Source organism: Paracoccus sp. SSK6 (assembly GCF_039770665.1).
GTDB lineage: Bacteria > Pseudomonadota > Alphaproteobacteria > Rhodobacterales > Rhodobacteraceae > Paracoccus.
The window spans coordinates 56,777-167,383 of record NZ_JBDPNJ010000001.1 but is presented as its reverse complement, the minus strand read 5'-3'; the positions used below and the strand labels follow the sequence as shown (position 1 = coordinate 167,383).

General features: G+C 66.5%; 116 protein-coding genes and 3 tRNA genes (2 of these 119 only partly in view). 70 read left to right on the top strand and 49 right to left on the bottom strand.

Annotated elements, in window-relative coordinates:
- The 4 genes from flgK to AAIL68_RS00825 form a co-directional block, all read right to left on the bottom strand.
- Positions 1-20: the 5' end (the start) of a flagellar hook-associated protein FlgK gene (gene flgK / locus AAIL68_RS00840; protein ID WP_347137590.1), read on the bottom strand. 1,435 nt of this gene lie to the left of the window's left edge; 20 of the gene's 1,455 nt are visible here — the first part of the coding sequence; its start codon is at positions 18-20; its stop codon lies off the left edge, out of view.
- 12 nt (positions 21-32) lie between these two features.
- Positions 33-1,349, bottom strand: coding sequence for a flagellar hook-basal body complex protein (locus AAIL68_RS00835; protein ID WP_347137589.1), 1,317 nt, complete (start codon positions 1,347-1,349; stop codon positions 33-35).
- A 70-nt stretch (positions 1,350-1,419) separates the two neighbouring features.
- Positions 1,420-2,157, bottom strand: coding sequence for a flagellar motor protein MotB (locus AAIL68_RS00830; RefSeq protein WP_347137588.1), 738 nt, complete (start codon positions 2,155-2,157; stop codon positions 1,420-1,422).
- Between the two features lie 88 nt (positions 2,158-2,245).
- A complete protein-coding gene (locus AAIL68_RS00825) occupies positions 2,246-3,694 on the bottom strand; it encodes an aldehyde dehydrogenase family protein (protein WP_347137587.1) in 1,449 nt (482 codons plus the stop codon).
- A 153-nt stretch (positions 3,695-3,847) separates the two neighbouring features.
- Here AAIL68_RS00825 and AAIL68_RS00820 point away from each other — a divergent pair, with 153 nt between their 5' ends.
- Complete coding sequence (locus AAIL68_RS00820; RefSeq protein WP_347137586.1) at positions 3,848-4,504, top strand: peroxiredoxin; 657 nt, start codon at positions 3,848-3,850, stop codon at positions 4,502-4,504.
- A 36-nt stretch (positions 4,505-4,540) separates the two neighbouring features.
- Here AAIL68_RS00820 and AAIL68_RS00815 read toward each other — a convergent pair whose 3' ends face one another.
- The 4 genes from AAIL68_RS00815 to pnp all read right to left on the bottom strand — a co-directional run bounded on the left by AAIL68_RS00815 (position 4,541) and on the right by pnp (position 9,096).
- Entirely contained in the window at positions 4,541-5,374 is an 834-nt protein-coding gene (locus AAIL68_RS00815) for a glycosyltransferase family 2 protein (RefSeq protein WP_347137585.1), read from the bottom strand.
- Positions 5,359-6,138, bottom strand: coding sequence for a hypothetical protein (locus AAIL68_RS00810; RefSeq protein ID WP_347137584.1), 780 nt, complete (start codon positions 6,136-6,138; stop codon positions 5,359-5,361). Before AAIL68_RS00810 ends, AAIL68_RS00815 begins: the two co-directional genes overlap by 16 nt.
- Positions 6,135-6,887 (bottom strand): glycosyltransferase family 25 protein, encoded by a 753-nt coding sequence (locus AAIL68_RS00805; protein ID WP_347137583.1) that lies wholly within the window; start codon positions 6,885-6,887, stop codon positions 6,135-6,137. Before AAIL68_RS00805 ends, AAIL68_RS00810 begins: the two co-directional genes overlap by 4 nt.
- A 64-nt stretch (positions 6,888-6,951) precedes the next feature.
- A complete protein-coding gene (gene pnp, locus AAIL68_RS00800) occupies positions 6,952-9,096 on the bottom strand; it encodes a polyribonucleotide nucleotidyltransferase (protein ID WP_347137582.1) in 2,145 nt (714 codons plus the stop codon).
- A 225-nt stretch (positions 9,097-9,321) separates the two neighbouring features.
- Here pnp and AAIL68_RS00795 point away from each other — a divergent pair, with 225 nt between their 5' ends.
- Entirely contained in the window at positions 9,322-10,107 is a 786-nt protein-coding gene (locus tag AAIL68_RS00795; RefSeq protein ID WP_347137581.1) for a hypothetical protein, read from the top strand.
- 75 nt (positions 10,108-10,182) lie between these two features.
- Here the strand turns inward: AAIL68_RS00795 and rpsO are convergent, their stop codons facing one another.
- From rpsO to AAIL68_RS00775, 4 genes are all read right to left on the bottom strand, one after another.
- On the bottom strand, positions 10,183-10,452 hold the full coding sequence (gene rpsO / locus AAIL68_RS00790; protein WP_268940546.1) for a 30S ribosomal protein S15: 270 nt from the start codon (positions 10,450-10,452) through the stop codon (positions 10,183-10,185).
- A gap of 134 nt (positions 10,453-10,586) precedes the next feature.
- Positions 10,587-11,513, bottom strand: a complete 927-nt coding sequence (locus AAIL68_RS00785; RefSeq protein WP_347137580.1) for a calcium-binding protein — start codon at positions 11,511-11,513, stop codon at positions 10,587-10,589.
- Positions 11,514-11,678: 165 nt separating this feature from the next.
- Complete coding sequence (ykgO, locus tag AAIL68_RS00780) at positions 11,679-11,804, bottom strand: type B 50S ribosomal protein L36 (protein WP_028725484.1); 126 nt, start codon at positions 11,802-11,804, stop codon at positions 11,679-11,681.
- A gap of 80 nt (positions 11,805-11,884) precedes the next feature.
- Positions 11,885-11,959: transfer RNA gene (locus AAIL68_RS00775), tRNA-Val, on the bottom strand.
- 155 nt (positions 11,960-12,114) lie between these two features.
- On the opposite strand from AAIL68_RS00775, the gene AAIL68_RS00770 reads away from it, so the two are divergent.
- From AAIL68_RS00770 to AAIL68_RS00760, 3 genes are read left to right on the top strand one after another with little or no spacing between them, the layout of a single operon-like run.
- Positions 12,115-12,981, top strand: a complete 867-nt coding sequence (locus tag AAIL68_RS00770) for an N-formylglutamate amidohydrolase (protein WP_347137579.1) — start codon at positions 12,115-12,117, stop codon at positions 12,979-12,981.
- A gap of 4 nt (positions 12,982-12,985) precedes the next feature.
- Complete coding sequence (locus tag AAIL68_RS00765; protein ID WP_347137578.1) at positions 12,986-13,879, top strand: SPFH domain-containing protein; 894 nt, start codon at positions 12,986-12,988, stop codon at positions 13,877-13,879.
- A complete protein-coding gene (locus tag AAIL68_RS00760; RefSeq protein WP_347137577.1) occupies positions 13,876-14,136 on the top strand; it encodes a hypothetical protein in 261 nt (86 codons plus the stop codon). Before AAIL68_RS00765 ends, AAIL68_RS00760 begins: the two co-directional genes overlap by 4 nt.
- A gap of 7 nt (positions 14,137-14,143) precedes the next feature.
- Here the strand turns inward: AAIL68_RS00760 and AAIL68_RS00755 are convergent, their stop codons facing one another.
- Positions 14,144-14,869 carry a hypothetical protein gene (locus AAIL68_RS00755; protein ID WP_347137576.1) on the bottom strand — a complete coding sequence of 242 codons (726 nt, stop codon included), beginning with the start codon at positions 14,867-14,869 and terminating at the stop codon, positions 14,144-14,146.
- Between the two features lie 49 nt (positions 14,870-14,918).
- Positions 14,919-15,602, bottom strand: a complete 684-nt coding sequence (gene pyrF, locus AAIL68_RS00750) for an orotidine-5'-phosphate decarboxylase (protein ID WP_347137575.1) — start codon at positions 15,600-15,602, stop codon at positions 14,919-14,921.
- 153 nt (positions 15,603-15,755) lie between these two features.
- Here pyrF and clpB point away from each other — a divergent pair, with 153 nt between their 5' ends.
- Complete coding sequence (gene clpB / locus AAIL68_RS00745; RefSeq protein WP_347137574.1) at positions 15,756-18,395, top strand: ATP-dependent chaperone ClpB; 2,640 nt, start codon at positions 15,756-15,758, stop codon at positions 18,393-18,395.
- A gap of 268 nt (positions 18,396-18,663) precedes the next feature.
- On the opposite strand, the gene dxs is transcribed toward clpB, so the two are convergent.
- The 5 genes from dxs to AAIL68_RS00720 are packed head-to-tail and all read right to left on the bottom strand — an operon-like array spanning position 18,664 to position 24,284.
- The gene (dxs, locus tag AAIL68_RS00740) at positions 18,664-20,580 is read right to left on the bottom strand and encodes a 1-deoxy-D-xylulose-5-phosphate synthase (protein ID WP_347137573.1); all 1,917 of its coding nucleotides are present in this window, start codon (positions 20,578-20,580) and stop codon (positions 18,664-18,666) included.
- Between the two features lie 34 nt (positions 20,581-20,614).
- Positions 20,615-21,475: a polyprenyl synthetase family protein gene (locus tag AAIL68_RS00735; RefSeq protein ID WP_347137572.1), complete on the bottom strand. Its 861-nt coding sequence runs from the start codon at positions 21,473-21,475 to the stop codon at positions 20,615-20,617.
- Complete coding sequence (locus AAIL68_RS00730; protein WP_347137571.1) at positions 21,475-21,711, bottom strand: exodeoxyribonuclease VII small subunit; 237 nt, start codon at positions 21,709-21,711, stop codon at positions 21,475-21,477. The genes AAIL68_RS00735 and AAIL68_RS00730 overlap by 1 nt, the downstream gene beginning before the upstream one ends.
- Complete coding sequence (locus AAIL68_RS00725) at positions 21,708-22,628, bottom strand: histone deacetylase family protein (protein WP_347137570.1); 921 nt, start codon at positions 22,626-22,628, stop codon at positions 21,708-21,710. Before AAIL68_RS00725 ends, AAIL68_RS00730 begins: the two co-directional genes overlap by 4 nt.
- Before the next feature lie 9 nt (positions 22,629-22,637).
- Complete coding sequence (locus AAIL68_RS00720; protein WP_347137569.1) at positions 22,638-24,284, bottom strand: MFS transporter; 1,647 nt, start codon at positions 24,282-24,284, stop codon at positions 22,638-22,640.
- A 355-nt stretch (positions 24,285-24,639) separates the two neighbouring features.
- Between AAIL68_RS00720 and AAIL68_RS00715 the strand changes: the two genes are divergently transcribed.
- From AAIL68_RS00715 to AAIL68_RS00705, 3 genes are all read left to right on the top strand, one after another.
- Complete coding sequence (locus AAIL68_RS00715) at positions 24,640-25,473, top strand: L,D-transpeptidase (protein WP_347137568.1); 834 nt, start codon at positions 24,640-24,642, stop codon at positions 25,471-25,473.
- A 124-nt stretch (positions 25,474-25,597) separates the two neighbouring features.
- Complete coding sequence (locus AAIL68_RS00710; RefSeq protein ID WP_347137567.1) at positions 25,598-26,416, top strand: hypothetical protein; 819 nt, start codon at positions 25,598-25,600, stop codon at positions 26,414-26,416.
- Positions 26,417-26,429: 13 nt separating this feature from the next.
- Positions 26,430-27,380, top strand: a complete 951-nt coding sequence (locus AAIL68_RS00705; protein ID WP_347137566.1) for a lytic transglycosylase domain-containing protein — start codon at positions 26,430-26,432, stop codon at positions 27,378-27,380.
- Positions 27,381-27,440: 60 nt separating this feature from the next.
- Here AAIL68_RS00705 and AAIL68_RS00700 read toward each other — a convergent pair whose 3' ends face one another.
- Together AAIL68_RS00700 and AAIL68_RS00695 are read right to left on the bottom strand one after the other, a co-directional pair.
- Positions 27,441-27,818: a hypothetical protein gene (locus tag AAIL68_RS00700; RefSeq protein ID WP_347137565.1), complete on the bottom strand. Its 378-nt coding sequence runs from the start codon at positions 27,816-27,818 to the stop codon at positions 27,441-27,443.
- A 111-nt stretch (positions 27,819-27,929) separates the two neighbouring features.
- Complete coding sequence (locus AAIL68_RS00695; protein ID WP_347137564.1) at positions 27,930-30,131, bottom strand: primosomal protein N'; 2,202 nt, start codon at positions 30,129-30,131, stop codon at positions 27,930-27,932.
- A 101-nt stretch (positions 30,132-30,232) separates the two neighbouring features.
- Between AAIL68_RS00695 and fsa the strand changes: the two genes are divergently transcribed.
- From fsa to AAIL68_RS00660, 7 genes are all read left to right on the top strand, one after another.
- The gene (gene fsa, locus AAIL68_RS00690) at positions 30,233-30,889 is read left to right on the top strand and encodes a fructose-6-phosphate aldolase (RefSeq protein WP_347137563.1); all 657 of its coding nucleotides are present in this window, start codon (positions 30,233-30,235) and stop codon (positions 30,887-30,889) included.
- Positions 30,890-30,904: 15 nt separating this feature from the next.
- The gene (locus AAIL68_RS00685; RefSeq protein WP_347137562.1) at positions 30,905-31,600 is read left to right on the top strand and encodes a DUF484 family protein; all 696 of its coding nucleotides are present in this window, start codon (positions 30,905-30,907) and stop codon (positions 31,598-31,600) included.
- Positions 31,597-32,526 carry a tyrosine recombinase XerC gene (locus tag AAIL68_RS00680; protein ID WP_347137561.1) on the top strand — a complete coding sequence of 310 codons (930 nt, stop codon included), beginning with the start codon at positions 31,597-31,599 and terminating at the stop codon, positions 32,524-32,526. Before AAIL68_RS00685 ends, AAIL68_RS00680 begins: the two co-directional genes overlap by 4 nt.
- A 57-nt stretch (positions 32,527-32,583) precedes the next feature.
- The gene (gene msrA / locus AAIL68_RS00675; protein WP_347137560.1) at positions 32,584-33,159 is read left to right on the top strand and encodes a peptide-methionine (S)-S-oxide reductase MsrA; all 576 of its coding nucleotides are present in this window, start codon (positions 32,584-32,586) and stop codon (positions 33,157-33,159) included.
- Positions 33,159-34,031 carry a 50S ribosomal protein L11 methyltransferase gene (locus tag AAIL68_RS00670; RefSeq protein ID WP_347137559.1) on the top strand — a complete coding sequence of 291 codons (873 nt, stop codon included), beginning with the start codon at positions 33,159-33,161 and terminating at the stop codon, positions 34,029-34,031. Before msrA ends, AAIL68_RS00670 begins: the two co-directional genes overlap by 1 nt.
- 165 nt (positions 34,032-34,196) lie before the next feature.
- Positions 34,197-34,403 (top strand): cold-shock protein, encoded by a 207-nt coding sequence (locus tag AAIL68_RS00665; RefSeq protein WP_207470517.1) that lies wholly within the window; start codon positions 34,197-34,199, stop codon positions 34,401-34,403.
- A gap of 131 nt (positions 34,404-34,534) precedes the next feature.
- Positions 34,535-34,786, top strand: coding sequence for a DUF982 domain-containing protein (locus AAIL68_RS00660; protein WP_347137558.1), 252 nt, complete (start codon positions 34,535-34,537; stop codon positions 34,784-34,786).
- Between the two features lie 68 nt (positions 34,787-34,854).
- Here AAIL68_RS00660 and AAIL68_RS00655 read toward each other — a convergent pair whose 3' ends face one another.
- Both AAIL68_RS00655 and AAIL68_RS00650 read right to left on the bottom strand, forming a co-directional pair.
- Positions 34,855-35,049, bottom strand: a complete 195-nt coding sequence (locus AAIL68_RS00655) for a DUF1127 domain-containing protein (protein ID WP_347137557.1) — start codon at positions 35,047-35,049, stop codon at positions 34,855-34,857.
- Positions 35,050-35,239: 190 nt separating this feature from the next.
- A complete protein-coding gene (locus AAIL68_RS00650; protein WP_347137556.1) occupies positions 35,240-35,959 on the bottom strand; it encodes a 16S rRNA (uracil(1498)-N(3))-methyltransferase in 720 nt (239 codons plus the stop codon).
- A gap of 13 nt (positions 35,960-35,972) precedes the next feature.
- On the opposite strand from AAIL68_RS00650, the gene ubiA reads away from it, so the two are divergent.
- The 3 genes from ubiA (at position 35,973) to AAIL68_RS00635 (ending at position 39,463) form a co-directional block, all read left to right on the top strand.
- Positions 35,973-36,911, top strand: a complete 939-nt coding sequence (gene ubiA / locus AAIL68_RS00645; protein WP_347137555.1) for a 4-hydroxybenzoate octaprenyltransferase — start codon at positions 35,973-35,975, stop codon at positions 36,909-36,911.
- A 62-nt stretch (positions 36,912-36,973) separates the two neighbouring features.
- A complete protein-coding gene (locus tag AAIL68_RS00640) occupies positions 36,974-39,118 on the top strand; it encodes an OmpA family protein (RefSeq protein WP_347137554.1) in 2,145 nt (714 codons plus the stop codon).
- Positions 39,119-39,142: 24 nt separating this feature from the next.
- Positions 39,143-39,463 (top strand): hypothetical protein, encoded by a 321-nt coding sequence (locus AAIL68_RS00635; RefSeq protein WP_347137553.1) that lies wholly within the window; start codon positions 39,143-39,145, stop codon positions 39,461-39,463.
- Positions 39,464-39,784: 321 nt separating this feature from the next.
- Here the strand turns inward: AAIL68_RS00635 and AAIL68_RS00630 are convergent, their stop codons facing one another.
- From AAIL68_RS00630 to AAIL68_RS00620, 3 genes are read right to left on the bottom strand one after another with little or no spacing between them, the layout of a single operon-like run.
- Positions 39,785-40,120 carry an SMR family transporter gene (locus AAIL68_RS00630; protein ID WP_347137552.1) on the bottom strand — a complete coding sequence of 112 codons (336 nt, stop codon included), beginning with the start codon at positions 40,118-40,120 and terminating at the stop codon, positions 39,785-39,787.
- 17 nt (positions 40,121-40,137) lie between these two features.
- On the bottom strand, positions 40,138-41,502 hold the full coding sequence (locus tag AAIL68_RS00625) for an aminotransferase (protein WP_347137772.1): 1,365 nt from the start codon (positions 41,500-41,502) through the stop codon (positions 40,138-40,140).
- Between the two features lie 59 nt (positions 41,503-41,561).
- Positions 41,562-41,888 (bottom strand): TfoX/Sxy family protein, encoded by a 327-nt coding sequence (locus AAIL68_RS00620; protein ID WP_347137551.1) that lies wholly within the window; start codon positions 41,886-41,888, stop codon positions 41,562-41,564.
- 62 nt (positions 41,889-41,950) lie between these two features.
- Between AAIL68_RS00620 and miaB the strand changes: the two genes are divergently transcribed.
- The 3 genes from miaB to AAIL68_RS00605 all read left to right on the top strand — a co-directional run bounded on the left by miaB (position 41,951) and on the right by AAIL68_RS00605 (position 44,703).
- Entirely contained in the window at positions 41,951-43,282 is a 1,332-nt protein-coding gene (gene miaB, locus AAIL68_RS00615) for a tRNA (N6-isopentenyl adenosine(37)-C2)-methylthiotransferase MiaB (RefSeq protein ID WP_347137550.1), read from the top strand.
- Between the two features lie 24 nt (positions 43,283-43,306).
- Positions 43,307-44,242, top strand: coding sequence for a hypothetical protein (locus AAIL68_RS00610; protein WP_347137549.1), 936 nt, complete (start codon positions 43,307-43,309; stop codon positions 44,240-44,242).
- Between the two features lie 98 nt (positions 44,243-44,340).
- Positions 44,341-44,703, top strand: coding sequence for a hypothetical protein (locus AAIL68_RS00605; protein WP_347137548.1), 363 nt, complete (start codon positions 44,341-44,343; stop codon positions 44,701-44,703).
- 228 nt (positions 44,704-44,931) lie between these two features.
- Here the strand turns inward: AAIL68_RS00605 and ccoP are convergent, their stop codons facing one another.
- The 4 genes from ccoP to ccoN are packed head-to-tail and all read right to left on the bottom strand — an operon-like array spanning position 44,932 to position 48,514.
- Positions 44,932-45,975, bottom strand: a complete 1,044-nt coding sequence (gene ccoP, locus AAIL68_RS00600) for a cytochrome-c oxidase, cbb3-type subunit III (protein WP_347137547.1) — start codon at positions 45,973-45,975, stop codon at positions 44,932-44,934.
- The gene (locus AAIL68_RS00595) at positions 45,975-46,163 is read right to left on the bottom strand and encodes a cbb3-type cytochrome c oxidase subunit 3 (RefSeq protein WP_347137546.1); all 189 of its coding nucleotides are present in this window, start codon (positions 46,161-46,163) and stop codon (positions 45,975-45,977) included. The genes ccoP and AAIL68_RS00595 overlap by 1 nt, the downstream gene beginning before the upstream one ends.
- Before the next feature lie 9 nt (positions 46,164-46,172).
- Positions 46,173-46,898 carry a cytochrome-c oxidase, cbb3-type subunit II gene (gene ccoO / locus AAIL68_RS00590; protein WP_347137545.1) on the bottom strand — a complete coding sequence of 242 codons (726 nt, stop codon included), beginning with the start codon at positions 46,896-46,898 and terminating at the stop codon, positions 46,173-46,175.
- An 11-nt stretch (positions 46,899-46,909) separates the two neighbouring features.
- Positions 46,910-48,514: a cytochrome-c oxidase, cbb3-type subunit I gene (ccoN, locus tag AAIL68_RS00585; RefSeq protein WP_347137544.1), complete on the bottom strand. Its 1,605-nt coding sequence runs from the start codon at positions 48,512-48,514 to the stop codon at positions 46,910-46,912.
- A gap of 199 nt (positions 48,515-48,713) precedes the next feature.
- Here ccoN and AAIL68_RS00580 point away from each other — a divergent pair, with 199 nt between their 5' ends.
- On the top strand, positions 48,714-49,550 hold the full coding sequence (locus tag AAIL68_RS00580) for a universal stress protein (protein ID WP_347137543.1): 837 nt from the start codon (positions 48,714-48,716) through the stop codon (positions 49,548-49,550).
- Between the two features lie 238 nt (positions 49,551-49,788).
- Here the strand turns inward: AAIL68_RS00580 and mtaB are convergent, their stop codons facing one another.
- Both mtaB and dapF read right to left on the bottom strand, forming a co-directional pair.
- A complete protein-coding gene (gene mtaB / locus AAIL68_RS00575; protein WP_347137542.1) occupies positions 49,789-51,042 on the bottom strand; it encodes a tRNA (N(6)-L-threonylcarbamoyladenosine(37)-C(2))-methylthiotransferase MtaB in 1,254 nt (417 codons plus the stop codon).
- The gene (gene dapF, locus AAIL68_RS00570) at positions 51,039-51,869 is read right to left on the bottom strand and encodes a diaminopimelate epimerase (RefSeq protein WP_347137541.1); all 831 of its coding nucleotides are present in this window, start codon (positions 51,867-51,869) and stop codon (positions 51,039-51,041) included. The genes mtaB and dapF overlap by 4 nt, the downstream gene beginning before the upstream one ends.
- Before the next feature lie 95 nt (positions 51,870-51,964).
- Between dapF and AAIL68_RS00565 the strand changes: the two genes are divergently transcribed.
- From AAIL68_RS00565 to AAIL68_RS00460, 22 genes are all read left to right on the top strand, one after another.
- Positions 51,965-52,040, top strand: a tRNA-Lys gene (locus tag AAIL68_RS00565).
- Positions 52,041-52,349: 309 nt separating this feature from the next.
- Positions 52,350-52,583: a hypothetical protein gene (locus tag AAIL68_RS00560; RefSeq protein ID WP_347137540.1), complete on the top strand. Its 234-nt coding sequence runs from the start codon at positions 52,350-52,352 to the stop codon at positions 52,581-52,583.
- A 10-nt stretch (positions 52,584-52,593) separates the two neighbouring features.
- Positions 52,594-54,432 carry a fibronectin type III domain-containing protein gene (locus AAIL68_RS00555; RefSeq protein WP_347137539.1) on the top strand — a complete coding sequence of 613 codons (1,839 nt, stop codon included), beginning with the start codon at positions 52,594-52,596 and terminating at the stop codon, positions 54,430-54,432.
- Between the two features lie 2 nt (positions 54,433-54,434).
- Positions 54,435-55,511: a hypothetical protein gene (locus AAIL68_RS00550; protein WP_347137538.1), complete on the top strand. Its 1,077-nt coding sequence runs from the start codon at positions 54,435-54,437 to the stop codon at positions 55,509-55,511.
- Entirely contained in the window at positions 55,512-55,820 is a 309-nt protein-coding gene (locus AAIL68_RS00545; RefSeq protein WP_347137537.1) for a Gp49 family protein, read from the top strand.
- Between the two features lie 3 nt (positions 55,821-55,823).
- Positions 55,824-56,120 (top strand): hypothetical protein, encoded by a 297-nt coding sequence (locus AAIL68_RS00540; RefSeq protein ID WP_347137536.1) that lies wholly within the window; start codon positions 55,824-55,826, stop codon positions 56,118-56,120.
- Positions 56,117-56,620 (top strand): hypothetical protein, encoded by a 504-nt coding sequence (locus AAIL68_RS00535; protein WP_347137535.1) that lies wholly within the window; start codon positions 56,117-56,119, stop codon positions 56,618-56,620. Before AAIL68_RS00540 ends, AAIL68_RS00535 begins: the two co-directional genes overlap by 4 nt.
- A gap of 256 nt (positions 56,621-56,876) precedes the next feature.
- On the top strand, positions 56,877-57,068 hold the full coding sequence (locus AAIL68_RS00530) for a hypothetical protein (protein WP_347137534.1): 192 nt from the start codon (positions 56,877-56,879) through the stop codon (positions 57,066-57,068).
- Positions 57,068-57,850, top strand: a complete 783-nt coding sequence (locus tag AAIL68_RS00525; RefSeq protein ID WP_347137533.1) for a portal protein — start codon at positions 57,068-57,070, stop codon at positions 57,848-57,850. Before AAIL68_RS00530 ends, AAIL68_RS00525 begins: the two co-directional genes overlap by 1 nt.
- Positions 57,847-58,071 (top strand): hypothetical protein, encoded by a 225-nt coding sequence (locus AAIL68_RS00520; RefSeq protein WP_347137532.1) that lies wholly within the window; start codon positions 57,847-57,849, stop codon positions 58,069-58,071. The genes AAIL68_RS00525 and AAIL68_RS00520 overlap by 4 nt, the downstream gene beginning before the upstream one ends.
- Positions 58,068-58,367: a hypothetical protein gene (locus AAIL68_RS00515; protein ID WP_347137531.1), complete on the top strand. Its 300-nt coding sequence runs from the start codon at positions 58,068-58,070 to the stop codon at positions 58,365-58,367. Before AAIL68_RS00520 ends, AAIL68_RS00515 begins: the two co-directional genes overlap by 4 nt.
- 5 nt (positions 58,368-58,372) lie before the next feature.
- Positions 58,373-59,350, top strand: coding sequence for a hypothetical protein (locus tag AAIL68_RS00510; RefSeq protein WP_347137530.1), 978 nt, complete (start codon positions 58,373-58,375; stop codon positions 59,348-59,350).
- Positions 59,347-59,583 carry a hypothetical protein gene (locus tag AAIL68_RS00505; protein WP_347137529.1) on the top strand — a complete coding sequence of 79 codons (237 nt, stop codon included), beginning with the start codon at positions 59,347-59,349 and terminating at the stop codon, positions 59,581-59,583. The genes AAIL68_RS00510 and AAIL68_RS00505 overlap by 4 nt, the downstream gene beginning before the upstream one ends.
- A gap of 568 nt (positions 59,584-60,151) precedes the next feature.
- Positions 60,152-60,994, top strand: a complete 843-nt coding sequence (locus AAIL68_RS00500) for a Bro-N domain-containing protein (protein WP_347137528.1) — start codon at positions 60,152-60,154, stop codon at positions 60,992-60,994.
- Complete coding sequence (locus AAIL68_RS00495; protein WP_347137527.1) at positions 60,984-61,220, top strand: hypothetical protein; 237 nt, start codon at positions 60,984-60,986, stop codon at positions 61,218-61,220. The genes AAIL68_RS00500 and AAIL68_RS00495 overlap by 11 nt, the downstream gene beginning before the upstream one ends.
- 191 nt (positions 61,221-61,411) lie before the next feature.
- Positions 61,412-62,353: a phage capsid protein gene (locus tag AAIL68_RS00490; protein WP_347137526.1), complete on the top strand. Its 942-nt coding sequence runs from the start codon at positions 61,412-61,414 to the stop codon at positions 62,351-62,353.
- 62 nt (positions 62,354-62,415) lie between these two features.
- Positions 62,416-62,874, top strand: a complete 459-nt coding sequence (locus AAIL68_RS00485) for a hypothetical protein (protein ID WP_347137525.1) — start codon at positions 62,416-62,418, stop codon at positions 62,872-62,874.
- Positions 62,875-62,901: 27 nt separating this feature from the next.
- Positions 62,902-63,498: a hypothetical protein gene (locus AAIL68_RS00480; protein WP_347137524.1), complete on the top strand. Its 597-nt coding sequence runs from the start codon at positions 62,902-62,904 to the stop codon at positions 63,496-63,498.
- Positions 63,495-64,844, top strand: a complete 1,350-nt coding sequence (locus AAIL68_RS00475; RefSeq protein WP_347137523.1) for a hypothetical protein — start codon at positions 63,495-63,497, stop codon at positions 64,842-64,844. The genes AAIL68_RS00480 and AAIL68_RS00475 overlap by 4 nt, the downstream gene beginning before the upstream one ends.
- Before the next feature lie 40 nt (positions 64,845-64,884).
- Entirely contained in the window at positions 64,885-65,181 is a 297-nt protein-coding gene (locus tag AAIL68_RS00470; protein ID WP_347137522.1) for a hypothetical protein, read from the top strand.
- The gene (locus AAIL68_RS00465; RefSeq protein ID WP_347137521.1) at positions 65,171-66,841 is read left to right on the top strand and encodes a hypothetical protein; all 1,671 of its coding nucleotides are present in this window, start codon (positions 65,171-65,173) and stop codon (positions 66,839-66,841) included. Before AAIL68_RS00470 ends, AAIL68_RS00465 begins: the two co-directional genes overlap by 11 nt.
- Positions 66,838-69,087, top strand: coding sequence for a hypothetical protein (locus tag AAIL68_RS00460; RefSeq protein WP_347137520.1), 2,250 nt, complete (start codon positions 66,838-66,840; stop codon positions 69,085-69,087). The genes AAIL68_RS00465 and AAIL68_RS00460 overlap by 4 nt, the downstream gene beginning before the upstream one ends.
- Before the next feature lie 311 nt (positions 69,088-69,398).
- Here the strand turns inward: AAIL68_RS00460 and gltB are convergent, their stop codons facing one another.
- From gltB to AAIL68_RS00435, 5 genes are all read right to left on the bottom strand, one after another.
- A complete protein-coding gene (gene gltB / locus AAIL68_RS00455) occupies positions 69,399-73,937 on the bottom strand; it encodes a glutamate synthase large subunit (protein WP_347137519.1) in 4,539 nt (1,512 codons plus the stop codon).
- Between the two features lie 2 nt (positions 73,938-73,939).
- Positions 73,940-74,632, bottom strand: coding sequence for a hypothetical protein (locus AAIL68_RS00450; protein ID WP_347137518.1), 693 nt, complete (start codon positions 74,630-74,632; stop codon positions 73,940-73,942).
- A gap of 9 nt (positions 74,633-74,641) precedes the next feature.
- Positions 74,642-76,138 carry an NAD(P)-dependent oxidoreductase gene (locus AAIL68_RS00445; RefSeq protein WP_347137517.1) on the bottom strand — a complete coding sequence of 499 codons (1,497 nt, stop codon included), beginning with the start codon at positions 76,136-76,138 and terminating at the stop codon, positions 74,642-74,644.
- Positions 76,139-76,289: 151 nt separating this feature from the next.
- Positions 76,290-77,096, bottom strand: coding sequence for an undecaprenyl-diphosphate phosphatase (locus AAIL68_RS00440; RefSeq protein WP_347137516.1), 807 nt, complete (start codon positions 77,094-77,096; stop codon positions 76,290-76,292).
- Complete coding sequence (locus AAIL68_RS00435) at positions 77,093-78,079, bottom strand: complex I NDUFA9 subunit family protein (RefSeq protein WP_347137515.1); 987 nt, start codon at positions 78,077-78,079, stop codon at positions 77,093-77,095. Before AAIL68_RS00435 ends, AAIL68_RS00440 begins: the two co-directional genes overlap by 4 nt.
- A gap of 185 nt (positions 78,080-78,264) precedes the next feature.
- Here AAIL68_RS00435 and AAIL68_RS00430 point away from each other — a divergent pair.
- Positions 78,265-78,349 (top strand) — tRNA-Leu (locus tag AAIL68_RS00430).
- 106 nt (positions 78,350-78,455) lie between these two features.
- Here AAIL68_RS00430 and AAIL68_RS00425 read toward each other — a convergent pair.
- Positions 78,456-78,905, bottom strand: coding sequence for a DoxX family protein (locus tag AAIL68_RS00425; RefSeq protein WP_347137514.1), 450 nt, complete (start codon positions 78,903-78,905; stop codon positions 78,456-78,458).
- 88 nt (positions 78,906-78,993) lie between these two features.
- Positions 78,994-79,275, bottom strand: coding sequence for a hypothetical protein (locus tag AAIL68_RS00420; RefSeq protein ID WP_347137513.1), 282 nt, complete (start codon positions 79,273-79,275; stop codon positions 78,994-78,996).
- A 172-nt stretch (positions 79,276-79,447) separates the two neighbouring features.
- On the opposite strand from AAIL68_RS00420, the gene AAIL68_RS00415 reads away from it, so the two are divergent.
- From AAIL68_RS00415 to queG, 4 genes are all read left to right on the top strand, one after another.
- Positions 79,448-79,987 carry a DUF1269 domain-containing protein gene (locus AAIL68_RS00415; RefSeq protein WP_347137512.1) on the top strand — a complete coding sequence of 180 codons (540 nt, stop codon included), beginning with the start codon at positions 79,448-79,450 and terminating at the stop codon, positions 79,985-79,987.
- A gap of 32 nt (positions 79,988-80,019) precedes the next feature.
- Entirely contained in the window at positions 80,020-80,724 is a 705-nt protein-coding gene (gene mtgA / locus AAIL68_RS00410; protein WP_347137511.1) for a monofunctional biosynthetic peptidoglycan transglycosylase, read from the top strand.
- Between the two features lie 81 nt (positions 80,725-80,805).
- The gene (locus AAIL68_RS00405) at positions 80,806-81,492 is read left to right on the top strand and encodes a glutathione S-transferase family protein (protein ID WP_347137510.1); all 687 of its coding nucleotides are present in this window, start codon (positions 80,806-80,808) and stop codon (positions 81,490-81,492) included.
- Positions 81,493-81,526: 34 nt separating this feature from the next.
- Positions 81,527-82,618, top strand: coding sequence for a tRNA epoxyqueuosine(34) reductase QueG (queG, locus tag AAIL68_RS00400; protein WP_347137771.1), 1,092 nt, complete (start codon positions 81,527-81,529; stop codon positions 82,616-82,618).
- Here the strand turns inward: queG and AAIL68_RS00395 are convergent.
- Complete coding sequence (locus AAIL68_RS00395; protein WP_347137509.1) at positions 82,563-85,853, bottom strand: M10 family metallopeptidase C-terminal domain-containing protein; 3,291 nt, start codon at positions 85,851-85,853, stop codon at positions 82,563-82,565. The two genes, queG and AAIL68_RS00395, sit on opposite strands and share 56 nt — an antisense overlap.
- A 110-nt stretch (positions 85,854-85,963) precedes the next feature.
- Positions 85,964-86,704, bottom strand: a complete 741-nt coding sequence (gene cobA / locus AAIL68_RS00390; protein WP_347137508.1) for a uroporphyrinogen-III C-methyltransferase — start codon at positions 86,702-86,704, stop codon at positions 85,964-85,966.
- A 267-nt stretch (positions 86,705-86,971) separates the two neighbouring features.
- On the opposite strand from cobA, the gene AAIL68_RS00385 reads away from it, so the two are divergent.
- Positions 86,972-87,739, top strand: a complete 768-nt coding sequence (locus tag AAIL68_RS00385; protein ID WP_347137507.1) for an FAD-binding domain-containing protein — start codon at positions 86,972-86,974, stop codon at positions 87,737-87,739.
- A gap of 164 nt (positions 87,740-87,903) precedes the next feature.
- Here AAIL68_RS00385 and AAIL68_RS00380 read toward each other — a convergent pair whose 3' ends face one another.
- Positions 87,904-88,617, bottom strand: a complete 714-nt coding sequence (locus AAIL68_RS00380; RefSeq protein ID WP_347137506.1) for a hypothetical protein — start codon at positions 88,615-88,617, stop codon at positions 87,904-87,906.
- A gap of 52 nt (positions 88,618-88,669) precedes the next feature.
- Entirely contained in the window at positions 88,670-89,266 is a 597-nt protein-coding gene (gene mobA, locus AAIL68_RS00375; protein WP_347137505.1) for a molybdenum cofactor guanylyltransferase MobA, read from the bottom strand.
- An 80-nt stretch (positions 89,267-89,346) separates the two neighbouring features.
- Here mobA and AAIL68_RS00370 point away from each other — a divergent pair, with 80 nt between their 5' ends.
- From AAIL68_RS00370 to AAIL68_RS00345, 6 genes are all read left to right on the top strand, one after another.
- The gene (locus AAIL68_RS00370) at positions 89,347-89,601 is read left to right on the top strand and encodes a hypothetical protein (RefSeq protein ID WP_347137504.1); all 255 of its coding nucleotides are present in this window, start codon (positions 89,347-89,349) and stop codon (positions 89,599-89,601) included.
- Between the two features lie 40 nt (positions 89,602-89,641).
- The gene (locus AAIL68_RS00365) at positions 89,642-90,061 is read left to right on the top strand and encodes a siderophore-interacting protein (RefSeq protein ID WP_347137503.1); all 420 of its coding nucleotides are present in this window, start codon (positions 89,642-89,644) and stop codon (positions 90,059-90,061) included.
- Positions 89,971-90,375: an SIP domain-containing protein gene (locus AAIL68_RS00360; RefSeq protein WP_347137770.1), complete on the top strand. Its 405-nt coding sequence runs from the start codon at positions 89,971-89,973 to the stop codon at positions 90,373-90,375. The genes AAIL68_RS00365 and AAIL68_RS00360 overlap by 91 nt, the downstream gene beginning before the upstream one ends.
- Positions 90,376-90,510: 135 nt before the next feature.
- Positions 90,511-91,638: a tonB-system energizer ExbB gene (exbB, locus tag AAIL68_RS00355; RefSeq protein WP_347137502.1), complete on the top strand. Its 1,128-nt coding sequence runs from the start codon at positions 90,511-90,513 to the stop codon at positions 91,636-91,638.
- A gap of 3 nt (positions 91,639-91,641) precedes the next feature.
- Positions 91,642-92,103: a TonB system transport protein ExbD gene (exbD, locus tag AAIL68_RS00350; RefSeq protein WP_347137501.1), complete on the top strand. Its 462-nt coding sequence runs from the start codon at positions 91,642-91,644 to the stop codon at positions 92,101-92,103.
- A complete protein-coding gene (locus AAIL68_RS00345; RefSeq protein WP_347137500.1) occupies positions 92,100-92,978 on the top strand; it encodes a TonB family protein in 879 nt (292 codons plus the stop codon). Before exbD ends, AAIL68_RS00345 begins: the two co-directional genes overlap by 4 nt.
- A 36-nt stretch (positions 92,979-93,014) precedes the next feature.
- Here AAIL68_RS00345 and AAIL68_RS00340 read toward each other — a convergent pair whose 3' ends face one another.
- Both AAIL68_RS00340 and AAIL68_RS00335 read right to left on the bottom strand, forming a co-directional pair.
- A complete protein-coding gene (locus AAIL68_RS00340; RefSeq protein ID WP_347137499.1) occupies positions 93,015-93,365 on the bottom strand; it encodes a hypothetical protein in 351 nt (116 codons plus the stop codon).
- 68 nt (positions 93,366-93,433) lie between these two features.
- Positions 93,434-94,123, bottom strand: a complete 690-nt coding sequence (locus AAIL68_RS00335) for a GntR family transcriptional regulator (RefSeq protein ID WP_347137498.1) — start codon at positions 94,121-94,123, stop codon at positions 93,434-93,436.
- 92 nt (positions 94,124-94,215) lie between these two features.
- Here AAIL68_RS00335 and uxaC point away from each other — a divergent pair, with 92 nt between their 5' ends.
- The 8 genes from uxaC to AAIL68_RS00295 all read left to right on the top strand — a co-directional run bounded on the left by uxaC (position 94,216) and on the right by AAIL68_RS00295 (position 101,747).
- The gene (uxaC, locus tag AAIL68_RS00330; RefSeq protein ID WP_347137497.1) at positions 94,216-95,622 is read left to right on the top strand and encodes a glucuronate isomerase; all 1,407 of its coding nucleotides are present in this window, start codon (positions 94,216-94,218) and stop codon (positions 95,620-95,622) included.
- 23 nt (positions 95,623-95,645) lie between these two features.
- Positions 95,646-96,629: a TRAP transporter substrate-binding protein gene (locus AAIL68_RS00325; RefSeq protein ID WP_347137496.1), complete on the top strand. Its 984-nt coding sequence runs from the start codon at positions 95,646-95,648 to the stop codon at positions 96,627-96,629.
- 61 nt (positions 96,630-96,690) lie between these two features.
- Positions 96,691-97,224, top strand: coding sequence for a TRAP transporter small permease (locus AAIL68_RS00320; protein WP_347137495.1), 534 nt, complete (start codon positions 96,691-96,693; stop codon positions 97,222-97,224).
- A 1-nt stretch (position 97,225) separates the two neighbouring features.
- The gene (locus AAIL68_RS00315) at positions 97,226-98,506 is read left to right on the top strand and encodes a TRAP transporter large permease (protein WP_347137494.1); all 1,281 of its coding nucleotides are present in this window, start codon (positions 97,226-97,228) and stop codon (positions 98,504-98,506) included.
- 41 nt (positions 98,507-98,547) lie between these two features.
- Positions 98,548-98,784 carry a cupin domain-containing protein gene (locus AAIL68_RS00310; protein WP_347137769.1) on the top strand — a complete coding sequence of 79 codons (237 nt, stop codon included), beginning with the start codon at positions 98,548-98,550 and terminating at the stop codon, positions 98,782-98,784.
- 14 nt (positions 98,785-98,798) lie between these two features.
- Positions 98,799-99,626 carry a 5-dehydro-4-deoxy-D-glucuronate isomerase gene (gene kduI, locus AAIL68_RS00305; RefSeq protein ID WP_347137493.1) on the top strand — a complete coding sequence of 276 codons (828 nt, stop codon included), beginning with the start codon at positions 98,799-98,801 and terminating at the stop codon, positions 99,624-99,626.
- On the top strand, positions 99,623-100,348 hold the full coding sequence (kduD, locus tag AAIL68_RS00300) for a 2-dehydro-3-deoxy-D-gluconate 5-dehydrogenase KduD (protein ID WP_347137492.1): 726 nt from the start codon (positions 99,623-99,625) through the stop codon (positions 100,346-100,348). The genes kduI and kduD overlap by 4 nt, the downstream gene beginning before the upstream one ends.
- Entirely contained in the window at positions 100,326-101,747 is a 1,422-nt protein-coding gene (locus AAIL68_RS00295; RefSeq protein ID WP_347137768.1) for a mannitol dehydrogenase family protein, read from the top strand. Before kduD ends, AAIL68_RS00295 begins: the two co-directional genes overlap by 23 nt.
- A gap of 9 nt (positions 101,748-101,756) precedes the next feature.
- Here the strand turns inward: AAIL68_RS00295 and AAIL68_RS00290 are convergent, their stop codons facing one another.
- The 4 genes from AAIL68_RS00290 to AAIL68_RS00275 all read right to left on the bottom strand — a co-directional run bounded on the left by AAIL68_RS00290 (position 101,757) and on the right by AAIL68_RS00275 (position 106,119).
- Entirely contained in the window at positions 101,757-102,656 is a 900-nt protein-coding gene (locus tag AAIL68_RS00290; protein WP_347137491.1) for a sugar kinase, read from the bottom strand.
- A complete protein-coding gene (gene uxuA / locus AAIL68_RS00285) occupies positions 102,656-103,867 on the bottom strand; it encodes a mannonate dehydratase (RefSeq protein ID WP_347137490.1) in 1,212 nt (403 codons plus the stop codon). The genes AAIL68_RS00290 and uxuA overlap by 1 nt, the downstream gene beginning before the upstream one ends.
- Positions 103,868-103,879: 12 nt before the next feature.
- Positions 103,880-104,557, bottom strand: a complete 678-nt coding sequence (locus AAIL68_RS00280; RefSeq protein ID WP_347137489.1) for a GntR family transcriptional regulator — start codon at positions 104,555-104,557, stop codon at positions 103,880-103,882.
- Positions 104,558-104,676: 119 nt separating this feature from the next.
- Positions 104,677-106,119, bottom strand: a complete 1,443-nt coding sequence (locus AAIL68_RS00275; RefSeq protein WP_347137488.1) for a 2-isopropylmalate synthase — start codon at positions 106,117-106,119, stop codon at positions 104,677-104,679.
- A gap of 121 nt (positions 106,120-106,240) precedes the next feature.
- Between AAIL68_RS00275 and AAIL68_RS00270 the strand changes: the two genes are divergently transcribed.
- The 5 genes from AAIL68_RS00270 to efeO all read left to right on the top strand — a co-directional run.
- The gene (locus tag AAIL68_RS00270; protein WP_347137487.1) at positions 106,241-107,899 is read left to right on the top strand and encodes an NAD+ synthase; all 1,659 of its coding nucleotides are present in this window, start codon (positions 106,241-106,243) and stop codon (positions 107,897-107,899) included.
- Between the two features lie 64 nt (positions 107,900-107,963).
- Positions 107,964-108,107 (top strand): hypothetical protein, encoded by a 144-nt coding sequence (locus tag AAIL68_RS00265; RefSeq protein WP_347137486.1) that lies wholly within the window; start codon positions 107,964-107,966, stop codon positions 108,105-108,107.
- A gap of 48 nt (positions 108,108-108,155) precedes the next feature.
- Entirely contained in the window at positions 108,156-108,536 is a 381-nt protein-coding gene (locus AAIL68_RS00260; protein ID WP_347137485.1) for a hypothetical protein, read from the top strand.
- Between the two features lie 170 nt (positions 108,537-108,706).
- Positions 108,707-109,534, top strand: a complete 828-nt coding sequence (gene efeU, locus AAIL68_RS00255) for an iron uptake transporter permease EfeU (protein ID WP_347137484.1) — start codon at positions 108,707-108,709, stop codon at positions 109,532-109,534.
- Between the two features lies 1 nt (position 109,535).
- Positions 109,536-110,607, top strand: the 5' portion of a protein-coding gene (gene efeO, locus AAIL68_RS00250; protein WP_347137483.1) for an iron uptake system protein EfeO. It continues 101 nt past the right edge of the window; 1,072 of the gene's 1,173 nt are visible here — the first part of the coding sequence; it begins with the start codon at positions 109,536-109,538; the stop codon falls past the right edge of the window.

Here is a 110,607-nt window from a genome sequence, read left to right as displayed (position 1 = left end):
AAGGCGCGCGCGATGCTCATCCATCAGCCCTTTCAGCGCTTGATGTTCGTGGTTTCCTGCAGCATCTCATCCACCGTCTGGATGATCTTCGCGTTCGAGGAATAGGCCCGCTGCGTCTGGATCAGGTGGGTCAGTTCCTCGGCCACGTCGGTGGTCGATTCCTCCAGCGCATAGCCCTGGACCGAGCCGGTCGGCCCGTCCCCGGCATCCCATAGGAAGAAGCTTCCCGATGTGGGCGAGATCGTGAAGGCCTGCGAACTGACCGAAGTCAGGCCATTCGGGTTGGGCACATCGACCAGCGGGATCTGGTACAGCGTTTTCACAAAGCCCGTGTCGTAGCTGGCCTTCAGGAAACCGTCCGCGTCCACCTCGACCGTGGTCAGGTTTCCGACCGGGGATCCGTTCTTGGTGATGTTGGTGGGCGAGAAGCTGGCCGACAGCTGGCGCAGGCCGGTGGTTCCGCCCGGCCTGCCGATCACCAGGTCCATCGGCCCGCCCGCCACCGTCAACCCGATCGCCCCGGTCGCCGGATCATAGGCCCCACCGCTGATCGCGGTCACGCTGGCGATGCTGCCGGGATTGGCCTGGCTGTCGTCAAAGGTGATGCGATACGACCCGACCAGGTTCGAGGCCGGATCCGACGCCGAATTGCGCACCTCCATCACCCAACTGTTCGACATGCCGGTCGCATCCGAGGTATCGGGGACAAAGGTGATGTTCAGGGATTCGGCAGTACCCAGGTTCCCGTAATATTCCACCTTCAGACCCAGCGGATCGCCGGATGCGGTGGGCCTCGTTTCGGTCGCGGGCAGGTTGACGCCCAGGGATACCTGGGTGGTCGGATCGCCCGAAGTCTGGTTGGCGCTGATCTGGATGGGCACCAGCCCGCCCATCGTGTCGCGCGACATCAGCGGGATCGTTCCATCCGCCTGTGCGGGCCACCCCATCAGCACCAGGCCCGAGCCGGTCTTCAGGAACCCTTCGGCGTCGGTCCGAAACGATCCGGTGCGGGACATCATGAAGGGCAGGTCCGTAAAGCCGTTGTCCAGGTCCACGGCCGAGGTGACGGGCAGCATCCCCCGCCCGGACACGGCAATGTCCAAGGGATGCGACGTGGTGGACAGCGCCCCGTCATCCTCGATCAGCCTTTGCGTCGTGGCGGTGACGCCGCCCGCCGAATACAGGCCTGCCACGCGATGCTGGTTCAGCACGAAGGCGTTGAAGTCGGTTTCCATCCGCTTGTAGCCATAGGTGCCCGAATTCGCGATGTTGTCGGAAATCGTTGCAAGACGGGTGGAATTGGCCGCCAGCCCCGAGACACCGGCGCTCATCGCGGAAGACATTGACATGGCATCACCTTCTTGTGGTTCGCCTTGGATCATCCACCGCAGGGCTTAAGATTCGCCTAACCGCGCCCGTTCATCTGAGTAAAATCACCTCGATCCGGTTGTTGGCCGGGTCCATGGGATTGGCGGTCTTCCCCTTCCGGTCCGCATAGCCCGTAACCCTTTGGATACGCTGGCCATCCAGGGCGGAACCCTCCAGAAGAACCCGGACCGCGTGGGCGCGGGCATCCGACAGGGTCCAGACCGGCGAATTCACCAATGTTTCGGGATAGGCGCGGACATGGCCGGAAACGGCGATCTGGTTTCGGGTTCTGGCAACGACCCGCCCAAGGATTCGGGTCAGATCCCGCAGCACCGGCTGCGGCTGGGCGCTGTCCTCGACAAACAGGGGCGCGTCCGTCAGATCGCCCAGTTCGATCACCAGCCCCTCATCCGTCATGCGGGTGACGACATGGCGCAGCAGGTTGGTCAATTGCTGCGATTCGCCCCCGCTTGCGCGGATCTGACGGTCGATCTCCTCGGCCACCTGTTCCAGGGTGGTCTCGGCCGCGTCCTTCCCCTGCTGCTCCACGCCGTCGCCCGTTGCACCGGGCGTGCGCACGATGGTGGGGTTGAAGTAATCCGCCAGCCCCTGCCGCTGCTGTTCGGTGGTGGCGTTCAGCAGCCACATCAGCAGGAAAAAGGCCATCATCGCGGTCACGAAATCCGCATAGGCGACCTTCCATGCCCCGCCATGGTGCCCGCCTTCGCCCGAGGCGGTCACCCGCTTGATCATGATCGTGGATCCTGCGGATCCCTTCTGCCTTGCCATCGCCCCACCGCCTTGAACATTCGCGGGGAATGTCGCGGGCGGCGGGGCAAAGAACAAGTCAACCCCTCAAATGCAAGGCATTATGGGGTCAGTCGGCGGCCCAGCCGCTGATGGCCTTGGAATCCATGAACTCCTCAAGCCCCATTACGCCGCCTTCGCGCGCCCGGCCCGACATCTTGACGCCGCCGAAAGCCGATCCCGCGCCGCGCGACTGACCATTCATCTCGACCATGCCGGACCGTAGCTGTCGGGCCAGGCGGTTGCGCCGGGCGCCGTCCTGCGACTGGACATAGTTGGTGAGGCCATAGGGCGTGTCATTGGCGATGGCGATGGCCTCTTCCTCGGTCTCGAAGGGGATGATCGACAGGACGGGGCCGAAGATTTCCTGCTGGGCGATGGTCATGTCGTTGCTGACATCGGCGAATACAGTCGGACGCACGAAATAGCCGCGGTTGACGCCTTCGGGCAGGCCGGGGCCGCCCGCGACAAGGCGCGCGCCTTCGTCGATGCCCTTCTGGATCAGATCCTGGATCCGTTCCCACTGCTGTTTGCTGACCACCGGCCCGATATGCCGCCCCGGCTGATGGGCCGTGGCCACCTGCGTTTCATTTGCGACCTTGGCCGCCGTTTCCACTGCGTGGTCATAGACCGAGCGTTCGACCAGCATCCGGGTCGGCGCATTGCAGGACTGGCCGCTGTTATAGAAGCAATGCCGCGCGCCCCGCACCACCGCCTTGTCGTCGGCATCCGCGAAGACGATGTTGGCGCCCTTGCCGCCCAGTTCCAGCACCACCTTCTTCAGCGTGTCCGCCGCGGCCTTGGTGATGGCAATCCCCGCGCGGGTGGATCCGGTGAAGCTGATCATGTCCACGTCGCGATGCGTGGACAGCTGCGTGCCCACCCCCGGCCCGTCGCCGTTCACCAGGTTGAAGACGCCCTTGGGCAACCCGGCCTCGTCCACGATCTCGGCGAACAGCATCGACGATAGGGGCGCGATCTCGGAGGGTTTCAGCACGCAGGTGTCGCCTGCCAGGATCGCGGGAATGACCTTCAACGTGACCTGGTTCATCGGCCAGTTCCAGGGCGTGATGAGGCCCACGACGCCCACAGGCTCCCACGCGACCATGGATGTGGGGGCGTGATCGCCCAAGGGCCGGATGAAGTCGAAATCCTTGAAGGCATTGATGAAGTTGGTGATGTGCCAGGTGCCCGCCGCGACCTGGTCGTCCAGCGACATGTCCTGGGGGGCGCCCATCTCGTGGCTGATCGCCCAGGCCATGTCGGCGGCGCGGCGATTGTAAATCTCCAGGATCTTCTCGACATGGGCCAGACGCTCGGAGGGCTCGGACCGCGACCACGAGGCGAAGGCCGCCTTCGCCGCCGCGACCGCGCGGTCCGTGTCCGCTTGGTCGCCCAGGCTGATGACCGCCACCGCTTCCTCGGCCGAGGGGTCGATCACCTCGAGGTCATTGGCGCGCACGGGATCCACCCATGCCCCGTCGATATAGAACTTGCGCTTGTCCAGAAGCCCTGCCATCGCCATCCCTCCCTGCGGATTTGGCCATAAGGTAAGCCCCAGCGGGGCAGGCGCAAGCCTTCATAAATCTCGATACACTATATCGATAAACGACTGGCATTCCCGGTCGCCTGCCCTATTCTGCGCGCGACAACCACTTGAAAGGACGCGGCCATGTCCCTGCGCATCAACGACATCGCCCCCGATTTCACCGCCCCCTCGACCGAGGGCGAAATCCGGTTCCACGACTGGCTGGGCGACAGCTATGGCATCATCTTCAGCCATCCGCGCGACTTCACGCCGGTCTGCACCACCGAATTCGGCGCCGTGGCGCAACTGATCCCGGAATTCGAGAAGCGGGGAACCAAGGTGCTTGGCGTTTCGGTCGATTCCGTCGAGGATCACGGCAAATGGAAGCGCGACATCGAGGCGGTGGCAGGCGTCCCCGCCAATTTCGCGATGATCGACGACCGCGACCTGACCGTCGCCAAGGCCTATGACATGCTGCCCGCCGACTACTACCTGCCCGGCGAAGGCCGCACGCCCGCCCATTCGGCGACCGTGCGCAGCGTGTTCATCATCGGCCCGGACAAGAAGGTGCGGCTGACCATGACATACCCGATGTCGATCGGCCGCAACTTCGCGGAAATCTTGCGGGCGCTGGATGCCGTGCGGAAGACCGACGGCGTGCCCATCGCCACGCCCGCCGACTGGCTGCCGGGCCAGGACGTGATCGTGGCCCTGTCCCTGGACGACAAGGCTGCCGAGGAACGCTATGGCCCGCTGGACATCAAGCTGCCGTACCTGCGGTTCGCCAGGGATCCGGCGTGATCCTGCCTGCGCCCCGCCCTTGCAGGGCGCGCTTGCCTAGCCGGGCCAGCCGTAATGGGCGATCATCGCGGCAATGGCCTGGTCGTTGCCCGTCCCGTGCAGGTTGGCAGCCCGCAGGCTTTGCGCCTGGCTGCCTTCCCATTCGACAATCCGGGCGCGCGCGCCGATCTTCTGCGCCTCGACCCCGTTCAGGCGGTGCATCCAGTAGAGCCACACGTCGTCCGAACGCGGCGCCAAGCGGGTGAACAGGTCGTCGCGCGTCACGTCGGCGTGAAACACGCCGGGCGCATAGATCACGCCGCTGACCCCCGTCAGGAAGGTCAGCGGAGAGCATTCGGGCGCGTCGATATTGTGCCGCCATTCGGCATAGGGCGCAGGCTGGCCATCCGCCCGCAACGCGATCCGATGCGCCCGGTGGCAAGCCACGGGCGCGCCTGCATTGGCGGCACCGACCAGTTTCTCCAGCCAGTCGGCGGGATAATAAACATCGTCATCGGCCGTCACCACGAAGGCCTCGGGATGCGCCAGCAGCGTCGGCACGATCTTCTTGTAGGACCGCCAGGCAGGGCAGGTCCGAACTTCCAGCCCTGGTAGCAGCCGCACGTCCTGCGGGAGATGCGCCTGATCGCCGTCGTCCAGCCACAGGATCACCCGATCAGGCCGGACCGACTGGCGAAGGATGCCTTGCAAGGTCAGCGCAAGCGTGCCGAACCGCGCCGGATAACTGGTCAGCGAAATCACCAGCGGACCGGGCAGGCCATGAGGGCGGCCTGGCCCGTCAGGGCGGGCGGCAATCTCGGCCTTGGCGCGGGCCAGGCGGCGCCGGTGCTTGAAGGCCCGGAAGGCGCCCGAAATCACGGCCGGTCCCAAGCCTGGCGCAGCCAGTCGATCTTGCCGATGCGGCGATACCACTTGTGGCCGCGCCCGGCGAAGACATCCTCCATCTTCGGTGCGCCCGCGAACAGGACGATCTTCGCGCCGGGGGGCAAGGCGGGGTCGCGCAGATAGCTGGCCAGATGACGCGGCACGCAGTGGTTCTTGAAGCTGACGCACCACCCCTTAGGCCAATAGTTCAGGTTCCCGTGTGCCGCCAGCTGCGCCGACTGGAACTGCTGGCTGATCTCATAGCGTGCCGTGGCGCCCGCCGGGTCGGCCAGATAGGCATCGAGGATATAGGCGTGCTGCCCGATCTCGAACCGGAAGACGCTGGAATTGCCGACGCTGTGCAGGAAGCGGTCGCGCGCGGGGTTCACCTTGCGCAGGGGCTTGGGCCGGAACAGGTCGTCGTCGCGGATGATGTGGAAGGCGCCCGGCAGGTCGAAGAAGGGCTGCAGGTCATCGACCACCACCAGGTCGATGTCGAGGAAAAGCGCCGTCCCCGAAAGGTCCGCCAGATCGCGCCGGAAGATCGCAAGCTTGCGCCAGCGGGTATCGCCATGGCCCTTGGGCAGGCCCAGTTCGGGCAGGGGCACCGCCTCGATCCCTGGCTCCAGGCCTTGGGCATCGTCGGTAAAGCAGATGAAGCGGTGCGGCCGCGCAAGATGGCGGCGGACCTGATGATACAGCCGGTTCACGTCGGCTGCGCTGTAAAGCGTGCCCCATTTCATCGTCAGGATCAGGACCGGATCGGTCATCGGCTGCCTCGCTGCCTGCCGACGCGGACCGAGACGCGCTCGCGTAGCCATTGGCCAATCGAGGCATAGCCCGACCGCTCGGACCTCCGGCTGCCCATCAGATCGCGCAGCCGGGACCGTTCGGCCCTCAGATGCGATGTTTCGTCATTGTCAGGCCGTTGTTCGACCAGGCGCGGGACCAGGAACCAGGCACCCAAGCCATAAAGGTCGCAAGGCCAATCGGCCTGCCTTCTGACAGGGGTTGCAGCCTGCACCAGCCGTGCGGCCGCATCGGCGCGCAGCGTATAGGCCATGGCCCCGGTGGCCTTGTTGGCCACCCGCCGCATGACGGCGAAAGAGCCGACGGAACGCCGGACAAAGGGCAAGGCCCGCGCAAAGTTGTGATAGATCAGAGCCATCGGAACATCGCGGTAAAGACCAGCGCGCACGAAATCGGCAAAATGACGATCCAGAAGGGCGTCGTCCTCAAGAACGATAGCGCCGGGCAAGTTGCGGTCCAGGATCATCTGGTGGATGGCGCGATGCGACAGGGCGCAAGCGAATTCCCCATCCGACATGGGCCTGCGCAACGCCTGCCGTGCATGTTCGCGATCAACCATCGCTTCGTATTGCGCAGGCAAGCCCTTGCGAGCGTCGATACCCTCGACCAGTTCATGGGAAAGCCCGGCGCTATCCAGTGCCGCCACAAGCGGCGCGCGGCGCCCCTCGTCGCCGGCCAGGGTAAGCACCAAGATCGGCCAGTCCGTCATCAGCAAAGCCTTTTGTAGACAAAAATCGGCCCCGGTGCGACCCGGGGCCGACAAGATCCGAAGATCAGCTCTCGGCCGCTTCTTCCTTGGTCTCGGTGATCTCCTGGCCGGTCTGCTGATCGACCATCTTCATGCCCAGGCGAACCTTGCCGCGGTCGTCGAAGCCCAGCAGCTTGACCTTGACCTCCTGGCCTTCCTTCAGAACCTCGTTCGGGTGGTTCAGGCGCTTGCCCGCGATCTGGGACACATGGACCAGGCCGTCGCGCTTGCCGAAGAAGTTCACGAAGGCGCCGAAATCGACCAGCTTGACGACCTTGCCGGTGTAGATCTTGCCTTCTTCCGGCTCGGCCACGATCGAATAGATCATGTCATAGGCCTTCTTGATCGAATCGGCATTGGCCGAGGCGATCTTGATGGTGCCGTCGTCGTTGATGTCCACCTTCGCGCCCGAGGTTTCCACGATCTCGCGGATGACCTTGCCGCCCGAGCCGATCACTTCGCGGATCTTGTCGGTGGGGATGGTCATCGTCTCGATGCGCGGGGCGTGGGCGCTGAACTCGCGGCGGCCTTCGGACAGGGCCTTGCCCATCTCGGCCAGGATGTGCAGGCGACCTTCCTTGGCCTGGGCCAAGGCCTGCTCCATGATGGCGGGGGTGATGCCCGCGACCTTGATGTCCATCTGCAGCGACGTGATGCCTTCGGCGGTGCCGGCAACCTTGAAGTCCATGTCGCCCAGGTGATCCTCATCCCCCAGGATGTCGGTCAGGACCGCATACTTGCCGTCGTCCTCCAGGATCAGGCCCATGGCGACGCCCGCGACCGGCGCCTTCAGCGGCACGCCCGCATCCATCATCGACAGCGAGCCGCCGCAGACCGAGGCCATCGAGGACGAGCCGTTCGATTCGGTGATCTCGGACACGACGCGGATCGTGTAGGGGAAGTCGGTCGGGGCGGGCAGCACGGCCTGCAGCGCACGCCAGGCCAGCTTGCCATGGCCGATCTCGCGACGGCCGGGCGACCCCACGCGGCCAACCTCGCCCACCGAATAGGGCGGGAAGTTGTAGTGCAGCAGGAAGTTCGACCGGAAATTACCGTGCAGCGCGTCGATGATCTGTTCGTCGTCGCCGGTGCCCAGCGTGGTCACGACCAGGGCCTGCGTCTCGCCACGGGTGAACAGGGCCGAGCCATGGGTGCGCGGCAGGATGCCCACTTCGCTGTCGATGGCGCGGACGGTGCGGGTGTCGCGGCCGTCGATGCGGGCGCCGCCGTTGATGACGTCACCGCGCAGGATGCCCGATTCCAGCTTCTTGAGCGCAGAACCCAGATGCGGGTCGGCCAGTTCTTCCTCGGTCAGGGCTTCCTTGACCTTGGCTTTCGCGGCCTCGATCGCGTCGCGGCGCTCACCCTTGTCGCGGATGGCATAGGCGGCGCGCATGTCGGCCTCGCCCGCGGCCTTCACCTTGGCATAAAGCTCGGAATAGTCGGGCGACTGGAAGTCGAAGGGCTCTTTCGCGGCGGCCTCGGCCAGGTCGATGATCAGGTCGATCACGGGCTGCATCTGCTCGTGGCCGAACTTCACGGCGCCCAGCATCTCGTCCTCGGTCAGCTCATAGGCTTCCGATTCGACCATCATCACGGCATCTTTCGTGCCGGCGACGACCAGGTCCAGGCGCTGTTCGGGATTGCCGCGCAGGTTGTCCATGTCCTGGACTTCGGGGTTCAGCACATACTGGCCGTTCACGAAGCCCACGCGGGCAGCCCCGATCGGACCCATGAAGGGCACGCCGGAAATGGTCAGCGCGGCGGATGCCGCGATCATCGCCACGATGTCGGGATCGTTGACCAGGTCATGCGACAGGACCGTGCACATCACCAGCACTTCGTTCTTGAAGCCCGGCGCGAACAGCGGGCGGCAGGGCCGGTCGATCAGGCGCGCGGTCAGCGTCTCCTTCTCGGTCGGGCGCGCCTCGCGCTTGAAGAAACCGCCGGGGATCTTGCCGGCGGCATAGTATTTTTCCTGATAGTGAACCGTCAGCGGGAAGAAATCCTGCCCCGGCTTCGGTTCCTTCGCGAAGGTCACGTTGGCCATGACGCTGGTCTCGCCCAGGGTGGCGATGACCGTGCCGTCGGCCTGACGGGCAACCTTGCCCGTTTCCAGCGTGAGCGTTTCCTGGCCCCACTGGATGGATTTCTTCACTTCGTCAAACATCTGGTTTCCTCTGGGCCGCGCCAGCCCTCTGGCCACGCCCGTGTCCTATGGCGGCCCCATTGCCGCCGCCCCTATCCTTTGCATGTGCCCCGGGGCATGGGGCGTCACGTCACAGATGGCGGGCCATTACAGGAAAACAAGGGGCTTGGAAAGTAGAGAGACTGGATGCTGGCACCGCCCGGCCGCAGCCGCCATACTGAGGGCGGGCGGCAGGGAAGCAGCGTCATGAACATTCATCCGATCCACCGTTTTCTGGCGCGGGCGCCAAAGCCGCTGCGCCCACCGGCCTGTCGGTTCCTGTATGGGCGCCTGCTGCCCCGCCTTGCCTTGGACCCCGGACTTTTCACGGGCAGGCGCGTGCTGATCGTCGGGCCGGCGCGCACGGTCGAAGACGACCTGTCGGCCCTGGATCCAGACCGCTTCGACCTGGTCGTCAGGATGAACAACGGACTGGACACGCCCGTGCGGGCCATGGGCGCGAACCCTTACCGCTGCGAGGTGCTGTTCCACAGCCTGACCGCGGATGCCCGGCCTGTGACGGACGACAACCTGCGCCGGGCAGGAGTGAAAACGGTTGTGCATCGCACCCCCAAGCGCGGCGCCTTTCTGCGCACGCTTGCCTTTCGCGACCGGCTCGATCCGGCAATCGACCTGCGGATCGTGCCGGTCGATCGGTATCACGCGCTGTCGCAGCAGCTTGGCGGGCATTCCCCGACGACCGGGCTGGTCTGCGCCAGCGTGATCCTGGAGGCCAAACCGCAGGCGCTTGCCATCTGCGGCTTCACCTTCTTCAGCACCCGATATATCGACCGCTACGACGACGCCGACCGCAGCGATGCCGACACGGTGCGGCGCATCCGCGACACGGGCCATCATGATCCAGGACAAGAAGCGCAGCTGCTGATGGCGATGGTGGATCGGGCCCGCGCCCGGGGAGTCGAGGTCATCCTGGGCGCCGGAGTTCAGCAGGCTGCCGCAGCGATGGCGGACCAGCCACAGGCCGGATCGTGATTTCGATCGATCTATGGGCCGTATGAAAACGCCCGCGGCTTTCGCCACGGGCGCACAGGAACATCGCGGCTGCGATCAGCGGCGCAGGCCCAGCTTGCCGATCAGGTCGGTATAGCGGGCTTCGTCCTTCTTCTTCAGATAGTCCAGCAGCTTGCGGCGCTGCGCGACCAGTTTCAGAAGGCCACGGCGCGAGTGGTTGTCCTTCTTGTGGGTCTTGAAATGCTCGGTCAGGGTGGCGATGCGCGAGGACAGGATCGCGACCTGCACCTCGGCCGAGCCGGTGTCGCCGGACTTGGTGCCGAATTCCTTGATGACGCGGGCTTTTTCTTCAACGGTGATCGACATCGGGATCTCCTTTCAAAAAAGGGGTTATGGCGCAGGCCGGGATGTCGTCCAGCACTGGCCCGTGGAGGCTCCGGCCACAATCGCGGGCGGATGCGCGCCTATAGGGGAAAAGCGCCCGCAAGGAAAGGGGCTTCTTATCCGGGCAGCCGGACGATCAGGATGTCCTGGGCCGCAAGCCCGCCCGCTTGCAGCATCCGGCCGATGGCATCGCCATTGATGGTGATCAGGACGGTGCCGTCCTCATCCTCGGCCAGATCGACCCTGGCGTCCTGGGCGATGCTGTCGGGCAGGTGCAGGACCAGCCTGTCTTCGGCCGCGTCGAAATCGGCGATGACGGGCAGGGCGCCGGGGGTCTGCTGCAGCACGAACTGATCGGCACCGTCCTGCCCTTCGGCAAAATCGCCCGCGCCGGGCGCCAGGGTGTCGTCGCCCGTGCCCCCGTGCATCCAGACCGTATCGGGGTCGCTATCGCCGACCAGGTGGTCGGCGCCGCGCCCGCCGTCCAGGTCATCGGCCCCGCCGCCCGAGACCAGCACGTCGTCGCCGTCATTGCCCGACAGCCAGTCGTTGCCACTGCCGCCGAACAGCGTGTCCTGGCCTTCGCCGCCATGGATGGTATCGTCGCCCTCATCCCCCCAGATGATGTCGTGGCCCCCCTGCCCTGCCAGCGAATCGTTGCCCGCGCCGCCACGAATCTCATCCGCTCCGGCGGCGTCATAGGTGCCGTCGCCCTGCACCCAGTCATCGCCCGCACCGGCGGTGATCGTGTCATTTCCCGTGCCGCCGAACAGGTTGTCGGCCCCCGGCCCTCCCTCGATCACCTCGTCGCCCGCCTCTTCCCCGGACACAGGCCGTTCGGGATCGGGTGTTCCGGCCGCGGGATCGGTGCCCGCCTCCTCGGAACTGCCGGCGCTGATGTCGCCGACCTCGCCCATATCGGCTTCGCCCAGGGTGGGGGGCAGATCGGCCAGATCCTCGTCATCCTCCTCGGTCCGGCCTCCGGTCAGGTCCAATGCCGCCCCGGCTGCGGCAAGCGCCATCAGACTTGCAAGAACGAACATGACATGACCCCGCGCAAACCTGGCGAACCGATACGATCAGAACATACAACCGTAAGGTGTTGTTAACCAATTACTTTGTTAAAAGACGGTTAATTTCGCCGCATCGACATGAAAAAACCCGCCATTGCGGCGGGTTTGTTTCGTCTTCGCAGTGATCGCGCCGGATCAGCCCTGGCGGGCCTTGAAGCGGCGGTTGGTCTTGTTGATCACATAGATGCGGCCCTTGCGGCGCACGATCTGGCAGTCGCGGTGCCGGCTTTTCAGCGAGCGGAGCGAGTTGCGAACCTTCATCGGTCTGTCTCCATCACGCGGCTCGCAGCCGCAGGAAAACGAAATGCCCCCGACTGTCCGGCCGGGGGCGGCGAAAACAATGGTGGGCGGTACTGGGATCGAACCAGTGGCCACTACGATGTCAACGTAGTGCTCTACCGCTGAGCTAACCGCCCGTCCTTGGGTGATCCCGTCCACGTCTTCCGACATGTCCCGAACCGCCTTTGGTCCGCGTGTCTATATAGGGGGGCCTCGGGGGTTTCAAGCCCTATCGCAGCAAGAAAATTGGCGCTTATATGGGAACAAGGAAAACCGCCCGCCGGGGTCTGACTTGACCGAATCCGACCTTCCCGTCCTGATCGAAAGGCCCGCCCACTGGGTCAGCGGCGTCATTTTCGGATCGCCGCATTCGGGTTGCACCTATCCCGACTGGTTCCTGGAGGGCACGAAGCTGCCCCCGGAAACGCTGCGGTCGTCGGAAGATGCCTTCGTGGACCGCCTGATCGCGGGCGCCCCGGCGCTTGGCGCCGTAACGATTCGCGCGCAGGTGCCGCGCGCCATCGTGGACCTGAACCGCGCCCCGGACGAGATCGACCCGCTGATCGTGCGCGGTGTCCCGCGCCATCCGCTGAACCAGCGGACCCTGGCGGGCCTTGGCGTCATCCCGCGCGTCGTCTCTCAAGGCCGCGCGATCCTGGAACGCCCGATCGAGCGGGCCGAGGCCGAGCGCCGCATCAACGCCTATTGGCGGCCCTATCACCAGGCGCTGTCAGCCCTGATCGCCGAGGCGCGGACGCGATTCGGCCAGGCGATCCTGATCGACATGCATTCCATGCCCCATGACGCGCTGAACCACCTGCACGGGCCCCGTCCCGACATGGTGCTGGGCAACCGCCACGGGTTGTCCGCCGCGGCCCGCGTGTCCGACGCCATCGTCGCCGCCGTCGAGGCCGAGGGCTGGCGCATCCGCCGCAATTCGCCCTTCGCCGGGGCCTATATCTGTTCGGCCTATGGGCGGCCCTGCCAGAACATCCATGTGGTGCAACTGGAGATCGACCGTTCGCTGTATATGAATGAAAGGACCATCACGCCCCATGCGGGCTTCGACGATTTCTCCGCCCGGTTCGGTTCGGTGATTCGCAAGCTGGCCATGCTGGATGCCGATGGCCAGGCCAATGCCGGGATCGCGGCGCAATAAGGGGATGACGATTGACGACCTGCCCGGCCTGATCGGCCAGAACCTTGCCCTGATCGTCCTGGCGGTGCTGATCCTGATGGCCGTCACCTCGGCCGTGAGGATCGTGCCGCAGTCCGAGAAATACGTGGTCGAACGCTTTGGCCGCCTGCATTCCGTGCTGGGGCCGGGGATCAACTTCACCGTGCCCTTCCTGGACCGGGTGGCGCATCGCATCTCGGTTCTGGAACGGCAGTTGCCGACCAAAAGCCAGGACGCCATCACCGCCGACAACGTGCTGGTGCAGGTGGAAACCAGCGTCTTCTATCGCATCATCGAACCGGAAAAGACCGTTTACCGCATCCGCGATATCGACGCGGCCATCGCCACCACCGTCGCCGGGATCGTGCGGTCGGAAATCGGCACGATGGAGCTGGACCAGGTCCAGTCGAACCGCGCCCAACTGATCACCCGCATCCGCGAATCGCTGGCCAATGTGGTCGATGACTGGGGGATCGAGGTCACGCGGGCCGAGATTCTGGACGTGAACCTGGACCAGGCCACCCGCGCCGCCATGCTGCAACAGCTGAACGCCGAACGCGCCCGCCGCGCCCAGGTGACCGAGGCTGAGGGCAAGCGCCGCGCCGTCGAACTGGCCGCCGATGGCGAACTTTACGCCGCCGAGCAGCTTGCCAAGGCCAAGCGCGTCCTGGCCGATGCCGAGGCCTATGCCACCGCCTCCATAGCGGAGGCGATTTCCAAAAACGGGCTGGAGGCCGCGCAGTATCAGGTCGCGTTGAAGCAGGTCGAGGCCCTGGCCGAGATCGGCCGCGGCGATGGCAAGCAGGTGGTGCTGGTGCCCGCCGCCGCGCTGGATGCCTTTACCGATGCCTTCGGCCTGCTGCGCGGGCGGTCGTCGTGAACGGCTGGTGGTGGCTGATCGCCGCGTTCGTGCTGGCGGGGATCGAGCTTCTGGTGCCCGGCTGGGCCTTCATGGGGCTTGCGGCCTCGGTCGGGCTGATGGGTGTGCTGATGCTTGCGGGGCTGTGGTCAGCAGGGCTGCCGGTCACGCTTGTCGTGACGGCGCTGCTGTCCGCTGTTGCCTGGCTGGTGTTCCGCCGCTTGTGGCCGACCAGCCAGGGTGAGAAGCGCATCTGGGACCGCGACATCAACGAGTGATGCGCGTTCAACGCATCGCCGCCACGCCGCGCACCAGCGGGCGCAGGGCATCGCCCTTGACCATCCAGCTTGTCGCAAAGGCGAAGGTGGCGATGGTTTCCAGCCAGAAGACCGGGCGCAGCCAGGCCAGCCTGTGGTCCAGATCGGTCGCGAACAGCAGCCCCACCAGCGCGATGCAGAGAATGATGATCCAGCCGCAGAGCCGGTAGATCCGGTTCGAGGCATCCTTTTCCGGCCCATCCACCTCGCCCTTGATGAACAGCACCAGGAAATAAACCGCAAGCGCGCCGAAAAACACGCCCGCCGCCACCAGATGCACGGTCGAGGACAGGCTCTCGCCCAGAAGGCATTGCAGAAGCGTGCAGGACGGATCGAGGGCGGGGGTTTCGACCTTCTCGACCGGACTGGTCGGCAGCAGGGCCACAAGCGCGATCGCCACCGCCGCCACCCGCGCCGTGCCCTTGTCCGTCACCAGATCGCCCGCATCGGGGCGAAAGCCCTCATAGCTCCACAGGAACACCGCCTGCGCGATCAGGGTGCCCACGAACACCTCTCGCATGGGCGAATAATAGGCCGAGGAGATGCTGGGCAGCAATTCGCCCACAGCCAGGCCATAGGCCAGCAAGGCCAGCGGCAGGAAGAAGCCAAGCGCCCCGATGGCCCGCCGCACCGCCAGGAAGGACAGGACCAGGTCGTTATGGGCCTTTTGCGAAATGCCGCTTTCGTCCGCCATCCTCGCCCCCGCTTTACGCCAGATTGGCGCGCGGGATGCGGGCGGTCAATCAGCCGCGCATCTCGGCCAGGATGGCCTGGGCTGCGACGCGCGGATCGGCGGCCTGCCAGATGGGGCGGCCGACGACGATGTGATCGGCCCCGGCGGCGATGGCGCTGGCGGGGGTTTCCACCCGCTTCTGGTCGCCCAGGGCCGCCCCGGACGGGCGCACGCCCGGCGTCACGATCAGCCGCGATCCTGGCAGGGCACGGATCGCCTGCGCCTCGCGCGGGGAACAGATGATGCCGTCGGCGCCTGCGTCAAAGGCGCGGGCTGCGCGCTCCACGGTGATCTCGTGCAGATCGCCCGGCTGGATCATGCCCGCGTCCAGATCCGCGCGCTCCAGCGAGGTCAGGACGGTCACGCCCAGGATCTTCAGGTTCGACCCCCCTACCCCTTCCTTTGCGGCGCGGACCACATGCGGATCGCCATGCACGGTCAGGAAATCCAGGTCGAACTGCGCCAGCCCGCGCACGGCGGCCTCGACCGTGGCGCCGATGTCGAACAGCTTCATGTCCAGGAAGATGCGCTTGCCGTGTTCCCCCTTCAGTTCCTGCGCAAGCGCCAGCCCGCCGCCGGTCAGCATCCCCAGGCCGATCTTGTAGAAGCCCACGGCATCGCCCAGCCGTCCGGCAAGCTCCAGCCCCGCCAGGGCATTCGGCACATCCAGCGCCACGATCAGCCTGTCATCCATTCCCATGCCCTTTCACTGAAATCGGGGCGTTATGGCACAACATGAAACGCCTTGAAAGCACTGCCAAAGCCCCCAAATGATGATCGAAGACCCGGACCGGGGCGTGCCTGTGGGCGCCCGCGACACGGGGGCTAGTGGAAGGAGTTATTGTCGATGAACATGGAAAAGTTCACCGAACGGTCGCGCGGCTTCATGCAGGCCGCCCAGACCATCGCGATCCGCGAGGAAAACCAGCGGGTCGTCCCGGAACATCTGCTCAAGGCGCTGATGGATGACGACCAGGGGCTGTCGTCGAACCTGATCACCCGCGCGGGCGGCGATGCCCGGCGCGTGCGCGAGGCCGTCGATCAGGCGGTCGCCAAGCTGCCCAAGGTGAAGGGCGGCAACAACCAGGTCTATGTCGATCCCAGCCTCGTGCGCGTGCTGGATGAGGCCGAGCAGGTCGCCAAGAAGGCGGGCGACAGCTTCGTGCCCGCCGAACGCATCCTGATGGCTCTAGCGATGGTCAACACCAATGCCCGCGACGCGCTGTCGGCGGGCAGTGTGACCGCGCAGAACCTGAACGCGGCCATCAACGACATCCGCAAGGGCCGCACAGCCGATTCGGCAAGCGCGGAGGACAGCTATGAGGCGCTGTCGAAATATGCCCGCGACCTGACCGAGGCCGCCGAGCAGGGCAAGATCGACCCCATCATCGGCCGGGACGAGGAAATCCGCCGCGCCATGCAGGTGCTGTCGCGCCGCACCAAGAACAACCCGGTGCTGATCGGCGAACCCGGCGTGGGCAAGACGGCGATTGCCGAAGGCCTCGCGCTGCGCATCGTCAACGGTGACGTGCCCGAATCCCTGCGCGACAAGAAGCTGATGGCGCTGGACATGGGCGCCCTGATCGCAGGCGCGAAATATCGCGGCGAGTTCGAGGAGCGGCTGAAGGCCATCCTGAAGGAAATCGAGAACGCCGCGGGCGAGATCATCCTGTTCATCGACGAATTGCACGTGCTGGTCGGCGCGGGCAAGACCGATGGCGCGATGGATGCCGCGAACCTCATCAAGCCTGCGCTGGCGCGGGGCGAGCTGCATTGCGTGGGCGCCACCACGCTGGACGAATACCGCAAGTATATCGAAAAGGATGCGGCCCTGGCCCGGCGCTTCCAGCCGGTGATGATCGAGGAGCCGACGGTCGAGGACACCATCAGCATCCTGCGCGGCATCAAGGAGAAGTACGAGCTTCACCACGGCGTCCGCATCAGCGACGCCGCCCTGGTGGCGGCGGCCACGCTGAGCCATCGCTACATCACCGACCGATTCCTGCCCGACAAGGCCATCGACCTTGTCGATGAGGCGGCCTCGCGCCTGCGCATGGAAGTGGACAGCAAGCCCGAGGAGCTGGACCAGCTCGACCGCCAGATCCTGCAGATGCAGATCGAGGCCGAGGCGCTGAAGAAGGAAGACGACGCGGCGTCCAAGGACCGGCTGGAACGGCTGGAAAAGGATCTCTCCGACCTGCAGCAGCGCAGCGCCGAGATGACCGCCCGCTGGCAGGCCGAACGCGACAAGCTGGAAGGATCGCGCAACCTCAAGGAACAGCTTGACCGCGCGCGCGCCGAACTGGACCAGGCCAAGCGCGAGGGCAATCTGGCCCGCGCGGGGGAGCTGTCCTATGGCATCATCCCCGGTCTGGAGAAGAAGCTGGCCGAGGCCGAGAACGGCGGCGCGGACGGGCTGATGGTCGAGGAAGCCGTGCGCCCCGAGCAGATCGCCGAGGTCGTGGAACGCTGGACCGGCATCCCCACCAGCAAGATGCTGGAAGGCGAGCGGGAAAAGCTGCTGAAGATGGAGGAGCAGATCGGCGCCCGCGTCATCGGCCAGCAGGAAGCCGTGGTGGCCGTGTCGAACGCCGTCCGCCGCGCCCGCGCGGGCCTGAACGATGAAAACCGCCCCCTGGGGTCGTTCCTGTTCCTGGGCCCGACCGGCGTCGGCAAGACCGAACTGACCAAGGCCTTGGCCGAATACATGTTCGACGACGATTCCGCGATGGTCCGCATCGACATGTCCGAGTTCATGGAAAAGCATTCCGTGGCGCGGCTGATCGGCGCCCCTCCGGGCTATGTCGGCTATGACGAGGGCGGCGTCCTGACCGAGGCCGTGCGGCGGCGTCCATACCAAGTGATCCTGTTCGACGAGGTCGAGAAGGCCCACCCGGACGTGTTCAACGTGCTGCTGCAGGTTCTGGACGACGGGCAGTTGACCGACGGCCAGGGCCGGACGGTGGACTTCAAGCAGACGCTGATCATCCTGACCTCGAACCTGGGGTCGCAGGCGCTGTCGCATCTGCCGGAAGGATCCGATTCGACCGATGCCCGCCAGCAGGTGATGGAAGCGGTCCGGGCGCATTTCCGGCCCGAATTCCTGAACCGCCTGGACGAGATCATCATCTTCCGCCGCCTGTCGCGGCAGAACATGGACGGGATCGTCGATATCCAGTTGCGGCGTCTGGAACAGCGGCTTGCGCAACGCAAGATCACGCTGGATCTGGACGATGCGGCGCGCAAATGGCTGGCAGACCAGGGCTATGACCCGGTCTTCGGCGCGCGTCCGCTGAAGCGCGTGATCCAGCGCGCCCTGCAGGATCCGCTGGCCGAACTGCTGCTGTCGGGCGAGGTTCTGGACGGCCAGACCGTCCATGTCAGCGCGGGCGAGGACGGGCTGATCGTCGGCAACCGCGTGGGCAAGGCAGGCCACAAGCTGGGGGCCGTGGGCGAAGGTCCGCGTCCCGAGGCGACCGTCCACTAGGACACAAAGGCGCGGGTTTTCCCGCGCCTTTTTCGTTCCGGACACCGCCAGAGACATCGCAGGGAGGAGGGGGGCGTGTCTCTGGCGGGCCGACGGAGGGTCCATCGGGTCGGAAGACATGGGGCGGCTTCACACGCCCCACGCCCTCATAATCGCGCAAGGCCCCAAAGGTGCCAGCCTTGGGGCGAAAAGTTTTCGCTGCACTGCAGAAATCCTGTCGTATGCCGCTTTTTTTGGCAGCCCGCCCGTGCAAGCCCCAATCTGCGGATCAGGCGGACTTGCCCGCCAGTTGCGCGATTCCCATGACCTCCAGCACCTTCGCCTCGATATGGGCGGCATTCAGGGCCGAGCTGTCATACATGGCGAAGGGCGCGTCGTGATCGACAAAGCGGTCGGGCAGCACCATGGACCGGAAGCGCAGGCCGTGATCGAAGACCCCTTCATCCGCCAGCAATTGCGCGACATGGCTGCCAAAGCCGCCGACCGCGCCTTCCTCCAGCGTGATGAGGGCATCGTGGCTGGCGGCAAGCCGCAGGATCAGGTCGCGATCCAGGGGCTTGGCAAAGCGCGCATCGGCCACGGTGGGGTTGATCCCCCGCGCGCCCAGCGATTCGCAGGCCTTCAGCGCCTCGGACAGGCGGGTACCGAAGGACAGGATGGCGACGCCCTTGCCTTCGCGGATCATGCGGCCCTTGCCGATTTCCAGCACCTGCCCGCGTTCGGGCATCTCGACCCCGGTGCCCTCGCCGCGCGGAAAGCGGAAGGCGATGGGGCCGCTGTCATGGGCGGCGGCGGTGGCGACCATGTGCATCAGTTCCGCCTCGTCGGCGGCGGCCATCACGATCATGCCGGGCAGGTTCGCCAGGAAGGCGATGTCATAGGCCCCCGCATGGGTCGGCCCGTCCTGCCCCACAAGGCCTGCGCGGTCGATGGCGAAACGCACGGGCAGGTTCTGCACCGCCACGTCATGGACCACCTGGTCATAGCCGCGCTGCAAAAAGGTCGAATAGATCGCGCAGAAGGGCTTCATGCCCCCCGCCGCCAGCCCCGCCGCGAAAGTCACGGCGTGCTGTTCGGCAATCCCCACGTCGAAGGTCCGGCGCGGGAAGCGTTCGGCGAATTGCTTGAGCCCCGTGCCGTCCGGCATGGCCGCCGTGATGCCGACGATCCTGTCGTCACGGACCGCCTCGTCGATCAGGGCACGCGCGAAGACGGCGGTATAGCTGGGGGCGTTGGATTTCGCCTTGGCCTGGATGCCCGTCACCATGTCGAACTTGCCCGTCGCATGGCCGCGATCCGCCGCGTTTTCCGCAGGCGCATAGCCCTTGCCCTTGCGCGTGACGGCATGGATCAGCACCGGGCCGGTGGCGCGATCCTTGACCGTGCGCAGCAGCGGCAGAAGCTGGTCCAGGTCGTGGCCATCGACGGGACCGATATAGGAAAATCCCAGTTCCTCGAACAGCGTGCCGCCGATGGTCATGCCCTTCAGCATTTCCTTGGCCCGGCGCGCGCCTTCCTGGAAGGGCGGCGGCAGCAGGCCCACGGCGCCCTTGGCGGCGGCCTTCAGATCCTGGAACGGGCGGCGTGTATAGAGGCTGGTCAGGTAAGACGACAGCGCGCCCACCGGCGGAGCGATGGACATCTCGTTGTCGTTCAGGATGACGATCAGCCGCTTGCCCAGGTGACCCGCGTTGTTCAGCGCCTCGAAGGCCATGCCCGCGCTCATGGCGCCGTCGCCGATCACCGCGATGGCATCGCCGGGATCGCCGCCCAGATCGCGCGCCACGGCAAAGCCGAGCGCCGCCGAAATCGAGGTCGAGGAATGGCCCGCGCCGAAGGGGTCATAGGGGCTTTCCGCCCGCTTGGTGAAACCCGCCAGTCCGCCGCCCATCCGCAGCGTGCGGATGCGGTCGCGCCGCCCGGTCAGGATCTTGTGGGGATAGCACTGGTGGCCCACGTCCCAGATGATCTTGTCGCGCGGCGTGTCGAACACCGCGTGCAGCGCCACGGTCAGTTCAACGACGCCCAGGCCCGCGCCCAAGTGACCGCCGGTCACGCTGACCGCGCTGATCGTTTCCGACCGCAATTCGTCGGCCAACTGGTGCAGTTCCCGGTCGCTGAGCGTCTTCAGGTCCGAGGGCAGCTTGACCCGGTCGAGAATCGGCGTCTTGGTCAGGTCGGTCATCGGCTGGCCCTTTGTGCAGGCAGGGGGCGGGCGTTCAAGTGTCGCGTTCGATAACGAAACGCGCCAGGTGGCGCAAGTTTCCGGCACCCTCGCCATAGGGTTCCAGGGCGGCATCGGCGGCGGCGACCAGCCGCGCGGCCTCGGCCCGCGCGCCGTCGAGGCCCAGCAGGGACACGAATGTGGCCTTGCCCGCCGAGGCATCCTTGCCCACGCGCTTGCCGGTCACATCTTCGTTGCCGGTCACGTCCAGGATGTCGTCGGCGATCTGGAAGGCCAGGCCAACGGCATCGGCATAGGCGGCCAAGGGCGCGGGATCGGCATCCGCGATCAGCGGCCCGGCCATGGCGGCAAAGCGGATCAGCGCGCCGGTCTTGCCGCCTTGCAACTGGGTGATCTGGTCCAGCGTCAGCGGCATGGCGGCAGTCTCGGCGGCGATGTCCAGCGCTTGCCCACAGACCATTCCCGCCCCGCCCACGGCCTGCGCGAAGGCCCCGACCAGGCGGCGCGCTGCCGCATCGCCGATGGCAGGGTCGGCCAGCAGTCCGAAAGCCAGCGATTGCAGCGCATCGCCCGCCAGGATCGCGGTGGCCTCGGACCATTTCACATGCACGGTCGGCAGGCCGCGCCGCAGGTCGTCATTGTCCATCGCGGGCAGGTCGTCATGGACCAGCGAATAGGCGTGCAGCGCCTCGACCGCCGCAGCGACCGGCAGGGCTGCATCGTCAGACACGCCATGCAGGCGCGCGGATTCCATGACCAGAAAGGCGCGGATCCGCTTGCCGCCCGCGCAGGCATAACCCATAGCGTCGCGCAGTTCACCCGGCGGCAGCGCGCCAATCGCCCGGTCAAGCGCGGCCTGGACCTGCGCCTTGACCCCGTCCAGCCGTGACTGCATCACAGCCCCTCGGCCGGTTCCGTTCCCGTGGGCTGGCCATTGGCCGCGAGGGTGATCTTTTCCACCCGGTCCTCGGCCTCGCGCAGGCGTTTCTCGCAATGAAGGCGCAGGGCGGCGCCGCGTTCGTAGAGGCGGATCGATTCGTCCAAGCTGGCATCGCCGGTTTCCAGCTTGCCGACCGTGGCCTCAAGCTCCTTCATGGCCTCCTCGAAGCTCATGGTCGCGATGTCGTTCATGTTCCGGCCTCCAGCAGCACTTGGACATGGGCGCGGACGGACCGGCCCAGGGCGTCGAGATCATAGCCACCTTCCAGGCAGGATACCACCGGGGCCGAAAGATCCGCCGCCCTGTCGCAGATCATCCGGGTGACGGCGGTGAAATCGGCGTCGTCCCATTCAAGCTGCGCCAGCGGATCGGCGGCATGGGCGTCGAATCCCGCCGAGACGATCACCAATTGCGGCGTGAAATCGCGGCAACGCGCCAGGATGTCGCGCCACGCCGCCTGCCCTGCCGCGCCGTCCGATCCGGGGCGTAGCGGCACGTTCACCATCTGACCATGCGCGCCCCTTTCGGATGCCGCGCCCGTGCCGGGATAAAGCGGCATCTGGTGGGTCGATGCGAAGAAGGCGCGGGCCTCATCCCACAGCAGATCCTGCGTGCCGTTGCCGTGATGCACGTCGAAATCCAGCACCGCCACGCGGTCCAGCCCGTGATGATCCAGCGCGCGCTTCGCTGCGATGGCGGCATTGCCGAAGATGCAGAAGCCCATCGGCTTTTCCCGTTCGGCATGATGGCCGGGCGGGCGCATGGCGACAAAGGCATTCGCCACCTCACCGGCCAGCACGGCATCGACGGCGGCGACCGCGCCGCCGACCCCGCGCAGGGCGGCATCCAGGCTGCCGGGCGACAGGTGGGTGTCGGCGTCCAGCATCTGCCAGCCTTCATCCGGGATCGCGGCACGGATGCGGTCCAGATAGGATTGCGGATGGCAGCGCAGGATCTCGGCCTCATCGGCCCTTGGCGCCTCCCGCCGGTCAAGGTCCAGATCGGCAAGCGCCTCGATCACCGCCGCGTATCGCGCCACCTGCTCGGGGTGGCCCGGCGGGGTGATGTGCCGTCCCGCGTCGGGATGGGTGAACAGGGCCGTGGTCATGCGCTCTCCTTACACGTCGATCTTGCCGATCAGGGGCATGTCATCCTCGGGGCCGACGCTGTCGCGCTCGATCATGCGGTGGACCAGGGGATCGCCCTCGCCCTGGTGCAGGGCGCGCAGGGCCACGGTGATTTCCGCGTCCGATTTCGTGCGGCGCAGGTTGTGGCGCACATATTCGTCCCAGGTGGCGATGTGATAGCTTTCGGACCATTGGTCGGGATGTTCCAGGTCGCGCAGCAGCGCCCAGTTCCGCGCCCCGTCGCGGCGGCGGACATTGCGGCGCAACTGCATCAGGCGCAGGAATTCCGGCACGTCCTTCTGCGCGATCTGGTAATCGACCATGACCATGATCGGACCCGAGCGCCCGCGCAGATCGATCCGCAGCGCCGGCTCGCGGAAGCGGTTGACCGGGTCCAGATCCGCGGTGCCGAAATCGGGCGCGCGGAACCAGTGGCCGATGACCGCGCCCGCCAGCAGCACGCCACCCGCCGCCGTCAGGGCATCGCCCACGCCATGCGATCCCGCGATGCCGCCCCAGACCCAGGATCCCGCCGCCATGCCCCCGAAGGTCGCCGTCTGGTACAGCGCCAAGGCGCGGGCCACGACCCAGCGCGGCGTGGACAGTTGCACCGTCACGTTGAACAGCGACAAGGCCAGCACCCAGGACGCCCCGGCGGGCAGCAGCGCCAGGGCGTGCAGCCAGACATTCTGCGTCTGTCCCAGCACCACCGCCGACAGCGCGAAACCGGCGAATGCCATGCGCACGATGTTTTCATTGTCATAGCGCGCCCGGATGCGCGGGTTCAGCGCGGCCCCCGCGATGGCGCCGATCCCGTAGCAGCCCAGCAGCCCGCCGAACAACATCGACCCGCCTTCGGGGTGGGCCTTGGCGACCAGCGGCAGCAGCGCCAGCACGGACACGGCGGCAAAGCCGAACAGCGCGCCGCGCCCGATCACCCGCGTCAGGTTCGGCGACAGGAAGACATAGCGCAGCCCGGCGGCCACGGCGGGCAGGAATTCCTCGGGCGGGGCGGTGCGCGGGGCGATGTTCGGACGCCAGCGGAACAAGGCGCCCAGCAGCGGCGCATAGCTGGCGGCATTGACCGCGAAAGCCGCCGCCGCCCCGAAGGCCGCCACGATGAAGCCGCCCGCCGCAGGGCCGACGCTGCGCATCAGGTTGAAGCCGACCGAGTTCAGCGTCACCGCCGCAGGCAGGTCGGCGCGCGGCACCAGATCGCCCATGCTGGCCTGCCAGGGCGGGTTATACAGCGCCTGCCCCGCCCCGATCAGGAAGGTGAAACCCAGCAGAAGCCAGGGCGTCAGCCATCCCTGCCAGGCGACGATGGCCAGGGCCAGCGACACGGCGGCCATGAAGCATTGCGCGAACATCAGGATCGCCTTGCGGTCGAAGATGTCGGCCAGCGCACCCGAGGCCAGCGCCAGCAGCATGATCGGCAACGTGTTCGACGCCTGCACCAGCGCGATCAGCGTGGCGCTGTCGGTCAGCTGCGTCATCAGCCAGGCCGCGCCCACCGCCTGCACCAGCCCCCCGAAGTTCGAGATCAGCGTCGCCCCCCACAGCAGCCGGAAATCGGGATAGCGGAAGGGGGCGAGGGCGGAAGGCGATGCGGGCCGGGATGCTGTCTGATCGGTCACGGGAACTGTCGCTCTGGCTTTGGGGCGCAGCCTAACCAGCCGGGCGGCATGAGGCAATCTGCGGGCAATCTGCGGTCGTGCATGGCGTGATGCTTGTGCCGGTGAAACCAAAACAAACGACAAGTTGTTCCAGCGTCAGCCAATCTTGAACAGACTGCCACCCTTTCGCCACAACGCAGGGTCAGGTATCCCCCGGATCCGGCTGCGAGGCTTGACGACCCGTGCCTGTGACGGGCTGATGAAACTCTGCGCGAATCACCCCTGACCTGCCATCGGGGGCGATCAAGACGAAATGTACACGCTGCCGGCGTCGGGAATGCCCGTGCTGCCGTATATGCCATGAAGGAAGATGAAGATGCGTCTCGTTACCCTGTTCACGGCGGTTGCCCTGGGGCTTGCCGCATGTGGAAGCAGCCAGCCGATCACGCTGGCCAACCCCACGGTGCCCGAAGCCTACCAGGCCCGGACGGATACCGGCCCCAACGGAGAGCCGATCCAGATCCCCGCGGTCCGCGCCGCCTACCTGAACGAACGCAACCAGCGCCAGCAGGTCGCCTATAACGGCCCCGAGGCGCCGGGCACGATCGTCGTCGATCCCTATGCGCGGGTGCTGTATCACGTCCAGCCGGGCGGCCAGGCGATGCGCTATGGCGTGGCCGTGGGCAGGGCGGGCACGGGCTATGCCGGAACCGCCACGATTGCCCGCAAGGCGACCTGGCCCAGCTGGCGCCCGACCGACAACATGATCCGCACGCAGCCCGATCTGTATGCGCAGTTCGCGGGCGGCCTGTCCGGCGGGATGCACAACCCGCTGGGGTCGCGGGCGCTGTATCTTTATGAAGGCGGGCGCGACACCTATTACCGCATCCACGGCACGATGGACCCGTCCTCGATCGGCAAGGCCACCTCGGCGGGCTGCATCCGGCTGTTCAACCAGGACGTGATGGACCTGTTCGGCCAGGTCAGCACCGGCACCACGGTCCATGTCCGCAGCGAGGCCGAAAGCCTGCGCTATGAAGGGCCGATGATCGAGACGCCCGAAGGCTATGTTGAACCCGCCAACCAGGCGCAGACCGCCATGGCGGCGGTGCCGTCGCAGGTGACGGACCCTTACGCGGTGACCACGATCTCGACCCCCGCCTCGGCTCCGGTCACGACGATGTCGCCCGTGGAAAGCGCCGTTCAATAAGGCGTGGCCCCCGGACCACGGGATTTGGCCCTGGCTTGCGCCAGGGCCTTTCCATTTGCAAATCCAGAAAATCTCTTTCAACATCCGCCGCAAAAATCAGGCCGCGTGGCCCAAGGGAACAGCGATGCCCAATTATACCAGCCTCGAACAGGAGCTGCTGACGGACGAACAACAGGTCTTGACCGGCAACAGCCGCGGCGCGGCCCTGAAGGGGCTTGACGACGCGGCGCTGTCGGGGCTGATCGCGGATCTGAAAGGGGCGATTGCCCAGGCGGCCCCGGTGGGCGAGGATGGCCAGGTGTCCCCCAGGGAACTGCTGTCCACCGCCCTGCGCCGCGCCCAGGCCGAACGGCGCAAGCGCAAGCAAGCCTCTCAGCCCGAATCCGCCGCCCAGGCCGAGGCCCCCAAGCCGGCCGAGGTGACGGTCGCCAAGCCTGCGGCGGCGTCCAAAGCCGCCAAGCGCGCCCCGGCCTCGCCCGCGCGCAAGCCTGCGGGCCGCGAAAAGGCCGAAACGCGCAAGGCCGACCTGCGCACCGGGTCGCGCCGCGTGTCCAAGGTCGGTGCCAAGCCCCCCATCGACACGGCCGAAGCCAAGCCTGCCGCAAAACCGAAGGTCGCCCCCAAGCCTGCGGTCGTGGAAGCCGCGCCCCAGACGCAGGCGCCTGCGGCCTTGGGCGCGGAAGACGCCAAGGCCGCGCGCAAGGCGGAACGCAAAGCCGCCAAGCAGGCCGAGAAGGAGGCGCGCAAGGCTGCCCGGAAGGCCGAAAAGAAGGCCGCCAAACAGGCCGAGAAAGCCGCCCGCAAGGATGCCGAAAAGGCCGCCCGGAAAGCCGAGCGCAAGGCATCCGGCAAATCCGGCAAGAAGGCGGGCAAGGACAAGGCGGATAAGGACGGGGCGGATAAGGACAGGGCGGGCAAGTCCAAGCCCTCCGAGACCGAATGATTTCTGCACGGCGATGATCTTCCCTGCCCGGTTCCTTCGCCGCAGCCTGACCCGCCTGATCGGGCCGACGCTTGCCCTGCTGATGGCGGCGCCGGCACTTCATGCCGCGCCCGCCGCCGGAACCGAGCCGGCCCCGCCCGCGCAGCAATCGGACAAGGTGCGCTGCACGGAGGACGGGCGCAGCTGCATCCGGCTGGATCACTATGTCGCCGATGTCTGCATGCTGATCGAGGAAAGCGCCCGTGAACACAGACTGGATCCCAATTTCCTGGCCCGCCTGCTGTGGAAGGAAAGCCGGTTCGAACCCGGCGCGATCAGCCCCGTGGGCGCGCTTGGCATCGCCCAGTTCATGCCCGGCACGGCGGAACTTTACGACCTGAAGGATCCGTTCAACCCCGCCCAGGCGATCCACAAGTCCGCCTGGTATCTGCGTTATCTGACCGATACCTTCGGCAATATCGGCCTGGCCGCCGTCGCCTATAATGGCGGAGAGAACCGCGCGGCCCGCTTTGTCGGCCAGAACGGGGGGTTGCCCTATGAAACCCAAGACTATGTCGCCGCCATCACCGGCTTCGAGGCGCTGCGCTGGCGCGACAACCCGCCCCCGGACAGCGAGCTGAAGCTGGCGCTGGATCCCGACATGGCGTTCCGCCCGGCCTGCGAAAAGCTGGCAGGCGACCGCCGCTTGCGCGAATTCATGGTCCAGCCCAAGGTCTTCCCCTGGGGCGTGATCGTGGCCAGCCATCCCAGCCAGTCGGGCGCATCCCGCCAGGTCGCGCGCCTGAACCGCAGCCTGCGCCCGATCCTGGGCGACAAGCAGGTGGGCTATGTCCGCAAGCGCCTGACGGGAATGCCGCGCGCCGTCTATACCGCGCAGGTTGGCTGGGACAGCAAGGCCGAGGCCAACCGCTTCTGCGCCCGCTTCAAGCAGCTGGGCGGGAGGTGTATTGTGCTGAGGAACTGAGGCTCAAACCCGGCCAAGGGCCCACGATTCAGCAGAAGGGTGCCGGCCGCCCGCGTAATGCTATCTGACCGTCACGGTCACGCAGCCGGACAGGGTCTTGCCGCGCACCTGGGGCGTCGTGTTGCGGATGCAGAACCGGTCCTGCCCGGCAAAGCCTGCGGGCGGCATATAGACGATCCCCTGCGGTGAAACGCCGATCCTTCCGGCAGCGGGCGCGCGGGTCAGCGCAAGTTCGGTCGCGGGCGTGCGGGTGCCCTTCGCATCGTCGATGAAGGCGGGATGGTCGATCACGCAGGACTGCTCGCCCAGGCGCATCTCGTATTGGCCATTGCCCTTTCCGCTTGCCCAGCCACGGCCCAATCCGCCGCTGCATTCGGCATCGGCGGCGGAACCAAGAACAAGGAGCAGGGGAATGATCGCGGCAGAAAACATCGACATGCGCATCTCACCCTCCGAACTGACAAACAGCGCAATCCAAACTCGATTCGCCGGGCGAGGATAGGAAAAATTCCATAAAATCATCCGGTTGCTTGACCCCCACCCAAGGGCTCACAGGAAGCTTTGAGGGTCGATGTCCACCGACAGGCGCAGGTTCGCGGGCGGCTTGTGGGGCGCCAGCCAGTCCGCGATCGCCGCCTGGATGGGCGCCTGGCGGGGCGCGTGGATCAGCATCCGCATCCGGTGCCGCCCCCGGATGCGGGCGATGGGCGCAGGGGCCGGTCCCCACAGTTGCGCGCCCGCCTGTTCCAGCGGCGCGGCATGGGCGGCCAGGTGGCGGGCGAAATCGGTGACGATGCCTAGGTCGGGATGGGACAGGATGATCCCCGCCAGCCGCCCGAAGGGGGGCATCCCGTTGGCTTGGCGGGCGGCGGCCTCGGCGTTCCAGAAGGCCTCGTCCTCGCCCGAGAGGATCGCGCGGATCACCGGATGGTCGGGCTGGTGGGTCTGCAGCATCGCCATTCCCGGCGCGGCGCCCCCTTGGCGCCCGGCCCGGCCCGCGACCTGCCGCATCAGTTGAAAGCTGCGTTCCGCCGCGCGCAGGTCGGCGCCCTGCAGGCCCAGGTCGGCGTCGATCACCCCCACCAGCGTCAGGCGCGGGAAGTTGTGGCCCTTGGCCACGATCTGCGTGCCGATGATGATCTGGGTGTCCCCGTCGGCGATCTCGGCGATGGTGTCCTTCAGCGCGCGGGCCGAATGGAACAGGTCGGACGACAGGACCGTGGCCTTGGCGTCGGGAAAGCGGGCAGCGACTTCTTCCGCGATGCGTTCGACGCCGGGGCCGATGGGGGCCAGCTTGCCCTCGACCTTGCAGGACGGGCAGGCGAGCGGGATGGGCCGCGTCTCGCCGCATTGATGGCAGACCAGGCGGTTCTGGAAGCGGTGTTCGACCATCCGTGCGTCGCATTGATGGCAGCCGATCTGTTCGCCGCAGGCCCGGCACAGCATCACCGGTGCATAGCCGCGCCGGTTCAGGAACAGCAGCGCCTGTTCCCCCTTGGCCAGCCGCGATTCGACCGCCCCCGCCAGCGTGGGGGAAATCCAGCGCCCCGATGCCATCTCCTCGGCCCGCAGGTCGATGGCGGCCATGTCGGGCAGTTCCGCCGTGCCGTAGCGCGAGCGCAAGTCCAGCCGCCGGTATTTCCCGACGCCCGCGTTCACCCAGCTTTCCAGGCTGGGCGTGGCCGAGGCCAGCACCACCTGCGCCCCGTTGATGGATGCGCGCAGCACCGCCATGTCGCGGGCGCTGTAATAGACCACGTCCTCCTGTTTGTAGCTGCTATCGTGTTCCTCATCGACGACGATCAGGCCCAGGTCGCGGAAGGGCAGGAACAGCGCGGACCGCGCGCCGACGACAAGGCCCACCTCGCCGCGCCCGGCCATGTGCCACAACCGGCGGCGTTCCGTGCGGGTGATGCCGCTGTGCCATTCGCCGGGACGCGCGCCGAACCGCGCCTCGACCCGGTCCAGAAACTCGGCGGAGAGCGCGATTTCCGGCAGCAGGACCAGCGCCTGACGGCCCTGCGCCAGACATTCGGCGACGGCCTCCAGATAGACCTCGGTCTTGCCCGACCCGGTGACGCCGCGCAGCAGGGTGGTGCCGTATGCGCCCGAACGGACGGCCTCGCGCAGGGCATCCGCCGCCGCCTGCTGTTCCGTATCCAGCGGCTTGCCGGGGCGCGAGGCGTCCAGCCGGGGATAAGGCAAGTCGCGCGGCGCCTGGATCTCGGCCAGCGTGCCCGCCGCAACCAGACCCTTGACCACCGCCGTGCCGACCCCCGCAAGCTGCGCCAGTTCGGACGGCGCGAAGCTTGCCCCGCCATGATCGGCCAGCACCTGCATCACGCGTTCCCGCGCCTCGGTCATGCGCGACGGGGGAACGCCGCCCGGCACGATCACGCGGCGCGCGGCGGGCGGCTGATCCAGGTCGGGCGCCCGCGTCGCCATGCGCAGCATCAGCGGCAGCGGCGTCAGGGTGTAATCGGCGGCCCGCGTCAGGAACTCCAGGAACCGCGCATCAAAGGGCTCGGCATCCAGCACGCGCGCGACGGGGCGCAGCTTGGCAAGGTCGAAATCGCCCACGCCTTCGCCCATGACCAGGCCCACGACCCGGCGCGGCCCCAGCGGCACCAGAACCAGTTGGCCCTGCGCCACGCCGCCTTCGGGCGCCAGATAGTCCAGCACGCCCACCGGCTCCACCGTCAGGACGGCGATCCGGGCGCGTGCGGGGTAAAAGGCGGGAAGGGTTTTCATCGCCCCTGATAAAAACCTCCGCCGCCCTTGTTGCAAGCCCGCCCTTCCGGCGGACGGGCTTTTGCGCTATCACCCCGCCCGAACCTTACGGGAGCCTCGCCATGAAATTCTTCCTTGATACCGCCGATGTGGACGCCATCCGCGAACTGAACGACCTGGGCATGGTCGATGGCGTGACCACCAACCCGTCGCTGATCCTGAAAGCCGGCCGCAATATCGAGGAGGTCACCCGCGAGATCGCGGAGATGATCGATGGTCCCGTCAGCGCCGAAGTGGTCGCCGACAAGGCCGAGGACATGATCCGCGAAGGCCGCCACCTGGCGCAGATCGCGCCCAATATCGCCATCAAGGTGCCGCTGACCTGGGACGGGCTGAAGGCCTGCCGGACCTTTGCCGACGAAGGCCACATGGTCAACGTGACGCTGTGCTTCACCGCGGCCCAGGCGATCCTGGCCGCCAAGGCGGGCGCCACCTTCATCAGCCCCTTCATCGGGCGGCTGGACGACATCGGCCTGGACGGCGTGGACCTGATCGCCGACATCCGCGAGATCTATGACAACTATGGCTATGAAACCCAGATCCTCGCGGCCTCCATCCGGTCGGTGAACCACATCGTCGAGGTGGCCAAGATCGGCGCCGACGTGATCACCGCGCCCCCCGCCGTCATCAAGTCGATGGCGAAGCATGTCTTGACGGACAAGGGTCTGGAACAGTTCAATGCCGACTGGGCCAAGACCGGTCAGAAGATCGGCGGATAAGGCAAGGGGACAGGGATGACGGCGGAAGCACAGGCGGGGCTTGACCCCGAGACACGCGACAAGCTTCTGGCCGATCCCGGCGTCATCCTGGCCGACCGCGACCTGATGCGCGCCCTTGTCGCCGCGCGAGAGGCCGAGGTGGGCGACAACGTCATCGACATCCGCGGCCGCGCCATGGAGGCGCTGGAAACCCGGCTTGACCGGCTAGAACATCAGCATGAAAGCGTGATCGCCGCGGCCTTCGACAACCAGTCGGGCACGGCGGTGATCCATCGCGCGGTGATCGGGCTGCTGGAATCCTCCGATCTGACGGAACTGGTGGACAGCCTGCAATCGGACATCGCGCCGCTGTTGCGGATCGAGACGCTGCGGCTGGTGGTCGAGCCCGACCCCGCCATCCCCGGCCTGCCCGAGGATGCGGTGGTGGTTCCCGAAGGCGCCATCGGCCGGATCATCGCGGCGGGGCGGCGCACACCGCGCGGCGACGACATCGTGCTGCGCCCGGCATCACCCATCACGCAGATCATGCATGGCCGGGCCGTCGCATCCGAGGCGCTGCTGCCCATCGACCTGGGCGCGCGGCGCCCGCGCGCCATGCTGTTGATGGGCAGCGCCGACAAGGCCCGCTTCATGCCCGCGCACGGCACCGACCTTTTGCGGTTCTTCGCCCAAGTCTTCCGGCTGGTGCTGCTGTCGCGGCTGCGCGGATGACCGCGCCGCTGGCATTGGCCCCCGCCATGGCCGACGCCCTGTCCCGTTGGCTGGAGGTCGAGGCCGCGACCCGTGACCGTTCCGATCACACCATCACCGCCTATCGCGCCGACCTGCTGGCCTTTCTGGCCTTCCTGGGCGGCCATCACGGCCAACCCGCCACGCCGAAATCGCTGGCCCAACTGCGCCAGACCGACATGCGCGCCTTTGCCGCGTCCGAACGCGCGCGGGGCCTGGGCGCGCGGTCGCTGGCGCGGCGGCAATCGGCGGTGCGCAGCTTCCTGCGCTGGATCTCGGACCGCGAAGGCCATGATCTCTCTGCCGCCCTGTCCACGCGCAGCCCGAAATATACCCGCTCCCTGCCCCGCCCGCTAACCCCCGATCAGGCGCGCGACACGCTGGACATGGTGGCGGTGGGCCATGATACCCCCTGGGTCGCCGCCCGCGACACGGCGGTGATGACCATGCTGTGGGGCTGCGGGCTGCGCATCTCCGAGGCGCTGAACCTGAACGGCTCCGATTGGCCGTTCCGCGACAGCCTCCTCATCACCGGCAAGGGCGGACGGCAGCGGCAGGTTCCCGTGCTGCCCGTGGCGCGCGACGCGGTGGCCGACTACCTGCGCCAATGCCCCTGGCCGCTGGCCCCCGACCAGCCGCTGTTTCGCGGCGTGCGGGGCGGGCGGCTGTCGCCCGGAATCGTGGACGGGGCGATGCGCAACGCCCGCGCGGCGCTTGGCCTGCCGCCGACAGCCACGCCCCATGCGCTGCGCCATTCCTTTGCCACGCATCTGCTGGCCGCAGGCGGCGACCTGCGCACCATCCAGGAACTTCTGGGCCATGCCAGCCTTTCGACCACGCAGGTCTATACCGGCGTCGATGACGCGCATCTGATGGCCGTCTATCAGGCCGCGCATCCCCGTGGCTAGGGTCGAACCCCGCCCCGCCCTGCCGCGTTTAACGCGCAGGATCAGAAGGATATCACCATGACCACACATGCGATCTTCAACCGGCCGATGGACGCGCCCGTCCCGCAGGGCTTCGACCAGGCGGTCTTCGGCATGGGCTGCTACTGGGGCGTCGAACGGCTGTTCTGGAAGCAGAACGGCGTCTGGCTGACGCAGGTGGGCTTTGCGGGCGGCACGGTCGAGAATCCGACCTATGACCAGGTGAAGACCGGGTCCACGGGACATGCCGAGGTCGTGCGCATCGTCTATGACAGCTCCAAGATCAGCTATGACCACCTGCTGCAACTGTTCTGGGAAAACCACGACCCGACCCAGGGCGACCGGCAGGGAAACGATGTGGGCACCCAGTATCGCAGCCTCATCATGACCTTCACCGACAGCCAGCGCGCCGCCGCCGAGGCGTCGAAGATCGACTATGACAACCGCTTGGCCGTGGGCGGTTTTGGCAAGATCACCACGCAGATCATCGGCCCCGCGCCCTTCTGGCCCGCGCATGACGCACACCAGCAGTATTTGGAAAAGAACCCCGACGGTTATTGCGGGTTGAAAGGCACGGGGATAGAGGCGTCCATGCCCAACCCGGATCCGATCTGATGACCACCTATTCCGCGCTGACCCACGTCCAAGGCCGCGAGGCCGCCGAAGCCCTGGCCGAGGCCTGCGAGGGGCTGGAGCCCGAACCCGTCGGCACCGGCGTCTTCGAGATCGAGGACGGCTCGAACCGCTGGGAAGTCGGCGCCTATTTCACGGAAAGCCCCGACGAGATCGCCCTGGCCCTGCTGGCCGCCGCCTACGGCGCCAATCCCTTCGCCATTTCCGAAGTGCCGGATGTCGATTGGGTCGCCCATGTGAAGCGCGAGCTGACCCCCGTGCGCGCGGGCCGTTTCTATGTCCACGGCAGCCACGATGCCGACACGATCCCCGAAGGCGTCGAGGCGCTGTGCATCGAGGCCGCGATGGCCTTCGGCACGGGGCATCACAACACCACCAAGGGCTGTCTCGAGGCGCTGGACCGGCTGGCAACCCAGGGCTTCCAGCCGCACCGCATCGTCGATATCGGCTGCGGCACCGCCGTGCTGGCGATGGCGGCGGCACGGCTGTGGCCGGTGACGGTGCTGGCCAGCGACATCGACGCGGTGGCGGTCGATACGGCGGCGGCCAACGTGATCGCCAACGGCCTGGACGGCCGGGTCGTCTGCATCGAGGCCGCAGGCTTCGGTCATCAGATGCTGGAGGACAACGCGCCCTATGACCTGGTGCTGGCCAATATCCTCAAGCAGCCACTGATCGACCTGGCGCCGCAGATGGCCACAATGGTCGCGCCCGGCGGCAGGATCATCCTGTCCGGCATCCTGACCACGCAGGCGGAAGAGGTGGTCGCGGTCTATCAGGACGCGGGCTTTGCGCTGGACCGGCGCGACGATCTGGCGGAATGGTCCGCGCTGACCCTGCAGCGCCGGAAATGACCGTCGCAGGCCAAGCTTGAAAAAGCGGTCGCGATTCGCTATGTAGGGCTGGCTACGTTCTTCTTTCGACCTTCTGTCTCCTTTCGGCTTCAGATGTTCCTTCGACGACACCAAGCCGGGCCATCGCATGTCGCGGATGGCAGACCCAAAACAGGAGACATCACGATGGCCAACGGCACCGTGAAATGGTTCAACGCCACCAAAGGCTTCGGCTTCATCCAGCCCGAGCATGGCTCGAAGGACGTGTTCCTTCACATCTCGGCCCTGGAGCGCGCGGGCATCCGCGACATCCGTGACGGCCAGGCGATCACCTTCGACGTCGAAAAGGGCCGCGACGGCCGCGAATCGGCGACCAACGTCGCGCTGGCATAAGCTGCCCCTTGATGCGGCAATGGTGTGACCCGCCATTGCCATGAAAACCGGATGGCGGCACCGGCCGCCATCCCCTCCCGATCCCAGGACGCAATCGCGCGGGATCGGACAATCCCCATGAAAGAACCGTTTTGATAGAGATCAACTGGGGCAAGCCCCTGTCTTTCGTCATCGCTCCAGATGGCGAGGTGAAAACCTTTACCACCCTTGAAACCGCAGCATATTGGCTGCAACGCAAATGGCCGGTCGATGACGTGCAGCGCCGCCATGCCGCGCAGATGCTGGACGCCGCCGCCCATTGCATGACCCCGGTCGGATCGGCGCGCAAGGCCTTCACCGATGCCGCCCGCAGCGCCGGTTTCCGCACCGTCAACAGGCACTAGCCGCCCAAGAAAAAACCCCCTCTGCATCCGCATTGGGGGTTCGTTCGTCTTGAAGGGATGGCTATGGCTTAGAAGCCGCGCGCGATCCGCTCGATGTCGCCGCGGCACAGACCGATATCGTCCAGCTCGCGATCCGACAGGCGGCTCAGTTCCCGACGGGTCACGCGGGCATCGTTCCACGTGGACAGCATCGAGAAGAAGTTCGCAACGACATTGCCAACGCCCCCAGCAGCAGCACTGCGGTTCAGTTCCATCGTCGACATTTTCATCACCTGTTTCAGAAGTGCCCGACCATCGGGCAATCGCTTCATGCAGCAGGATATAGATTGAGCAGTCAAAAAAGAGTAGCTGCGGGCCCGGCAATGCCGCTATGCAGCAAATGCAGGTTTCCCCTAGGTTAACAAGGCCAAAGTGTCGTTTTCCGGCCCTGGAATGCCGCATTGCAGAATCGCTTCAGCGCCAATCCCCCACAGCCGCCTGCCACAGCGCAAGTGCCGCAACGGCAGCCGTGTCGGCGCGCAGGATCCGTGGCCCCAGGCTGATGCGACTCACGAAGGGAAGGGCCGACAGCCGGGCGCGTTCGGCCTCCGAAAAGCCCCCCTCGGGGCCGATCAGGATGGCCCATGACCCGCGCGGCAGGCCTGCCAGCGTTTCTGCCGGCCCCGCCATCGCCTCGTCCGCCCAGAGGATGCGGCGGGAGGCGTCCCAGCCGTCCAGCAGGCGCGACAAGGGGACCAGATCGTCAACCGGGGGGACAAAGGTGCCGCCGCATTGTTCGGCCGCCTCGGTGGCATGGGCCTGCAGGCGGTCCTGGCGGATGCGTTCGGAATTGGTGTGATCGGTCTGCACGGGCAGGATGTGCGCGGCCCCCATCTCGGCCGCCTTTTCGACGATGAAGTCGGTCCGCGCCTTCTTGATGGGCGCGAAGACCAGCCACAGGTCGGGCGGATTCCGCTGCGGCGCGGTCTGCTCCAGCACGTCCAGCGATCCGCCGCGCTTGGTCACGCTTGCGACACGCGCGGCCCAGGCGCCGTCGCGGCCATTGAAGACCTCGATCACGGCGCCCGGCGGCAGGCGCATGACGCCCGACAGGTAATGCGCCTGGTCCGCGTCCAGCGGGACGGGTTGTCCCGGCGCCAGCGGGTGATCTATGAAAAGCCTGATCCTTGCCATGGGGCCAGACGCTATGCAAAGCCGGACGGAAAGACCAGATGCCGTCGTTGACGCGCCGAAGGGCAACTGGGTGGACACCATCGCGCCCCCGGCCTGGAGGCCATGGCTGCGGCTCTCCCGCGCTGACCGGCCCATCGGCACTTGGCTTCTGCTGCTGCCCTGCTGGTGGGGGATCGGGCTTGCCATGATGGCCGACGGTCCCCGATGGGCGGACCTGTGGATCGCCATCGCCTGCGGCATCGGCGCCTGCGTGATGCGCGGGGCGGGTTGCACCTGGAACGACATCACCGACCGCGACATCGACGACAAGGTGGCCCGCACCCGGTCGCGGCCCCTGCCCAGCGGCCAGGTGACGCTGCGCGGGGCTTACCTGTGGCTGGTGGCGCAATGCCTGGTGGGCTTCGTGATCCTGCTGACGCTGGACCGGGCGGCGATCTGGATGGGCGTGGCCTCGCTGGCGCTTGTGGCGATCTATCCCTTTGCCAAGCGCTTCACCTGGTGGCCGCAGGTCTTCCTGGGCCTTGCCTTCAACTGGGGCGTGATGCTGGCCTATGCCGCGCATATGGGGCGGCTGGACGCGGCGCCGGTGGTGGCCTGGTTCGCAGGCATCGCCTGGACGATCTTCTACGACACCATCTATGCCCACCAGGATGTCGAGGACGACGCCCTGATCGGCGTGAAATCCACCGCCCGGCTGTTCGGCGAAAACAGTCCGCGCATCCTGGCGGGCTTTGCGGTGCTGGCGGTTCTGCTGCTGGCAGTCGCCATTTTCCTGTCGGGTCGCAATCTGTTGATGGGTTATGCAGGGCTTGCCGGTTTCGCGGCGCATCTGGCCTGGCAGTTGCGGAATTTCCAGCCGGAACAAGGCGCTGTCTGCCTGCGCCTGTTCCGGTCGAACCGCGATGCCGGGCTGATCCTTGCGCTGTTTCTTGCCTTGGCCGGTCTGGTCTGATTGCGCGAAGCGCCCCCCGCCGCTAGATCCGGGGCCACGGAAACAGCCCAAGGTCATGGCCCATGCCCCGCAGGCGGCTTGCCTCGTCCATCGCCACGCTTCTTGTCCTGTCCGCTGCGGGCGGGCTGTGCTGGCTGGGCGCCGACCGGGCGGCCAGCTATATCGAACAGCAGTCGCGCCAGGACGTGGAACAGGCGCTGCAGGCGTCAGGGCAGGACTGGGTCCGGGTCGCGACCGACGGGCTGCAGGTCCGTCTGACCGGCACCGCGCCCACCGAGATCGACCGCTTCCGCGCCGTGACCCAGGCGGGCACGGTGGTCGATCCGTCGCGCGTGGTGGACGGGATGACCCTGGCCTCGGTCGCGGAACGCCCGCCGCCCGACTTCAAGGTCGAACTGCTGCGCAACGATCAGGGCATTTCGCTGATCGGGCTGGTTCCCGCCTCGACCGACCGGGCAAGGCTGGTGCGCAGCCTGCGGTCTGACACCGCCGCGCCCGCCGTGACCGATCTTCTGGAAACCGCCGACTATGCCGTGCCCGACAACTGGGACGCGGCCATCCAATACGGGCTGCGCGCCGCGCAGATGGCGCCGCGGGCCAAGATCTCGGTCCAGCCGGGGCGCGTCACGATTGCCGCCCTCACCGACAGCCGCGAGGAAAAGGGACGGCTTGAGGCCGCCTTGCGCAAGGCCCTGCCCGCCGGGGTGGATTTGGTCGCCGACATCTCGGCCCCGCGCCCGGTCGTCGCGCCCTTCACGCTGCGCTTCGTCATCGACGACAGGGGCGCCCGCTTCGAATCCTGCGCCGCCGATACCCCCGAAGGCCGCGACCGCATCGCCGCCGCCGCGATGAAGGCAGGGGTGAGGGATGTCCCGGCCTGCACGCTGGGGCTTGGCGCCCCCTCGCCCGACTGGGCCGATGCTGCGGCTGCCGCGATCGACGCGGTGGGCGCCTTGGGCCAGGGCGCGGTCACGCTGTCGGATGCCGATGTGTCCCTGACGGCGCCGCCCACGGTCGAAAAAGCCGCCTTCGACAGCGCGGTCGCCGCCTTGCAGCAGTCCCTGCCCCCGGTGTTTTCGCTGCAATCCGAGCTGGAAACCGCCCCCGACAGCACCTTGCAAGGCCCCGCCGAATTCACGGCCACGCTGTCGGAGACCCAGATGCTGGACATGAAGGGGCGCATCAGCGACGACCGGATGCGGGAAACCGTGGACAGCGTGGCCCGCGCGCGCTTTCCGGCGGTGCAGGCGGATCTGGTGAACGACCCTTCGGTCCCAAGCGGCTGGACGGTGCGGGTCATCGGCGCGCTCGAGGCGCTGAACACCCTGCAATCGGGCAGCCTGCGGGTCACGCCCGACCTGATCCGAATCACCGGCACCTCGGGCGATCCGGCGGCGCCCGAGGCTGCGGCGGCGCGGCTGGCCGAACGCCTGGGGCCGGGCGCGGCCTACGAATTTGCGATCCGGTACGACCGCCGGCTGGATCCGACGCTGAACCTTCCCGACGGGCCCGAATGCGTGCGCCAGCTGAACATCGTCATGTCTGAAGCAGAGATCGGGTTCGAGCCGTCGAAGGCCGCCATCGCAGGCGATCCCGCGCCCACGCTGGAGCGGCTGGCCGGCATCATGGCCGAATGCGCCGATTTCCGGCTTGAGGCGGGCGGGCATACGGATGCCCAAGGCTCCGAAGGCTTCAACGCCGACCTGTCGCGCGGCCGGGCGCAGGCCCTGGTCGCCGCCATGGCGGATGCGGGCATCGACGTGACCAACATGACCGCGCGCGGTTACGGCGAAAGCCAGCCCATCGCCAGCAACGAGACCGAGGAAGGACGCGAGGAAAACCGCCGCATCGAGTTCCGGCTGCTGTCCGATTATCCGGTGCGCAACGCGCCCCTGCCCCCGCCGGTGACGCTGTCGGGCGTCACCGCCGAGCCCGCGCCCCCCGACCACCCGGCCGAGGATCTGATCGGCCCCGTTCAGCCAGATCCCGTCCTGATGATCGGCCCCGTCCGCCCGGATGCCCCCCTGCCGCAGCCGCAGATGTTCGGCCCCGCCATGCCGCAGGCCAGCATCGGGCCGGTGGCCCCCGCCACCGTCGGCGCCAGCGAGGTTTTCCAGACGCTGGACGAGCGCGAGGAAAACCTTAGGCTGCCCGTGCAGACGCCCACGCCCGACACGCCGCGCCCCTCGCCCCGGCCCGGCGAATGAACCGCCCTAACTGACCGGACCCGCATGGATCGCACCGAATTCATCACTGCCACCGCGCTTGTCCTGTTCGGCGCCTTCGTGCTGGGCTGGTTCGCAAGCTGGCTGATCGGGCGGCTGACCCGCCCCAGCCCCGCCGACCTGCGCGACCTGGAACGCAGGCTGCGCGAGGCCGAACACCAGCGCGACGCAGCCCTTGCCGCAGGGCAGGACCGGGAGGGGGATCTGTCGGCCCGCCTTGCGGCGGCCGAGGCGGAACTGGCATCCGCCATGGACGGCCTGCGCGAAAGCCGCACCGAGATCGAGGAATTGCGCGACTATATCGAACGCAAGCTGGCGCGGCGCTAGGGGGGATCGGCATTCGTCCCTGCGTCGCCCTTGATCTGGCGAAGGCCATCGCCTTCGCCGCGCGATGCCATATCCAGCAACACCGCCGGGCCTCAAAGGCCCGGCCAGCGCCCGCCCCGCCCCCAAGCGGGCGCTTCACGCCCCCCCTGGGGTCGGGCGCTGGCCTCTCGGGGTCGTGCGGTTGATATGTCTCTGATGGCACCCGATCACGCGGGCGGGGAAACGCATGGGTTTCCTGGTCCCGCCCGGTCATGGAAGCGGACCGCACCGCTTCTGTAGCTGCTGAATGCCGATCCGCCCCAACCGTCGCGACCGGGACGCTCAATGCGTCATGGTCTTGGAAAAGACGTTGATGACGACGACCCCCGCCAGGATAAGCGCAAGGCCCAGGATCGCGGGTCCGTCCAGGGCTTCCCGATACCAGATCCAGGCCACCGCCGAGATCAGCACGATGCCCATGCCCGACCAGATCGCATAGACGATGCCGGTCGGGAACACGCGCATGGAAAAGGACAAGAGCCAGAACGCCACCACATAGCCCAGCACGGCAATGACGCCGGGCACAGGCTTCGTGAAGCTGGCGGATCGGGCCAGGGCGGTCGTGGCGATCACCTCGGCCACGATCGCCAGCATCAGCACGGCATAATGCCTGGTCACGGGCGCCGCCTTTCGGCCTATGCCACCTCGGCAAAGACCGTCTTCAGCGCCCGTTCCAGCTTGTCGAAGATCTCGTCCATCTGCGCCTCGGTCAGGATGAAGGGCGGGCAGAGCACGATGGACTGGCCCAGCGGGCGGCAGATCAGGCCAAGGTCGGTGCAGGCGTTGGCGATGCGTTCGCTGACCGACAGATGCGCATCGAAGGGCGTTTTCGTGGCCTTGTCGCGCACCGCCTCAAGCGCCCACATGAAGCCCACGCCGCGCAATTCGCCGATATGGTCGCTGCGCTCCATGATGGCGCGCAGGCCCGCCTCCAGCCGGGGGGCAAGGCGTTTCACATTGTCCGCCAGCCCTTCGTTCATCACCACGTCGATGGCCTTCAGCGCGATGGCGCAGCCGACCGGGTGGCCGGACGCGGTGAAGCCATGCGGGAATTCCTCGATCCGGTCGATGGCCGCCTGCAGCCGGTCGGTCAGGTCCGGCCCCAGGATCACCGCGCCCATCGGGAACAGCCCGGCGGTCAGGTTCTTGGACGAAATGATCGCGTCGGGCATGAAACCGTAGGTCTGGCAGCCCCAGGTGTTGCCGGTGCGCCCGAAGCCCGTGATGACCTCGTCCGAGATCATCGGAATGCCGTATTTCTTCAGGATCGGCAGCACCGCCTGGAAATAGCCTGCCGACGGCGGGATCACGCCCCCCGCGCCCTGCACGGGTTCGGCAAAGAAGCCCGCGATGGTGTCGGGGCCTTCCCGCTGGATCGTGTCTTCCAGTTCCTGCGCCAGCCTCTGGGTGAACTGCTCCTCGGTCTCGCCTTCTGCGCCATAACGCCAGTAATGCGGGCAGGTCAGGTGGATGAAGCCGGGCAGCGGCAGGCCGAAGACCTCGTTATAGGGCTTGCCGGTCATGCTGGCCGATACCGCGGTGACGCCGTGATAGGCGTTCCAGCGGGTCAGGATCTTGCGGCGCTGCGGGTTGCCTTCGGAAGCGTGCAGGAACCACAGCATCTTGACCATGGTGTCATTCGCCTCGGACCCCGAGTTCGTGTAGAACACCTTGCCGCGTTCGAAGGGCGAGACCTCGACCAGCTTTTCGGACAGCATCACGGTCTGGTCGGACAGGCGCCCGAAGAAGGCGTGGTATCCGGGAAAGCGGTCGTACTGGGCCTTCGCGGCATCCACCAGGCCCTTGTGGTCAAAGCCCGCGACCATGTTCCACAAGCCGGAATTGGCGTCCAGGTAGCGGCGGCCGTTCACATCGACGACATAGGGCCCCTCGCCATGGGTCAGCACGACCGCGCCGCGGCTGGCGACGCTGGGCAGGTCCGTGAAGCCGTAAAGCGAATATTCGTCGGCGCGGGCTTCCCAGCTTTGCGGTTTGTTCATCATCGCCTCCATCGGTTTGCCCGCAGGCTAGCCGGGCCGATGCGGGCGTTCAATGGGCGTCAAGGGCGGCGCAACCCGATCAGGTCCAGTTCCGCCTCGATCCCCGACAAAGGGGCGCCGCGAACCTCGGCCACAAGCGCGTCGAAGCGTTCGCGCAGCGCGGCCTTCTCCGCGCCCCGGCAGTCGTTCCACGGGCGGCCCTGCAGCGCCATCGCCAGCACGTAATAGCCGATGAAATGCGGCCGCTCGCCTGCGACCAGCAGGGCGCGATAGGCGTCATGCGCGCCGATCCGGCGCAGGGCGGCGGCATCCGGCACGCCCGCCGCGATCAGCGCCTTGGCCGTCGCCGGGCCGATATTGGTGATCGCCGTCAGGTCGCTGTCCATGGCCCGCTTTCCATTTCGCCGTGTTTGCTGTATCAGCACGCGATCCTCAAGGACAGCACGGCATGACCGACCAAGCCAATCCCCCGGCAGTGAAAAAGCTTTTCATCAAGACCTATGGCTGCCAGATGAACGTCTATGACAGCCAGCGCATGGCCGAGGCCATGGGCGCGGAAGGCTATGTCCTGACCGAGGATCAGGCGGACGCCGACATGGTCCTGCTGAACACCTGCCATATCCGCGAGAAGGCGGCCGAGAAGCTGTATTCCGACCTGGGCCGCCTGAAGCCGCTGAAGGCCGAGAAACCGGACCTGAAGATCGGCGTCGCAGGCTGCGTGGCCCAGGCAGAGGGCGAGGAGATCGTGCGCCGGATGCCGCTGGTCGATCTGGTCGTGGGGCCCCAGACCTATCACCGCCTACCCGCCATGGTGCGCGGAGAGGCCCCCGCGATCAACACCGACTTCCCCGAGGAAGACAAGTTCGACCACCTGCCCGCCCGCCGGGCCACCCGCCGCGCGCCTGCGGCCTTCCTGACCGTGCAGGAGGGTTGCGACAAGTTCTGCGCCTTCTGCGTCGTCCCTTATACGCGCGGGGCCGAGGTCAGCCGCCCCGTGGACCGCATCCTGCGCGAGGCACGCGACCTGGTGGATCGCGGCGTGCGCGAGATCACCCTGCTGGGCCAGAACGTCAACGGCTGGCACGGCGCGGGATCGGACGGCGAATGGGGCTTTGGCCGCCTGATCCGCGCGCTTGGGGATATCGAGGGGCTGGAGCGGATCCGCTATACCACCAGCCATCCCAACGACATGGGCGAGGATCTGATCGCCGCGCATCGCGACATCCCGCAACTGATGCCCTATCTGCACCTGCCGGTGCAGTCGGGCAGCGATCGGATCCTCAAGGCGATGAACCGCAAGCATACGGCGGCGCAGTACCTGCGCCTGATCGACCGCATCCGCGAGGCGCGGCCCGACATCATGCTGACCAGCGACTTCATCGTGGGCTTTCCGGGTGAAACCGACGCGGACCATCAGGACACCCTGCGCCTTGTGGCCGAGGTGGGGTTCGGCACCGCCTTCAGCTTCAAGTATTCGCCCCGCCCCGGCACCCCCGCCTATGACCGCCCCGAGGTGGACGGGAATGTGGCCGACGAGCGGTTGCAGGAATTGCAGGCCCTGCTGACGAAACAGCAGAAGGCCGCACAGGAGGGTATGGTCGGGCGCACCTTGGGCGTGCTGTTCGAAAAGCCGGGTCGCAAGGACGGGCAGATGATCGGCAAGTCGGATTACCTGCATTCGGTCTTTGTCGATGCCCCACAGGCGCAAGTCGGTGATCTGGTCCGTGTCCGCATCGTCGAAAGCGCCTCGAATTCGTTGCGAGGAGAGTTGGCGGCCTGAGAGCGCCGCCTGTCCGGGAACCTGATGACAGAACTGCAGACACTTGCCCGCAGCGACGATTACCAGATCACGCTGCACAAACCCGACGGCCCCGACGGCGATCCGGTCGTCGTCACCTTCGGAGGGATGCCTTCAGGTCTTGCGCCCGGCGGGTTCGGGACCAGGTTCTGCCTTGGCCAAGGGTGGACCACGATCTATGTCGCGCAACGCGCCCTGAGCCAGTACCAGGGCCTGGATCTGGCGGCGTTCCGGGCAGCGGTCGCCCCCGTCGTCGATGGCCGGGACGTGGTCTGCTATGGCTCCAGCCTGGGGGGCTATGCGGCGCTGTATTACGGCGGGACGATCAACGCCCGCATCGTCGCCGCGGCCCCGCGCCTGCCCGCCTGGCCACCGATCACCACGCCGCAGATGAGCATTCCGCTGGTTCACGAACCCCTGCATGACGTTCCGCGCAGCCGGTCGGCCCCCGTGGTGATCTATGATCCCAGGGTGGCCCATGACCGCACTACGGTCGAGCGGATGGTCAAGCCCGCCTATCCCGATGTGCGGCTGGTCGAACTGCCCCATTTCGGCCACACCGTCCTTGCGGCCATCGCGGCGGCGGGCGCGCTGCCGACCTTCATGGCGGCGCTGATCCGCGACGACGTGCTGCTGCCACTGGACATGCCGACCGATGCCAATCCCGGTTGGCATCTGCGCAAGGGACAGTCCCTGGCCAGTGCCGAGCCCCGGGTCGCGCTGGATCATTTCCGCAGGTTCTTCGACCTGGCGCCCTCGTCCAGAAGCCTGTCGGTGCTGCTGAACCATCTGATCAACACGGGCGGCATCGAAGATGCGCAAAGCCTGCTGGACCGGGCCGAGGACATGGGCGACCCCGACCTGGTTCTTTCGCCGCATGTGACGAAGCGCGCGACCAAGGCGGGCCTTGTCCTGCAGCGGCGCGGCGCGACCGGGGACTGAGGGAAACCGGCAGGCTCGCGGCCCCGCAAAATCCATCGCCTCCGGAACCGCCCCCCGCGCGCGCGGTTGAACCCGATGCATCACGCGAGGAGGGCAGGATGGAGGACGACCGGGTCTGGAACTTCGAGGAAAGCCTGTGGCGCGCGTCAGGGGAACGCTATCACGAACGGGTCGATCCCGAATGCATCATGGCGCTGAGCCACGCCCCCCATGTCTTCGCGGGCCAGGCCGCCATCGACGCCGTGAGCGGCACCCCCGACTGGGACGAGGTGACGTTTGACGACAAGAACGTGTCCCGGCCCGAAGAAGGGATGATCGTGCTGGGCTACAAGGTCACGGCGGCAAAGGGCGATACGCGGTTCAAGGCGGCCTGCACATCCGTCTACCGCCGCCGGGCGCATGACGACTGGACGGTGGTCCAGCACGCGCAGGTGGTGCCATCGGGCGGTGAAAGCCGCTAGGGTAAAAAGGCGGCCGGTCCCCAGGAACGCGCGAACATAGGGGGACCGGCCTTCTTTCGCGCCAATGGCCGGCGCGAAAGCCTGCGACGCCGTGTCATCGCCAAAGCCGCGATGATCGGCGCTATGGTTGAAGACCGGCCCCCAGGAACGCGCGAACAGGACAGGGGCCGGTCTCTTTCGCCAGCAGTGGTGGACGCGGCGAAAGCTCGGGGTGGTCTGGGCGGGGGGTTATTCCCCGCCGCCCAAGCCATGGACATAGGTCGCGACGGCGCGGATCTCGGCCTCGGACAGGCGCTTGCTCCAGGAGGGCATGACGCCATAGGGGCCTTCGCTGACGATGCGGGTCAGCGTTGCGTGGTCGTCGCCGTAAAGCCAGACCGCATCGGCCAGGTTCGGCGCGCCCTGGCTGCGGTCTCCGGTGCCGTCCTCCATGTGGCAGGCCGCGCAGTTGTCGGCATAGACCTGCGCCCCTTCGGCCGCCTTGGCGGCGTCATGCGGCTGGTCGGACAGCGACAGCACATGGTTCACGACCTGGTCGATCTGCGTCCGGTCGAGGATGCCGTCGCTGCCGAAATGCGGCATTTCGGAATAGCGCGTGTCGCCGTCCTGCGGATCGCGGATGCCGTGCTGCAAGGTCAGGTGGATGTCCTCCAGCGTGCCGCCCCACAGCCAGTCGTTGTCCAGCAGGTTCGGATAGCCCCGCGCGCCCGCCGCACCGGAACCGTGGCATTGCGCGCACCAGGTGCGGAAGATCGCGCCGCCCGCATTGGTGGCATAGTTCAGAAGCTCGGGGTCGCCGGGGATGGCGGCCAGATCCACCTCGGCCAGGCGGGTCTGAATGGCGGCATTGGCCTGGTCGAAGCGGTCGATCTCGGCCGCGACCTCCTTGCGGTAATCGGTGCCCAGCAGCCCCTGCGTCGCATGATTGACCAACGGGATGGCGGGATAGGCGATCACATAGCCCACGGCCCAGATGATCGTGGCATAGAAGGTCCACAGCCACCAGCGGGGCATGGGGTTGTCGTATTCGGTGATCCCGTCCCATTCGTGGCCGGTCGAGCCGACCTCCTGCACCAGGCCCTTGCGGGTCTGTTTGCGTTGGCGGGGCGCCACCGGCTGGTCGGGACGGGGCCGTTCGGGGATCTCGCCCGCGATCTTGGCCGCGTGTTCGCTGTCGGCCGCGTGCCGCCCAAGGCCGACCCGGTTGTCGGGATTGGCGGGATCCAGATGCGGATCGACCGGCTTGTCCTTGTCGTTGTCGTTCTCGGCCATCACCGGCCCTCCTTCTCATCCGCGTCGGCGGGTCGGTTCTCGTGCCGGAAGATGCTTTCGGCGGCGTCCTTCTGGGCCTTCCTGGCGCCGGGGCGGAACACGAACAGGATCACGCCCACGAAGAACAAGGTCAGCAGCAGCAGCGCCCAGCTGTCGGCAAGCCCGCGCAGGAAGCTGTATGTTTCCATGAGCCCCCCTTACCGCGAGGCGTCCGGTTCGAAGGTCGAGAAATCGACCATCGTGCCCAGCACCTGCAGATAGGCGATCAGCGCGTCCATTTCCGTCAGTTGCGGCTGGCGGTCGAAGTTGCGCTGCTGCGCGCCCGGATAGCGCTCCTGAAGACCCGACGCGTCGGCGTTCGGATTGGCCTGGGCGCGGAAATCCTCGGCCGCCGCAGTGATCATTTCCTCCGAATAGGGCACGCCGACCAGGGCATCGGTCCTGACCCGCTGCTGGACATGCTCGGGGCCGATGATCCGGTCCATCAGGTGGCCGTATTGCGGCATGATGGATTCGGGCACCACCGATTGCGGGTCGCGCAGGTGATCCAGGTGCCATTCGTCCGAATAGCGCCCGCCCACGCGCGCCAGATCCGGCCCGGTGCGCTTTGACCCCCACTGGAACGGGTGGTCATACATCGACTCGGCCGCCAGGCTGTAATGGCCGTAACGCTCGACCTCGTCGCGCATGGGGCGGATCATCTGGCTGTGGCAGGTATAGCAGCCCTCGCGGACGTAAACGTCGCGCCCGGCCAGTTCCAGGGGGGTGTAGGGGCGGACCCCCTCCACCTTCTCGATGGTGTTTTCCAGATAGAACAGGGGCGTGATCTGGACCAGGCCGCCGATGGTCACGACGATAAAGGAAAAGATCAGCAGAAGCGTCGCGTTCTTTTCAAGGATCTTGTGCTTTTCAAGGATCTGCATGGCTTTTCCCCTTATTCGGCCGGCACGGCGATGGCCGTCGAATGGGCCTTGGGCTGGCGGGCCACGGTGGCCCAGAGGTTCCAGGCCATGATGATCCCGCCGGCGAGGTAGAGAACCCCACCCAGGGCGCGCACCACGTTCATGGCGAACTTGGCCTGCACGGCGTCGGCGAAGGCGTTGACCAGGAAGCCCTGGCTGTCCACTTCGCGCCACATCAGGCCTTCCATGATGCCCGACACCCACATCGAGGCCGCGTAGAGGACCAGGCCGATGGTGGCGAGCCAGAAGTGCCAGGAGACCAGCGACAGGCTGTAGAGGCGTTCCCGGCCCCACAGGCGCGGCGTCAGGTAATACAGCGCACCGAAGGTGATCATGCCGTTCCAGCCCAGGGCGCCGGAATGGACATGGCCGATGGTCCAGTCGGTATAGTGCGACAGCGAGTTCACGGCCTTGATCGACATCATCGGGCCTTCAAAGGTCGCCATGCCGTAGAAGCCGACGGCCACCACCATCATGCGCAGGATCGGGTCGGTACGCAGCTTGTCCCAGGCCCCCGACAGGGTCATCAGCCCGTTGATCATGCCCCCCCAGCTGGGCATCCACAGCATGATCGAGAAGACCATCCCCAGCGTCGAGGCCCAGTCGGGCAGCGCGGTATAATGCAGGTGGTGCGGACCGGCCCAGATATAAAGGAAGATCAAGGCCCAGAAGTGGATGATCGACAGCTTGTAGGAATAAACCGGACGCTCGGCCTGCTTCGGGATGAAGTAGTACATCATGCCCAGGAAGCCCGCGGTCAGAAAGAAGCCCACGGCGTTGTGGCCGTACCACCACTGCACCATCGCGTCCTGCACGCCCGAGAACACCTGGACCGACTTCGATCCGAAGATGCTGACCGGCACCGACAGGTTGTTGACGATATGCAGCATCGCGATGGTCACGATGAAGGCCAGGTAGAACCAGTTGGCGACGTAGATATGGGGTTCCTTGCGCTTGATGACGGTGCCCAGGAACACGGCCAGATAGGCCACCCAGACAATCGTCAGCCACCAGTCCACATACCATTCCGGCTCGGCATATTCCTTGGACTGGGTCGCGCCCGCGATGTATCCGGTCGCCGCCAGCACGATGAACAGGTTGTAGCCCCAGAACACGAACCAGGCGAGGTTGCCGCCCCACAGCCGCGCCGCGCTGGTGCGCTGCACCACATAAAAGGACGTGGCGATCAGCGCGTTGCCCCCGAAGGCAAAGATCACCGCGCTGGTATGCAAGGGGCGCAGCTTGCCGAAGTTGGTATAGCCATGCGTCAGTTCCGACAGGTTCAGCGCCGGGAAGGCCAGCTGGAAGGCGATGACCACGCCCACCAGGAAACCCACCACCCCCCAGAAGGCGGTCGCAGCGACGCCGAAGCGGATCACGTCGTCCATGTATTGCGAGGTGTCGGGGGCGCGCACCGGCTCATCGACCCGGCGCAGCGACCAGACAAACATTCCCGCCGCCACCAGCATGACGAGCAGGGCATTGACCATATAGGCCGGATCGCGCGCAAGATTCGCGCCGATCGCAGCCGCCAGGGCAATCAGGCCCAGCAAGATCAGCTTCACGTAATTCCACATGGTTTTTTCCGCGTTCCTTCGTCGAAAGGGACCGCACGGCACGAATCGCCGCCCGTCCAGCCCCCTTGTTGATGCCGGACTTAGGCCTACAGGGAACACGGAACCTTGATCTGCGTCAAATCCGGGGGTTTGATTCCGATCAAGGCCGCAGGCTGGCCAAGGCGCCATCCTGTCCCCGACCTGACCAGAGGAGTCCGTCATGGGTTACAAGAGCATCCTCACCATCCTGTCCGACCAGCGGCAGCTTCCCCAGCTTGACGCGGCGGCGGCCTTGGCCGCGCGCGAGGATGGGCATCTGTCGGTCCTTTGCCTTGGCCTGGATCACACGCAGGTGGGTTATTACTTTCCGGGCGGCACGCCCTATGCCTTCCAGGACGCCATCGACATGGCGATGGAAGGGGCCGAATCGCTGGATGCGACCGTGCGCCAGCATCTGGCGCGCTTTGCCGACCTTCGCTGGTCGTCCGAGGCGGTGGTGGCCCAGATCGGCGGCATCGCCAACCTTGTGGGGATGCGCGCGCGCTTTTCCGACCTGACCGTGCTGGGCCGCCCCTATGGCGAAGACGCGCCCGGAGAATCCGAGGCCGTGGTCGAGGCCGCCCTGTTCGAAGGCGGCTGCCCGGTCCTGGTGCTGCCGGGCCATGACCTGCCCGCCGATCCGCCGGGCAAGGTGCTGGTGGCCTGGAACCAGTCGCTGGAGGCCCTGGCCGCCGTCCGCCGCGCCCTGCCCCTGCTGCAGGCCGCGACTTCGGTCGAGATCACGCTGATCGACCCGCGCCGCGGCGCCGACGGGTCCGAGCCCGGCGCGCCGCTGACGCAGATGCTGACGCGCCACGGCGTCCATGCCGACATCACCGTGCTGGCCCGCACCGCCCATACCGTCAGCGAGGAACTGAACCGCCGCGCCATCGAGATCGCCGCCGACCTGGTGGTGATGGGCGCCTATGGCCATTCGCGCTTCCGCCAGGCAATCCTGGGCGGCGCCACGCGCAACATGCTGGAAAAGGCGCGCGTGCCGGTGTTCATGGCGCGGTAAGCCGGGAAATGGTCCCGACTGGCGAAGGCCCATCGCCTTTGCCAATCACGGGAAGCGTTGCGAAAATGCCGGACCGGCCCAACCCGGAGGGTGGGGTTCTACCCCACCGCCCTTGGCAGAAGGTGGGGTAAAAGCCCCACCCTACACGCCACTCGCCGTTTCATATGACGGTGCAGGATGGCCCCGGCATTACGTGGCAAAGGCGATGGCCTCCGCCATTTGAAGACAGTCCTGGCCCTTATGCGACCAGCCGCGCCCCGTCATGGCCCGCGATGCGCAGGTCCATCAGCGCACCTTCCGGCTGGTCGGTATCGAAGGCCACTTCGGTGAACTGCTCGGTCCGGCCAAGGCGCGGCCCTTCGGTCAAAACGCGATGCGTCCGGCCCACCTGCCCGTCCAGGTGGCGGCGCAAAGCGGCCTCGCCCGCTTCGCGCAGGCGGGCGGCGCGGTCGCGGATTACCGGGCCCTTCACGGCGGGCATCCGCGCGGCAGGCGTGCCCTTGCGGGCCGAGAACGGGAAGACGTGCAGGAAGGTCAGCCCGCAATCGTCCACCAGCTTGACGCTGTTTTCGAACATCGCATCCGTTTCCGTCGGGAAGCCCGCGATGATGTCGGCTCCGAAAACGATGTCGGGGCGCAACCGCCGCGCCTCCTCGCAGAAGCGGATCGCGTCGTCGCGCAGATGGCGGCGCTTCATCCGCTTCAGGATCATGTCGTCGCCCGCCTGCAGCGACAGGTGCAGATGCGGCATCAGGCGCGGCTCGGTGGCAATGGCCAGCATCAGGTTCTCGTCCGCCTCGATCGAATCGATGCTGCTGATCCGCAGGCGCGGCAGGTCCGGCACCAGCCGCAGGATGCGCATGACCAGATCGCCCAGCCGGGGCGTCCCCGGCAGGTCGGCGCCCCAGCTTGTCAGGTCCACACCGGTCAGCACGACCTCGTTGAAGCCCCGCCCTACCAGCCGCTTGATCTGCTCCACCACCACGCCCGCCGGGACCGAGCGCGAATTGCCGCGCCCGTAGGGGATGATGCAGAAGGTGCAGCGATGGTCGCAGCCGTTCTGGACCTGGACATAGGCGCGATGCCGCCCGAAGCCGTCGATCAGGTGGCCCGCCGTTTCCTTGACCGACATGATGTCATCGACGCGGATCTTTTCCGTCTCGCCGATCAGGTCGGGGGCGCGCAGGCCGGCCCATGTCTCGGGCTGCATCTTTTCGTGGTTGCCGATGACGCGCGTGACCTCGGGCATCGCCGCAAAGGTCTCGGGTTCGGTCTGGGCCGCACAGCCGGTCACGATCACCGGCGCGCCGGGGTTTTCGCGGGCCAGGCGGCGGATTTCCTGGCGGGCCTTGCGCACGGCCTCGGCGGTGACGGCGCAGGTGTTGACGACCACGGCGCCCGACAGGCCCGCAGCCTCGGCCATTTCCTTCATCGCCTCGGTCTCGTAGGCGTTGAGGCGGCAGCCAAGGGTGGAAAAGACAGGCGCGCTCATTGCGACAGCCATTCCGGGGTCAGCACGCCGGTAAAGACATGCGCCGTCGGCCCCTCCATCCAGACGCCCTCGTCGCGCCAGTCGATATGCAAGACGCCGCCCGGCACGTTCACGGCGACGCGCCGCCCGGTCAGCCCGCGCCGGGCCGCCGCCACGGCAGCGGCGCAGGAACAGGATCCCGAAGCCAGTGTCGGCCCGGTTCCACGCTCCCAGATGCGCAGGATGATCTCATCGCGCGAGACGACCTGCACGACCTCGACATTGGTGCGCTGCGGATAAAGCGGGTGATGCTCCATGGCCGGACCGAAGGCGGCCAGATCGACAGCCGCCGCATCCTCCACGAAAAAGGTCACATGCGGGTTGCCCATGCCGGTCGCGACGGGATCGCCCTCGATCGGCAGGTGGTCGATGTCCACGTCCTGCGCCAGCGGGATCGCACGCCAGTCCAGCACGGGCGGGCCCATGTTGACGCGCGTCAGACCATTGCCCGCATCCTCGGCCAGCAGCAGGCCGTGATCGGTGCGCAGACTCAGCCGGTCGCGGCCCGTCTGGTCCATGACATGCCGCGCGATGCAGCGCGTGGCGTTGCCGCAGGCGGAACTGAGCGATCCGTCCGCATTCCAGAACCGCAGCCGCACATCGGCGCCTTCGTCATCCTGGATGGTCGCCAGTTGATCGAATCCCACCCCGCGATGGCGGTCGGCAATGCGCGCGATCACGCCCGCCGCCGGGACTTCACCACCGGCGCGCAGATCCAGGACGACGAAATCGTTGCCAAGCCCATGCATCTTCATGAAGGGCAGGCCGGGGGCGGGAATGCTGTTCATGGGGCGCATATAATCGCTGCCGGAAATTTCCGCCAGTAGGGACGACTTTTCCGCTTGACGCTCCCCGCAGCCCCCCCTAGTAAGCCCCCCATGTTGGGCCCGTAGCTCAGTTGGTAGAGCAACTGACTTTTAATCAGTGGGTCACAGGTTCGAATCCTGTCGGGCTCACCATACTTCCTTGATATTACAGACGGATACGACAACCGCTTAGGCGGTGTCGTCCGACGTCCGATAGCGTCCGATGTCGGACGCTTTGGCGTGTCCGGTCACCAGATCAGAAACTGCTGGTCTGATGGGCCGTCTTGTGTCTATCTGACCAGGACGGGCAACCCCTCGCACGAGGGGTCCAGACGGCAGCGGGAAAGACCGCCGGGTAGGCCCCCGAGACAAGCCAGGGCAGGTCCGGTTGCCGGGCAACCTCTCCGAAAACTCACACACCATCGTCAGTTTTCATCGGAGCGGCTTATGCCTGCATATCCTGTGTCCCAGGACTGGACCCCGCCCATCGATCTGCAATCAGGGGATACCCTGCAGAACCGTGGCCTGAACAAGATCCTCATCTCCCGCAGTGACCCGGCGTCCGAACTGGATGCACTTTCCCTGGCGCCAGGTGAGACATGGACAGCGCGCGCCGCCATGACGGTGCGGGCCTCGACCGCCAGACCGTCGATCAGCCGTGTGGTGCTGGCCCGCGGCCTGGCCTTGTCTTTGTGAGGGCAAGGCCATGACATCCGTTCTGACAAGCAGCGCCTGGTCCGAGCCGATCGCCGTCGCGGCCGGCGACATCATCCAGAACTCGGGGACACGATCTATCCTGGTCTGCGCCGAAACCGTCCCCGACACCGACGACAGCCTGCTGATCCGCCCGCGCGCCTGGTATGCCTGTATTGCCGCCATGAGCATCAGGGTCGCCACACACGGCGTGGGCATCGGCCGCGTCACACTGGGCCGCGGTCTGGGCGAAGACGATGGCATCGATCCACCCGCGCCGACCGCCCCCGCTGGTTTCGCAGAGCATCAGTGGGCTGTGTCAACCGGGGAAGATCCCGCCACCGTGGCCCTGGAGATTTCAGGTCGGCCGAGCAACGGTGGCGCTGCGCTGACTGCCCTGGAGTATACGACCGAGGAAGGGGAGGACGCCCCAGGACAGGCACTGACCGGGCTTGGCACTGGCGTGCGCATCCTGACGATGCCCGAGGAAGGCACTGAATATGCGTTCCGTGTGCGTGCCGTGAACAGCGTCGGACCAGGACCATGGAGCGAACCCCCGAAGTTGGCCATCAGTGGCGATGCAGCGGAATTTCCCACCTTGCAGGCTACCATCAGCCCCAACCCCCTGGTCGCGGGCCAGCCCGCCAGCATCACGTTCAGCGAGGCGCCCGATACCGTCACCGGCAGCGTCACCTTCAGCGGCACGGGGGCGACGCGCACCTTCACCGCGCCATCCGACGACACGGCTGATGTGGCCGTCAGCGCCAAGCTTGCGGGCTATCAGGACTTCCTGCGCAGCTATGACGTGCAGCCCGCGCCTGCCGCCTTCGCGCAGGCCAGCGGCAACCTGATGTCCTTCACGGGCGCCACCGAACCCATCAGCTATACCAGCCTGACGCCTGACGAATGGGACGGCGCCTATACCGTTCCGGTCGATCTGGACAATGGCCCCCGCGCGGTGATCCCGCCGCGCCTCTATGGCACCCCTGCTGTGGGTGAGAGGCTGTTTCTCGATCTCGGCCTGATCGCATCGCTTGGAACCGCAGAGCCTGATGCAGCGTGGGAATGGCCCGATGGCAGCACGGCGGAAAGCTATGTCGTGCGGGCCGAGGACGGGGGTACAAGCATTGGGTTGGAGGTGACCTATTCGGACAGCCGGGGCGTGCGGGAGATCAGCACCAATGCGCTGGCCGTCCCGGAAGCACCTGCCGATGAGTGGTGGGATCCTCGCGTCGATGCACATCCAGGATCCGTGGAAATTGACTGGGCGGGCGGCCGCATCCGCGCTGGCGGCGTAAGCTACAACACCCTGTCGGCTGCCCGTGCGGCGAACGTCCTCAAGACCAGTTCAGCCGGTGTAGACTATATCGACGTGTCGGGCCTTGGCACCAGCATTGCCATTGCCGCGACAGGTGTGACGCCGCCCGTCATCACCAACTACGGCATGCTCGCACTGGACGATGGCGACGATGGGGTTCCGACCGACGAATACATTGCCATCGGCGTCACCTCTTCGGATGGGCCGCGCGCCAGCTTCAGCAGCTTCAAAGCCGGGGCCAGCCTCTTCAGCCCGAACACGACCGCCCCGACGCCCGTTTCCACGCCTGTCCGCCTCTCGATGCGCGCCAAGGCAGGCGCGACGACCGGCAACTATCGCGCGTCCGTCAACGGAACCATGGCCGCGCAGGGGCAGCACAGCACCTCCTCCCTGCCTGCCGTGAGCCGGCTCTGCATCGGCAACCGCAGCGCCAATGACCGCAATTGGGTCGCGGCGGGCGGCACGCTGTCGCGCCTGATCCTCATCAATGCCGATCTGACCAACGGCGAAATCGACGCCCTGCTGGGAGCCTGACCATGACCACCATCTACCTGCACGCCCTGGGCCGTCGCGGTCAGCCCGTCTCTGGAACCGCACTCGGCACCACCATCTCAATCGACAAGTATGGGGACGCGCCTGAAACGACTTTCCTACTTGCCAAGGGCGGGGAACTGAACATCTACGACATGGCGCTGACCGACCTGTCGGAAGGCCGAGCGGTTGCCCGTTCTGGCGGCGGCACCTCCGTTTACCTGCATGACGTTCATGGCCCGGCGACGGTCACGGCGAAAGGCCCGCAGGGGCAGGACGTGCAAATCAGTGTGGCCCCGATGATCGCGCGGGACGGCTGGGCGACTGCCGATTACTACAAGCTGGAAACCGATCCCGTGACCGGCGATCTGATTGTGGAGCCGGGCGTCAACCACAAGGTCATCTATACCAGCCAGTCCGCGTCGGCGCTGGATGAAATCGCCATTGCGGCGATGCACAACGCCGCGCATGGTACCAGCCTGGGCGAGCTGCACTTCCCCAAGGAACGGCTGATGGCGCAGGTTTTCGGCACGCGCCTGGCCGAGTTGCTGGAAACCCGCTGGCCGGGGCTGCGCATCGAGGGCGGCTGGGCCGACATGGCGGGCGAGCACGGATCCTCGCAGGCCGCCGACGAAAACCACACTTGGAACCTGCTGGTCGGTCGCGCGGGCGGTTTCCGCGTCCGCCCGCAGCGGATCGGCACCAACCGCATCCAGCCGCGCCTGGAGGCCGTGCGCGCTGCGCTTGAGGCACCGATCCATGCCGGTCGCACAGGCCTGCTGATCGACCCGTCCTGTGCCTTCCTGATCGCGGGATTCGAGGCCCGCTATGTCTGGACGGACGAGGTCAACGCCCAGGGCGACAAGCGCAAGGTCCCCGACAAGAGCCTGACCGAGGCCAACGTCATGGACGCCCTGCAATACCTGCTGCTGTCGGAACACAAGGCCGATGGCACCAGCGTCGGAAGCTTCCCCGGACAACCCACCGGCCTGATCGGCCACAACGGCGGCCCGCCCCTGTCCGGGGGCGAAAGCGGGCTGCGCACCGGGTTCGACGTGCTGAACCCCTATGGAGGACGATGAATGGATAGCCTGAAACTGGGGGACGACGCCGCAGCTGCGGTTTCGAAAACCCCGAACCGCGTCACGCTGGACAGCATGATCGCGAAGATCGACGGCGAGGAATACATCCAGCCCGACTTGATGCCGCACCTGACGATCTGCGTCGTAAAGCTGAAGAACGGCTTCTCGCTCGTCGGGAAGTCCGCCCCGGCGGACCCCGAAAACTTCGACGCCGAGCTGGGCCGCAAGTTCGCCCGCGAGGATGCAATCCGCCAGATGTGGCCGCTGGAGGGCTATGCCCTGCGCGAACGCATGGCAGAGGAGGGCTGACCCATGACCAACAAAGCCGAACTGGACGCTGCGAAACTGCGCAGCCTCGCGGCCGAGATCGAGGAAAAGCACAAGGGACAGTTCCTGGACCTGTCCTCTCGCCTGAAGCTCGAAGAGGGCATGAAGCTGACCAAGGTCAGCGGCGGCGGTGGCGGATCGAAAGTCACCATGGCCGGGATCACCGCCACCAGCACCGGCGGCGACCACGGCGCCGTCACCAACTGGGCCAATGCCGCCCGGCGCAAGCTGATGGAGCTTGAGGCCGAACTGCCGGCCGAGGCGGAGACGCCTGCCGAATGATCAACCTTCGCCCCTTCGACGATTTCGCGGCCATGGACGTGATCCGGAACCTGGACCCGTTCGACCAGATGGAGGCCGAGGCCAAGTCCTCGCACCTGGCGATCTGGGCCGACTGGCGCGCGATGCAGGGGGCGACGGTGAAAAGCTGGGTGGTCAACACCGGGGCGGGAACGCCGTTCGCCCTGGTTGCCTTGGGCCATACCGGCCAGGGGGGCGTTGCCCAGGCGGCAATGCTGGCCCGCGATCATCGCCGCTTCCGGCGCGAGCTGGTGGCGGTGGCCGTGGCGATTCGCGAAAACATGCCCGGCCTTTGCGACGACCTGGGCATCCACCGGATCGAGGCCCGCGCCTGGGCCGGCCACCCGCGCGCCAGCACGTTCCTGCGGCTGGTGGGCTTCAAGCACGAAACCGACATGCCGGGCTTTGGCCCGAACGGAACCGAAACCTTCCGCCAGTTCGCCTATGTGGCGCGGGCGGTCCCTGATCTGGAGATTGATTGATGTTCGCTTGTCGCCTGGACGAATGCCCGCCCGGCCTATTCCTGTTCGGAAACTGCCTAGGCTTCAAATCCGAGTATCGAAACGAGAAGGGCGCTAGCGAGGCCTTCGTAGTTGAGACGGGCGAATTCTTCTGGGGCGGTGCGAAATGCACCGCTGAACGGGAGGCATTGTTGGTGACACCGGTCGAGATGACCGACGCCACTGCGCTACGCCTCTCTGGTGTTCCCGACGAAAATTAACCTGAAAGGACCAGACCATGTGCATGTTCCGCCAGAAGATGCCCGAACAGAAGGCCGCGCCAATTGCTGCCTTCGACAACACCGAAAGCATCCGCAGCGCCGACATGGAGGCGCGGTTGCGCCGCCGGCGCGCGGGTGCCGCCGCCAACGTGCTGACAAGCGCGACCGGCATCCCGCACACGTCCACCCTGGGCGGGGTGGCCCAGTAATGGACAGCCACCGCAAGAACCACCCTGCGGCCAAGGATGCGATGGACCGCTGGTCCGAACTGAAGACCCTGCGCGGCGGGCATGAGTCGGATTGGGAAGACATCGCCCGGCTGATCCGCCCGCAGCGCGGCGGCTTTGCCCAGCAGACCGTCATGCCTCTGCAGATGGGCGGAGGGATCGGCCTCACCGATGCCGAAAAGCAGAAGAAGATCGAGGAGGTCAAGGATGCCTTCCACTACACGATCATGACTGTACAGGGCCGCACCGGCCTGACGTCGCAGGAAACGCTGATCATCGAAGAAGCGAAGATGCGGAACTGGGCGCCGCATTCCGATCGGATCATGGAGGAATACGCGGCCAAGAAGGTCGAGCGCCGGTTCCGCATGCTGTGGCGCGCCGGTCAGATCCCGCCCCCGCCCAAGGAAGCCGAGGGCCTGCCCATGGGGATGCGATACCAGTCCGCCGCCAGCATGGCCATGAAGGCGCGCGAGGGCATGGCGATCGTCCAGTTCCTGGACAACCTTGGTCCGCTCGCGCAGACCGATCGGCGTTACCTGCAGCGCCTGGACCCGGATGCCGTGATCGAGGCCCTGCACGAGGCCAGCCCGTCGCTGCCCGCAAGGATGCTGCGGTCGCGCGAGGAAGCTGACGCGATCGCCGAAGCGGATGCGCAGGCCCAGCAGCAGGCGATGATGCTGCAGAACGCCGGGCCGGTGGCTGGGGCGGTGAAGGACCTGGCCTCCGCCGGTCAGGCCATGCAGGCCGGGGGGATGGTGCAGTGACATCCCTGATCGACCAGTTGCGGGCAGCAGCAGACAAGATTGCAGAAGCAGACGACAACCTGTTGCGCGCGATCGCGGCGATTGCCGCCCATGGCCGCATCCAGATCATCCCGCACCAGGCGCTGTTCGGGGCTGATGCCAAGCCGATCATCTGCCTGCCGCACCGCATGTATGACCGGCTGATGATCTTATTTCCTGCAGAAGCAAAGGACAGCCAATGATCTGGGACCGCATCCCCCTGATCCGGGCGCTGATCCCGCACAAGGCAACGGCGGGCGACACCGCCCGTCGGTGGCGCAATGCCCGGGCGGTTTCGCCCGAGCTGGCCGAAGACGTCATCCAGTTCTGCGGCCTGATGACCATGCAGCCCGCCCGCTTTGTGGACGGGTTTTCGACACCTGAACTGGACCCGGCGCGGCTGACCTATGAGGCCGGACGCCGCGATCTGGGTCTGCAACTGCTGGCGCTGATGGGCGTCAGCCAAACAGAGCTTAATGCCATGATGGAGGACAGATGATGTTCATGCGGAATTTGGGACAGACGAGTCGGTATTTCTCGGTCGAGGCCGGCACGGGCGGCGGCGAAGGGGGTACCGACGATGCTGCTGCCGCTGCGGCAGCCGCAGCATCTGGCACCGGCGGCGACAACGGCGCGGCCGAGCCGAAATGGTTCGAGGACGCGCGCATTCCCGATGATGCCCGCACCTGGATGACCGCCAAGGGCGTGACGGCCGCCGCCGATCCGTCCGAAGCGATCCTGAAGATGGTCGGCATGGGCCAGGCCGCCGACCGCCGGTTCGGCCGCCCGATCGACCAGGTGATCGACAAGCCCGGCAAGGATCAGCCCCTGGCCGAGTGGCGCAAGGCGCACGCCGAGACCTTCGGCCTGCCCGCCGACGCCTCGGGCTATGAGATTGCCCGTCCCGAGGGCCTGCCCGAAGGCATCGCCTGGAACGATGGTCTGGCCGACAAGATGCGCAACCTGGCCTTCGAACGCGGCCTGGCCCCCGATGACGTCAAGGCCATGACTGAGATGTATGCGGGCTATGTCGCCGAGGTGGACCAGAACCTGGACCGCGACATGCGCGAGGCGGAAGGCAAACTGGCCGCCGAGCTGGACCGGGAATGGGGCAAGGATGCCGAGGTCCACAAGACCCGCGCCCGTCAGGCGGCGTCGGCCCTGGCCGAACAGGCCGGTTTGGACGCGGACGGCATCCGGTCCGTCGTCGGCCTGCTGTCCAGTGGCGAGCCAGGACAGACGGCGGCCATGAAGATCTTCGCCGCGGCGGGCGCCCTGCTGGCCGAGGACAAGGGCATCGGCCTGCGCAGCGGCGCCAGCAGCTTCGGCATGACGAAGGAGGAGGCCGCGACCGAGTTCACCAAGTTCATGGCCCCCGACGGCGAATGGGCCAAGGCCAGCCAGGCACGTGACAGCGAGGCCATCGCCCGCCTGCGACCCCAGTTCGAGCGGCTGGCCCGCCTGGCATCGGGCGCGAAGTGAGCCTCGGCCACGACCTTCTGGGCCAGATCGCCAATGCCCGCGCGCAGCTGATGATGCGCGGGCACCAGGCGGTTTCGGTCATCATCGGCCGGGCCACGCTGGAGCGGCTGAAACGCGACGCCTGGCCTTATGCCCCGCACGAGGAGCAGATCATCGACATGGATTATGAGGTCAGGGACGATCTGGAGGGCTGGATCGTCGTATCCGAAAATATTGCTGGTTTGCGCTGCTAACCGATGCAAGCCTTTCGACATGCAAGGGACGATTCGTCTGATGATTATTTTGGCTGGTGCGGCGCCGACTGTGGCAAGCGCCCAGCTATACCATTGCGGAGATCCGTCGCCGCCTCCATGCCTGACTTCATACGGCACATTCGAGGACGAATTCGCATTCAATCGCTGCAGGCGGGATATGGACCGTTACCACGCTGAGGTTTCGGAACTCATCGAATGCGCAAAGCAAGCGACGGTGCTTGAGATCGAAGAACATGAGCGAGCAGTAGATTACTGGAACTGCAAGGCTGATGATCGGGCTTACTGTTCCCGACCGTAAACCTTGACTTTGGTTTCGGCGTGCGCCAATTTCCAACTATGCGATAGAAAAGATCGCATCGGGGGTGGTAGCCCGTTCGAAACCTAGGCGCACGACAGCCGCGCCATGCGCGGCTTAATCATGTCCGGGCGCAGTGGGGTCGCGAAAGCGACGCCGTTTTCCCTAGGGTTCGACGGTCTACCAACCTGCTGTTGCCCGGGCACCCGTTTGGTAGCGGCCCCGGGTTCACCTGAACCTTGGGAGTGCAGCATGTCTGCCAAGATTATTCCATTCGACTTCGAAGAACAGGCTGTCCGCGTTTTCATGCAGGATGACGAACCTTGGTTTGTCGCCGCCGATGTGTGCCGCGCAATCGGGATTGCGAACGCCCGTGATGCGGTGTCGCGCCTCGATAGCGATGAAAAGGGCGTCGGAAAGACCGACACCCTTGGCGGCGCGCAGCAGATGGCCATCATCTCCGAAAGCGGCCTCTACGCCCTCGTCCTGCGCTCGAACGGCGCGACCACGCCTGGCACGGTCCAGCACCGCTTCCGCAAATGGGTCACCGCCGAGGTGCTGCCCTCGATCCGCAAGACCGGCGCCTATGTCGCCCCCGCCGCCGATCCCGCCCGATCCGGCCTGGACGACATGCCCGACCGGGAAACCGGCCTGTGGCTGGCCCTGGTCCGCGAGGCTCGGATCCTTGGCGGCACGGATGCGGGCCGCCGCATGTGGGCCCGGTCGCCCCTGCCGCCGCTGGATCCCGGTCGCGGCGGCGCGCGGGTCGAGGACGGCGCGGCCTGCCTGCGCCATGTGCTGGATTTCGAACTGGACGGGATGCCGGTGAACGATCACCTTGCCAGCCCGACAAAACAGGCCTTCCGCCTGCTGGGCGGGCTTGGCCTGCGCCCGCAGCCGGGCAACCGCCTGTTCATCGCGCATCAGCCGCATGGCGCGCTGTTCCACGGCACTCCGTGGGCAGGCGGTCGCCATACGCCCGCCTTGCTGGCATTGCCCGGCACGGAACGCCACCAGAACGCGCTGACCCTGAACGGCCTACGCGGCAGGGGCATCGTGGTTTTGCTGACGGCGGAGGTGTGCCATGCAGCATGAACCCATGCAGGACATCTTCGAGGGGGCCGAGGCCGCGACCGACGCCATCCACAATGCATCGGGCTGCACCCGCGCGATCCTTGCCCTGATCGACCAGCTGACCAGCGGCGACGACGAAATGGCGCATCAGACCATGGCGATGCTTGCGGCCACGGATCTGTTCCTGACCGATGCCCGAAAGCAGGTGGACCGGATCACACGATTGTCGATGGAGCGGCGCGGCTGAAAATTTCGCTGGCCTAAGTCCCCGACCTGTGGCTATTTCTTGTCCTTGACGGGCAACCCTCTCTTGTGAGGGTCCAGACGACAGCAGGAAAGACTGCCGGGTAGGCCCCCGTCTAAAAGCCAGGGCGGGTCCGGTTGCCGGGCAACCCCTCCGAAAACCTCACATCTTCGTGGATTTTTCAGGAGGGGGCAATGCCTCAGGAAATGCTCGTTGAGCAGCATCACAAGCTTCAATACGCGGCCAGCGTGCAGATGGTCGCGCAACAGACCAAGAACCCGCTGGAAGGCGCGGTCAACGAAGTGCCCGCCTCGGGCGAGGCGCAGTCGGTCGCCGACCTGATCGGCGAGGCCGAATATCAGCGGGGCGAACAGCACAGCCGCCGCAACCCCGAGAACCCGATCAACAAGACCCGCCGCTGGGTTGTCTTCCCCGATCCGATCGAGAGTGCGCAGTATATCGAGAAGGAAGAGAAGTTCAAAACGGCAACGGACCCCACGTCCACCTATGTCACCGCGCACACCGCAGCCGTGCGGCGCGGCAAGATGGATCTGATCACCGGGGTCAGCAAGGGCGACGACGGCAACTTCTATGTCACCGAAGGCGGCATCCTGGGCATCGCCCGTGAAGGCAAGACGCCCGGCGTCGGCACGCCGCTGCCGTCCACCCAGTACATCCCGCATGCCGGCCAGGGCTTGACGATCGAGAAGCTGCGCGCCGCGCGCCTGCAGCTGAAGCAGAACGAATTCGGCCTTGAAGACGAGGACCAGCTGTTCGGGCTGATCACGCCGCAGCAGGAAGATGATCTGATCGCCATCGCTCAGGAAAGCGGCCAGAACCTGAACGCCTTCAACATCGAGCAGCTGAAGTCGGGCAAGGCCACGTCCCTGATGGGCATCAACTGGATCGTCAGCAACCGCGTGCCGGTCAAGTCGAAATCCCAGACCGACATCCGCCTGTGCGCGATCTGGTCCAAGAACAACATCGTCAACGCGCGGTGGCAGGGGATCGAGGGTCAGATCTGGAACGACCCGCACGCCAAGAACCTGCCTTACGTCTACGTCAGCGCCTATTACGACGCTGTCAGAGCGCAGGACAAAGGCGTGATCGCCATCGAGTGCCAGGAACCGGCCTGACGGCCAGATGACGGCCGGGTCCGCCTGGCCGCATCCTTTCCCCTGAAATCTGGAGAACCATCATGGCTATCGTAAAGGGCCAATCCGACCTGCTCAGCAATCCGGCGACCATGTATCCCGGCGCTGATCCCGAAATCGTCCGCGGCCGTCCGATCGTGTCCGCTGGCAAAGTCTCGAACGCAGCCAGCGACAGCGCCGGGTCGATGTATCACCTGGTCGATCTGCCGGCCGACGCGCTGCTGGACGCCCTGACCTGCTTCAAGGTGGACGGTTGGGGCTTCGCCACCGTGTCGATCGGCACGGAAACTGACATCGACGCCCTGATTACCGTCGCCAAAAGCGCGGGCGCCACCGTCACCCCGATCACCCGTCTGGGCGCCACGCACCAGAAGCGCATCTGGGAAATCGTCGGCCTCGCCAAGCCTCCGGCGAACAACATCATCAGCTTGTTCGCGCACGGCCCCGCCAATGCCACGGCGGCCGGGACCATGCTGTTCGAAATCCATTACCGCTTCCGCTGACGCGGGCGCGGAGAGGGGCCGGCCGTCATGTCAACATCAATGGCCATCGCCACGATCGGTGCCGCGGCCTTCCAGGCCATGGAGCTGGCCCCGTTTTCATCCTTCGCCGACGACACGCCCCAGGCGCAGGACGCCGCCGCCCAGTATCCGGTTGCGCGGCGTATGTGCCTGGAGGCCTGCGACTGGTCCTTCGCCTCGGTCGTGGCGGACCTGCCGCAGATCGCCACCGTTGGTCTGCCCGTCGATCCCGCGCTGCCCCATGCTTTCAGCCTGCCGGGCGATTGCGTGATCTTCCGCCATCCGCTGGATCTGGATCTGCGCTGGCGCCTGGACGGCCGCACGTTGCGCGCGGAATGGCCCGGCCCCTTGCCGGTGCGATACACCCGCGACATCGACAACGAAAACATCATGCCGGCGACCTTCCAGACGGCGCTGGCCCTGCGCCTGGCCGCGATGCTGTCGCCCCGATGGGTCGGCGCCGACAGCAAGACGCAGTCGCTGGACAATCGCGCCGCGCTGGCCCTGAAGGAGGCCATGCGGCTGGACGCCCGGTCCGCGAGCCTGGAACGCTATGACGGCCAGGATTACGGCGTCACCGACTGGGTCGGCTGGGCCATGCGATGAGCAGGGTGTCGCGTGACCAGCTTTCCTTTTCCAGCGGCGAAGTCTCGCCCCTGCTGCATGGCCGACCGGATTACCAGCGATACCAGACCGGCCTGAAATCCTGCGTGGGCTTCCTGCCGCTGCGGCAGGGCGGCGTCACCCGCGCGCCCGGCACGATCTTCCGGGGCTATACCCGCGACAATGCGAAGGCCCGGCTGATCGCCTTCGAGTTCGCCAAGAACGACAGCCTGATCCTGGAACTGACGCCGGGCTGGATGCGGGTCTGGCGCTATGGCCAGCTGGTGCTGACCGGCGGCGGGACGGTTTACGAGCTGGCCCATCCCTATACCGCTGCGGACCTGGACACCCTGCAATGGGTGCAGTCGGCGGACGTGATCTATCTGGCGGGCGGTGGCAAGCCGATCCAGCGGCTGGCGCGGATGGCGCTGAACAACTGGTCGATCGCACCCGCCGAATTCAAGAATGGTCCGTTCAAGACCCAGAACCTGGACGAGGCCGCGACCGTCAAGGCCAGCAGTTCGACCGGGCCAGCCACCCTGACAGCCAGCAAGGCGCTGTTTCGGCCCGAGCATGTCGGGGGCCTGATGCGGCTTCAGGCACAGAATTTCGGAACCACTCCGCTGTGGACCGGCCAGACGGACATCTCTGTCGGGCAGCGGATGCGCTATGACGGCCGCGTTTACGAACTGGTCGCCGGCGACAATACGGGGGTCAATCCCCCGGTGCATACCGAAGGGATCGAACGGGTGGGCCTGAGCCCGTCCGTGTCCTGGCGCTATATTTCCGACGACGAAGGGATCGTGCGCATCACGGCCGTCGCCAATGCGACGACAGCAACGGCCCAGGTGATCCGCACGCTGCCCGGAACGGTCGTGACCGACGGAACCTATCGCTGGTCCGAAGGCGCCTGGTCGCGGATCCACGGCTATCCCGCCTGCCTGGAGATCCACGATCAGCGCCTGGTTGCGGCAGCCACGCCATCGGAACCCCGGACGGTCTGGTTTTCGGTCCTGGGCGATTACCTCGACTTCGAGGACGGCACCGAGGCCGACAGCGCCTTCGGCTATACGATCGCGGGCGGCAGCAGCCAGAACCGCGTGATCTGGCTGAAGTCGGGCAAGTCCGGCCTGCATATCGGGGCGCTTGGCGAAGAGCTGTCCGCGAGGTCCGAACGGTCCGAGGCGATGAACGCCACGAATGCCTTCTTCGGCCTGGACAGTTCCATCGGGTCGAAGGAAGGCGTCCGGCCGATCGCACCCGATGGCCGGCCCATCTTCATATCGAAGGATGGTGGGCGGGTGCCTTGGCCGACCTGCTGGATGACATGGACCGGGACGACATGCTGATGACCCGCATGACCAGCTGCGCCCTGAAAGGAGTGCCCGCATGAACTTCGCCGATTGCCTTCAGGCCGCCGTCGCGGCGGGCGAACTGGACCCGGAGCGCGCGAAGCTGGCACAGGACAGATGGCGCACCCTCGCCGATCGGTACGAAAGCGAGGGATCGTCCGCCGCCGATGCGCGTCAGCGCGCAGCGGATGACGTTGTCGAGGGAATGACCAAGGCGATCCAACGCAAGCGTCATATGACGGTTCGCCAGTTGCAGGTTCTGCAGAAGAACCAGGCCCGCTACAGCAAGGCCGACGCTGCATTTCGCATCACCCGACGACTGGATGGACTATAACGACGCCTTTGGCGCGGCCAACCCGTTCGAGGCGGTCATCAACCAGTTTTCCAGCATGGCACGCGACATCGCCCGGATGCGCGCCTTCGGCCCAAATCCCAAGGCCGGTATGGAGAATGCCATCCAGGTACTGGACAAGGCCGCCCATCTTTCCCCGCGCGACCCGCGTGCCGGGGACACGAACACCCTGCAGAAGGCTGTGGGCATCGGACTGCAGCCCGAAGAGCGCGTTCAGGCCATCGGTGACAAGGCCCGCGCCCGCATGGCGTTGTTGACGGGTGAGGCGAACCGGCCGGGCAATGCTCATTGGGCTGCGGTCATGTCAGGCGGCAGGAACCTGTTGCGGGCAGCGCAACTGGGACGGGCCGTAGCGTCGATGGCGGCCGACCTGCCTTCCATCCAGATGGCTGCAGCAGCCATCGACATGAACCCGAACGCGCCGATCAAGGAGTTCATGAAAAGCGCCTTCACGAACATGAGCGCCCGCACGGCTCGCGATCTGGGGGTGATCATGGAAAGCCACGCCAGGGCATCGATCACAACCGCCCGTACAGCAGGCGACATCTGGCAGCCGGAGATGACAAGCCGGTTCAGCAATTTCGTACTGCGCGCCAACGGCATGACGGCGATTACCAACCATGAGAAGGGCGCGGTGGCGATCGCCCTGGGTAGCGACTGGGCGGACAAGGCAGGATTGAGTTTTGACCAGTTACCCGAGGGGCTTCGCGCTTTCATGCGCAATCGAGACTTCGGTTCCGCCGAATGGGATGCGATCCGTGCGCCCGAGGTGACCTATACCGACTATGCCGGCGGTAAGCACCTGAACCCGAACTGGTTCAGGGTGAAGTCGAAGCTGCCTGAAGCCCAAGCTGATGACATCGCCATCCGGTTCGGCGCCCTCATTGAAGACCATGTCGAAATGTCGATCCCCAGCTTTAGCCTGGCGGGGCAGTCGGCTGTGCAGTTCGGAACGCGACCAGGCACATGGGGGGGCGAATTCGTCAGGTCCATGGGCATGTATAAGGGTCCGATGCTGTCGCAGATGTTCAACATGCTGCGGCGCGCACGCGACTTGAAGCAGGCGAAGTACTCCATTCCACTGTTTATCGGAGGGTTGGTCGCAATGCAGACAATAACCGGCGCCTTCACTATCCAGCTGAAGGAGATCTGGAAAGGGCGCGATCTGCGACCGATGAACACGTTGTCGTTCTGGGGCGCCGCGATGTTGCAGGGCGGCGGCCTGGGCATCCTGGGAGATTTCCTCAGTTCGAACACTAGCCGCGCGGGTGGCGGCTTTACAGAAACCGTCGCTGGCCCGGCCTTCGGATTTATTGGCGATGCAGGTCGCGCAATCCTTCCGAATGCCGCCGCGCTGCTGAACGGCGAGGAGACACATTTCGGCCGCGATCTGGTTCAATTCACCCGATACAACAATCCGCTGGCATCCCTGACGGTCGGCCCCGCGCCTGTGTCCCTAGCCTTCGACCGCCTGTTCTGGGACCAGTTCCAGTATCTGGTGGACCCTGACGCCCACAAGGCATGGCGCCGCCAGGAGCGGAAGCGTCAACGCGAGTTCGGCAACAGCAGCTGGTATCCCAGTGGATCACTCTCGCCCGCCCGCGCGCCCGACCTGACCAACATCCTTGGAGATGCAAGATGACCGTAGAAGTCTTCGAGCCCGCCAGCCTTTACGAGATCGCCGGTATCGGCCCCTATGCGATCCCCCATCCCTACGAACGCGGCGCCATCCAGGCCCATGTCGTCACGGATCGGGTCATTCCGCTGACAGACGCAGATTTCACCTTGACCCCCGAGGCGGGCGCGATCGGCGGAGATCTGTATCTGTCGCCTGCAGCCGCAGCGCTGTATGGCGGCGCCCGCCTGATGATCGACCGTCGCACGCCGGATGAACAAGGCTGGAAAGGACTGCTGGGTGAACGCGAGCGCGGTCTTGAATGGCAACTGGACAAACATACCATGGCCATCCAGGAGGTGCGCCGACACACGCAGATGACGCTGCGATCGGTCACCCCGCTTGCTCCCATGGTGCCGGTTCCCGGTCGTGTCCTGATGTTCGATGGTGAAGGCATTGTTGGAGGACCCCTTGCGGCGGATATTGCAAATGCGCAGGTTTGGGCCGAGATGACGATTGCAGCAGCGACCTTCAATGTTGAGAGCCTTGCCGGGCTACTGGGGAGCACCACCGGCTTTCCCATGGGGGCGATTATCACCACCCGTGCAGAGGGCTACAGCTATCGCGTCGTTGGCAGCGACCCGCACCTGGCTACCGCCGGCGGTGTGATGCTGCAGGCATTGCTGCGGAATGGCGTCGTGTACCCGATGCAGCTTGCCGCAGTCGGAGACGGGGTGGTAAACGACACGGTTGCATTCCGCCTGGCTTGGATGCTGGCTTGGGCCAAGAACGCCATACTGGACGGCGGAGGGCGCACGTACCGAATCACGCAGACGCAGATGCTGCCGCCCTCGCGCCTGCGCTGGCGGAACATGACCATCGACGGTCAGGACATCCCCACAAACGGGCTTTACACGACGCCAATCGTGGAAATGGTATGCGCAGAGCCTGCAGTGATCGGAAATGTTACGGTGAACGTTGCGGATAATATGTCCGAGGCAACGTTGGACACGACGGCGGGCCTTGTGGCGGACGATTGGGTTCTGCTGACCAGCCAGAAGAAAATGGCCGAGACGGAGGTGGAGGGCGAAACTACCCGCCACTCGCGTGCCTGCGAACTGTTGCGGGTCAAGGCTGTATCCGGGAACACGGTGATCTTTTGGTCTCGGACGCGGGACCGTTATAATGTCGCTGATATCGCAACGGTGCAGAAGGTCCAAACAGCCGCGGGTGTGGACTTCGAGAATGTAGCATTCATCGGTGCCGATACTGGCTTCAGGATCCTGGATGGCTTTGAAAGCCGTTACCGGAAATGCCGGTTCATCAACCAGACGACACGAGGCTGCGACGAAGATCGCTGTTATCGTACGGACGGCGACGATTGGACCTTCCGCAGCGAAGCAACGGAACCTGGCTTTACGCAGGCCCCTTACGGCCTCTGCTATACCGCTTGCCAGAACTGCCATTACGGCGACATCACCGGCGACCGGACCCGTCATCTGACCACGACCGGCAGCAACAGGAGCAGCCGCGGCCGTCACGTCAGCCGGGGCTGCACCCTGGGCGACATCTATAGCACCAACAGTTTTTCCAGCGTCGTTGATCAGCATCCTGGCGGCGGGTTCATTCAGGTGGGCAATGTCTATGCGGAGTTTGCGGAAAACGCGTCTCATTTCGTCGCCTGCCAGTTTCAGGGTGCTGGCGGAACGGTTAAGGCGATCAACGCCAACAATGGCGCGCCTATCCTGTTTGACACGTACGGCTTCGCGCAGGTCCGCTATACGCCGATGGTTATTGTCGGGTCCATCCGTTGCGGCAGCAGCGAATACGCTGTCTCGGTAAGCAACTACACCAATCGTTACGGGACCGGCACGCCACAGAAGATTGTCCTGAACATCGGATTGATCAATGTCCTGTCTGGGACGGCGTTCTTGCTCAACCCCGCAAATGGCAACATCGAGATCGTCATCTCGGGCGGGCAAATCAATACTCTTGTAAACTACGGTTCCGGGAAAGGTTTTTCCGGCGGATCGCCATCTTTTGTGACGCGCCTTCGGCTCGCCAACGTCGATCTGCAAACGCCTGCCAATGTCATGGCGTTTGACTTAAACCGGACGGAAGTTTCCATGGTTGGCGGGTCCATGCGGGGTGAAGGCGGCAACGCAATCATCAAACTGAACGGCGGCGAAATGCGGATTGTCGGGACGTTGGAAGCTGGCATCACTACTGAGTTAAGCGGTGGCGCGACGATCCAACGCGCAACAATGAATTGAGCGCACCACCTCGGCATTCTGCCCAGCACCCCTACAGTAACATATTGATAATTAACTCTGCTAATGCTGGATGGAGAAAGGTTAAGTCATTGTTTTAGTTGAGTTGCAACTTGACTTTTAATCAGTGGGTCACAGGTTCGAATCCTGTCGGGCTCACCATCACAAAATCAAGGGTCTGGGCCGAAAAGCCCAGGCCCTGATTTTTTGTCTGAACGCTTGGCATTCTTTTTCCCTGGCCGCTGTCGCGTGACCCGCCAAATGCAAACGGGCGCGCATTGCTGCGCGCCCGGCATTGGTTCTGGGCTCAGGCCTTACTCGGCCGGGACGGCCGCCGGCTCCTCGACATCCATGATCGGATGCGGCAGGTGGACCAGCATCTCCTTGGGGCAAAGCTGCAGGAAGTTGGCCCTCTCGGCCTGCCAGTCGCCCAGGATATCGGCCGCGCGGCGCGAGCCGGTTTCCTTGAGGTGCCGCTCGATCAGGCCCTTCAGCTGGTTTTCCCAATGCTCCTTGGTCACGGCGCACATCACCAGGGTTTCCGCGTTGATATAATCGCGCGCCACGCCCTGCGGATCATAGAGATAGGCCATGCCGCCGGTCATGCCCGCGCCGAAGTTCGCGCCGATCCGGCCCAGGATCACGGCCACGCCGCCGGTCATGTATTCGCAGCCGTTGGTGCCGCAGCCCTCGATCACCACCTTCGCGCCCGAGTTCCGCACGGCGAAGCGTTCGCCCGCCCGGCCCGCCGCGAACAGGTAACCGTCGGTCGCGCCGTAAAGCACGGTATTGCCGATGATCGTGTTCTCGGCCGCGACCAGCGGGCTTGCCATGGGCGGGCGCACCACGATGGTGCCGCCCGACAGGCCCTTGCCCACATAGTCGTTGGCATCGCCCGAAACCTCGATCTTCAGCCCCGGCGCGGCGAAGGCGCCCAGCGACTGCCCGGCCGAACCCGTCAGGCGGATCGTCAGGTGGTCGGGCTGCAGGCTGTTGCGCATCCCGAACTTCTGCACGATCAGGCTGGACGTGCGCGTGCCGATGGTGCGCAGCGTGTTCCGGACCGCATAGGACAGCTGCATCTTCTCGCCATCCTCGAAGAAGCGCGCGGCGTCCTTGACGATCTCGGCGTCCAGCGTGTCCATGACGGCGTTGCGGGGACGCGAGCGGTCATAGACGATCTTGTCCCAGCCATCGACGGTGATCAGCAGCGGGTTCAGGTCCAGGTCGTCCAGATGCGCGGCGCCCCGGCTGACCTGGGTCAGCAGGTCGGCCCGCCCGATCACCTCGTCCAGCGACCGCGCGCCGATCGAGGCCAAGATCTCGCGGACTTCCTGGGCATAGAAGGTGATCAGGTTCACCACCTTGTCCGCCGATCCGGTGAACATGGCGCGCAGGCGTTCGTCCTGCGTGCAGACGCCCACGGGGCAGGTGTTCGACTGGCACTGGCGCACCATGATGCAGCCCATGGCGATCAGGGCGGCGGTGCCGATGCCGTATTCCTCGGCCCCCATCATCGCGGCCATGACGATGTCGCGGCCCGTGCGCAGGCCCCCGTCGGTGCGCAGCGTCACGCGCTCGCGCAGGCGGTTCATCGCCAGGACCTGATGCGCCTCGGTCAGGCCCATCTCCCAGGGCAGACCCGCGAACTTGATGGAAGTCGCGGGGCTGGCCCCGGTGCCGCCGTTGTGGCCCGAGATCAGGATGATGTCGGCCTTGGCCTTGGCCACGCCCGCCGCGATGGTGCCCACGCCCGACGAGGCCACCAGCTTCACCGTGATCTTGGCGCGCGGGTTGATCTGCTTCAGGTCATAGATCAGCTGCGCCAGATCCTCGATCGAATAGATGTCGTGATGCGGCGGGGGCGAGATCAGCGTCACGCCCTTGGTCGAATGGCGCAGGCGCGCGATCAGGTCGGTGACCTTCATGCCGGGCAGCTGCCCGCCCTCGCCCGGCTTGGCACCCTGGGCGACCTTGATCTCCAGTTCCTCGCAGGCGTTCAGGTATTCGGCGGTGACGCCGAAGCGGCCCGAGGCCACCTGCTTGATCTTGGCGCAAGGGTTGTCGCCATTGGGCAGCGGATGCGAATGTGCCGGATCCTCGCCGCCCTCGCCGCTGTCGGACTTCGCGCCGATGCGGTTCATGGCGATGTTCAGCGTCATATGCGCCTCGGGCGACAGCGCCCCCAGCGACATCCCCGGCGTCACGAAGCGCTTGCGGATACTGGTAATGCTTTCCACTTCCTCGATGGGCACCGGCTTGCCCAGCGGCTTGATGTCCAGCAGGTCGCGGATGTGGATCGGCGGATTGGCCCGCATGGCGGCGCTGTACTGCTTCCACACGTCATAGGAGGCCTTGTCGCAGGCCACCTGCAACAGCTTCATGGTGCTGGCTTCCCAAGCGTGCTTTTCGCCCGTCCGGCGCATCTTGTAGAAGCCGCCGACCGGCAGCAGGTCCACATTGTCGCCATGGAAGGCGCGGCGGTGCAGATCCTCCAGCTTGGCCTGAAGCCCATGCAGCCCGATGCCCGAGATGCGCGAATGCATGCCGGGGAAATATTCCGCCACCATGGCGCGGGACAGGCCCACGGCTTCGAAGTTCAACCCGCCGCGATAGGACGAGATGACGGAAATCCCCATTTTCGCCATGATCTTCAGAAGGCCCGCGTTGACCGCCTCGCGATAGGCTTCCATCGCGTCGAACAGGTCGCTGGCGATCAGCCCGCGCTCGATCCGGTCGCTGATCGAATCCTGCGCCAGATAAGGGTTCACCGTGGTCGCGCCGCAGCCGATCAGCACGGCGAAGTAATGCGGATCCAAGCATTCGGCCGACCGGACGTTCAGCGAACAGAAGGTCCGCAACCCCTTGCGCGTCAGCCAGGAATGGACCGCGCTTGTCGCCAGGATCATCGGCATCGCCACGCGGTCGTCGTCTTGGGCTTCATCGGACAGGACCAGATGGCCCGCGCCGGAACGCACGGCATCCTCGGCCTCGGCCCGGATGCGGGCCAGGCCCTCGCCCAGGGCGTCAGGGCCGGCGCCCGCCGGGAAGGTGCAGTCGATCTTGGTCACGGCCTCGCCGAACATCCGGCACATGTCGTCCAGTTCGGAATTGGTGACGAAGGGGCTTTCCAGCACCAGGATCTCGGTCTGGCTGCTCGATTCATCCAGCACGTTCTTGAGGTTGCCGAACCGCGTCTTCAGCGACATGACCCGCGTTTCGCGCAAGCTGTCGATGGGCGGGTTCGTGACCTGGCTGAAGTTCTGCCGGAAGAAATGGCTCATCGGGCGGTACTGGTTCGACAGCACCGCGGGCGGCGTGTCGTCGCCCATGGATGCGATGGCTTCCTTGCCGTCCTCGGCCATGGGCGAGAGGACATGCTCCATGTCCTCCAGCGTATAGCCAGCAGCCAGTTGCCGGCGCCGCAGCGCCTCGCCGGTATAGGCGGCGTTTTCGGGCAGATCCTTCATCTTGTGGCTGAGGTCCACGACCTTCTCCAGCCATTCGCCGAAAGGCTGGCTGGAGGCCAGGCGGTCCTTGATCGCGCTGTCGTGGTAAAGCTTGCCGTCCCACATATCGACCGCGATCATCTGGCCGGGGCCAAGCGCGCCCTTCTCGCGCACGCTCATCTCGTCCACTGGAACCATGCCGACCTCGGATCCGGCGATCAGCAGGTTTTCGGTGGTCACGACATAGCGCATGGGCCGCAAGCCGTTGCGGTCAAGCCCGCCGCAGACCCAGCGGCCATCGGTCATCGCCAAGGCGGCGGGGCCGTCCCAGGGCTCCATCACGGCGTTGCAATAGGCATACATGTCGGCCCAGGCCTTGGGCATGTCGGTCGTGGCCTTGGACCAGCTTTCCGGGACCAGCATGGTCTTGGTCATCGGCGCGGACCGGCCCGAACGGACCATCACCTCGAACACCGCGTCCAGGGCGGCCGAATCGGACGACCCGGCGGGAACGATCGGCTTGATGTCCTCGGCCATGTCGCCGAAGGCGCTAGAGGCCATGCGGATCTCGTGGCTGCGCAGCCAGTTGAGGTTGCCCTTCAGCGTGTTGATCTCGCCGTTATGGGCCAGCATGCGGAAGGGCTGGGCCAGCCACCATTGGGGGAAGGTGTTGGTGGAATAGCGCTGGTGATAGATGGCGAAGGCCGATTCGAAGCGTTCATCCTTCAGGTCGGGATAGAATTCCGCGACCTGCTCGGCCAGCATCATGCCCTTGTAGATGATCGACCGGCAGGACAGCGAACAGAAGTAAAGCCCCGCGATCTGGGCCGCGACCGCCGCGCGCTCGATCCGGCGGCGGATGATGTAAAGCTCGCGCTCGAACCGGACCTGGTCGATGTCCTTTTCGCAGCGGATCAGGATCTGCTCGATCTCGGGGCGGGTCGCATTGGCCTTTTCACCCAGGACGGCGGTGTTCACCGGGACGTGCCGCCAGCCATAGATGTAATGGCCCATGCGCAGGACTTCGGATTCCACGATGGTCCGGCAGGCTTCCTGGGCGGCGAAGTTGGTGCGCGGCAGGAAGACCTGGCCCACGGCGATCATCTTGGCCGGGTCGGGTTCGTGGCCCGTGCGGCGGATCTGGTCATGGAAGAAGGGGACGGGGATCTGGACATGGATGCCCGCGCCGTCGCCGGTCTTGCCGTCGGCGTCCACCGCGCCCCGGTGCCAGATCGCCTTCAGCGCGTCGATGCCCGACTGCACGACCTTGCGCGACGGCTTGCCGTCGATATTGACGACCAGGCCCACGCCGCAGGACGAATGCTCGTCCTCCTCACGGTACAGGCTGTTCCTGGCCATCCAGTCGCGAAGGGCCTCTTGTTCCTCTTGCCAATCCTTGCGCATCGTCAGGCCCTTTCGTGCAGAAGCTGCGTCAGCAACTGATCGCAGTCGAATTTCGGTTCGGTGTCCCCGAAGCCTGCCTCGCCCGGAAAGGCGAAGGTGACGGGGCTGTCATTGGTTTCCTGGCGCTGCCCGGTCCAGTCGGACTGCCGTTCGATCCCGCCATAGAAGCGGCCCATCTTGCGGCTGATGAACTGCTGGCCGGTGCGTTCGATCAGCAGGGCGCCATCCGCGCCATAGGTTCTCAGCTGGAAGCGCGTGACTTCCAGCGGCTCGCCGTCGATCTCGACCTTTTCGCCGGTCAGGATGTCCTGGCCCACATGGCGCAGGCGCTCGCCGGTATTCGATTCGGTCCAGAAGTCGAAATCGTCCTGGCCGGTTTCCAGCAGGGTGCGGAAGCTGGCATGGTCCTTGGACCGTTCCACCAGGTAATCGGCCAGGCCGGTGTTCGGGTCGCTGCTTTCGACCCAGCGGGTCTCGGCGTCGATGCGCGACAGGTGCTGCAACCCGTCCTTGCCAAAGACCGCGCTGCGCTGATCGCCCGCCGGGTCGGCCTTGCAGGTGTAATACTGGACGACCGAGCAGCCGCGGTTCTGGACCGTCACCTGCAACTGGCAGCCCTGCGGCGGGGTGAAGTTCGCGGCCTGGACTGCCGAAGCGGCCAATGCCAGTGCCAGCGGTGCGATGATCCGCAGCATCCCCGCCCCCTATTCCGCCGCCATGCGCGCGGTCCCGGTCAGGTAACCGGCGATGGATTCGGCGGCCTCGCGCCCGTCGCGGATCGCCCAGACGACTAGCGACGCGCCCCGCACGATGTCGCCCACGGCGAAGACGCCGGGCAGGCTGGTCTGGTGGGTCTGGAAATTGGCCTTGATGGTGCCCCAGCGGGTGACCTCCAGCCCATCGACACCCCACAGTTTCGGCAGATCCTCGGGTTCGAACCCAAGGGCCTTGATGACCAGGTCGGCGGGCTCGATGTAATCCGCGCCTTCGATCAGTTCGGGCGACTGGCGGCCCGACACGTCCGGCGCGCCAAGGCGCATCTTCTGGACGCCGACCGAGGCGATCTGCGTGACCGCCCGCACCGGCCCGTCCACATCGGCTTCCTGGTTGGCGGCGAAATCGCCGGTGACATGGCCGATGAACTTGCCCGGCGCGGACATCCAGACGAACTCGACGCCCTCTTCCTCGGCGTTCTGGACCTCGCGCTGCGAACCCGGCATGTTGGCGCGGTCGCGGCGATAGAGGCACTTGACCGACAGCGCCCCTTGGCGGATCGCGGTGCGCACGCAGTCCATGGCGGTGTCGCCGCCGCCGATGACAACCACGCGCTTGCCCCTGGCGTTCAACTCGCCATCGGCGAAATCGGGCACGTCATCGCCGAAATCGACCTTGTTCGACGCGGTCAGATAGTCGATGGCGCGCACGACCCCGCCGGCGTCAGTATTGTCGATGTCCAGATCGCGGGTCTTGTAGACGCCCGTGGCGATCAGCACCGCGTCATGCTTGCCCCGGATCGCGTCGAAGCTGATGTCCTGGCCCACGTTGCAGTTCAGCACGAACTCGACGCCGCCATCCTCCAACAGCCTGTTGCGGCGCAGGACCACGTCCTTTTCCAGCTTGAAGCCGGGGATGCCATAGGTCATCAGCCCGCCCGCGCGGTCATAGCGGTCATAGACCGTCACCTGGAAGCCCTGGCGGCGCAGCATGTCGGCGGCGGCCAGGCCGCCCGGACCCGCGCCGATGATGCCCACGCTTTCCGCACGTTCCATCACGGGGGCGGCGGGGCGGACCCAGCCCATCTCCCATGCGGTGTCGGTGATGTATTTCTCGATGGATCCGATGGTGACGGTGCCGTGGCCCGACTGCTCGATCACGCAATTGCCTTCGCACAGGCGGTCCTGCGGGCAGATGCGGCCGCAGATTTCCGGGAAGGTATTGGTCGATTGGCTGACGCGATAGGCTTCCTCAAGCCGGCCTTCGGCGGTCAGGCGCAGCCAGTCGGGGATGTTGTTGTGCAGCGGGCAATGCGACTGACAATAGGGCACGCCGCACTGGCTGCAGCGGCTGGCCTGTTCGGCGGCCTTGGCATGGGCGAATTCGCGATAGATCTCGTGGAAGTCTTCGCTGCGCTCGGTGGCCGGGCGTTTCTCGGGCATCTCGCGCGGGGTCGAGACGAACTTGAGCATCTTCTGCGTGGCCATGGCTGCGCACCTTCCAGAAACGGGAAATCGTGCAGCCGCAATAAACCAGCGGAAAACGGATAAAAAGTCAGCCTTACTTACCTAAATACCATATTTCCTGGCAATGCCTTATTTTTCAGCACCGAAACATCGTTGTTTAGGTCAGCTTTTCTTACCTACCAGCCAAAAGCGCAACGATAGCGACTATTCCCACCACGATGCGCCACCAGCCGAACAGGGCGTAGCCATGCTTCGACACATAGCCCAGAAGCCAGCGGACGACGATCAAGGCGCTGACAAAGGCCGCGACAAAGCCAATGGCAATGGTGCCAAGGGCGCTGGCGTCCAGGATGTCGCGATTCTTGAACAGGTCATAGGCGAAGGCCCCGAACATGGTCGGCATGGCCAGAAAGAAGGAAAATTCCGCAGCCGACCGCTTGTCCGCCCCCAGAAGCAGCCCGCCGACGATGGTGGCGCCCGACCGCGACACGCCGGGGATCATCGCCAGGCACTGGATCAGGCCGATCTTGAAGGCCATCGGCAGGGGAAAGTCCTCGGCCCGCGTATAGACCGGCTGCCGGGCCACCCGGTCCACCCACAGCAGCACGACCCCGCCGAGAATCAGCATGACGGCGATCAGCATCGGCGTCTCGAACAGCACCGTCTTGATGAAGTCATGGGCCAGCACCCCCACGACCACCGCAGGCGCGAAGGCCAGCAGAACCGCCGCGACAAAGCGGCGCGCGGCCCTGTCATGCGGGGCAGCCGTCAGGATCTGCAGGATCCGCGCGGCATAGACCCCCAGGATCGCCAGCAGCGCGCCCAGCTGGATCAGCACCTCGAAGGTGCGGCCCGGCGAATCGAAGCCCAGGAAATGCCCGGCCAGCAGGATATGCCCGGTCGAGGACACGGGAATGAACTCGGTCAGTCCTTCGAGAACCCCGAGGACGGCGGCGACAAGGGTATTCGGCTCCATCACTCGGCGCGCAGGTTCTTGGCCGACTGCTTGATCGCATCGTATTGCCCCGAGGGGCGGAAGCGCCACAGATATTCGTCGATCACCGCCTCGGCGGCGAGGGGCTGGATCCCCAGATCGGCAAAGCCGCGCGCACTGGGCGAGACCACGTTGTCGCGGCGCAGAAGCGCCAGCTGGTCGCGGGTCAGGATCGAATTGGTGAACAGCCCGCCGGTCACGAATTGCAGCACGCCCAGCACGCGGGCACCGATGCCCGCCAGCCAGAAGGGCATGTTGACCACGCCCCGGCGGCGCAGGGTGACCTTCAGCACCTGCCCCACGATGTCGCGCGTCGTCAGCACCTCGGGGCCGCCCAGTTCATAGATGCCGGGCGCGGCCTCGCCCATGGCGCCCTTGACGGCGGCCATGGCCACGTCATCGACGAAGACCGGCTGCATTCGGGTCTTGGCCCCGACGATGGGCAGGATCGGGCCAAGCCGGGTCATGGCGGCGAAACGGTTGTAGAAGCGGTCGCCCGGCCCGAACATGACCGAGGGACGCAGGATCACCGCATCTGGGCGGTGGCGCAGCACCGCGGCCTCGCCCCGCGCCTTGCTGGCGATATAGGGGCTGTCCGAATCGGCATCGACCCCGATCCCCGAGACATGGACCAGACGCGCCACGCCCATTTCCGCCGACAGGCGGGCGATGTTCTCGGCCCCGTCCTCGAAGACGGTCTTGAAGGTGCTCTTGCCCTTGGGCGACAGGATGTTGACGCAGTTGACCACCGCATCGGCATCCGACATGGCCGCGCGCACCGACAGGTCGTCGCGGATATTGCACAGGACCGGCTGGATCTGGCCCACCGATCCATAGGTGCGGGTGAACAGCGCCTCGTCCGGGCGGCGCACGGCGACGCGGACGCGCCAGCCCTGCTTGGCCATCAGCCGCGCGACCTGACGGCCCAGAAAGCCCGATCCGCCGAAAATCGTGACCAGTTTCGCCATGGGAGCCTCGCCTTTCTCATGCCGGTGCTTTCCGCTCCATACCCAAGCGCGGGCGGCGCGACAAGGCAGAGGCCCCGGGTCTTGCAGGGGCCGCAACAGGGCAGGAAAGATTTTCGCAAGATTTCTGCCTTACCCCCATTGACGACCCCCGCGACTGCCTTTAGGAACCCGCCTCACACCAGTTGGCCCAGATGGCGGAATTGGTAGACGCGCACGGTTCAGGTCCGTGTGCCGCAAGGCGTGGAGGTTCGAGTCCTCTTCTGGGCACCATTAAAAAGCCCCCGGAAAACTTCGGTTTTCCGGGGGCTTTTTGCTTTGTCCCGCAGGCTTCGGGTCGGGGCTAGGGGGGCGGACGATGCCCGCCCCCTTTGGCCTGTCAGAACTGCCTGCCGATGGCGCGGTCCAGCGACAGCCTGCCGCCGCCATGGGCCACGAAATACAGGGTGATCGCCAGCCACAGCAGCGACTTTTCGGCGCCGCCGAAACCCTCGGCCTGCAGCACCCAATGGAAATAGGTGGTGACGCAGAGCACGATCGAGGTCGCGAAGGCCGCCGGGCGCGTCAGCAGGCCCAGGGCCAGCAGAAGCCCGCCAAGGAACTCGGTCGCGGCCAGCAGCGGCGCCCAGAACCAGCCGGGATAAAAGCCGATCCCTTCGACCATGCCGACCGGGCCCATCGGGTTGGTGATCTTGGGCCAGCCATGGACCATGAAGGCGATGCCCGCGATCAGGCGCATGAAAAGCACGGTCAGCGGCGCAAGGGCGGCATAAAGCCCTTGCAGCCTGGGGAGGATATAGGGGGTGTGGGTGGTGTTGTAGTCGGTCATTTCCGATGATCTCCAGCAGCTTGCGTCCGCGATGCGGCGCAAGAATAACGGCGTGTGCCCAAGGGGCGGGATGAATGCAGGCGGAAGATCAGGCGCGCGGCGGCCGCCAGGGCGTCGTCCAGCGGGCGTCGGGCAGGACGGCCCCGCCGAAGGTCGCGCGAAGCCGTGACGCGGGCGGCGGAGAGGCGTCCGCGCCCCCCGTCAGCACCAGGCAGACAAGGCAAACGCCCGGTTTCTTGACCGTCTCGGCCTTGGCCCCGGACAGGCTTGCGGCATAGCACATGTTGTCCGCGCGGATCTGGGAACTGCAGGCGGGTCGCGCGATGTCCGCGCCTGCCACCGTGACGGACATCGCCAGAAGCGACATCATCAGCAGAAATGTGGCAAGAACTCTCATCCCACGCGGCCGGATCGTTGCGGATGGCCTGATATGCCGCCGCCGGGGACGGCCTTTCAAGCCTTTTCCGCGCCTTGCCTTCACAATGGCGAAACCCGAGGCTGCCATTGTCGTTGGATGGGCACAGCCATGACAGGAGGGAAGGATGTCGGAACTGATCGTGATCGCCTTCGACGACGAGGCCACCGGGTTCGAACTGCGGGCCGAACTGGTGAAGATGCAAAGGGATTACCTGATCGAGATGGAGGACGTGGTGGTCGTCACCCGCCCAGCCGAGGACGACATCAAGCTGCACCAGGCGGTGAACCTGACTGCCGCGGGCGCGCTCGGCGGCGGCTTCTGGGGCACGTTCATCGGCCTCATCTTCCTGAACCCGCTGATCGGGGCTGCGATCGGCGCGGCCTCGGGCGCGCTGGCGGGGCAGTTGTCCGATGTGGGCATTAACGACGACTTCATGCGCGACACCGCCCGCGCCCTGCCGCCGGGCGGATCGGCGGTCTTTGTCCTTGTGCGCAAGATGACCGCCGACAAGGTGCTGGACCGGCTGCAATCCTTCCATCACCGGGGCCGGATCCTGCAAACCTCGCTGTCCCAGGCGGACGAGGACCGGCTGCGCGACGCGCTGTCGGGCGGCGACGCCGTTCCGCCGGTTCCGCCTGCCGCGCCACCCGTCACGGGCGCTTGACGCAAGGCCGGGCCGCATGAGACACGGCGGCCATGGTCATTCGCCTTTTGTTCAGCCCCCCGGCCGTCGAGCCTGCGGTCCCGCCGGTCATCCGCTGGCGGCCGCTGCGCCGGTTGCTGATCTGGGCGCGCTGGCTGGCGCTGCGGTTTCTGGCGCTGATGGTCGGGCTGGTCATGTTCTATGCCTTGGTCAACCCGCCCACCACCTGGACCATCGTGTCCGAGGCCAGCGCGCCGCGCGAATGGGTTGACATCGAGGACATCGCCCCCGTCATGCGCCGGTCGGTGGTCGCCGCCGAGGATGCGAATTTCTGCCTTCATTGGGGCTTCGACATGGTGGAAATCCGCAAGGTCGTGGCCTCGGGGTCGTCGCGGGGGGCATCGACGCTGACCCAGCAGACGGCGAAGAACGTGTTTCTGTGGCAGGGGCGCAGCTGGACGCGCAAGGCCCTGGAAACCGCCTTCACCCCCATGATCGAGGCCTTCTGGTCCAAGCGGCGCATCCTGGAGGTCTATCTGAACGTGGCCGAGTTCGGGCCGGGCATCTTCGGGATCGGCGCGGCGGCCCGCGAATATTACGGCACCACGCCCGACAAGCTGACGCCGGCGCAGGCCGCGCGACTGGCCGCCGTCCTGCCCGCCCCCAAGACCCGCAGTCCCCGCGCGTCAAGCCGGTCGCGCGCGATTGCGGATGGGGCCGCGACGATTGCGCGCGACGGGCGCGCCGATTGCCTGTAAAGCCTGCCCGCGCCGGTTGAACCGCAGGGGCTGCGGGCTTATCAAGGGCGCCATCGTGACGAAAAGGCCCTGAATCAGGCGATGAACAGCAATACCCAGACCACCCGGCTTTACCATTCGGCCCTGTCGCCCTTCTGCCGCAAGGTGCGGCTGGTGCTGGCCGAGAAGAAGATCGAGGTCGAACTAGTCGAGGAACGCTATTGGGAAAGCCCGCCCGACCTGAAGCGCCGCAATCCGGCGGGCAAGCTGCCCGTGCTGCGCCATCGCGGCAACATGCTGGCTGAAAGCCAGGCGATCATCGAATACCTGGACGAGGCCATCCCCTCGCCCGCGCTGATGCCCTCGACGCCGCTGGAGCGGCACGAAGTGCGCCGGTTGTGCGCCTGGTTCGACGACAAGTTCAACACCGAGGTGACGGTGCCCATCCTGACCGAGCGGGTCTGGAAGAAGATCACCCGCCAGGGCTATCCCGACAGCCGCGTGGTCAAGGACGGGCTGCGCGCCATCAAGGACCACATCGACTATCTGACCACGCTGCTGGAAACCCGCCGCTGGCTGGCCGGGAACAGCCTGACGCTGGCCGATTTCACGGCCGCCGCGCATTTTTCCTGCCTGGATTACATCTCGGACGTGGACTGGGACCGGTCCGACATCCTGCGCGACTGGTATGCCACCATCAAGTCTCGCCCGGCCTTCCGGTCGATCCTGGCCGACCAGGTTCCGGGCATCCACCCGGCCCCCCATTATGCCGAACTTGATTTCGGATAAGGCTGGGGGGCCAGCCCCCCAGGCCCCCCGGGATATTTCCGCACAGAAGATAAAGGCTGCCCTTGCAGCCAAAGCCGAGGCGGTCGGCTTTTCGCGGATGCGGGTCACGACGCCGGATGCGGTGCCGCAGGTGGCCGAACGCCTGCAGCAGTTTCTGGAAGCCGGGCGGCACGGGCAGATGAAATGGATGGCCGAACGCACCCATTGGCGCGGCGATCCGGCGGCGCTGTGGCCGCAGGCGAAGTCGGTGATCATCTTGGCCGAGCTTTACACGCCCGACCATGATCCGCTGGCGGTGCTGGACCAGCCGGACCGCGCGGCGATCAGCGTCTATGCCCAGGGGCGCGATTACCACGACCTGGTCAAGAAGCGGCTGAAGCGCCTTGGCCGCTGGCTGCTGGAGCAGGTGCCGGGCGAGGAGATCAAGGTCTTCGTCGATACCGCCCCTGTCATGGAAAAGCCCTTGGCACAGGCGGCGGGCATGGGCTGGCAAGGCAAGCACACCAACCTGTTGTCGCGGGATCTGGGAAGCTGGTTCTTCCTGGGCTCGATCTTCACGACCATCCCCCTGCCCCCGGACGCGCCCGAGCGGTCCCATTGCGGATCCTGCCGGGCCTGCCTGGACGCCTGCCCGACGAACGCCTTTCCCGCGCCCTATCAGCTGGATGCGCGGCGCTGCATTTCCTATCTGACGATCGAGCACAAGGGCCCGGTCGATCCCGACCTGCGCCCGCTGATGGGCAACCGCATCTATGGCTGCGACGACTGCCTGGCCGCCTGTCCCTGGAACAAGTTCGCCCAGGCCGGATCCGAGATGCGCTATCGCGGCATCGTCGGTGCGCCGCCCTTGGCGGAGCTTGCCATGCTGGACGACGCAGGCTTTCGGGAACGGTTTTCAGGCAGCCCGATCAAGCGCATCGGGCGCGACCGCTTCGTACGCAACGTGCTCTATGCCATCGGCAATTCAGACAGGGCGGAACTGATGACGGTTGCGCAGAGATTGACGGGCGATGCCGACCCGGCAGTGGCCGATGCGGCGCAATGGGCGGCGGGGCGTCTGGCGCAGGCCGTCACAGCAGGAAATCGTCCGCATCCAGGGCAATGCGGCCCAGCAGCCGGACCATGAAATCGGCCTTCCGGTCGCCATTCAGATCGGCCGTCACCCGCGTCTCGGACCCGACATGCTGCCAGCGCAACTGGCGGGCGGCGTTGAACGGATCATCGTCGATGAAGCGCAGCTTCAGCGCGCGCAGGTCCAGATGATCCTGACCCGCCGCGAAATCCCGGATCACGTCGATCTCGGACCCCCGGCTTTCCGTCACGGACATGAACAGGAACACGTCCGCCCCAAATCCTCCGGCCAGAACATCCGCGCCCGCCCCGCCGCGCAGGGTGTCATTGCCCGCATCGCCCCAGAGAGTGTCATTGCCGGACTGGCCGTACATCCAGTCGTTCCCCGAACCGCCATAGGCCAGATCGCGCCCCGCCCCGGCATAGATGATGTCGTTCCCCGCATCCCCCCACAGGCGGTCGCTGCCCAGACCGGCGGTCAAGGTGTCGTTGTCGCTTCCTCCGCGCATCAGGTTATTGCCCGACAGGTCGCGAAGATAGTCGCGCCCCCCCTCGCCCATCAGGGTATCGTTGCCCGACCCGCCGTCCAGCGTGTCTCGCCCCGCACCGCTGATCAGCCTGTCGTTGCCGGATCCTCCGCTCAGATAGTTGTTGCCCAGGATGTCGTACAGGAAATCGTCGTGGCCTTCCCCATACAGGCGATCGTTGCCCGCATCTCCGTACAGCTTGTCCTTGCCAAAGCCGCCATACAGCCTGTCGTCGCCCGATCCGCCGAGCAGCCAGTCCAGCCCTGATCCCCCGCGCAGGATGTCGTTCCCGGCATCGCCATACAGAAGGTTGTCGCCGTAAGGGTCGTGCAGCAGGTCGTCGCCATCCTCGCCCCGCGACGTGTCGTTGCCGGTCGAGCCATACACCGTATCCTTGCCCGCGCCGCCGTAAAGCCGGTCATTGCCCGAGCCGCCGTGCAAATAATCCTCGCCCGCGTCCGCGTACAGACGATCGTCATCCGAATCCCCGTACAGGCGATCATTGCCATCCCCCGACCGCAGGGAATCGCGGCCGCTGCCGCCACGCAGCACGTCCCGCCCGGTGCCCGATACCAGCGTGTCGTCGCCCTGCTCGCCGGAAAGGACGTTATAGCCCAACAGGTCTTCCAGCCGGTCATTGCCCGCGCGCCCGTTCAGGGTGTCGTTGCCCGAATGACCTTCCAGCAGGTCATCTCCCGATCCCCCCTGCAGCATGTCATCGCCCGATCCGCCGGACAGCGTATCGTTGCCGATACCCGCGACCAGGGTGTCGTTGCCCGCCCCGCCGATCAGCACGTTGTCGCCGGACAGGTCTTCCAGATAGTCGTTGTCATTTTCCCCCGAGAGGGTGTCGTTGCCGGTATCGCCGTAAAGGCGATCCGCCCCGTCGCCGCCATAAAGCCGGTCGTTGCTCGCGCCACCACGAAGCGTGTCGTTGCCGGTGCCGCCGTAAAGAAGATCGTGGCCGCCCTGCCCCTCGATGGCATCGCTGCCCGAATCGCCCCACAGGGTATCGTTGCCGTTCCCGCCCCTGATGCGGTCGGCGCCGTCGCCCCCGCGGATCGTGTCATTGCCGTCGCCGCCATCGACGGCATCGTCGCCGGACCCGGCCGAGATCGTGTCATTGCCCGCCCGGCCCTCGATGCTGTCGGGACCGCCGCCGCCCAGCAGCCGGTCGGCGGCGTCGCTGCCGAAAATCCATTGCCCGACGGTGACGGGCGGGGTTTCGACCTTCACCGGGTCCAGTTCCGGCAGCCAGTAATGGCCGATGGGGAACATGGCGTTGCCGAAATCGGTGGGCAGCAGGGATTTGCCCGACCGGGTGCGGATCTCCAGGATCGAGTTGCCATAGGAGATCCGCATCCCCCAGGATTGCGGCGCGAAGTTCAGTTGCCATGTGCTGCGGATCATGCCCAGCATGGACAGGTCCAGCCGGTCCACGCCCGGTTCGTAATCGGCGATGACCGCGCGGCCGTCGTACCGGACGATGGCAAAGATATCGGCGCCCGCGCCGCCCGTCAGGGTGATGCTGCCCTTGCCGCTGACCAGGATGTCGCCGCCCGCCCCGCCTTGCAGGGCGGTCGTGGCGGCGGTCGCGACCAGCAGATCGTCGCGCGCCGTCCCGACGACCGCCCCCTTGCCCGCCATCCCGGTCGTGCCAACCGCGCCGGGATCGACCACAAGCTGCGTCACTCCGGCCTCACCGGCCGAGGTCACGAACAGCACGATCCTGCCGCCGATCACCTGCGCCTCGATCGCGCTGATCCTGGCCAGGGTCATGGCCCCGGTATCGACGATGTTCTGCAGGTGCAGCAGCCTGCCGTCGGGCAGCAGCGTGAAGATGCTGATGCCGCCATCGACGCCGCCCGCGATCACGAAGCCGCGGCCATCGACCACCGCCGCCGCCAAGGCCGTCACCGACTGGAAGCGCGTCGTCAGTTCGTCCACGACATGGTCGGTCGTCGTCAGCGTCCCGGACCTGTCCAGGCGGAACACCGACAGCGACGACGAGGTCGCCCCCGCCACCACCACGAAGCTGTGCCCGCCGAACTGGACCCCGGCGATGTCCGAGGGGACATAGTATCCCGTTCCCTCGCCCGCGACATGCATCATGCCCTTGCCCAGCTTCCCGTCCGCCCCGATCGCCTGGGTCGAGACGAAGTTGCCCAGGCCCGATATGGCGACCAGCAGCCGCTGGCCGTCCACGGTCATGGCGATGATCTTGTCCAGCGAGGCCTCGGCCACGCCTGCGGGTTTGGGCAGCGTCACCGAGGAAACGGCGATCAAGCTGCCGTCGCCGTTGATGCGATTGATCTCCAGCGTCAGGCTGTCCTGGCGGGCGGAAAACAGGAAGCGGCCCGCATCGGTGACCATCTCGCCGCTGGCGGAGAGGCGGGCGCCGAGGCGTTCGGCCGGGAACAGTTGCGCGATGCCGCCAAGCCCGCCCGTGGCGCCGACGGACAGCCCCGCCACGCCCGCGCCCGAGACGCCTTCGACCAGCAGCCGGTTTCCGGCGGGCATGTCCAGCACGGTCAGAGACGGGCGGGCGTGATAGGACAGGTTCGCCGGAAAGGCGCGCGCCTGCACCCTTGCCAGCGGCGCATCGGGATCGGTGATGCGATAGTTGGTGATCCCGCCCGTGGCGTTGACCGCGAACAGCAGCCAGTTTCCCCCGACCTGCGCCATGGCAAGATCGGCGACATTGGACAACCATCTGCTGTCAGTGGCCCCATAGGTGACCACATGCCGGTAAGAGATCATCATGTCCGTTGGATGCGCGTTTCAGCTGCAAGGGCCGGGGGGCCGATGGCTTGACAAAACCTTAAGACAGGCTGTCCGAACAGCCCGCTTCTATCTGGAATTTAACGAAATCTTTAGATATCGAAGGCCAGCGGGCCATAGATGATCAGGCCGGGCTGGGTCACGGCGGCCGTCTGCATCATCCGGGCCAGGCCATCCACCGTGGTGCGGACCAGCCGCTGATGGGGATGGCCCACGGATTCGGCGAACAGCGCGGGCGTGTCGCCCGGCAGGCCATGGGCGCGCAGCCCGGCGGCCAGTTCGGGAAAGCTGCGCTGGCCCATGAAGACGACCGTCGTGACCGCCGGATCGGCGATGGCCGCCCAATGGATGTCGCCCGGCAGCCGCCCCGTCACGTCGGCACCGGTGATGAACTGCACGCGCCGCGCGGTCAGGCGCCGGGTCAGCGGGATCCCCGCCGCCGCCGCCGCCGCGCTGGCGGATGTGACGCCCGGCACGATCTCCCATGCGATGCCGGCGGCAGTCAGGGCCGCCAGTTCCTCCTCCAGCCGCCCGAAGAAGCCCGCATCGCCCGATTTCAGCCGCACCACGCGGCGTCCCGCCAGGGCATGTTCGACCAAGAGCGCGTTCACATGCTCCTGCCGGGCCGAGGGGCGGCCCGCGCGCTTGCCCACCGCGATCAGTTCGGCCTGCGGATTGGCGTGATCCAGCACGGGGCCGGATGCAAGGTCATCGTAAAGCACCACCTCGGCCCCCGCCAGGCGTTTCGCGGCCTTCAGCGTCAGCAGTTCGGGATCGCCCGGCCCTGCCGAGACGAGCGAGACAAAACCGGGCGGGGTGACGGGATTGGACAAGAGGGCAGCTTTCAGGCAGGGATTCCAGCTATATCATCCGCATCGCGCCAGACAATGCCGGGGACTTGAAACCTGTCCTGCGGCTGGCCTTGATCGGGCCCCGAACGAACGCGGTGCATGGACCGTCATCTGCTGGTTTTGTCGCGTGCTGCGGTTGGGCGACCGCCCCGCCCCGGTTGCCGCCACGGTGCTGGCCCAGGTGATCCGCGACAGCGGCGCCGTGGCGGTCCATGCCTCCGAAGGGCTGCCCTTGCCCGCGACGACGGAATGGCCGACGCGGTACGCGCCGCGGGCGCCATCCTGCCCCTGCTTCCGCTGGCAGATCTGGTGGCGCGCGGCAGCGTGCTGACCAAGACCTGTACGCCCTTCAAGAGCTTCACCTCCTTCTGGCACGCCCTGCGCCAGTCTGACATCGCCGCGCCCTTGCCCACCTCCAACCTGTCACCGCCGGACCGCTGGCCTGTCGGCAATGGTCTGGACTGGCTCAAGTCGCGGGCGGCGATGAACCGGGGTTGGAACCTGGGCGCGGCCCATGTCCATGCGAGCGAAGCCGCCGCCCATGACCGGCTGGACGCCTTCCTGGGCCGCATCACCGCAGGCTATTCCGCCCGCCGCGACCGCCCGGCCGAGAGCGATGCGACATCGGGCCTGTCCGACGCCCTTGCCGTGGGCAAGATCAGCGCCCGCCCCATCCGGCACCGCGGCCTGGCCGCGCAGGATCACGGGCGCGGCAGGGTCGAGGATTTCCTGCGCGAACTGGCCTGGAGAGAGTTCTCGCGCGATCTGTTCCACATCGCGCCCGGCATGGGCCGGGCCTACTGGCGCAGGGAATGGACCCATTTTCCATGGCTGGGCGAACGCCGAGGCCTGGCGGCAGGGCCGCACGGGAAAATGTTTGCGACGGGGCGGATGCACAACCGCGTGCGGATGATCGCCGCCAGCTTCCTGGTCAAGCACCTGCTGATCGACTGGCGCGTCGGGCTTGACTGGTTCGCGCGCGCCTGTCCGATTGGGAGGCGGCCAGCAATGCAATAAGGCAGGCAGGCTCGATCCCGAAAGCCGCTATCCCGGCCATTGGCTGAAGGGCGAAGGGGCGTGGGACTTTGCCCGTGCCGCTGCCCGATCCTGGGCCGCGATCCGTGGGTTCGCCCGGCGCCGCTGGTCGATCTGGACCCGGGACGCCAGCGGGCGCTTGCCGCCTATCGCGGGTTTGCCCGGCGGGACGAGGCCCCGCGATAGGCCAGCAACAGCGCGGCCAGGGCCGACAAGGCCAGCACCGCCGGATTCGCGGGCGGCAGGTTCGCCGCGAAGATGCCCGCAAGGGCCCAGATCACCCCCGCCGGATAGGCCCATTCGGCGGGCCTGCGGCTGTGGACCAGCAGGGCAACGGCCGTTACCGCCAGCAGGCACAGGATCGCCGCCGCCTGTTCGGACAGGATGCCATGGCCCCCCAGCACCATCCCGAAGGACGCCCCCGTCGCCGCCGTCAGCCAGCCCGCATAAAGCGCCACGGGCCGCAGCTGCCAGACCGGATCGTGCCGCCCCGCGCGCAGGAAGGCCGTGACGGCGGGCACCAGCATCGCCACGATCAGCACCGTGGCGCCGATGGGGGTATGGTGCGCCGTCTCGATCCAGAAGGCGCCAAGGGCCAGGCTGACCAGCAGCGCGGGCCGCATCGGCTGCCAGTCGGGATCACCGGCTCGCTTCCAGGCGCCGAAGCCTGATCCCGCAACCAGCCAGGCGAAGATCAGCCCCCAGATCGAAAAGGCCCAGCCTGCGGGCTGGATCGGCGGATCTGCCTGCGGGATCGGGAACTGGTCGGGCCGATAGCCGCCAAACCCATTCGACAGCAGGGGCGAGACGGCAAAGGCAAGGGCCGCCAGAAAGACAAGGACAGGTAGAAGGCGGTGCATGGTGGCTGCAATGTTGAAGACTTAGGCTAACGCGGCGCCCTGCGCGGCGTTCCTAGCGGGCAAGACCACGCGCCCGTTCCAGATCCTCGGGCGTGTTGATGTTGAAGAAGGGATCGATGGCTCCGGCATCCCAGACGACCGTGGTCGCGCCATGGGCCGTGGCAAAGCCACGCACCCGCCGCTGGCCACCGGCCAGGAAGGCGCGCAGGTCGTCCCGCAAGGCGACAGACCACAGCCCGAAGGTCGGATGGTCGGTTACCTCTCCGCCGGGATTGCGGCTGGCCGCCAGGACGATGCCCTTCCCGCCCCTCAGGCGCGAAACCAGGTTCTCGGGAAAGAACGGCGTGTCGCCCGCCACGCTGACAACTGCGCTTGCACCCAGCGAAGCCGCCCAGTCCATCCCGGCCAGGATTCCCGCCAGCGGCCCCGGTTGATCGGGCAGGCTGTCCGGCAGCACGGGCAGACCAAAATCCGCGAAACGCGCGGGATCGCCGTTTGCATTCAGCGCCAAGGAGCCGCATTGCGGGACCAGCCGTTCGACAATGCGCGCCAGCATCGGGCACCCGTCCAGATCCAGCAGGCATTTGTCGCCCCCGCCCATGCGGGTCGCGCGGCCTCCGGCAAGGATGATGGCGGGGGGTCGGGTCATGGGGCGGTTGTGGCGCAGGCGGGCCTTTGCGGCAAGGGCGGTCGTGACCTACAAAAACTCTCGGAGGCCCGCCCGGAGACATGCCATGCGCCACGAGCCCCGCCCCCTACCAGACCGAGGCCAGCCTGCCCGACCTGCCCTTCGCGGCCATCGACGCCCTGATTCGGGCCGAGGCCGCCGAACAGGGGCTGGCCCTGCATGACGGCCATGGCCGGTCCACCTGGTGCAAGCTGCCGGGCGGGACGAGTTCGGCGCCAGGAAAGGGCCGACGGGCAGCATCCTTTACGTCCGCGCCCATGCCCGCGACCGACTGCACGAACTGCTGGAAGCCGTGACCTTTCACCTGGAGGAACACCTGCCCGGCCAGCGGATCGCATGGTCGTCATTGGACCGGCCGGGGGCCCATCCGCCGAATTTCAGCCTGGCCCGCGTGGCAGGCGTGACGCGGATCAGCGCCGATTTCCTGCGCCTGCGCCTGGAGGGGGGCGACCTGGCGCGCTTCGCCCGCGACCTGATCCATTTCCGCCTGGTCCTGCAAACGCCCGGCGTGACGGAACCCGTCTGGCCGGTGATCGGCGGCGACGGCCAGACCTTCTGGCCCAGGGCGCGGCGGCCCTGCACCGCCCCGCCTATACGGTGCGCCATATCGACCCGGCGGCTGGCTGGCTGGAGACCGATATCTTCATCCACGACGGCGGGCGGGCCTGCGATTTCGCCATCAGCGCCGCGCCCGGCACGCCAGTCGGCCTGACCGGCCCGGAGGCGGCGGTCTGGCGCAAGGCGCGGCCCTGCTGATCGGCGGGGACGAGACCGCCTATCCCGCCCTGGCCCGGTCGCTGGAAGCCGCCGCGCCCGGCACCACCGGCGAATGCCACCTGTTCGGCGCGCGGGCGGATTACCCCCTGCCCGATCATCCCGGCATCCGCATCCTCCACGCCCCCGGCGGAGAGGCTGCCTTGGCCTGTCGCCTGCGCCGCGAGGGGACAAAGGCCGGGCGAATCTGGCTTGCCACCGAACGATCGCGGTTGGCGATCCTGAGGGCCGCGATCATCGACGATCCTGGCATCGGCAAGGCCCGCACCCATCTGGCCGCCTATTGGAGCGCCTGAAAGCCCGGCAAGGGGCATCTGAATAGTTGACAATTTTACATGGCCGTTCGATACCCGGCGCAAACTTGCGGGGCCGGGCGGCAGCGCCTTTCGCCGGACCGCCCACGCAACGCGGATCACGAAGCAAGGAACGCCATGACCAACCCGCCGCTGCCGCGCTTGTATGCGACTGTCGCCGTCACGCTGGCCTGCCTGCTGGCCCCCATGGCCCAGGCGCAGGAAACCGCACCGGACGCGGCGGCTCCGCAAAACCAGGCCCCGGTCCAGGCGCAGCAACCCGCCCCGGCGGTTCCTGCAACGCCTGCGCCTGCACCATCGGCGGCCGAGGCACCGGCAACGGCAGCGCCGACCGCCCCCGCAGCTTCCGCTCCAGCAACGGCGCCCGCACCGGCTGCCTCCCCTGCCGCAACGCCCCCTGATACGGCACCTGCACCCGCAGCCTGGGCGCCCGTGCCCGTTCCGGCAAGCCCGGAAACCGCCCCGGCACCTGTCGCCGAGTTCCTGCCGCAATCCATGCAGGACGCGCTGGCGCCGATCCTGACGCCGCCCGCACGCGACCCGAACCTGCCGCATGACCTGTCGCCCATGGGCATGTTCTGGGCCGCCGACATCGTGGTCAAGGCGGTGATGATCGGGCTGGCCTTCGCATCCGTCATCACCTGGACGGTTCTGGTCGTGAAGGCGGTGGAACTGTGGGGCGCAAGTGCCGCCGCCCAGGGCGGCATCCGCCGCATCCAGCGCGCGGACAGCCTGTCCGCAGCCGTCGCCGCCAGCAACGGGCGCCGCGACGCGGTGTCGCGCATGATCCGTCAGGCGGCCGAGGAATACCGCCGGTCCCAGCCCGCCCTGGACGTGGCGGGCGATAACGGCGTCAAGGAGCGCGTGGAGTCGCAGCTTGAGCGGATCGAGGCCGTGGCGGGCCGCCGCATGGGCCGGGGCACCGGCATCCTGGCCACCATCGGGTCCACCGCGCCCTTTGTCGGGCTGTTCGGCACCGTCTGGGGGATCATGAACAGCTTCATCGGCATTTCCGAATCGCAGACCACCAACCTGGCAGTCGTGGCCCCCGGCATCGCCGAGGCGCTGCTGGCCACCGCCATCGGCTTGGTCGCGGCCATTCCCGCCGTGGTGATCTACAACGTCTTCGCGCGCGGCATCACCGGCTATCGCCTGCGGCTTGCCAATGCGGCGGCGGGCGTGCGCCAACTGGTCAGCCGCGACCTGGACTTTCGCGGCCTCGGCGCCGCCGCAGCGGGGGAATAGGCCATGGCAGGCGGGATCCGCGACAGCGGCGACGATCTTCAGGAAAACCACGAGATCAACGTCACTCCCTTCATCGACGTGATGCTGGTGCTGCTGATCATCTTCATGGTCGCCGCTCCCCTTGCCACGGTCGATGTGAACGTGGACCTGCCGGTGTCGAACGCCACGCCTGCCCAGCGTCCCGACCAGCCGGTCTATGTGACCGTAAAGCCCGACCTGACGCTGGCGCTGGACAACACCGACATCGCGCCGGGCGGCCTTGCCGCCGCCCTGGCCGAGGCGACCGAGGGCGACCGGGAGCAGCGCATCTTCCTGCGCGCCGACCGCGAGGTCGCCTATGGCGACCTGATGGGGGTGATGAACATGCTGCGCGACACCGGCTATCTGAAGATCGCGCTTGTGGGGCTTGAATCGGCTGCGGCGGGCGCGCCCGCCGCGCCCGCACCGGCGGAACCCGCACGATGAGCGGGCGCGCCGCCCGCATGATCCGCGAAGGCGCGCTGTGGGGGGGTGCGTCAGCCGTGGTGCTGGCGCTGCATCTGGGCGGCGCGCTGTGGATCATGCAGCGGGCCGAGGCCGCCGCCCCGCCGGGCCTGCCCGAGCCGGTCTTCGTGGACCTAGCCCCCGCCGAGGTGCCGGCCGAGGAAGCGGCCACCCCGGCCGAGGAGCCGGTCGAGGAGGCCAGCGAACCTGTGGAGCCCGAACCGGAGCCGGAACCCGAGCCTGAGCCCAAAGAGATTGTCGAGCCGCTGGACCTGCCGCCCTTGCCGGAACTGGAACCGCTGGAGGACATGGCGGACCTGTTCCCGTCCGCACCGCCGGAACTGGAAACCCCGCCCGAGGTGGTGCTGAACGCATCCGCCCGCCCGCAGCGCCGCCCCGAGCGCGAGCCGGAACCCGAACTCCGGCGCGAACCCGAACCGCGCCGCGAACGCCCCAGGCCCGAGCCGCAGCGGCAGGCCGAACCCCGCCGCCAGGAACAGCCCGCACCCCAGCAGCGCGCGCGCCGGGCGGAACAGGGGGAACAGGGCGCCACCGGCAGAACCGGGGCCAGCCCGCAACAGCGCGCCCGCGACGAGGCGTCCTGGAATCAGCAGGTGGGCGTCTGCCTGCTGCGCGCGGCATCGCGGGTGTCGGGCGCGCGCGGGGCGCGGGGGGCGGTCAACCTGGTCATCGCGCGCAACGGACGGGTCCAGTCGGCGTCCCTGGCCGGTTCGACCGGCAATGCGCGTATGGACAGGGAGATCTTGCGCGCGATGGGCCGCGCCCGCTGCCCGGCGGCCCCGCCCAGCCTGACAAACGCGGCCTATCCCTTCCAGCAGCCCTTCAACATCCCGTAGGACCGGCAACGGGTTCGCCCAGGAAGGCATCCCCGGTCAGAAAGCAACGGCTGCCTCGGACCGAATGGCGGCATCCTGTCCCCCTGCCGTCCAGTCCAGCGCCCAGGCCTTGGGGATCCCGCGCTTGTTCCGCAAAAGCCGCCATGCGTGCAGGACCTGCCCGCGAGGCGACCGAATCGGGCGGCAATGCCATCGGGTCTCTGACGGCTTGGTCCGCCCCGCCTCGACCGCAAGCTGCAACCGGCAGCCTGCGGTCAGGGAGAACGGCTCCTGCGGATCAGCCAAGACCAGGCAGGGGCTGCGCAGAATCCAGAACGGCGGTCCCGGATGACGCAGCGCCTGATACAGCGCGAAGACGCGCCGGCCCGCGCCCCCGGCCTCGTGCATGCAGGCGGGACGCAGGGGGAACGGGGGCGCCGGAGTCGGCCATCACCGGAACACCCACCCTGTAAAGATCACCCGAAGACCTGGGGCCGGTCGATGCGCAGGCGGGCGATGATGCCCTCGATCCGGCTCAGGTGCTGGCGGATGGCGGCAACGGCGCCGTCGCCGTCCTGGCGGCGCAGGGCATCGAGGATCAGGCCATGTTCCGCAAAGGCGGTGTCCGCGCCATAAGACAGGCTCAGGTATCGCGCGCGGTCCATGTGGCCCTTGTTGTCCTTGATCAGCGTCCAGACGAAGCCCAGCCCGGCATAGGCGCAGATGTCGTGGTGGAACTGGTCGTCCAAGACATGAAAGCCCGCGCTGTCCCGTTCCTCGACCTTGCGGGCCTGCCGGTCAAGCAGCAGCGCCAGGGCGTCAAGCTGATCGGGGGTCAGGCGCTCTGCCGCGACGCGCATGCAGGATTCCTCCAGCGCGGAGCGGATGAAATAGGCCTGCAGCACCGCCTCCTCGGAAATGGGCGTCACCATGGTCGCGCGCTGTGGGCGGATCTGGATGAAGCCCAGTTGCGACAGGCGGTAAAAGGCGTCGCGCACCGGCTGGCGGGACACGCCCATCTGGGCCGCCACCTCGGCTTCGGACAGCCTGGTGCCGGGCGGCAGGGTCAGGTTCACCACACGGTCATAGAGCAGGTCGAAAACCTGGTCGGTGACCGTCCGGACGCGGGTTTCCTCCAGAAGGGGCAGTTCGGCTGCAGGCAGCATGTCGGCCTCTCTCGACAGGATTGACCATTCTTGAAAACTAGCATATTAGTATACCCAACAGAAAACAAGCACGACTCGACGGAGGAGAGAGGATGGGCTTGCTGGACGAGGATCGGCTGTTCCCGCTGGAAGGACGCGCCCGCGACCTGGCGCGGGATCTTTACGCGGGCATCCGCGACCTGCCGATCGTCAGCCCGCATGGCCATACCGATCCCCGCTGGTTCGCCGAGGATCAGCCCTTTCCCGATCCCGCGCAGCTGTTCGTGACGCCCGACCATTACGTCTTTCGGATGCTGGTGTCGCAGGGCGTGGCGCTGACCGATCTGGGCGTGCCGCGTGTCGATGGCGGGCCGACCGAAACGGACGGGCGCGCCATCTGGCGGCTGTTCGCCCGCCATTACCACCTGTTCGCGGGCACCCCCTCACGCCTGTGGCTGGACCACAGTTTTCAGAATGTCTTCGGCATCGACCGCCGCCTGATGGCAGAAACGGCGGACTGGTATTACGATCACATCGCCGACTGCCTGGCCCGCCCCGAGTTCCGGCCCCGCGCGCTGTTCAAGCGCTTCAACATCGAGGTCATCGCCACCACCGAGGCCGCGACCGACGACCTGCGCTGGCACCGGATGATCCGCGAGTCGGGCTGGGATGGCCGCGTCGTCACCGCCTATCGCCCCGACGGCGTGGTGGACCCCGAGATGGCGGGATTTGCCGACAACGTGGCGCTGCTGGGCGAACAGACCGGCTTCGACACCGCCACATGGGACGGCTATCTGGACGCGCATCGGGCGCGGCGGGCCTTCTTCAAGGACCACGGCGCGACCTCCAGCGACCACGGCCATGCCACCGCGCGGACCGAGGATCTGCCGCAGGCCGAGGCTGCCGCGCTGTTCCAGAAGGCCCTGCGAGGCCAGTGCAGCCCGGATGAAGCCGACGCCTTCCGCGGGCACATGCTGACCGAGATGGCGCGGATGAGCCTTGAGGACAGGCTGGTCATGCAGATCCATCCCGGTTCGCGGCGCAACCATTCCGACCCGGTGATGGCCGCCCATGGCCGCGACAAGGGCTTCGACATTCCCGGCCGCACGGATTACGTGGCCGCCCTGCGCCCGCTTCTGAACGCGGTGGGGATGCGCCCGGACCTGACCGTGATCCTGTTCACCCTGGACGAGACCAGCTATTCGCGCGAACTGGCGCCCCTGGCCGGGGCCTATCCCTGCCTGCGCCTTGGCCCGCCCTGGTGGTTCCATGACAGCCCGGAAGGGATGATGCGCTTCCGGCAGATGGCGACGGAAACCGCCGGTTTCTGGAACACCGTGGGCTTCAACGACGACACCCGCGCCTTCTGCTCGATCCCCGCGCGCCATGATGTCGCGCGCCGCGTGGATTGCGCCTATCTCGCCACCCTTGTCGCGACCGGACGCCTTACGGAAGACGAGGCGCCCGGCCTTGCGCAGCAACTGACCTACGGCCTCGCCAAGAAGGCCTACAATCTCTGAGCTTCACCAACGGGAGGAAAACCATGAAGTTCGTCAACACCACCCTTGCCGCCCTGCTTGCCATGGCCGCGCTTGCCGGTGCCGCAAGCGCAGAATGCGAAACGACCCTGCGGTCGTCCGACACCCATCCCGACGGCTATCCGACCGTCGAGGGCGTCAAGGCCATGGCCGCCGAGGTCAAGGAAAAGACCCAAGGCCGCATCTGCATCGAGGTCTTCCCGTCGTCCCAGTTGGGCGAGGAAAAGGACACGATCGAGCAGACCCAGTTCGGCGTCATCGACATGGTCCGCGCCTCCTTCGGATCGTTCAACGACATCGTACCCGTGACGCAGACCCTGTCGCTGCCCTATCTCTTCACCTCGCCCGAACACCAGCACGCGGTCATGGACGGCCCCATCGGCGAGGAGATCGCCAAGGGCTTCGCCGAAAAGGACCTGATCGCGCTGGCCTATTACGACGGGGGCGCGCGCAACTTCTACAACTCGCAGAAGCCGATCAAGACCGTCGAGGATCTGAAGGGCATGAAGTTCCGCGTCATGCAGAACGATGTCTTTGTGGACATGATGTCGGCCCTTGGCGCCAATGCCACGCCCATGCCCTATGGCGAGGTGTATTCGTCCATCCAGACGGGCGTGATCGACGGGGCGGAAAACAACTTCCCCTCCTATGACAGCTCGGGCCATGCCGAGGTCGCCAAGTATTTCACGCTGGACCAGCACCTGATGGTCCCCGAACTGGTCGCGGTGTCGAAAACCGCCTGGGAGAAGCTGTCGCCCGAGGATCAGGAGATCATGCGCACGGCCGCGAAGAACTCGGCCACCTTGCAGCGCAGGCTCTGGGCCGAGCAGGAAAAGGCCAGCGAGGAAAAGGTCGTGGCCGCGGGTGCCGAGGTCGTGCGCGACATCGACAAGACCGCCTTCATCGAGGCGATGGCCCCGGTCTATGAAAAATACGTGACCACGCCCGAGGCGCAGGATCTGGTCAAGCGCATCCAGGAAACCAAGTGATGCCGGGGCCCGCGGTCGATGGACCGCGGGCCTTCCTTTCACGCAATCGAAAGGTGACGCCATGCACGGCAGCATCGCCCTTTTGTCACGCCTCAATTCCTGGCTTTCCCGGATCAGCCTGTGGCTGGCGGGGTTCGGTCTTGTGGCGATGACGGTCATCGTCTTCGCGCAGGTCTTCATGCGCTATGTCATGAACGACAGCCTTCTGTGGGTCGAGCCGGTGGCGATCCTGCTGATGAGCTGGTTCATCTTCCTGGGTTCGGCCGTGGGCGTCCATGAAAGCTTCCACATGGGCTTCGACGTGCTGCTGTTCTTCCTGCCCGACAGCGCCGGGACATGGCTGAAGGCGCTGTCCGACCTGGCCGTCTTGGCCTTCAGCATCGGCATGGCGGTCTATGGCTGGCAGCTGATGGCGAAGACCTGGGAATCCTCGCTGCCGGTGATCCGGCTGCCCGGCGGCTTCGGCTACATGCCGCTGTTCGCGGGGGGCGTGCTGATGACGCTGTTCGTGCTGGAGCACCTGCTGAACCGCCTGTCGGGCCGCACGGTCGAGGCGCAGCCCGAGGCCGAAGACATCCTGATGACCGAGGCCTGACATGGAATACCTGATCCTCTTCGGTGTCTTCACCGTCCTGATGCTGATCGGCACGCCGATCGCCTTCTGCCTTGGCATCTCCAGCCTTGCCACGGTCGGATACCTGGGCCTGCCGCCCCTGGTGGTGTTCCAGCGCCTGTCGGCGGGGATTTCCGTCTTCACGCTGATGGCGATCCCCTTCTTCATCTTCGCGGGCGACCTGATGGTGCGCGGCGGCATCGCGGCGCGGATCGTGGCCTTTGCAGGCTCGCTGATCGGCCATGTCCGGGGCGGGCTGGGACAGGTCAACATCGCGGCTTCCACGCTGTTCGGCGGCATTTCCGGTTCTGCCGTGGCCGAGGCCGCGGCGGTCGGCGGCATCATGATCCCGCAGATGAAGGAACGCGGCTACGGCGCGGACTACGCGGTCAACGTGACCTCGATGGCGGCGCTGATCGCGCTGCTTCTGCCGCCCAGCCACAACATGATCATCTATTCGATCTCGGGCGGGGGGCGGATCTCCATCGCCGACCTGTTCACCGCCGGGATCATTCCGGGGTTGCTGCTGGCGCTGGCGCTGTCGGTCACCGCCTATCTGGTCGCCCGCAAGCGCGGCTATCCGACCGAGCCCTTCCCCGGCTTCGCCCGCGTGGGTTACTTCCTGCTGCAATCCATCCCCGGCATGCTGCTGATCGCGATCATCTTCGGCGGGGTGCGGTCGGGCATCTTCACGGCCACCGAAAGCTCGTGCATCGCGGTCATTTACGCGCTGCTGGTGACGATGCTGGTGTATCGCAGCATGTCGTGGTCGGACTTCGTCCACGCCACCCAGCAGGCGGTGCGCACGACCGCGATGGTCCTGCTGATCATCGGCATGGCGGGCGCCTTCGGCTGGCTGATGGCCTATCTGCATGTGGCGCAGATATCGCTGAACTGGATGCAGTCTGTGTCGGACAATCCCTTCGTGATCCTTCTGATGATCAACATCGTGCTGCTGGTCCTGGGCACCTTCATGGACATGTCGCCCCTGATCATCATCACCACGCCGATCTTTTTGCCGGTCGTGGCGGCCTTCGGCGTCGATCCGGTGCATTTCGGCGTCATCATGATCCTGAACCTGGGGATCGGGCTGAACACGCCGCCGCTTGGCCCAGTCCAGTTCGTCGCCGCCGCCGTGGCGCGGATTTCCATCTGGGAAGCGATGCGCAGCGTCTGGCCCTTCTATGCGGCGGGCCTGATCGTGCTGCTGCTGGTGACCTATGTACCCGCCCTGTCGCTGTGGCTGCCGGGGGTGTTCAAGTGAGCGACCCGATCCGCACCGTGCTGGCCCATTCCCCCGAACTGATGGTCGTCCGCTTCGCCTTCCAGGCGGGCGACCAGGGGGCGCTGCACAGCCACCCCCATGTGCAATCGACCTATGTGCAGTCGGGCCGCTACCGCTTCACCATGGACGGCCGCGACTTCGAGGTCGGGCCGGGCGACGCCTTTGTCATCCCCTCGGGCGCCGAGCATGGCTGCACCTGCCTGGAGGGGGGCGAGCTGATCGACAGCTTCACCCCCCGCCGCGACGATTTCCTGTGAAAGGCCAAGAGACCATGACCACCCATGTCGAAACCCGCCACGCGATCCATCCCGATCATGCGAAACGCATGGGCACGGCGGACCTGCGCCGGCATTTCCTGACCGAGGGCCTGTTCGCGGATGCCGAAATCCGGCTGGTCTATACCCATTACGACCGCTTCGTGCTGGGTGGCGCGGTGCCGAACGGCGCCGACGTGACGCTGGACAAGATCGCGGAGACGAAAACCGCGACCTTTCTGGAGCGGCGCGAGATGGGCATCGTCAACATCGGCGAGACGGGCTCGGTCACGGCGGCGGGCCGGACATGGGAGATGAAGAAGGGAGATGTCCTTTACCTGGGCATGGGCTCGGGCGCGGTGACGTTCAGCGGCATGGGTCGGTTCTACATCACCTCCTGCCCCGCGCATCGCGAACTGCCCTGCCGGTTGATCACCGTCGAGGACGCGAAGGAGATGAAGACCGGCGCGGTCGAGACCTCGAACAAGCGCACTATCCGCCAGTTCATCCACCCGCTTGTCATGGAAAGCTGCCAGCTTGTTCTGGGCTATACCACACTGGAGGACGGGTCGGTCTGGAACACCATTCCGTCCCATGTCCACGACCGGCGGATGGAGGCCTATCTGTATCACGGCATGGCGCCTGAATCGCGCGTGCTGCACCTGATGGGCGAGCCGCAGGAAACGCGCCACCTGTTCGTCGCCAACGAACAGGCGGTGATCTCGCCCTCCTGGTCGATCCATTCGGGCGCGGGGATCGGCGGCTATACCTTCATCTGGGCCATGGCGGGCGACAACGTCGATTACACCGACATGGACTTCATCCAGCCGGGGGATCTGCGGTGAACCCGTTTTCGCTGGACGGCCAGACAGCTCTTGTCACCGGCGCCAATACCGGCATCGGCCAGGCCATCGCGGTCGCCATGGCTCAGGCGGGGGCCGAGGTCATCGCCGCAGGCCGCCGCGATTGCGACGAGACGCTGGCGCTGATGGGCGGTGGCCGCCAGATGCGGCTGGATTTCAGCGACCCGATGGCGGCGCGCGATGTCTTCGCATCCGAGCGCATCGACATTCTGGTGAACAACGCGGGCATCATCCGCCGCGCCGATGCAGTCGAGTTCTCCGAGGCCGACTGGGACGAGGTGATGGACACGAACCTCAAGGCGCTGTTCTTCACCTGCCAGGCCTTTGCGAAGGCGGCCTTGCCGCGCGGGCGGGGCAAGATCGTCAACATCGCGTCCTTGCTATCCTTCCAAGGCGGCATCCGGGTGCCGTCCTACACGGCGTCCAAGCACGGCGTCGCGGGGCTGACAAAGCTGATGGCGAACGAATGGGCCGCATCCGGGCTGAACGTCAACGCCATCGCGCCGGGCTATATCGAGACGAACAATACCGAGGCCCTGCGCGCCGATCCCGGCCGATCCCGCGCGATCCTTGACCGCATCCCTGCGGGCCGCTGGGGCCGGCCCGAGGATATCGGCCAGACCGCCGTGTTCCTGTCTGCCCCCGCCTCGGACTACATCAACGGCGCGGTCCTGAATGTCGATGGAGGCTGGCTTGCACGATAGGCTTTACCGCGAGTCCACGACCGCCACGGGCATCGTCCACCTGGGTCTCGGCGCCTTCTTCCGGGCGCATGGCGCGATCTATGTGGCCGAGGCAGGAGGCTGGGGCATCACCGGCGTCTCGCTGCAGTCGCCGGGCACACGCGACAGGCTGAAACCGCAGGGCTGGGCCTATACGGCGCTTGAACTGGGGCCGGATGGCGAGAAGCCGCAGGTGGTGACGGTGCTGCGCGATGTGCTGGTCGCGCCCGAGAATCCGCAGGCCGTGCTGGACGTGATGGCCGCGCCCGCCACGCATATTGTCAGCCTGACGGTGACGGAAAAGGGCTATTGCCATGAGCCGTCCACGGGTCGCCTGAACGGCGATCATCCCGACATCCGGCATGACCTGGAAAACCCGCTGCCGAAATCCGCGCCGGGCTTCCTGGTCCGCGCCCTGGCCGCGCGCCGCGACGCGGGGCTGCCGCCCTTCACGGTGCTGTGCTGCGACAACCTGCCGGAAAACGGCCGGGTCGTGCGCGGCGTGGTCCTTGAACTCGCCCGTCTGATCGACCCGGCACTGGCGGACTGGATCGAAGCCCACGGGGCCTTTCCCGCGACCATGGTGGACCGCATCGTGCCCGCCACGACGCCCGCCGACCTGGACCGGCTGGAGGCTATGACCGGCATCCGCGACGAGGCGCCGGTGATGCACGAGCCCTTTCGCCAGTGGGTAATCGAGGATCACTTCTGCGGCCCGCGCCCGGCCTTTGAAAAAGTCGGCGTGCAGATGGTCGCCGATGTGACGCCCTATGAGCACATGAAGCTGCGGATGCTAAACGGCACGCATTCCAGCCTCGCCTATCTAGGCTATCTGGCGGGGCATGAAACCATCGCCGACGCGATGGCCGATCCGGTTTTCGCAGGCTTCGTGCGCCGCCTGTGGCGGGACGAGATCATCCCCGCGCTGACCCCTCCGCCGGGCGAGGATCTGGCCGCCTATGCCGACGCACTTGCCACGCGCTACGCCAACCCGGCGATCCGGCACCGCACCTGGCAGATCGCCATGGATGGCAGCCAGAAGCTGCCGCAGCGGATCCTGGGGACGATTGCCGAAGGACGGGCTGCGGGCCGTGCGGTTCAGGGGCTGACGCTCGCCGTGGCGGCCTGGATGCGCTATGCCTCGGGCCGCGACGAAAAGGGCCGGCCGATCGAGGTCAAGGATCCGCTGGCCCCGCGCCTTGCCGCGCTGTGGCGCGAGGATCCGGCGCAGACGGTGGCGGGCTTTCTTGCCTTGACCGAAGTGTTCCCCCCTGCCCTGCGCGACGATGCAGGCTTTGCGGCGGATCTGGTGGCCGCACTGACGGGGCTGGTGCGGGACGGCGCGCGGGCGGTGGTGGCGGGCGTTGAAGCGGTGGGGTGAAACCCCACCCTACAGCGCCTCGGCCACCAGGGCCCCGCGATGGCGGATCACCTTGCGGCTGAGGTCGTGGCCCGCCGCAATGGCCGCCGCGCAGTCCGCGCCCGACAGGCTGGCCGCCAGATAGCCCGCGTTGAAGCTGTCGCCCGCCGCCGTGCTGTCCACCGGAGTTTCGGGTTCAAGATCGGTGACGGTGCCCGTCCCGTCACGCCCGCCGAAGCGGATCGGCCCGCCCCCGTTCTTGACCACCACCTGCCCCGCTCCAAGCGCCAGATAGCGCGTAACGGTCGCCTGTGGGTCGGCGTCGCCGAAATGCGTGGCCTCGTCGTCGAAACTGGGCAGGACCAGGTCGGCGCCCCCCGCCGCGTCGCTGATTCCCTGCCGCATGGTCGCCGCATCCGCCCAGAGGCGCGGGCGCAGGTTCGGATCGAAAACCACCCGCGTGCCCGCGGCCTTGGCGCGGGCAAGGGCGGCCAGCAGGTTCGCGCGGCCTTCCGGCGGCAGGATCGCCACCGTGATGCCCGAGAAATAGGCGAGTGCCGCCCCATCAAGCGCCGCGTCCAGCACCGCCGGATCATCCGCCAGCCGCCTGGCCGCCGACGTGTCGCGCCAATAGGCGAAGCTGCGTTCGCCACCCTTCAGGCTGATCGCGTAAAGCCCGATTTCGCTGTCGGGATCGCGGCCGACATGGGCGGTGCCGATCCCTTCCGCCGTCAGGAAATCCACCATCTGCTGGGAAAAGGCCCCTTGGCCCACGCGAGACAGGTAATCCACCTGCCAGTCCCCGCCCAGCAACCGGCGCAGATACCAGGCGGTGTTCAGCGTATCGCCCGCGATGCCAACACGCCACAGGCCGGGCTGGTCCGACTGGCCCAGTTCGACCATCGCCTCGCCCATCGACAGGATGCGCATCACGCGGGCCCGTGCTGGCGCGACAGGGCAAGTTCCACCCCGCGCAGTTCCGCCAGCCCCTTCAGCCGCCCGATGGCCGGATAGCCGGGCTGCCCTCCTCGACCGATGTCGTCCAGGATGTCCTGTCCGTGGTCGGGGCGCATGGGGATGCGCCAGTCCCCGCGCCCCGCCGCCCGCCTGCGCGCCTCCTCGGCCAGGATGGCGTCGATCAGGTCCACCATGTCGGTCTGGCCGGACAGGTGCTCATCCTCGAAGAAGCTGGCGGGGACGGTGTCGCTGTCGCGGCGGACGTTCCTCAGGTGCAGGAAATGCACCCGGTCGCCCAGGCGGCGCATCATGCCCGGCAGGTCGTTGTCATGCCGCGCGCCAAGCGAGCCGGAACAGAGCGTGATGCCGTTCGCGGGCAGGTCCACGGCGGCGATGCGTTCGGCATAATCGGCCTCGGTGGACATGATGCGGGGCAGGCCCAGTAGCGGGAAGGGCGGATCGTCCGGGTGGCAGCACAGCCGCATTCCCAGATCCTGCGCGACAGGTGCCACCTGTTCCAGGAAGTCGTTGAAGTTGCGGCGCAGCACCGCATCCGTCACCGGGGCATAGGTCTGCAGCAACTCGCGCACATCGCCCATGGTCAGATGCTCGGCCGCGCCGGGCAGGCCGAAGACCACGTTTCCGGCAAGCAGTTTGCGGATCGCATCGTCCATTGCGGCAAAGCGGCGGGCGGCGGCGTCGCGCACATCTTCCGGGAAATCATCGGCCGCACCGGGACGTTCCAGGATATGGATGTCGAAGGCCGCGAAGTCGGTCAGGTCGAAGCGCATGCAGCGCGCGCCGTTGGGGCGGCGCCATTCCAGGTCGGTGCGCGTCCAGTCCAGTACCGGCATGAAGTTGTAGCAGATCACCCGGATCCCCGCCGCGTGCAGGTTCCGCATGGATTGGATCCAGTTCTGCACATGGCCCCGCCAGTCGCCGGTCTGGGTCTTGATCGCCTCGCTGACGGGCAGGCTTTCCACGACCTCCCATTCCAGGCCCGAAGGCGCGCCGTCGCGCATCACGGCAAGCTGGTTCTGGCGCAAGGCGATCTGTTCGGGCGACCAGACCTCGCCGCTGGGGACGTGGTGCAGCGCCGTCACCACCCCCTGGACGCCCGCCTGCAGCATGTCGTCGATCGAGACGCGATCGTTCGGGCCGAACCAACGCCAGGTGTGTCGCATGCGGGGATCCTCTCAGTCGGTGAAATAGTCGGGCTGGGCCGCCGCCATCTGCGGCACCTCGGCCAGCATCTGGCGCAGATGGGTGCGCATCGCGGCCTCCGCCGCATCAGCGTCGCCATGCCGCAGGGCATCGAGGATCTGCCGGTGTTGGCCGATGGTGAAGCTGCGGTCGAAGGCGCGCATGGACAGGTGGCGCAGCCGGTTCATTTGCGCCTTGAGCCGTTCCAGATCGGCCCAGACGGCGTCCTGCCCGGCAGCCTGCGCCAGCAGGTGGTGGAAGCGGTCGTCGGAGTCGATGAAATCCTCGACCGAACCGGCCTTGTCGGCGCGGTGCTGCGCGGCGATCTCGTCCCCCATCCGGTCCAGAAGGTCGCCTGGCCGGGCCTTTGCCACGGCGCGGGCCAGATCGGCCTCGACCGCCTCGCGGATGAAGCGCGCGGACAGGACGGCGGACACCGAGATCCTGCTGATATAGGTGCCGCGCTGCGGGCGGACCTCGGCCAGGCCGTCGCTGGCCAGGCGGATGAAGGCTTCCCGCACCGGCTGGCGGCTGATGCCGATGGCGCTGGCGACTTCGGTTTCGCTGATCCTCATGCCCGGCGGCAGGTCGCCCCGCTGGACGCGCTTGCGCAGCCAGTCATGGACCTGCGAGGCGGTACTGGGCGCGATGGTGATCCTGGCAATGTCCATAATGGCCTCCTGCAATATCAGTATGCCATACTTCCATACAAGTAAAGACATTCGTAGGGTGGGGTTTTTACCCCACCGTGCTGGCAAAGGACGGCAAAATGGTGGGGTGAAACCCCACCCTACGGTGTTGGCGCCTCGCCGGGCATGGCGGGCGTTTCCGCAGCCTCTCCCTCGGGCGCGGGGCCGCTTTCCACCAGCCGGTTCTGGTCCCATTCGCCGGAGGCGACCTCTCCGCTGGCATAGCGCATGACGCCCTGGCCCTGCCGCTTGCCCGCGACGAAGCTGCCTTCATAGCGGTCGCCGCTGGCATAGGTGGCAACGCCGGTGCCGTCGATCTCCCCGGCCTTCCAGCCGCCTTCATAGACGAAGCCGTCCGGGGTGGTCAGCTTGCCCTGGCCTTCGCGCAGCCCGTTCACGAACTGGCCGGTATAGACGGTGCCGTCGGGATAGGTTGCCTGGCCTTCGCCGTGGCGCTGACCGTCTGCCCAGGCGCCGGTATAGACATAGCCGTCGGGATAGGTCATCCGGCCCTGGCCGTGGTTGCGGGCATTCCTGAAGCCGCCCTCATAGACCATGCCATTGGCATAGGTGGCCTTGCCCTCGCCCTCGATCACCCCGGCCTTCCACTGGCCGGAATAGCTGGCGCCGTCGGGATAGGTGATGGTGCCGGTGCCGTCGGGGCGGTCGGCCTTCATCGTGCCGGTATAGACGGACCCGTCGGGATAGGTGATCTGGCCCTCGCCCTCCATCCGGCCCTCGACCCAGGCGCCGGTATAGACATAGCCGTCGGTGCCGGTGAAGGTGCCCTGCCCGTGGCGGCGGTCAGACTTGAAGGCGCCGTCATAGACATCGCCATTGGCATAGGTGGCGACGCCCTGTCCCTCTCGCTTGCCGTTCAGCATCTGGCCTTCGTAGCGGTCGCCCGTCCCCTGGACCAGCACGCCCGAGCCCGACATCTGCCCCGCCGACCAGATGCCGTCATAGACCAGCCCGTCGGCCATGGTCAGCTTGCCCTTGCCCGCGCGCTGGCCGGCCAGCATCCCGCCTTCATAGACCGCGCCGTCGGGATAGGTGATCCTGCCCTGGCCCTCCTTGACGCCCGCGTTCCAGTCGCCTTCGTAGCGATAACCGTTGGGCTGGGTCAGCACGCCCTTGCCCTGATGCAGGCCCTTGACGAAATCGCCGGTATAGACCGACCCGTTGGCATAGCGCGCCACGCCCTTGCCGGTGATCTCTCCGGCGACCCAATCGCCCTCATAGGTGCCGCCATCGGCATAGGTGATCTTGCCGGTGCCGTTGGGCTTGCCTTCGGCAAACTGGCCTTCGTAGACCGATCCGTTCGGGAAGGTGGCGCGGCCCTGGCCCAGGATCTCGCCTTCCACCCAATCGCCTTCGTAGCGATAGCCGTTGGGCAGGGTATAGCTGCCCTGGCCGTGCTGGCGGCCGTTGCGGAAGGTGCCCTCGTAGACGCCGCCATCGTCGTATTGCTTGGTCACGACCTGCGCATCCGCCGCGGTTCCTGCCAACAGCGCCAGCACAGCCGCCCAACTTGCCGCCTTCATCGCCACTTGCCCTTCGTCTTTTGCCCATGGTCTAGCGCAGCGGGCCCCCGCGCGCAAAGCCCGACTTTTCCTTTCGCAGCCCCTCGCCTATCAGGGGGCCGAGAAAAAAAGGGGCCGCGCCATGACCGACCGTTTCCGCCTGACCATCGGCCAGTTGAACGCCACGGTCGGCGATCTTCAAGGCAACGCGGGCAAGGCGCGGCAGGCGTGGGAAGCCGCGAAGGAAGCGGGCGCCGACATGCTGGCCCTGCCCGAGATGTTCATCACCGGATACCAGACCCAGGATCTGGTGCTGAAGCCCGCCTTCACCCGCCAGGCCGAGGAGCAGATCCTTGAACTCGCCGCCCTTTGCACAGGCGGCCCGGCCCTTGGCATCGGCGGGCCGAGGCGGGACGGCGACAAGCTTTACAATGCCTATTGGGTCTTCAAGGACGGCGCGCTGATCGCCCACGTGCTGAAGCACCGCCTGCCCCACAAGCAGTTGTTCGACGAATTGCGCCTGTTCGACAGCGGCCCGATCAGCGGTCCCTATCCGGTGGGGGGCGCCCGCATCGGATCGCCCATCTGCGAGGACGCCTGGTCCCCGGACGTGGCCGAGACCCTGGCCGAGACGGGGGCCGAGATCCTGGTGGTGCCGAACGGCTCGCCCTATCACCGCAACAAGCTGGATCTGCGCATGGGCCACATGGTCGGGCGTGTCGTGGAAACGGGCCTGCCGCTGGTCTATGTCAACATGGCCGGCGGCCAGGACGACCAGCTTTACGACGGCGCAAGCTTCGTGCTGAACCCCGGCGGGCACAAGGTCGTCCAGTTGCCGCCCTTCCAGGAAATGCTGGCCCATGTGGATTTCACCCTGACGGATGATGGCTGGCGAGCCGAGCCGGGCCTGATGGCGCCACAGCCCGACGAATGGGAACAGGACTATCAGGCGATGATGCTGGGCCTGCGCGAATACCTGCGCAAGTCGGGCTTTTCCAGGGTGGTGCTGGGCCTGTCGGGCGGCATCGATTCCGCGCTTGTCGCCGCCATCGCCGCCGACGCCATCGGGCCGCAGAACGTCCATTGCGTGATGCTGCCCAGCGAATACACGTCCCAGGCCAGCCTGGAGGATGCCGCCGATTGCGCGGCCCGCCTGGGCGTGCGGCTGGACACCGTTCACATCGACGGCGCGCGCGACGCGGTGGGCAGCGCCCTGGCGCATCTGATGGAGGGCACCCGGCCCGACATCACCGAGGAGAACATCCAGTCCCGCCTGCGCGGCGTGATGCTGATGGCGATCTCCAACAAGTTTGGGGGGATGCTGCTGACCACCGGCAACAAGTCCGAGATCGGCGTGGGCTATGCCACGATCTATGGCGACATGGCGGGCGGTTACAATCCGATCAAGGATCTGTACAAGACGCGGGTGTTCCAGACCTGCCGCTGGAGGAACGAAAACCACTGCGACTGGATGATGGGCCCGGCGGGCGAGGTGATCCCGCCCCGGATCATCGCCAAGCCCCCTTCGGCGGAACTGCGCCCCGACCAGAAGGACGAGGATTCGCTGCCCCCCTACGACATCCTGGACGCGATCCTGGAAGGACTGGTCGAACAGGATCTGTCGCTGCGCGATCTGGTCGGTCGGGGCTTCGATGCTGACACTGTGACCAGGGTCGAACGGCTGCTTTATGGCAGCGAGTGGAAGCGGTATCAGGCCGCGCCGGGGCCGCGCATCTCGACCAAGGCCTTCTGGCTGGACCGCCGCTATCCCTTGGTGAACCGCTGGCGCGACAAAGCGTAGGGCGAGCCCCGCCGCAGTCCTGCGGTTTCGGGGGACGGTATCGTGACCGAAAAGGAGGCCGCTCGTGGCCGACAAGGACCAGCAGCCGGAACGGCGGAACGGCCAGGGCGGACACGAGGGCAAGCCCCATTCACCGCAAGAGTTCGACGTGAGGAACCCGGCCAGGATCAAGGACAAGCCGAACGAGGATGTTCAGGAACAGCTTTGACGGTGGTGGATGGTGGGGTGAAACCCCACCCTGCGGTCATCGCATAGGGTGGAGTTCCACCCCACCAACATCGCCAGCCCGTTCAGGCGTTGGGTTTCCACGAAGACCCACGACCGCCGCGATGCAGCCAACGGTCGTAGGGTGGGGTTTCACCCCACCATCGCCGCCCACCCATTCCAAGCGTTCTGTTTCCATAAAGACCATGTCGGCGCCTGGATCCTTGAAGGCTTTAAGACCGGCGCGGTGCAGATCCGGCTTGGAGGACAGGCGCAACGACCGCCCGATCTGATCGAGATCAGCGAAGCGATCCCGATTCGCTGCCGCCCTTGCTTCTCGGCCACCCGCATGGAGCACCGCAGCATCAGGCGGGGCGGTCGCAACGTCATCGCCAATGCCCCGACCTGCCATGGCTTCCGCCCATCCAGATGACCGCACCGAACCGCACAACCCATATCCGACCTAAACAATCTGGATTGACTCGGACGCCGTGTCGCGGCAGTGATCGGCCTGCGGGCATCCGTCGCCCGTCGTTGACCTTACCGCGCCGCCGCCGTGCCGGGCATCACCCCGACGCCGTCGCGATAAGGCCGGAGGGCACCATGCTTGCACCATTCCTCATCATGCTTCGCGAGGGGCTGGAAGCCGCGCTGATCGTGGGCATCATCGCGGGCTATCTGCGCCAGACCGGCCGCGCCGCCTGGCTGCCCGCCGTCTGGATCGGCATCTTCCTGGCCGTCGCCGCAGCCCTGTTCGCGGGTGCCGCGCTTCAGCTTGCCAGCGCCTCGTTCCCGCAAAGGACGCAGGAGTTGTTCGAGGCGGCCATCGGCCTTGTCGCCGTGGCCGTGCTGGTCTGGATGGTCTTCTGGATGCGCCGCGCGGCGCGGTCGATCAAGGGGGAATTGCAGCAGTCGGTCGATGCCGCCGTGACCGGCGGCACCTGGGCGCTGATCGGCATGGTCTTCCTGGCCGTCGCGCGGGAAGGGCTGGAATCGGTCTTCTTCCTGCTGGCAATCTTCCAGCAAAGCCGCGACGGCATGGCGCCCCTGGGGGCGCTTCTCGGGTTTCTCGTCTCGGCCGGGATCGGCTGGGTGATCTATGAAGGGGCGCTGCGGCTGGATCTGGGCCGCTTCTTCCGCTGGACCGGCGTCTTCATCCTGTTCGTCGCAGCCGGGCTGCTGGCCGGTTCGGTCAAGGCCCTGCACGAAGCGGGGATATGGAACGGCCTGCAGGCGCGCGCCTATGACATCAGCCACCTTCTGCCGGAAACCGGCCCCTTGGGCACGGTGCTGGCGGGCCTTCTGGGATACCGCGAGGCGCCCACCCTGGGCGAGATCGCGGCCTACGGGATCTTCCTCGCGGTGATGCTGGTGCTGTTCCTGCGCCCCGCCGTTCCCGCCCGCAGCACCGCCAGGCCGTCCGGGATCTGACATGACCGACATGCAACCCCACGCGGGCTTGGGCCTTGCCGTTGCCGCCGCCGCCATGCTGGCCGTCGCCGGGGGCGGCGCCTTCTGGTATGCCACGCAGAAAAGCGCCGCCGCCGGCCGCGATGCGGGGGCCGACATGACGGTCAGCGTCGGCACCAGAACCTGCGATCCCAGCACCATCACCGTTCCGGGCGGACGCCGCAGCTTCCAGATCGTGAACGCATCCGACCGCCCCATCGAATGGGAAATCCTCGACGGCGTGATGGTCGTGGCCGAGCGCGAGAACATCGCCCCCGGCTTTCGCCAGATCCTGACCGTGCAGCTTGTGCCCGGCGACTATGCCATCACCTGCGGCCTGCTGTCGAACCCGCGCGGCACCCTGCATGTCACGCCATCGGACGAGGCCAGCGCGGCCGCGTCCGAGGTGACGCTGCGCAAGTTCCTGGGGCCGCTGTCGGAATACCGTGTCTACATGGTGATGCAGTCGAACGCCGCCGTGAAGGCCGCCGAGACGCTGCGCGACGCCATCGCGGCGGGCGACCTGACCGCCGCGATGGCCGCATGGAAGGCCGCGCGCATTCCCTATCGCCATCTGGAACCCTTGGCCTCGCGCATCTCGGATCTGGAAAACGCCATCGACCCCAGCGCCGCCTATCTGACGGGGCGGGAGGATGATCCGGGTTTCACCGGCTATCACCGGCTGGAATACGGGCTGTTCCGGCAGAACAGCACCGACGGCCTGGGGCCCGTAGCCGACCGGCTGGTCGCCGACCTGCGGGAACTCTCTGCGCGCCTGAAGGCGATGGAGCTTGATCCGGCCTTGCTGATCGCCCTGCCCGGCGCGATGGCAGGCCAGCTTGCCACCGGCCCTGTCCCGGCGGGAGAGAACCTCTATGCCGGAAACGACCTTGAGGAATGGCAGGCCAGCCTGGACGGCATCGGCAAGCTGACGGGGCTGCTGCGGGGGGTGCTGGCCGGTGTCGATCCGGCACTGGACCGGCAGATCGGTGCGGCCCAGGACAAGGCCGAACAGGATCTGGCCAGCCTGAAGCAGGGCGACACATGGCCCCCCT

Coding starts and splice junctions, on each gene's coding strand:
- AAIL68_RS00340 (WP_347137499.1), bottom strand. CDS start 93,365: ATGCACGAGGCCGGGGGCGCGGGCCGGCGCGTCTTCGCGCTGTATCAG.
- AAIL68_RS00555 (WP_347137539.1), top strand. CDS start 52,594: ATGACATCCGTTCTGACAAGCAGCGCCTGGTCCGAGCCGATCGCCGTC.
- ccoP (WP_347137547.1), bottom strand. CDS start 45,975: ATGGCCGAGAACGACAACGACAAGGACAAGCCGGTCGATCCGCATCTG.
- AAIL68_RS00535 (WP_347137535.1), top strand. CDS start 56,117: ATGATCAACCTTCGCCCCTTCGACGATTTCGCGGCCATGGACGTGATC.
- AAIL68_RS00755 (WP_347137576.1), bottom strand. CDS start 14,869: ATGGCGGACGAAAGCGGCATTTCGCAAAAGGCCCATAACGACCTGGTC.
- AAIL68_RS00525 (WP_347137533.1), top strand. CDS start 57,068: ATGGACAGCCACCGCAAGAACCACCCTGCGGCCAAGGATGCGATGGAC.
- AAIL68_RS00320 (WP_347137495.1), top strand. CDS start 96,691: ATGCACGGCAGCATCGCCCTTTTGTCACGCCTCAATTCCTGGCTTTCC.
- AAIL68_RS00275 (WP_347137488.1), bottom strand. CDS start 106,119: ATGAAGGCGGCAAGTTGGGCGGCTGTGCTGGCGCTGTTGGCAGGAACC.
- AAIL68_RS00510 (WP_347137530.1), top strand. CDS start 58,373: ATGCGGAATTTGGGACAGACGAGTCGGTATTTCTCGGTCGAGGCCGGC.
- AAIL68_RS00270 (WP_347137487.1), top strand. CDS start 106,241: ATGACCGACCGTTTCCGCCTGACCATCGGCCAGTTGAACGCCACGGTC.
- AAIL68_RS00725 (WP_347137570.1), bottom strand. CDS start 22,628: ATGACCACGGCCCTGTTCACCCATCCCGACGCGGGACGGCACATCACC.
- AAIL68_RS00650 (WP_347137556.1), bottom strand. CDS start 35,959: ATGGCAAGGATCAGGCTTTTCATAGATCACCCGCTGGCGCCGGGACAA.
- exbD (WP_347137501.1), top strand. CDS start 91,642: ATGGCAGGCGGGATCCGCGACAGCGGCGACGATCTTCAGGAAAACCAC.
- AAIL68_RS00495 (WP_347137527.1), top strand. CDS start 60,984: ATGCAGCATGAACCCATGCAGGACATCTTCGAGGGGGCCGAGGCCGCG.
- AAIL68_RS00405 (WP_347137510.1), top strand. CDS start 80,806: ATGAACAGCAATACCCAGACCACCCGGCTTTACCATTCGGCCCTGTCG.
- clpB (WP_347137574.1), top strand. CDS start 15,756: ATGAACATGGAAAAGTTCACCGAACGGTCGCGCGGCTTCATGCAGGCC.
- AAIL68_RS00470 (WP_347137522.1), top strand. CDS start 64,885: ATGAACTTCGCCGATTGCCTTCAGGCCGCCGTCGCGGCGGGCGAACTG.
- ubiA (WP_347137555.1), top strand. CDS start 35,973: ATGCAAAGCCGGACGGAAAGACCAGATGCCGTCGTTGACGCGCCGAAG.
- fsa (WP_347137563.1), top strand. CDS start 30,233: ATGAAATTCTTCCTTGATACCGCCGATGTGGACGCCATCCGCGAACTG.
- AAIL68_RS00785 (WP_347137580.1), bottom strand. CDS start 11,513: ATGTTCGTTCTTGCAAGTCTGATGGCGCTTGCCGCAGCCGGGGCGGCA.
- mtaB (WP_347137542.1), bottom strand. CDS start 51,042: ATGAGCGCGCCTGTCTTTTCCACCCTTGGCTGCCGCCTCAACGCCTAC.
- AAIL68_RS00580 (WP_347137543.1), top strand. CDS start 48,714: ATGGGTTACAAGAGCATCCTCACCATCCTGTCCGACCAGCGGCAGCTT.
- rpsO (WP_268940546.1), bottom strand. CDS start 10,452: ATGTCGATCACCGTTGAAGAAAAAGCCCGCGTCATCAAGGAATTCGGC.
- AAIL68_RS00730 (WP_347137571.1), bottom strand. CDS start 21,711: ATGAACGACATCGCGACCATGAGCTTCGAGGAGGCCATGAAGGAGCTT.
- AAIL68_RS00605 (WP_347137548.1), top strand. CDS start 44,341: ATGGAGGACGACCGGGTCTGGAACTTCGAGGAAAGCCTGTGGCGCGCG.
- dapF (WP_347137541.1), bottom strand. CDS start 51,869: ATGAACAGCATTCCCGCCCCCGGCCTGCCCTTCATGAAGATGCATGGG.
- mobA (WP_347137505.1), bottom strand. CDS start 89,266: ATGACCCGACCCCCCGCCATCATCCTTGCCGGAGGCCGCGCGACCCGC.
- AAIL68_RS00315 (WP_347137494.1), top strand. CDS start 97,226: ATGGAATACCTGATCCTCTTCGGTGTCTTCACCGTCCTGATGCTGATC.
- AAIL68_RS00620 (WP_347137551.1), bottom strand. CDS start 41,888: ATGGACAGCGACCTGACGGCGATCACCAATATCGGCCCGGCGACGGCC.
- AAIL68_RS00515 (WP_347137531.1), top strand. CDS start 58,068: ATGATCTGGGACCGCATCCCCCTGATCCGGGCGCTGATCCCGCACAAG.
- kduI (WP_347137493.1), top strand. CDS start 98,799: ATGACCACCCATGTCGAAACCCGCCACGCGATCCATCCCGATCATGCG.
- msrA (WP_347137560.1), top strand. CDS start 32,584: ATGACCACACATGCGATCTTCAACCGGCCGATGGACGCGCCCGTCCCG.
- AAIL68_RS00380 (WP_347137506.1), bottom strand. CDS start 88,617: ATGCACCGCCTTCTACCTGTCCTTGTCTTTCTGGCGGCCCTTGCCTTT.
- AAIL68_RS00635 (WP_347137553.1), top strand. CDS start 39,143: ATGGATCGCACCGAATTCATCACTGCCACCGCGCTTGTCCTGTTCGGC.
- AAIL68_RS00365 (WP_347137503.1), top strand. CDS start 89,642: ATGGTCGTCATTGGACCGGCCGGGGGCCCATCCGCCGAATTTCAGCCT.
- AAIL68_RS00465 (WP_347137521.1), top strand. CDS start 65,171: ATGGACTATAACGACGCCTTTGGCGCGGCCAACCCGTTCGAGGCGGTC.
- AAIL68_RS00715 (WP_347137568.1), top strand. CDS start 24,640: ATGCGTCTCGTTACCCTGTTCACGGCGGTTGCCCTGGGGCTTGCCGCA.
- AAIL68_RS00500 (WP_347137528.1), top strand. CDS start 60,152: ATGTCTGCCAAGATTATTCCATTCGACTTCGAAGAACAGGCTGTCCGC.
- AAIL68_RS00485 (WP_347137525.1), top strand. CDS start 62,416: ATGGCTATCGTAAAGGGCCAATCCGACCTGCTCAGCAATCCGGCGACC.
- ccoO (WP_347137545.1), bottom strand. CDS start 46,898: ATGCAGATCCTTGAAAAGCACAAGATCCTTGAAAAGAACGCGACGCTT.
- AAIL68_RS00700 (WP_347137565.1), bottom strand. CDS start 27,818: ATGTCGATGTTTTCTGCCGCGATCATTCCCCTGCTCCTTGTTCTTGGT.
- uxuA (WP_347137490.1), bottom strand. CDS start 103,867: ATGCGACACACCTGGCGTTGGTTCGGCCCGAACGATCGCGTCTCGATC.
- AAIL68_RS00460 (WP_347137520.1), top strand. CDS start 66,838: ATGACCGTAGAAGTCTTCGAGCCCGCCAGCCTTTACGAGATCGCCGGT.
- AAIL68_RS00795 (WP_347137581.1), top strand. CDS start 9,322: ATGAACATTCATCCGATCCACCGTTTTCTGGCGCGGGCGCCAAAGCCG.
- pyrF (WP_347137575.1), bottom strand. CDS start 15,602: ATGGATGACAGGCTGATCGTGGCGCTGGATGTGCCGAATGCCCTGGCG.
- AAIL68_RS00680 (WP_347137561.1), top strand. CDS start 31,597: ATGACCGCGCCGCTGGCATTGGCCCCCGCCATGGCCGACGCCCTGTCC.
- AAIL68_RS00310 (WP_347137769.1), top strand. CDS start 98,548: ATGGTCGTCCGCTTCGCCTTCCAGGCGGGCGACCAGGGGGCGCTGCAC.
- AAIL68_RS00710 (WP_347137567.1), top strand. CDS start 25,598: ATGCCCAATTATACCAGCCTCGAACAGGAGCTGCTGACGGACGAACAA.
- ccoN (WP_347137544.1), bottom strand. CDS start 48,514: ATGTGGAATTACGTGAAGCTGATCTTGCTGGGCCTGATTGCCCTGGCG.
- AAIL68_RS00810 (WP_347137584.1), bottom strand. CDS start 6,138: ATGACCGATCCGGTCCTGATCCTGACGATGAAATGGGGCACGCTTTAC.
- AAIL68_RS00670 (WP_347137559.1), top strand. CDS start 33,159: ATGACCACCTATTCCGCGCTGACCCACGTCCAAGGCCGCGAGGCCGCC.
- pnp (WP_347137582.1), bottom strand. CDS start 9,096: ATGTTTGACGAAGTGAAGAAATCCATCCAGTGGGGCCAGGAAACGCTC.
- AAIL68_RS00765 (WP_347137578.1), top strand. CDS start 12,986: ATGACGATTGACGACCTGCCCGGCCTGATCGGCCAGAACCTTGCCCTG.
- AAIL68_RS00415 (WP_347137512.1), top strand. CDS start 79,448: ATGTCGGAACTGATCGTGATCGCCTTCGACGACGAGGCCACCGGGTTC.
- AAIL68_RS00425 (WP_347137514.1), bottom strand. CDS start 78,905: ATGACCGACTACAACACCACCCACACCCCCTATATCCTCCCCAGGCTG.
- AAIL68_RS00545 (WP_347137537.1), top strand. CDS start 55,512: ATGGATAGCCTGAAACTGGGGGACGACGCCGCAGCTGCGGTTTCGAAA.
- AAIL68_RS00695 (WP_347137564.1), bottom strand. CDS start 30,131: ATGAAAACCCTTCCCGCCTTTTACCCCGCACGCGCCCGGATCGCCGTC.
- AAIL68_RS00345 (WP_347137500.1), top strand. CDS start 92,100: ATGAGCGGGCGCGCCGCCCGCATGATCCGCGAAGGCGCGCTGTGGGGG.
- efeU (WP_347137484.1), top strand. CDS start 108,707: ATGCTTGCACCATTCCTCATCATGCTTCGCGAGGGGCTGGAAGCCGCG.
- AAIL68_RS00385 (WP_347137507.1), top strand. CDS start 86,972: ATGGCCGACGCGGTACGCGCCGCGGGCGCCATCCTGCCCCTGCTTCCG.
- AAIL68_RS00450 (WP_347137518.1), bottom strand. CDS start 74,632: ATGCTGCGGATCATCGCACCGCTGGCACTGGCATTGGCCGCTTCGGCA.
- AAIL68_RS00550 (WP_347137538.1), top strand. CDS start 54,435: ATGACCACCATCTACCTGCACGCCCTGGGCCGTCGCGGTCAGCCCGTC.
- AAIL68_RS00490 (WP_347137526.1), top strand. CDS start 61,412: ATGCCTCAGGAAATGCTCGTTGAGCAGCATCACAAGCTTCAATACGCG.
- AAIL68_RS00735 (WP_347137572.1), bottom strand. CDS start 21,475: ATGCAGTCACGGCTGGACGGGGTCAAGGCGCAGGTCCAGGCCGCGCTT.
- AAIL68_RS00595 (WP_347137546.1), bottom strand. CDS start 46,163: ATGGAAACATACAGCTTCCTGCGCGGGCTTGCCGACAGCTGGGCGCTG.
- AAIL68_RS00295 (WP_347137768.1), top strand. CDS start 100,326: ATGGAGGCTGGCTTGCACGATAGGCTTTACCGCGAGTCCACGACCGCC.
- exbB (WP_347137502.1), top strand. CDS start 90,511: ATGACCAACCCGCCGCTGCCGCGCTTGTATGCGACTGTCGCCGTCACG.
- AAIL68_RS00475 (WP_347137523.1), top strand. CDS start 63,495: ATGAGCAGGGTGTCGCGTGACCAGCTTTCCTTTTCCAGCGGCGAAGTC.
- AAIL68_RS00530 (WP_347137534.1), top strand. CDS start 56,877: ATGTGCATGTTCCGCCAGAAGATGCCCGAACAGAAGGCCGCGCCAATT.
- ykgO (WP_028725484.1), bottom strand. CDS start 11,804: ATGAAGGTTCGCAACTCGCTCCGCTCGCTGAAAAGCCGGCACCGCGAC.
- AAIL68_RS00280 (WP_347137489.1), bottom strand. CDS start 104,557: ATGGACATTGCCAGGATCACCATCGCGCCCAGTACCGCCTCGCAGGTC.
- AAIL68_RS00640 (WP_347137554.1), top strand. CDS start 36,974: ATGCCCCGCAGGCGGCTTGCCTCGTCCATCGCCACGCTTCTTGTCCTG.
- AAIL68_RS00830 (WP_347137588.1), bottom strand. CDS start 2,157: ATGGCAAGGCAGAAGGGATCCGCAGGATCCACGATCATGATCAAGCGG.
- AAIL68_RS00705 (WP_347137566.1), top strand. CDS start 26,430: ATGATCTTCCCTGCCCGGTTCCTTCGCCGCAGCCTGACCCGCCTGATC.
- AAIL68_RS00655 (WP_347137557.1), bottom strand. CDS start 35,049: ATGTCGACGATGGAACTGAACCGCAGTGCTGCTGCTGGGGGCGTTGGC.
- dxs (WP_347137573.1), bottom strand. CDS start 20,580: ATGACCGACCTGACCAAGACGCCGATTCTCGACCGGGTCAAGCTGCCC.
- AAIL68_RS00420 (WP_347137513.1), bottom strand. CDS start 79,275: ATGATGTCGCTTCTGGCGATGTCCGTCACGGTGGCAGGCGCGGACATC.
- AAIL68_RS00325 (WP_347137496.1), top strand. CDS start 95,646: ATGAAGTTCGTCAACACCACCCTTGCCGCCCTGCTTGCCATGGCCGCG.
- AAIL68_RS00435 (WP_347137515.1), bottom strand. CDS start 78,079: ATGGCGAAACTGGTCACGATTTTCGGCGGATCGGGCTTTCTGGGCCGT.
- mtgA (WP_347137511.1), top strand. CDS start 80,020: ATGGTCATTCGCCTTTTGTTCAGCCCCCCGGCCGTCGAGCCTGCGGTC.
- AAIL68_RS00290 (WP_347137491.1), bottom strand. CDS start 102,656: ATGCGCATCCTGTCGATGGGCGAGGCGATGGTCGAACTGGGCCAGTCG.
- AAIL68_RS00445 (WP_347137517.1), bottom strand. CDS start 76,138: ATGGCCACGCAGAAGATGCTCAAGTTCGTCTCGACCCCGCGCGAGATG.
- miaB (WP_347137550.1), top strand. CDS start 41,951: ATGACCGACCAAGCCAATCCCCCGGCAGTGAAAAAGCTTTTCATCAAG.
- AAIL68_RS00610 (WP_347137549.1), top strand. CDS start 43,307: ATGACAGAACTGCAGACACTTGCCCGCAGCGACGATTACCAGATCACG.
- AAIL68_RS00480 (WP_347137524.1), top strand. CDS start 62,902: ATGTCAACATCAATGGCCATCGCCACGATCGGTGCCGCGGCCTTCCAG.
- AAIL68_RS00395 (WP_347137509.1), bottom strand. CDS start 85,853: ATGATGATCTCTTACCGGCATGTGGTCACCTATGGGGCCACTGACAGC.
- AAIL68_RS00825 (WP_347137587.1), bottom strand. CDS start 3,694: ATGGCAGGGCTTCTGGACAAGCGCAAGTTCTATATCGACGGGGCATGG.
- AAIL68_RS00335 (WP_347137498.1), bottom strand. CDS start 94,123: ATGCTGCCTGCAGCCGAACTGCCCCTTCTGGAGGAAACCCGCGTCCGG.
- AAIL68_RS00370 (WP_347137504.1), top strand. CDS start 89,347: ATGCCATGCGCCACGAGCCCCGCCCCCTACCAGACCGAGGCCAGCCTG.
- gltB (WP_347137519.1), bottom strand. CDS start 73,937: ATGCGCAAGGATTGGCAAGAGGAACAAGAGGCCCTTCGCGACTGGATG.
- AAIL68_RS00805 (WP_347137583.1), bottom strand. CDS start 6,887: ATGACGGACTGGCCGATCTTGGTGCTTACCCTGGCCGGCGACGAGGGG.
- AAIL68_RS00835 (WP_347137589.1), bottom strand. CDS start 1,349: ATGTCAATGTCTTCCGCGATGAGCGCCGGTGTCTCGGGGCTGGCGGCC.
- AAIL68_RS00540 (WP_347137536.1), top strand. CDS start 55,824: ATGACCAACAAAGCCGAACTGGACGCTGCGAAACTGCGCAGCCTCGCG.
- AAIL68_RS00625 (WP_347137772.1), bottom strand. CDS start 41,502: ATGAACAAACCGCAAAGCTGGGAAGCCCGCGCCGACGAATATTCGCTT.
- AAIL68_RS00820 (WP_347137586.1), top strand. CDS start 3,848: ATGTCCCTGCGCATCAACGACATCGCCCCCGATTTCACCGCCCCCTCG.
- AAIL68_RS00685 (WP_347137562.1), top strand. CDS start 30,905: ATGACGGCGGAAGCACAGGCGGGGCTTGACCCCGAGACACGCGACAAG.
- uxaC (WP_347137497.1), top strand. CDS start 94,216: ATGGGCTTGCTGGACGAGGATCGGCTGTTCCCGCTGGAAGGACGCGCC.
- AAIL68_RS00665 (WP_207470517.1), top strand. CDS start 34,197: ATGGCCAACGGCACCGTGAAATGGTTCAACGCCACCAAAGGCTTCGGC.